General features: G+C 61.3%; 86 protein-coding genes and 3 pseudogenes (1 of these 89 running past the window's edge). 39 read left to right on the top strand and 50 right to left on the bottom strand.

Annotated features, from left to right (window positions below):
- The 8 genes from U9R61_RS13230 to U9R61_RS13265 form a co-directional block, all read left to right on the top strand.
- Window positions 1–290: transposase (locus U9R61_RS13230; protein ID WP_322489292.1), on the top strand; the 290-nt coding region annotated here is incomplete at its 5' end.
- A 2-nt stretch (window positions 291–292) separates the two neighbouring features.
- Window positions 293–1135 carry an IS3 family transposase gene (locus U9R61_RS13235; protein ID WP_322489429.1) on the top strand — a complete coding sequence of 281 codons (843 nt, stop codon included), beginning with the start codon at window positions 293–295 and terminating at the stop codon, window positions 1133–1135.
- A 45-nt stretch (window positions 1136–1180) separates the two neighbouring features.
- Complete coding sequence (locus U9R61_RS13240; protein ID WP_322489293.1) at window positions 1181–1426, top strand: type II toxin-antitoxin system prevent-host-death family antitoxin; 246 nt, start codon at window positions 1181–1183, stop codon at window positions 1424–1426.
- A 75-nt stretch (window positions 1427–1501) separates the two neighbouring features.
- A complete protein-coding gene (locus U9R61_RS13245; RefSeq protein ID WP_322489294.1) occupies window positions 1502–1945 on the top strand; it encodes a hypothetical protein in 444 nt (147 codons plus the stop codon).
- Window positions 1946–2267: 322 nt separating this feature from the next.
- Complete coding sequence (locus U9R61_RS13250; protein ID WP_322489295.1) at window positions 2268–2534, top strand: hypothetical protein; 267 nt, start codon at window positions 2268–2270, stop codon at window positions 2532–2534.
- A gap of 122 nt (window positions 2535–2656) precedes the next feature.
- Window positions 2657–4012, top strand: coding sequence for a transposase (locus U9R61_RS13255; RefSeq protein ID WP_322489296.1), 1356 nt, complete (start codon window positions 2657–2659; stop codon window positions 4010–4012).
- Between the two features lie 122 nt (window positions 4013–4134).
- Window positions 4135–4404: a transposase gene (locus U9R61_RS13260; RefSeq protein ID WP_322489297.1), complete on the top strand. Its 270-nt coding sequence runs from the start codon at window positions 4135–4137 to the stop codon at window positions 4402–4404.
- A 5-nt stretch (window positions 4405–4409) separates the two neighbouring features.
- Window positions 4410–5249 carry an IS3 family transposase gene (locus U9R61_RS13265; RefSeq protein WP_322489430.1) on the top strand — a complete coding sequence of 280 codons (840 nt, stop codon included), beginning with the start codon at window positions 4410–4412 and terminating at the stop codon, window positions 5247–5249.
- On the opposite strand, the gene U9R61_RS13270 is transcribed toward U9R61_RS13265, so the two are convergent.
- Window positions 5236–5688 (bottom strand): hypothetical protein, encoded by a 453-nt coding sequence (locus tag U9R61_RS13270; RefSeq protein WP_322489298.1) that lies wholly within the window; start codon window positions 5686–5688, stop codon window positions 5236–5238. The genes U9R61_RS13265 and U9R61_RS13270 overlap by 14 nt on opposite strands.
- 160 nt (window positions 5689–5848) lie before the next feature.
- Between U9R61_RS13270 and U9R61_RS13275 the strand changes: the two genes are divergently transcribed.
- Entirely contained in the window at window positions 5849–6187 is a 339-nt protein-coding gene (locus U9R61_RS13275) for a helix-turn-helix domain-containing protein (RefSeq protein ID WP_322489299.1), read from the top strand.
- Window positions 6188–6248: 61 nt separating this feature from the next.
- Here the strand turns inward: U9R61_RS13275 and U9R61_RS13280 are convergent, their stop codons facing one another.
- Genes U9R61_RS13280 through U9R61_RS13290 form a run of 3 tightly spaced genes read right to left on the bottom strand, consistent with a single transcriptional unit; the run spans window position 6249 to window position 9387 of the window.
- A complete protein-coding gene (locus U9R61_RS13280; RefSeq protein WP_322489300.1) occupies window positions 6249–6509 on the bottom strand; it encodes a hypothetical protein in 261 nt (86 codons plus the stop codon).
- A 10-nt stretch (window positions 6510–6519) separates the two neighbouring features.
- Window positions 6520–7605: a hypothetical protein gene (locus tag U9R61_RS13285; protein WP_322489301.1), complete on the bottom strand. Its 1086-nt coding sequence runs from the start codon at window positions 7603–7605 to the stop codon at window positions 6520–6522.
- 24 nt (window positions 7606–7629) lie between these two features.
- Window positions 7630–9387 (bottom strand): hypothetical protein, encoded by a 1758-nt coding sequence (locus tag U9R61_RS13290; protein ID WP_322489302.1) that lies wholly within the window; start codon window positions 9385–9387, stop codon window positions 7630–7632.
- Window positions 9388–9429: 42 nt separating this feature from the next.
- Here U9R61_RS13290 and U9R61_RS13295 point away from each other — a divergent pair, with 42 nt between their 5' ends.
- The 4 genes and pseudogenes from U9R61_RS13295 (at window position 9430) to istB (ending at window position 12915) form a co-directional block, all read left to right on the top strand.
- Entirely contained in the window at window positions 9430–10461 is a 1032-nt protein-coding gene (locus tag U9R61_RS13295; protein ID WP_322489303.1) for a cytochrome c peroxidase, read from the top strand.
- 56 nt (window positions 10462–10517) lie between these two features.
- A complete protein-coding gene (locus tag U9R61_RS19950) occupies window positions 10518–10772 on the top strand; it encodes a helix-turn-helix domain-containing protein (RefSeq protein WP_416208852.1) in 255 nt (84 codons plus the stop codon).
- A 120-nt stretch (window positions 10773–10892) separates the two neighbouring features.
- A pseudogene (locus U9R61_RS13300) lies at window positions 10893–12079 on the top strand (IS3 family transposase).
- 50 nt (window positions 12080–12129) lie between these two features.
- Window positions 12130–12915, top strand: coding sequence for an IS21-like element helper ATPase IstB (gene istB, locus U9R61_RS13305; protein ID WP_322489304.1), 786 nt, complete (start codon window positions 12130–12132; stop codon window positions 12913–12915).
- A gap of 254 nt (window positions 12916–13169) precedes the next feature.
- On the opposite strand, the gene U9R61_RS13310 is transcribed toward istB, so the two are convergent.
- The 12 genes from U9R61_RS13310 to U9R61_RS13365 all read right to left on the bottom strand — a co-directional run bounded on the left by U9R61_RS13310 (window position 13170) and on the right by U9R61_RS13365 (window position 21537).
- Window positions 13170–13388, bottom strand: a complete 219-nt coding sequence (locus U9R61_RS13310) for a hypothetical protein (protein ID WP_322489305.1) — start codon at window positions 13386–13388, stop codon at window positions 13170–13172.
- Between the two features lie 23 nt (window positions 13389–13411).
- Entirely contained in the window at window positions 13412–14311 is a 900-nt protein-coding gene (locus U9R61_RS13315) for a tyrosine-type recombinase/integrase (RefSeq protein WP_322489306.1), read from the bottom strand.
- A 455-nt stretch (window positions 14312–14766) separates the two neighbouring features.
- Window positions 14767–15780: a hypothetical protein gene (locus tag U9R61_RS13320; RefSeq protein WP_322489307.1), complete on the bottom strand. Its 1014-nt coding sequence runs from the start codon at window positions 15778–15780 to the stop codon at window positions 14767–14769.
- Between the two features lie 87 nt (window positions 15781–15867).
- Complete coding sequence (locus U9R61_RS13325; RefSeq protein WP_322489308.1) at window positions 15868–16167, bottom strand: helix-turn-helix transcriptional regulator; 300 nt, start codon at window positions 16165–16167, stop codon at window positions 15868–15870.
- Window positions 16157–17023: a phage antirepressor N-terminal domain-containing protein gene (locus tag U9R61_RS13330; protein ID WP_322489309.1), complete on the bottom strand. Its 867-nt coding sequence runs from the start codon at window positions 17021–17023 to the stop codon at window positions 16157–16159. The genes U9R61_RS13325 and U9R61_RS13330 overlap by 11 nt, the downstream gene beginning before the upstream one ends.
- Window positions 17024–17571: 548 nt before the next feature.
- Window positions 17572–18240, bottom strand: coding sequence for a DUF4145 domain-containing protein (locus U9R61_RS13335; protein WP_322489310.1), 669 nt, complete (start codon window positions 18238–18240; stop codon window positions 17572–17574).
- A 136-nt stretch (window positions 18241–18376) separates the two neighbouring features.
- Entirely contained in the window at window positions 18377–18994 is a 618-nt protein-coding gene (locus U9R61_RS13340) for a helix-turn-helix domain-containing protein (RefSeq protein ID WP_322489311.1), read from the bottom strand.
- A gap of 360 nt (window positions 18995–19354) precedes the next feature.
- Window positions 19355–19675: a hypothetical protein gene (locus U9R61_RS13345; RefSeq protein WP_322489312.1), complete on the bottom strand. Its 321-nt coding sequence runs from the start codon at window positions 19673–19675 to the stop codon at window positions 19355–19357.
- Window positions 19672–20031, bottom strand: a complete 360-nt coding sequence (locus U9R61_RS13350) for a hypothetical protein (protein ID WP_322489313.1) — start codon at window positions 20029–20031, stop codon at window positions 19672–19674. Before U9R61_RS13350 ends, U9R61_RS13345 begins: the two co-directional genes overlap by 4 nt.
- On the bottom strand, window positions 20028–20606 hold the full coding sequence (locus U9R61_RS13355; RefSeq protein WP_322489314.1) for a hypothetical protein: 579 nt from the start codon (window positions 20604–20606) through the stop codon (window positions 20028–20030). The genes U9R61_RS13350 and U9R61_RS13355 overlap by 4 nt, the downstream gene beginning before the upstream one ends.
- Window positions 20607–20918: 312 nt before the next feature.
- The gene (locus U9R61_RS13360; RefSeq protein ID WP_322489315.1) at window positions 20919–21107 is read right to left on the bottom strand and encodes a hypothetical protein; all 189 of its coding nucleotides are present in this window, start codon (window positions 21105–21107) and stop codon (window positions 20919–20921) included.
- A 10-nt stretch (window positions 21108–21117) separates the two neighbouring features.
- A complete protein-coding gene (locus U9R61_RS13365) occupies window positions 21118–21537 on the bottom strand; it encodes a hypothetical protein (RefSeq protein ID WP_322489316.1) in 420 nt (139 codons plus the stop codon).
- A gap of 150 nt (window positions 21538–21687) precedes the next feature.
- Between U9R61_RS13365 and U9R61_RS13370 the strand changes: the two genes are divergently transcribed.
- The 7 genes from U9R61_RS13370 (at window position 21688) to U9R61_RS13400 (ending at window position 24761) form a co-directional block, all read left to right on the top strand.
- Window positions 21688–21999, top strand: coding sequence for a hypothetical protein (locus U9R61_RS13370; RefSeq protein ID WP_322489317.1), 312 nt, complete (start codon window positions 21688–21690; stop codon window positions 21997–21999).
- A gap of 2 nt (window positions 22000–22001) precedes the next feature.
- Window positions 22002–22301 carry a hypothetical protein gene (locus U9R61_RS13375; protein ID WP_322489318.1) on the top strand — a complete coding sequence of 100 codons (300 nt, stop codon included), beginning with the start codon at window positions 22002–22004 and terminating at the stop codon, window positions 22299–22301.
- A gap of 25 nt (window positions 22302–22326) precedes the next feature.
- On the top strand, window positions 22327–22788 hold the full coding sequence (locus tag U9R61_RS13380) for a hypothetical protein (RefSeq protein WP_322489319.1): 462 nt from the start codon (window positions 22327–22329) through the stop codon (window positions 22786–22788).
- Between the two features lie 210 nt (window positions 22789–22998).
- Window positions 22999–23643, top strand: coding sequence for a hypothetical protein (locus tag U9R61_RS13385; RefSeq protein WP_322489320.1), 645 nt, complete (start codon window positions 22999–23001; stop codon window positions 23641–23643).
- Window positions 23644–23850: 207 nt separating this feature from the next.
- Window positions 23851–24084, top strand: a complete 234-nt coding sequence (locus U9R61_RS13390; protein ID WP_322489321.1) for a hypothetical protein — start codon at window positions 23851–23853, stop codon at window positions 24082–24084.
- A gap of 30 nt (window positions 24085–24114) precedes the next feature.
- The gene (locus U9R61_RS13395; RefSeq protein ID WP_322489322.1) at window positions 24115–24396 is read left to right on the top strand and encodes a hypothetical protein; all 282 of its coding nucleotides are present in this window, start codon (window positions 24115–24117) and stop codon (window positions 24394–24396) included.
- 23 nt (window positions 24397–24419) lie between these two features.
- The gene (locus U9R61_RS13400; protein WP_322489323.1) at window positions 24420–24761 is read left to right on the top strand and encodes a hypothetical protein; all 342 of its coding nucleotides are present in this window, start codon (window positions 24420–24422) and stop codon (window positions 24759–24761) included.
- A gap of 35 nt (window positions 24762–24796) precedes the next feature.
- Here the strand turns inward: U9R61_RS13400 and U9R61_RS13405 are convergent, their stop codons facing one another.
- Both U9R61_RS13405 and U9R61_RS13410 read right to left on the bottom strand, forming a co-directional pair.
- Entirely contained in the window at window positions 24797–25000 is a 204-nt protein-coding gene (locus U9R61_RS13405; RefSeq protein WP_322489324.1) for a hypothetical protein, read from the bottom strand.
- 300 nt (window positions 25001–25300) lie between these two features.
- A pseudogene (locus U9R61_RS13410) lies at window positions 25301–26047 on the bottom strand (Tn3 family transposase); the annotation flags it as partial.
- Window positions 26048–26578: 531 nt separating this feature from the next.
- On the opposite strand from U9R61_RS13410, the gene U9R61_RS19955 reads away from it, so the two are divergent.
- The 4 genes from U9R61_RS19955 to U9R61_RS13425 all read left to right on the top strand — a co-directional run bounded on the left by U9R61_RS19955 (window position 26579) and on the right by U9R61_RS13425 (window position 34092).
- Window positions 26579–27169 carry a protease complex subunit PrcB family protein gene (locus tag U9R61_RS19955; protein ID WP_416208853.1) on the top strand — a complete coding sequence of 197 codons (591 nt, stop codon included), beginning with the start codon at window positions 26579–26581 and terminating at the stop codon, window positions 27167–27169.
- 75 nt (window positions 27170–27244) lie between these two features.
- Window positions 27245–29749, top strand: a complete 2505-nt coding sequence (locus tag U9R61_RS13415; protein ID WP_322489325.1) for a S8/S53 family peptidase — start codon at window positions 27245–27247, stop codon at window positions 29747–29749.
- A 416-nt stretch (window positions 29750–30165) separates the two neighbouring features.
- Window positions 30166–31086, top strand: a complete 921-nt coding sequence (locus U9R61_RS13420) for a tyrosine-type recombinase/integrase (protein ID WP_322489326.1) — start codon at window positions 30166–30168, stop codon at window positions 31084–31086.
- A gap of 30 nt (window positions 31087–31116) precedes the next feature.
- Window positions 31117–34092, top strand: coding sequence for a Tn3 family transposase (locus tag U9R61_RS13425; RefSeq protein WP_322489327.1), 2976 nt, complete (start codon window positions 31117–31119; stop codon window positions 34090–34092).
- A gap of 17 nt (window positions 34093–34109) precedes the next feature.
- Here the strand turns inward: U9R61_RS13425 and U9R61_RS13430 are convergent, their stop codons facing one another.
- Complete coding sequence (locus U9R61_RS13430) at window positions 34110–34652, bottom strand: Tn3 family transposase (protein ID WP_322489431.1); 543 nt, start codon at window positions 34650–34652, stop codon at window positions 34110–34112.
- Window positions 34653–35553: 901 nt separating this feature from the next.
- Here U9R61_RS13430 and U9R61_RS13435 point away from each other — a divergent pair.
- The 4 genes from U9R61_RS13435 (at window position 35554) to U9R61_RS13450 (ending at window position 47781) form a co-directional block, all read left to right on the top strand.
- Entirely contained in the window at window positions 35554–43113 is a 7560-nt protein-coding gene (locus tag U9R61_RS13435) for an SBBP repeat-containing protein (RefSeq protein WP_322489328.1), read from the top strand.
- Window positions 43114–43331: 218 nt separating this feature from the next.
- Window positions 43332–43838 carry a hypothetical protein gene (locus tag U9R61_RS13440; protein ID WP_322489329.1) on the top strand — a complete coding sequence of 169 codons (507 nt, stop codon included), beginning with the start codon at window positions 43332–43334 and terminating at the stop codon, window positions 43836–43838.
- 137 nt (window positions 43839–43975) lie between these two features.
- Complete coding sequence (locus U9R61_RS13445) at window positions 43976–44944, top strand: tyrosine-type recombinase/integrase (RefSeq protein ID WP_322489330.1); 969 nt, start codon at window positions 43976–43978, stop codon at window positions 44942–44944.
- Between the two features lie 188 nt (window positions 44945–45132).
- Window positions 45133–47781, top strand: coding sequence for a Tn3 family transposase (locus tag U9R61_RS13450; protein WP_322489331.1), 2649 nt, complete (start codon window positions 45133–45135; stop codon window positions 47779–47781).
- Between the two features lie 15 nt (window positions 47782–47796).
- On the opposite strand, the gene U9R61_RS13455 is transcribed toward U9R61_RS13450, so the two are convergent.
- Window positions 47797–50784: a Tn3 family transposase gene (locus tag U9R61_RS13455; protein ID WP_322489332.1), complete on the bottom strand. Its 2988-nt coding sequence runs from the start codon at window positions 50782–50784 to the stop codon at window positions 47797–47799.
- Between the two features lie 175 nt (window positions 50785–50959).
- Here U9R61_RS13455 and U9R61_RS13460 point away from each other — a divergent pair, with 175 nt between their 5' ends.
- From U9R61_RS13460 to U9R61_RS13490, 7 genes and pseudogenes are all read left to right on the top strand, one after another.
- Window positions 50960–51871 (top strand): tyrosine-type recombinase/integrase, encoded by a 912-nt coding sequence (locus tag U9R61_RS13460; RefSeq protein WP_322489333.1) that lies wholly within the window; start codon window positions 50960–50962, stop codon window positions 51869–51871.
- A 233-nt stretch (window positions 51872–52104) separates the two neighbouring features.
- Entirely contained in the window at window positions 52105–52521 is a 417-nt protein-coding gene (locus U9R61_RS13465) for a hypothetical protein (RefSeq protein WP_322489334.1), read from the top strand.
- A 103-nt stretch (window positions 52522–52624) separates the two neighbouring features.
- Window positions 52625–53878 carry an IS701 family transposase gene (locus tag U9R61_RS13470; protein WP_322489335.1) on the top strand — a complete coding sequence of 418 codons (1254 nt, stop codon included), beginning with the start codon at window positions 52625–52627 and terminating at the stop codon, window positions 53876–53878.
- Window positions 53879–53985: 107 nt separating this feature from the next.
- Window positions 53986–54954: an MvdC/MvdD family ATP grasp protein gene (locus tag U9R61_RS13475; protein WP_322489336.1), complete on the top strand. Its 969-nt coding sequence runs from the start codon at window positions 53986–53988 to the stop codon at window positions 54952–54954.
- Window positions 54955–55020: 66 nt separating this feature from the next.
- A complete protein-coding gene (locus U9R61_RS13480) occupies window positions 55021–56220 on the top strand; it encodes a hypothetical protein (RefSeq protein WP_322489337.1) in 1200 nt (399 codons plus the stop codon).
- Between the two features lie 16 nt (window positions 56221–56236).
- Window positions 56237–58078 carry an ABC transporter ATP-binding protein gene (locus U9R61_RS13485; protein ID WP_322489338.1) on the top strand — a complete coding sequence of 614 codons (1842 nt, stop codon included), beginning with the start codon at window positions 56237–56239 and terminating at the stop codon, window positions 58076–58078.
- A gap of 149 nt (window positions 58079–58227) precedes the next feature.
- Window positions 58228–58719, top strand: a pseudogene (locus tag U9R61_RS13490) (Tn3 family transposase); the annotation flags it as partial.
- Window positions 58720–58735: 16 nt separating this feature from the next.
- Here U9R61_RS13490 and U9R61_RS13495 read toward each other — a convergent pair.
- Together U9R61_RS13495 and U9R61_RS13500 are read right to left on the bottom strand one after the other, a co-directional pair.
- Window positions 58736–60505 (bottom strand): Tn3 family transposase, encoded by a 1770-nt coding sequence (locus U9R61_RS13495; RefSeq protein WP_322489339.1) that lies wholly within the window; start codon window positions 60503–60505, stop codon window positions 58736–58738.
- An 18-nt stretch (window positions 60506–60523) separates the two neighbouring features.
- Entirely contained in the window at window positions 60524–61447 is a 924-nt protein-coding gene (locus tag U9R61_RS13500) for a tyrosine-type recombinase/integrase (protein ID WP_322489340.1), read from the bottom strand.
- 427 nt (window positions 61448–61874) lie between these two features.
- Here U9R61_RS13500 and U9R61_RS13505 point away from each other — a divergent pair, with 427 nt between their 5' ends.
- The 3 genes from U9R61_RS13505 to U9R61_RS13515 all read left to right on the top strand — a co-directional run bounded on the left by U9R61_RS13505 (window position 61875) and on the right by U9R61_RS13515 (window position 64259).
- Window positions 61875–62672: a hypothetical protein gene (locus tag U9R61_RS13505; RefSeq protein ID WP_322489341.1), complete on the top strand. Its 798-nt coding sequence runs from the start codon at window positions 61875–61877 to the stop codon at window positions 62670–62672.
- A 138-nt stretch (window positions 62673–62810) separates the two neighbouring features.
- Complete coding sequence (locus tag U9R61_RS13510) at window positions 62811–63449, top strand: hypothetical protein (protein WP_322489342.1); 639 nt, start codon at window positions 62811–62813, stop codon at window positions 63447–63449.
- Between the two features lie 132 nt (window positions 63450–63581).
- Window positions 63582–64259 (top strand): hypothetical protein, encoded by a 678-nt coding sequence (locus tag U9R61_RS13515; RefSeq protein ID WP_322489343.1) that lies wholly within the window; start codon window positions 63582–63584, stop codon window positions 64257–64259.
- Between the two features lie 622 nt (window positions 64260–64881).
- Here U9R61_RS13515 and U9R61_RS13520 read toward each other — a convergent pair.
- The 28 genes from U9R61_RS13520 to U9R61_RS13655 form a co-directional block, all read right to left on the bottom strand.
- Window positions 64882–65595: a sigma-70 family RNA polymerase sigma factor gene (locus U9R61_RS13520; protein ID WP_322489344.1), complete on the bottom strand. Its 714-nt coding sequence runs from the start codon at window positions 65593–65595 to the stop codon at window positions 64882–64884.
- Between the two features lie 47 nt (window positions 65596–65642).
- Window positions 65643–66134, bottom strand: a complete 492-nt coding sequence (locus U9R61_RS13525; protein WP_322489345.1) for a helix-turn-helix transcriptional regulator — start codon at window positions 66132–66134, stop codon at window positions 65643–65645.
- 1116 nt (window positions 66135–67250) lie between these two features.
- Entirely contained in the window at window positions 67251–67598 is a 348-nt protein-coding gene (locus U9R61_RS13530) for a hypothetical protein (protein ID WP_322489346.1), read from the bottom strand.
- 161 nt (window positions 67599–67759) lie between these two features.
- Window positions 67760–68398 carry a hypothetical protein gene (locus U9R61_RS13535; protein ID WP_322489347.1) on the bottom strand — a complete coding sequence of 213 codons (639 nt, stop codon included), beginning with the start codon at window positions 68396–68398 and terminating at the stop codon, window positions 67760–67762.
- A 13-nt stretch (window positions 68399–68411) separates the two neighbouring features.
- Window positions 68412–74102 (bottom strand): hypothetical protein, encoded by a 5691-nt coding sequence (locus U9R61_RS13540; RefSeq protein ID WP_322489348.1) that lies wholly within the window; start codon window positions 74100–74102, stop codon window positions 68412–68414.
- An 11-nt stretch (window positions 74103–74113) separates the two neighbouring features.
- On the bottom strand, window positions 74114–77392 hold the full coding sequence (locus tag U9R61_RS13545) for an AAA family ATPase (protein ID WP_322489349.1): 3279 nt from the start codon (window positions 77390–77392) through the stop codon (window positions 74114–74116).
- 18 nt (window positions 77393–77410) lie between these two features.
- On the bottom strand, window positions 77411–78574 hold the full coding sequence (locus U9R61_RS13550) for a ParB/RepB/Spo0J family partition protein (RefSeq protein ID WP_322489350.1): 1164 nt from the start codon (window positions 78572–78574) through the stop codon (window positions 77411–77413).
- Window positions 78571–79872 carry a ParB/RepB/Spo0J family partition protein gene (locus tag U9R61_RS13555; RefSeq protein WP_322489351.1) on the bottom strand — a complete coding sequence of 434 codons (1302 nt, stop codon included), beginning with the start codon at window positions 79870–79872 and terminating at the stop codon, window positions 78571–78573. The genes U9R61_RS13550 and U9R61_RS13555 overlap by 4 nt, the downstream gene beginning before the upstream one ends.
- A gap of 139 nt (window positions 79873–80011) precedes the next feature.
- The gene (locus U9R61_RS13560) at window positions 80012–80686 is read right to left on the bottom strand and encodes a metal-dependent hydrolase (RefSeq protein ID WP_322489352.1); all 675 of its coding nucleotides are present in this window, start codon (window positions 80684–80686) and stop codon (window positions 80012–80014) included.
- Window positions 80687–80811: 125 nt separating this feature from the next.
- On the bottom strand, window positions 80812–81639 hold the full coding sequence (locus tag U9R61_RS13565) for an AAA family ATPase (RefSeq protein WP_322489353.1): 828 nt from the start codon (window positions 81637–81639) through the stop codon (window positions 80812–80814).
- Entirely contained in the window at window positions 81636–82247 is a 612-nt protein-coding gene (locus tag U9R61_RS13570; RefSeq protein WP_322489354.1) for a hypothetical protein, read from the bottom strand. The genes U9R61_RS13565 and U9R61_RS13570 overlap by 4 nt, the downstream gene beginning before the upstream one ends.
- Before the next feature lie 1082 nt (window positions 82248–83329).
- Window positions 83330–84358 (bottom strand): replication-relaxation family protein, encoded by a 1029-nt coding sequence (locus U9R61_RS13575; protein WP_322489355.1) that lies wholly within the window; start codon window positions 84356–84358, stop codon window positions 83330–83332.
- A 102-nt stretch (window positions 84359–84460) separates the two neighbouring features.
- The gene (locus tag U9R61_RS13580; RefSeq protein WP_322489356.1) at window positions 84461–85462 is read right to left on the bottom strand and encodes a replication-relaxation family protein; all 1002 of its coding nucleotides are present in this window, start codon (window positions 85460–85462) and stop codon (window positions 84461–84463) included.
- 5 nt (window positions 85463–85467) lie between these two features.
- Window positions 85468–87516 carry a hypothetical protein gene (locus U9R61_RS13585; RefSeq protein ID WP_322489357.1) on the bottom strand — a complete coding sequence of 683 codons (2049 nt, stop codon included), beginning with the start codon at window positions 87514–87516 and terminating at the stop codon, window positions 85468–85470.
- A 167-nt stretch (window positions 87517–87683) separates the two neighbouring features.
- Complete coding sequence (locus tag U9R61_RS13590) at window positions 87684–88547, bottom strand: hypothetical protein (protein WP_322489358.1); 864 nt, start codon at window positions 88545–88547, stop codon at window positions 87684–87686.
- 575 nt (window positions 88548–89122) lie between these two features.
- Window positions 89123–92362, bottom strand: coding sequence for a hypothetical protein (locus tag U9R61_RS13595; protein WP_322489359.1), 3240 nt, complete (start codon window positions 92360–92362; stop codon window positions 89123–89125).
- Between the two features lie 11 nt (window positions 92363–92373).
- Window positions 92374–94818: a hypothetical protein gene (locus tag U9R61_RS13600; RefSeq protein WP_322489360.1), complete on the bottom strand. Its 2445-nt coding sequence runs from the start codon at window positions 94816–94818 to the stop codon at window positions 92374–92376.
- Window positions 94805–95224: a hypothetical protein gene (locus tag U9R61_RS13605; RefSeq protein WP_322489361.1), complete on the bottom strand. Its 420-nt coding sequence runs from the start codon at window positions 95222–95224 to the stop codon at window positions 94805–94807. Before U9R61_RS13605 ends, U9R61_RS13600 begins: the two co-directional genes overlap by 14 nt.
- A gap of 60 nt (window positions 95225–95284) precedes the next feature.
- On the bottom strand, window positions 95285–95656 hold the full coding sequence (locus tag U9R61_RS13610; protein WP_322489362.1) for a hypothetical protein: 372 nt from the start codon (window positions 95654–95656) through the stop codon (window positions 95285–95287).
- Window positions 95657–95755: 99 nt separating this feature from the next.
- Entirely contained in the window at window positions 95756–97237 is a 1482-nt protein-coding gene (locus tag U9R61_RS13615) for a hypothetical protein (protein WP_322489363.1), read from the bottom strand.
- Window positions 97234–99315, bottom strand: a complete 2082-nt coding sequence (locus tag U9R61_RS13620) for a hypothetical protein (protein WP_322489364.1) — start codon at window positions 99313–99315, stop codon at window positions 97234–97236. Before U9R61_RS13620 ends, U9R61_RS13615 begins: the two co-directional genes overlap by 4 nt.
- Window positions 99316–99355: 40 nt before the next feature.
- On the bottom strand, window positions 99356–102844 hold the full coding sequence (locus U9R61_RS13625) for a hypothetical protein (protein ID WP_322489365.1): 3489 nt from the start codon (window positions 102842–102844) through the stop codon (window positions 99356–99358).
- Between the two features lies 1 nt (window position 102845).
- Window positions 102846–103424, bottom strand: coding sequence for a hypothetical protein (locus tag U9R61_RS13630; protein WP_322489366.1), 579 nt, complete (start codon window positions 103422–103424; stop codon window positions 102846–102848).
- 90 nt (window positions 103425–103514) lie between these two features.
- The gene (locus U9R61_RS13635) at window positions 103515–104771 is read right to left on the bottom strand and encodes a C40 family peptidase (RefSeq protein WP_322489367.1); all 1257 of its coding nucleotides are present in this window, start codon (window positions 104769–104771) and stop codon (window positions 103515–103517) included.
- A 14-nt stretch (window positions 104772–104785) separates the two neighbouring features.
- Window positions 104786–105187, bottom strand: a complete 402-nt coding sequence (locus U9R61_RS13640; protein ID WP_322489368.1) for a hypothetical protein — start codon at window positions 105185–105187, stop codon at window positions 104786–104788.
- Between the two features lie 2 nt (window positions 105188–105189).
- Entirely contained in the window at window positions 105190–106326 is a 1137-nt protein-coding gene (locus U9R61_RS13645) for a sialidase family protein (RefSeq protein WP_322489369.1), read from the bottom strand.
- Window positions 106327–106753: 427 nt separating this feature from the next.
- Window positions 106754–107485 carry a hypothetical protein gene (locus U9R61_RS13650; RefSeq protein ID WP_322489370.1) on the bottom strand — a complete coding sequence of 244 codons (732 nt, stop codon included), beginning with the start codon at window positions 107483–107485 and terminating at the stop codon, window positions 106754–106756.
- Between the two features lie 377 nt (window positions 107486–107862).
- Window positions 107863–115032, bottom strand: a complete 7170-nt coding sequence (locus U9R61_RS13655) for an SdrD B-like domain-containing protein (RefSeq protein ID WP_322489371.1) — start codon at window positions 115030–115032, stop codon at window positions 107863–107865.
- 145 nt (window positions 115033–115177) lie between these two features.
- Between U9R61_RS13655 and U9R61_RS13660 the strand changes: the two genes are divergently transcribed.
- Window positions 115178–115343 carry the 5' portion of a hypothetical protein gene (locus U9R61_RS13660; protein ID WP_322489372.1) on the top strand. It continues 47 nt past the right edge of the window, so the window shows 166 of its 213 coding nt (coding positions 1–166); its start codon is at window positions 115178–115180; the stop codon falls past the right edge of the window.

Below are 115343 nucleotides of genomic sequence, written 5' to 3' on the forward strand. Positions count from 1 at the left end.
CCTCCCAGCAGGAGGAGCCGATGAAACCCAGCCAGCACACGACCGAGCAGATCATCAAGATCCTTGAGCAGGCCGAGAAGGGTGAGCAGACTGTCGGGTCGGTCTGCCGAGAGCACGGGATTACCGAAACGACCTTCTACCGCTGGCGGCGCGCCTATGGCGGGATGTCGGTTAGCGAGGCCCAACGCCTCAAGGAGCTGGAGAAGGAGAATGGCCGGCTCAAGCGGCTGCTCGCCGAGCGGGTCTTGGAGATTGACCTGCTCAAGGAGCTCCTGGGAAAAAAGGGTTGACGGTGACCGAGCAGCGCAAAGCGGTCAAGTTCCTCGTAGCGGGCGGGTTGGCGGTACAGCGGGCGTGTCGACTGGTCGGCATTCATCGCTCCACCTTCCACTATGTGGCGCACCCTGGTGATGATGACCCGCTACTCGCCAAGGTGAAGGAGCTGGCCGAGCGCCACCCGCGCTATGGTTATCGCCGGATCAGCGCACTGGTACGAAGAGAAGAGCAGGTCAACCAGAAGCGCATCAGGCGCCTGTGGCGCAAGCATCGGCTCCAGGTGCAGCGTGTGCGCCGCCGGCGGGCGCCTCGCCTCCCTTCCGAGCGCCTGGTCGCCGCCTATCCTGGTCACATCTGGGCCTACGACTTTGTGGAGGACGCCTTGGCCGACGGCACGCCGCTGCGCATCCTGACGGTGATGGACGAGTTCACCCGCGAGGGCCTTGCCCTGGACGTCGATACGTCTGCCTCGGCCGAGCGCGTGATCGGTGTCCTCACGGCACTCGTTGCCCAGCATGGAGCACCGGAGCATCTGCGCAGTGACAACGGCCCCGAGTTCGTGGCAACAGCGGTCAAGCTCTGGCTGAAGCAGCGTGGCGTCCAGACGCTCTACATCGACCCTGGAAAGCCCTGGCAGAATGGCAAGGAGGAGCGCTTCAACGGGACGGTTCGCGATGAGTGCCTGAACATGCACTGCTTCGCCTCACTGGCCGAGGCCTGGATACGGCTGACGGCCTTCCAGAAGGAGTACAACACGGTTCGTCCCCACAGCAGCCTTGGAGACCTCGCCCCTGTGATGTTCAAGACGGCCTGGTACGAGACCCAGGCAAAGACCCAGGAGACTAACATTCCCGCTTGACCAGTTCTTGGGTCTCATGTCAGGCGCGTTAGAAAGCAGGGGTGAATGTCTGCGCTCTTACACAAAGGCTCATTGGACGTTGATTTGTTGGGGGGTGTGGTGCCAATTAGTAAGGCCGCCTCATCTCTGGCGGCCCTGATTAAGCGTTCCCGCGAGAAAAATCAGCCCATTATTATTACACAAAAAGGCTATCCATCAGGGGTTGTTTTGCATGTCGAGTTATTTACTGCGCTTCGCGCACTGGCAGACGCCTATCAAGCTGAGACTGAGGAAGATACGTCAGACTCATAGGCACTAAGCCGATGGTGGCAATGTTGTTTGCTGGCAGATAAGGTTTCTGGCGTCTCGATGGCAAGGGGTAGCACGATGAGCGTTTCGACGGCAGGCTATGATTTTGGGGCTCTCCAGCCTGGTGAGTTGGCCGCGGTCGAGCGGCAGAGCGTTGGGGGGCGCGTCTACTGGATGCAGGTGACGGTGCTCCGCCAGGCCGATGGCCAGGTTGTCACCAGCGCCGACAACCATCACCCGGCGCCGCGCCTGCACCTGATGGGTGAGCCTGCCCGTGCCAGGATCGCCCGCGAGCTGCTGCGCCAGCGTATGCTGGGCGTGATCGCGGAAGCCAGCGCCAGCTTCGGCCAGATCGCGGAATGGGACATCGACTCGGCGCTCGGCGGCGATACGGGTCTGGGCGTGACCGTTGGCTGCGAGGCCGACTCGGTGCTGCGCGAGCTGGTTGCCGCGGGCCTCGTCGAAGAGCTGACGGATCTTCGCCACCGCTACCGGCACCGGCTGGCGGCGTTTCTCGGCTGAGGCGAAACACGCAGGAAGCTCGCAGAGGCGCCGCTGTGCCGGTGAGGGTCAGAGAGACGCCCCCGGTGCCCGGCGCCTCTCTGCGCCTGCCGTAGCGTGCCTGGTGTGCCTGGGAACACGTCTCTGACCCTGGCAAAAGAACGTGTTTGAGCCTGGTGCGTGGCGAGCTGGTTGCCCGGCTCGCCACGCTGTTTCATTGGTGTCAGCGGTGACGCAAGAAAAGGCGTAAAGTGTTGACACTTGTTGACATTAGTGGTATACTAAGTGTGTTGACAATAGTGGTTCGGAGCGCATCAGTAAGAGTAATTCGCAGGAGGGTCGCGTGGGCTTCAATCCGTTCGGCATATTCAACCGGCACTCTGTTACGGGCCTTGTCCTGTCCACCTTCCGCAACTTCGAGAATGATGCGTTGTATGTGACGCTGCGCCTTCCCGACAACGAGGAGATTCGGCTGGAAGTGAACGGTGAGCTGTCGGTGCAGATCGAGACACTGCTGATTGCCCGGAAGCAGCGTGGTGAGTCGACGACGCTCACGCTGGTCTACGACCCCGGCACCTACGAGATCACCAGCTTCTCTGTTGTGTCGTGACGGGCGGGCGGAAACCGAGACATGAGACATCCCGAACTTAAGGTTGGGCAAGGCTGAGACAAACGAAGCCTCCTGCGCTAGGATGTGGTTACCAGGCCAACACCAAGCACAGGAGGTTTCGTATGGCCCATGGTGCCACGTCGCGGCGCGCGCCGCAAGCCCATCCGCTCGCGCGCCGCGTGCGAGAAGAGTTGCGGAGCTTCGTTGCCCCCCTGCTGCGCTCGCTTGACCAGCAGCTCGACCGTCGGCTCGTCGTGACCTTTCTGGAAACGCTTCAGGCGCTGCTGATCTGGCGTCATCGCAACCTCGGCATGCTCTTGAGCGAGCTTGGCAGTTATCTCGCTCCCCCCGGCCACGCCCCGGCCGGCACCAAGCGCTTGAGCAACCTGCTCCGCTCGCCCAAGTGGGAAGCGCGCCTGATTGCCGACTGGCTGTGGCAGCAAGCCGTCGAGCGGGTTACAAGCCTCGTTGCTACTGGCCAGGACGCACTCCTGGTGTGGGACGACAGCGTCATCGAGAAGAGCGAGAGCGAGCGTCACCCCGACTACGGGAGCGTTCGCTCCAGTAAAGCTCGCCGCCTCACCCGCGTTCGCAAAGGCTTCTTCCGTCCGCCGCTGACCGGGGCTCCCATCAGCGTCGCCGGCCTGCACTGGGTCGGGCTGCTGGTGTGTGGCCACTCCGGCACGCCGACGGTCGCGGCGATGCAGTGGTGGACCAAACGCGGTCCACACGCCAGCGACCACAAGACTGTGATGGGCCAACTGCTTGCCCGAGCCCGCCAGCAGTGGGGGCGCCAGGTGCGTCACCTCTGGGACCGTGGCTTTGCCGGAACGCCTTGGCTGTTCCAAGTGCTGGAAACCAAGCTCCGCTTCGTGGTGCGCTGGCCGAAGCGCTACACGCTGTTGGACCCCTGGGGCGAGCGGCGGAAGGCGTGGGAGATTGCCCGTGGTAAGCGAGCGTGGGCGACGCGCCAGCTCTACGACCCCAAACGCAAGGAGTGGCGGAAGGCCGGGGTGCTGGCGATCTCGGTAACCCACCCTGAGCACGCGCGTCCACTCTGGTTGGTGATTGCGCGGCTGAAGGGCGCCAAGGAGCCCTGGTATCTGCTCACCAGCGACCCGATCTGCACGGCTGAGGAGGCCTGGGGTGTGGTCGTGGCATATGCTCGCCGGTGGCAAATCGAGCAAACCTGGCGGTACAACAAGAGCGAGTTGGGGTGCGAGAGCCCGCGGGTGTGGACGTGGGAACGGCGCGAGAAGTTCTTGCTAATACTGACCCTGGTCTATGCGTTTCTGCTGAGTCTATTGGCGCGGTCATTCGACGCGCTGCGTGAAGTGTGCCTACGCTGGGGCTGCCACCGTACAGGAAAGCGGAGCCGCTTGGTTGCAGCTCCGCTCTACCGCTTGCGGGCGGCTCTCAGCCGCCTTTTGGGAGCTCACCCCGGAACCCCGTTGATGCCTTCCTTAAATCCGGGATGACTCATGCTCTTATCGTCTCTGGCGTCTGAGCCGCTATGCGGTTGCCCCTACGGTGCGCTCCTGTGGTGCCCCCACTGAACTAGACAGCTGGGTGTGATAGAGTCCTCCCTCAGGAGGGCAGCATGAGGAGCAGTCAACACACGGCCGAGCAGATCGTCAAGATCCTGGAACAGGCTGAGCGGGGCGAGCAAAGCGTTGGCGCGGTGTGCCGCGAGCACGGCATTGCCGAAGCGACCTTCTACCGCTGGCGACGGGCCTACGGCGGGATGTCGGCCAGCGAGGCCCAGCGCCTCAAGGAACTGGAGAAAGAGAACGCCCGCCTCAAACGGCTACTTGCCGAGCGTATGCTCGAAGTCGATGCGATGAAGGAGCTGCTGGCAAAAAAAGCTTGAGCATCGTGGAGCGGCGCGACGCGGTGCGTTTCCTGGTCACCAAGGGCTTGTCCGTGCTGCGGGCGTGTGTGCTAGTCCAACTCCAGCGCGCAACGTTCCTCTACCAGGCCCGCCCAGCCGCCGAAGACGAACTGGTGGGCGAGCTCGAAGCGCTTGCTCACGCCAACCCGCGCTACGGCTACCGACGAGCCTGGGCGCTCCTGCGGCGCAAGCACACGGTCAATCGCAAGCGCGTCCATCGCCTCTGGAAGCGGGCGAAATTGCAGGTCAAGCGGGTCAGGCGCCCGCGAGCTCGTCGCGAGCGCCCGCCGCCCTTGGCGGCGGCCTACCCAAACCACGTCTGGGCCTACGATTTTCTTCAGGATCAGGACATGCACGGCCGGACCCTCTACATCCTGACGGTGATGGACGAGTTCACCCGCGAGGGACTGGCCATCGCCGTGGCCGAGGTGACATCCGCCGAGTGGGTACTCGCAGTGCTGGGTGAGCTGGTGGCGCGCCACGGTGCGCCAGCCTATCTTCGAAGCGACAACGGTGCCGAGTTCGTCGCCCTGGCCGTTCAAGCTTGGCTGGCCCACCGGCAGGTGCGCACGCTGTATATCGACCCGGGCTGTCCCTGGCAGAACGGCAAGGAGGAGCGTTTCAACGGGACGGTGCGTGATGAGTGCCTCAATCTCCATGTCTTCGCCTCGTTGGTTGAGGCGCGGGTGCGGCTGGCGGCATTCCAGCACCACTACAACCACGACCGGCCTCACAGCCGGCTTGACTATAAAACCCCGGCGGCGTTCAAGAAAGCTTGGGAAGCGGCCCAGGCTCAGCAGCAAGACTCTCTCATTCCCGCTTGACTAGATGGCGGGGGGCATGACACTCCTCCACGAGCTTGAGCACCTCGGCCCGCGACAGATAGTAGCGGCTCTCGTGACCGATGCCGGTGCGCCACACCCGGAGCTTGCCGGCCTTCGCATCTCGCCTGACACGCTGCCAGCCGGTGTTGACACTCACATCAGGGTAGAGAAGCTGGCGGGCCTGCCCGTAGGTGATGGCGTCGGCGGGCAGAGTCAGGGGCGCAAACTGCGCGGCGGCCTGGAGGGCGTCGGAGCAGATGTAAATGCCATCCTGATCGAACGAGACGTTGAGCCCTTGCATGAACGTGGCCGCCTGCGGTTCGAGGTCGGCGGCGTTGGCCGCCGGCACCAGGCGCACGCCATTGGGCGCCTCCTCACACCGGGACACGAGGGCCTTCCCCCCGGTAACGTGGATGACGACAATCCCAATATCCATCATGGCCGGCTCCTCTGACTGTACACAAAGGCGGTTACAATGCTTGTGACAATGATTGTAATGGAACGTCCGTTCGGTGTCAATGATAGCTTTGGGGCGGTGCGCTTGACGGTGACTCTTCAAGCTGCTACGCTCCACACAGGTAGTTACAGACGGCAAAACGATGATCTACCAAGCCAGTGAAGAGTTTGTCGCGCTGCTGGAGCTTGCTGGTATTCGCCAGAGCGAGCTGGCTCGCCGTATCAACACACCCCGCTCTGCTGTCTCTCACGTCGCTGCCCGGCGACGAAACATCGGGGGTGCAGCCGCCGCCCGCATTGCAGCGGTGTATAGCGAAGCGGCGAGTATCAGCCAGGAGGAGGCTCTGGCACGGCTTTTTGTGCCAGTGGCGGAGAAGAAATATCAGGTGAGCGACCGCAAGCGGGGCGCCCGCGGGCGATTCGTGAAGGAAGCCGAACCGACGGAAGAGGCTCCCCCTGACGGGGAAGCAGCTCCGGCATAAGCAAGCGGCGAGCTGGGCCACCCAGCTCGCCGCTCTCGTTTCCTCGTGTCACCGCTGACCACTATGAATTCGCCTGTGGGGCCGCCCGCCGGGCCTCCAGATACTTCTCGCGCAGCGTTCGCAGCGCCCGATCTACGAGGTATTCGAGGTCGCCGCTGGTAAGCACCGCGCCGCTGTCGAGGTGGAACACCCGCCAGTGTTCGGAAGCAGGCCCCTCCGGTTGTTCCGTCAGCGTCCAGCCGGCGGCCTGGAGGAACAGCCGCACGTTGAACACGTATCGCTCATGCTCCATTGGCCGGTGCTGTAGTGCCTCTTCGCTCATTGTGTCTCGCCTACGGGGCGGCCGTTGGAGGCGTGTCTGCCGCCACCCATGCCTTCAGTGTTGCGTCGTAGCGGGCGGCGAGATGTCGCTGAAGGTCGTCGCTCCTGGCGGCCAGAGTAAAGGTGAAGGGCACTACGGTGATCTTCAGCGTATCGCCGTCGAGCGAGATGCGGCGGGCCTTCTCATTCACATCGCCGCCCAGGTCAGCCAGGTCGATCTCCAGCCGCGGCTCGCCTACAAAGGCACCGCGCTCGTCGAGCGCGATGGAGTAGATCAGGCTCTCACGGGCAGCGCCGTAGTACAGCCGCTTGCCCTCCGGCGTGTTGGCGACGATGATGCCCAGGGCGTCGATGCCCTCTACCTGGCTAACCACCTGCTTTGTCGCCGGGTCAATCTGGAAGAGCCGGCCTACCTCGCTGGCAGGCCCGGAGCCGGCCACGCTCGAAGCGTAGATGCTGCTGGTATCGCAATCGTATGCCAGCCCCAGGATACCGAATGGATTGCGCTCATTCGGAGCAGCCGCAGCGGGCAGCTTCAGAAACGGCGTCATCTCTGCACTCTTCGTATCAACGCGCCAGATGGTGTTTGCACCCTCCGGCGGGTTGTCGGCCAGGGTCACCCGTGGCACCGGGCCGACGTAGATATTGCCGGCCTCGTCAGCGGTGAAGGGGCCGAGGTTGCCAGCCTTCACCCAGCTTGGATGCTGGAAGCCCTTGCCCTCCTGCGCCGGGTCGAGCAGCACCAGGCCCATGCGCTCCGGCAGGCTGGTGTTGATGATCACGCCGCCCCGGAAGCCATATTCAGGGGTAAACGCGGGAAAGCCACGGCAATCTGTGACGGCGCTGAAGCCGTTGACAGACACCTGGCCCCCAGGCTGGCCGGCGCTGCCAGCTACCTCGCTGGCGGCGCTTGCAGGGCCGCGCAGGGCCAGCACGAGGGCGGCCAGAGACGCGATCACAATGGCTGCGCCGAGGCCGATGATAAGGGGCCAGGGGCGACGAGTAGCACGGCCAGCAGGCGCGGGCCGGGTGTCTGAAGCGCGTCGAGCCGCCGGGGCGCGGTGCTGATGTCGCTGTTGTTTGGTGCGATGTTCCATAGCCAGGACTATAGCACCGGCGCGTTATGGCTCTGGCACGAGCCAGGGGCCGGCTGCACACGGCCACTCTTCGGCCGCAAAGATGCCATCGCGCAGCACACTATCCGCCCAGCAGGTTTCTCGCTCTGCGTTCGGCATCTGGGGCACGTACCAAAGCGTGATCGGCTTCCCGGCCAGCGGCTCCGGGTCGATGAACGTCTCTGGCCCCTGCTGGAAATCCTCGCGGCAGCAGCCGCCCAGGGCGGGCAGATCGCCGTCGCCCTCCTCGCTCTTGTACGCGGTGACGTAGACGAAGGCATTGTCAGGCCGCGGCTCCTGGCCGGGCACCACCAGAAGGTTCGGGCCGCCGGTCGACTCGATACGGAGCTGCGCCCCTTCAGGCGCCAGCGGCGTCTCTGCACCCTGGAGCGCCCATTGCTCTTCGCTCCAGCCTGCCCAATCGGCACCGTCCCAGGACGCAACTGCGTGGGCCTCGCCGGCGGGCACAAGGCGGTAGATTGGGCGGTAGACGCCACCGAGGCCACAACCGCGCCCGATATTCACGCCGAGCATCCGAAAGCGCCCGTCAGCATAGAACTCGTAGCGGTTCTGATAGCGGTAGTTGCAGGGGATCGGCCACAGCTCGCTGCGGAAGTCTTGCACGAGGGCCACGCCGATCTGCTCATCCCCCTCGCTGATTGGCTCCACTACCGGCAGGTTGAAGGGCACGACGGCCGCGGCTGAGAACGTGGGGCAGCCGACGGCATCTTGGAAGCCGGCGGCCTGGCCGTTCGGCCCCGGCGGGTAGCGCACATGCCAGTCGGTGATCTTAGCTTGCCGAAGCCATGCATTGCCGTCATAGGTGACATCATTGATCACCAGGCCGTCGGAGCTGGTCAGGACGTAGTTTAAGCTCCACTTCCCCCACTCCAGCGGCTCCGCCCGCTCGCACAGCCCGCTCACAACGGCATCTTGTAGGCTCGTCTCAGTGACCCGGCGGCGCGACGACACGCCCACATCCGTCCACTGGACGCCGATCAGGGCCAGGTCGGTGAGATCGGTCACGGCCCACAGTGCCCGCTCGCCCCAGAGGAAGATCGGCGCGACGCACAGGTGCCGCGACCGCTCGCAGCGGGAATTGCTCACGTTGGTCTTGGTGGCCTCCATCGTCGCCATGTCGGCGGGGGGCACCATCTGAAGCTCTTGCTGCACCTCCGGGGAGGCGCGGGCGATCTCCACGGCCAAGGCCGCCAGGTGCGGCGGTACGTCGGGCTGCACGTCGTTGAGCGTCGCCACGTCGAGGATCGCGCCTGTCTCCACGTCGCTGATCACTGTTGTCGTGCTGTTGTTGCCGAAGTTGTACAGCACCGTCTTGTAGCAGCGTCGGCCCTGGCAGGCGCTTGTCGCCTCCGTCAGATCGCCCTCGGTGGCCGGCACCACTCCGAACACCTCTACCAGCAGCGGGCCGGCGCCGCCAGCCGTGTATGGCAGCCCGCGCACGCGCTGATCGGCAATCACCTGGGTCTGCACTTGCTGGGCCTCGTCGTCAAGGCCAGCGAGCGGCAGAATGGCCGGATCTGCGGCTAGGGCGGCGGCAATGGCCTCCCGGCGCTCGCGCACTGCGGGGATGTCGGGGGTGACGCGCTGGGCTAACTCAGGGGGTGGCAGCGTGGGGCGCGGGCCAGTGGCCTCCGGGGGCGTGGTGGCCGCCGGTGGCGCCGAGGTCGGGCTGACAGGTTGGCCGGCGCAGGCGCTCAGGGCCAGGGTCAGAAGTAACAGGAAAAGGGCGGGCCGATAGGACATGGTAGAATCCTCTCTCACATGGCTTCTGTGGGCACAACAGCAGTGCAGCGCCGCATTTCAATCACCCTGATGATTGTAGCCGCGGCTGCAACGGCCTGGCTCCTCTTGCTCGTGCTGGTGAGCGTTTCTGCCCTTCCCTCTCCGGCGATCCCCCCTGATCTTGCCCGCGTCGAGTTGGGCGCTACCCTCTTCGTCGAGCCAGCCCTGAGCGGCAACGGCGCACAGTCGTGTGCCTCGTGCCACCAGGCCGCCAGGGCGTTCACCGACGGGAGAGAGACGGCGGTAGGCAGCACCGGCGAGGCCCACAGCCTTAATACGCCGTCGGTGGTGAACGCCGGCGAGCTGTCGGCCCTGGGCTGGGCCAGGCCCGATCTGACGAGCCTGGAGGCGCAGATCGCCGTGCCCCTGTTCGGCACCCACCCTGTTGAAATGGGAGCCGTCGGCCACGAGGCCGAGATCCTGGGCCGGTTGAAGGCCGACGCCTGCTACCCGGCCCTGTTCCGGGCAGCGTTCCCTGACGACACTGAACCGCTGCGATGGCCGCGGGTGATCGATGCCCTGGCCGCCTACGTGCGCTCGCTGCGAAGCTCCGGCTCCTATGATCGCTTCCTGGCCGGCGAAGAGGCTGCCCTCTCTGAAGAGGCCCGGCGGGGTGCTGCGCTCTTCGTCGAGATAGGTTGTAGCGTCTGCCATAGCGGCCCGCTCCTCACCAATAGCAGCTATCACAACCTGGGCCTGTACGGCTTCACGGGCCTGGCTGATGTGCCCCCAGGCCAAGAAGGGCTGTATCGCATCACCGGGAAGGCCCGCGATCTGGGCCGCTGGCGCGTGCCGAGCCTCCGCAATGTTGCTCTGACAGCACCGTATTTCCACGACGGTAGCGAGACCACGCTGGAGGCGGTGCTGGATGTTTATGAGCAGGGAGGCCGCGGCGAGGGGCGGGATAGCCCGCTGAAGAGCGAGGCGATTGTGCCAATCACCCTGAGCCGCGAGGATCGTGCTGCCTTGATCGCGTTTCTGACGGCTCTGACCGATGATTCGCCAGCCTCGCTCGTGTCACAGGTGACGCCATAGCTAATTCGTATCTGAAGGTCGTGTAAATTGCATTCACAGTCCTCTAAAATCGTACTGTGGATTCTATTACTTTGAGAAGGCTGTTTGGAAGGCGAGTAAGGTCTTTACGCCGATTAAGAGACCTTACTCAAGAAGACCTTGCTGACAGAACAGGTCTATCTGCCGAGTATATTAGCCGTATAGAGAGAGGTTTGGCCTCTCCTTCATTTGAATCAATAGCGTCTATTGCTAAGGTTCTCAGTGTAGAGCCTTACAGCTTGTTTGATTTCAAACAGCTAGGGACAGATAGTGCTGATGCTGACAAGGAATAGAGATGCTTAGATTCCCCAATCCTGGATCGGACATAGACTGGACTGCACCCCATCTACCGGACCACACGGAGCGGATGCTTCTCCCATCTGGTGTAAACTCTTTTCCAGAGGAGGAGCACAATGGGCAAGACCAAGAAAACGTACAGCCGTGCGTTCAAGCTCAAGGTCGTCCAGACCGTTGAGGCTGGCGAACTACGCCCGGCGCAAGCGTGTCGCGAGTATCAGATCGCCGAGAGCGTGCTGACCCGTTGGCGCCGCGAAGTCCGGCTGCGCGGCGCCGAGGCCGCTTTCACCCCGCTGGCTGGTCCCAATGCCACCCCCGATTCTGAGGCGCAGATCGCGGAACTGGAGCGGGTCTGCGGCCAGCTTGCGGTGGAGCATGCGGCTTTAAAAAAGGCCTTGCAGCGGCTCCAGTCCAAGCCCGGCACCAGCTCATGACGACCCTGCACCAGGAGTTTCCCTGTCTGTCGGTACGTCAGCTCTGCGCGCTGCTGAGCGTCAGTCGCTCCTGGCTCTACGAGCGACCACCTCAGCCCACCCAGGCAGAGCGGGACGTTGCGCTCCGTGATGCCATTGAGCGCAGTGTGCTGGAGTTCCCCGGCTACGGCTACCGGCGGGTCACGGCCGAGCTGCATCGGCAGCAGTGGGCGGTCAACCACAAGCGGGTCCTTCGGATTATGCGCGTCGAGGCGCTGCTATGCCAGCTCCAGCGGAGCTGGGTCACCACCACCGACTCGCGCCACGGTTTGCAGATCTATCCCAATCTGCTGGCCGGCCTCGTGCTCGACCGGCCGAACCAGGCCTGGGTCGCCGACATCACCTACGTCCGCCTGCCGACCTGCTTCATCTATCTGGCCTGCATCCTCGACGCCTGGTCCCGGCGCTGTGTGGGCTGGCAGCTTTCGCGCACCATCGATAGCCAGCTCACCCTCGTGGCCCTCAACCACGCCATTGCCCTGCGCCGGCCAGAACGCGGGCTGATCCACCACTCGGACCGCGGCGTCCAGTACGCCGCAAGCGCCTACGTCGACCGTCTGAGCGAGGTTGGTGCCCTGGTCAGCATGTCCGCCAAGGGCAACCCCTACGACAACGCCAAGGCCGAGAGCTTCTTCAAGACGCTGAAGCGTGAGGAGGTCTCCCTCAACCAGTACGACTCGTTCTCCGACGCCGAGGCCCAGCTTGGCCGCTTCATCGACGACGTGTACAATCTCAAGCGGCTTCACTCGAGCCTCGGCTATCTGCCGCCAGTGGAGTACGAAAGCCTTTACAACGCGGCCGAGGAGCACCCGTCATCCGTGGTCCGGTAGATCGGGTGCAGTCCACAGCGCGACCTTTCGGTGTATGAGGAGGTGGCGCAATGGAGCTGACTGCGTTGCTGGAGCGGCTACGGCTGGAGCACCTCGAACCGCAGCTCGACGCGGTCTGTGAGCAGGCGGCCGCCCGCGAGCTCGACTACAAGAGCTTCCTGACCGCGGCACTCGTGACCGAGTGGCAGGGGAGGCAGTTGCGGGGCATCGAGGCGCGCTTACGGCAGGCGCGCTTCCCGTGGGTGAAAACCCTCGACCAGTACGACTTCGAGTTTCAGCCGAGTCTGGACCGCCGGCAGGTGCGAGAGTTGGCCGGGCTGAGCTTTGTGGAGCGAGGGCAGAATGTGGTGCTGCTGGGCCCGCCGGGGGTGGGTAAAACGCATCTGGCGGTGGGGCTGGGGGTGAAGGCGGTAGAAGCGGGCTACTCGGTGCTGTTTCTGTCACTGGAAGGGCTGATGACCCGACTGGTGCGGGCCAAGCACGAGAACCGGCCGGAGCGAGCGCTGCAGCAACTGACCTACCCCAAGGTGCTGATCCTGGACGAACTGGGGTATCTGCCGCTCTCCCGTGATGAGGCAAGCCTGTTCTTCCGCTTAGTCGTGCGACGGTACGAGCGAGCGAGCCTGATCGTGACGAGCAACAAGAGCTTCTTAGACTGGGGCGAGGTGTTCAACGACCAGGTGCTGGCGACAGCGATCCTGGACCGGCTGCTGCATCACGCGACGACGCTGAACATCAAGGGAGAAAGCTACCGGCTGAAGGAGAAGCGGCGGGCAGGGCTGTTGGGACGGGCTTCGAATGAGGCTGAGCAGCGAAAGGAGGAGGCAGCGGAGTAGGGGGAACGAGCGGCGTTCAGCGGACACTCGTTTCGGTGGACGGGGGACATTTCAAGTCGGTGATCTGCGGACATGTTCCCCCGTTCTTGACACAGCCACGCCGGCAGTGGGTCGAGCAGGTGGGTGAAGCGCGAAACTTCATAAATACTGTAGCTCTCTGTCTCGCGCACCGGCCAACCGGCCCGAAGGCCGAAGAAGCGCGGTACGATCAGCTCATAGTGACCCTGGCCCAGCGGGCGTAGCACGTAGGGATGCTAGAAAAAGGCTTGCAACAGGGTAGGATCATAGTCGGCCAGCGCCGACCCACGGGCCGCATCGACCAGGGCACGGTGCAGATCCGCCTCGGCCTGCTGGACTGCTACTGCAAGTTCTGCCAAGCGCTCCTGCGCTGCCGCAACGGCCTCGTGGGCGGCGGCAAGAGTGGAGCGAAGCGAAGCTTGCGCTTCAGGCTGGATCAACGTCGTATCTGTCACCTGTGACCCTTACGAAACAATGCTTATCGGCGCTGCGGCCCGCCCTCAAGCTCGGCGCGCACCGCCGCGTCGCTCACTTCAGCATACCCCATCGTCGTCCTGATGTCTTTGTGTCCCAGCCGGCGCTGCACCGTTTCAACCTTGTGGCCCGCCTCCAGCAGCTCGGTCGCTGTCGTGTGCCGGAGCTGGTGGATGGTGTAGCGCGGCTTCCCTTCGGCGTCGAGCAGGCCAGCGGTCTCGCAGAGCTTTCCCCAATGATACAGCACAGTGCCATAGATCAGGCGTGTTGCCCGATTAGAGCAGAACAGGGGATGGGTGGATGGCAGGCCGCCGTCGGCGCCGATGGCCTTCAGGTGTTGCCTGAGCAACCGCAAACTACGCTTGGTGCTGTTCGGCCCCAGGATGACCACCCGCTCCACCCGGTTCTTCGGGTCGCGCACATGCAGCCCTTCCTGGCCGGGGGCCAGGCTCACATCACCGACGTTGAGCGCCAGCACCTCACCCACGCGCATCCCGGTCTCCCTGAGCAGGGTGAAGATCAGGCGGTAGGGCATCTCGTAGGCGGCAGTGGCCGCGTCGAGCGCCTTGCGGTCTTTGTCACCCTTCACCGGGCGGGGCAAGCGCCTGGTGCTGCTGCGCACCTCCAGGCCCAGGGTTGGATCGTGGTCGATCAGCTCGCGGGCCAGGCACCACTCGAAGAAGCCCCGGAGGCTCGCCAGCCGGCGGGCCTGGGTGCTGGCCGCCCGCACCTCGCCCAGCCACCGCTCCAGGGCTTCGCGCCGTAGCTCGGTGAGTGGCTGGGGGAAGGCCGCTGCCGCGGCGGTCAGGTCGCCACGGTAGGCGCGCAGGGTGGCCGCCTTGCGCCCCTTGCGGCGCAGGCCAGCGATGTACTCGTCGATTAGGCTGCCGTTCGTGTTAGGCATGGGTGCCTCGCTGATCGTTCTAACGAGCCGCCGGCGGCCCGGAAGGCGGTCTACACGTTCTCGCTTACTGCGGCTAGTGACACGAATCTCGGAACAAGAGGTCTTGGAGGATCTGCGTTCGCCAGGGAGCTTACACGGCAACGGTACACCGCAACGGATAGGAGGTTTTTGACGCTGAAGAGACGGTTGAGCCGTTTTGGAGAATACGCGATTTTTTGATGATAATTCCGCAGATTTGCCTTCGAGCCGGCTGGGGCGATTTGGCGGCGGTGTCAGGAGCGATTCCGGCGAAATTGATGATAACGTACATTATCATCAATTCTTGCTTTTGTCACCGACTCTCCGCTCGCTTCTGTACATTGCTCGCTTTGTGAAACTAATCACACAGGGTTGGGCCATTCAGGTGCTTCGACGAGCAGGTGTCTCCGCTACCCGCCCCACACGCCGGGGCTTGCTCAGATAGAGTTAATGTCGGCTGGTCGTCGTTGTGTCACGCGCACCCGGATCACGCGATGCTCCTGGCCTGTCGCCGGATCGGTGATCGTGAGGCGTTCGACGCTTCGCGCTGCTTGTGGCAGCGCGGCCACGACGGCGGCAAAGCGGGTGCGTAGGTCAGGCAGTTCGCCAGCGATGCCAAGCTGTCGCAGGAACGCCGCAACTTCCCACTGGATATGTTCACGCTGGCGCGGCAGCAGCAGGGCGACTCCTTGGAGCCCCAGAGCGTCGTTGGTGTCGAGCAGCAGATAGCCGAGAAGCTGACGGAGATGCTTGCCCTCGACTGGACGATTCTGATAGCTGACCTTGCACTCGTAGAGTACATTGCCGCTTACCCAATCCGCATCAGCCCCGCCGATCTCCGCACTCAGAGGGAAGTTCGGATTTGGTACGAACGGCAGGTCGCGCATCCAGGCCCAGCGGTGCTGGGCGGCCTTCAGGAGCGCCGCCACGTCGCGCACGGTCGCATCAGGCATCCGAGCCAGCAGCTCGCCGAGGGTGATAGGCGGGTCGGCCAACAGTTGCGCGGGGAGATCATGCCCACCCTCTGCTGGCCCGGCCAGGATCGAGCCGAAGTCGCGGTAGAACCGCTCGAACACGGCGAGGGCCACGAAGCGTCGCGCCTGGCCCAGTGGGTCAGCCGCAGGAAGCGTGTGGAGTGTGGCGGCCAGGAGCTTCGTTGCCGTCGGCCAGCCAACCATCAGGGCATTACGAGCGCCGTGGATCGCAACACGCGGGGGTGCTTCACGGGTGAAGGGTTGAATGAACGCTCGGAACCCGAAGTCGAACGCCGCTCCCGCGAGCGTGGGGATCGTGTCGGGGACGAGGATCGGCCCACCTTGCCGCCGCACTGCCTGAACCGCCTGGTCATTTGCCTGCTGGACCAACCTCCGGGCAGCTCGGTCATCAATGATGTCGTTGAAGAACCGGCGCACCGCGTTGGCGGTGCGCTGAAGATGCCTGGTCAGGCTCATCAGTGTGACCTTCTGCTGCGAGCGAAACCGACCCCGTGCAGGCCGCTGCTTCGCAATCGGTCTCGGTCTGAAAAGCCCTTCCCTTGCTCAGTTTAGGGCGGCCAGAAGCCGATTAAGGGTCGGTGTATCAGCACGCTCAATTGCGGCGATCAGCTTCACGGCTTCATCGCGCTCCGTAAGCAAAGCGGCAAGGGTAGTGTCGTAGGCCATCGCCAGGGCATGTAAGCGTTCAAGTGGTGGACGGGCCACTCTGTTCTCATAGCGCACGAGCAACGAGTGATCAGGGATGCCAGCAGCAGCGGCGGCCTCGCGCACGGTCAGCCCGGCGGCGATACGCGCCTCCCGCAGCCGGCGAGCAACCAGCGTGTCGAGCGGTTTATGCATCATCAATTCCCTCCAGGCCCGCCTGCTCCACAGCATCCAGCTCGTGTCCCGTCAACGCTCGATAGTGGTCTTTCACGTAGCGCACGATTTCATCGTAGCGTGCCGCAGGAAGGTCAGTGTAGGTGCTCGCCCCAAAGGCGGCATTTACCTCTGCCCAGCTCCGACGGATAGCGACCCCTGGGGACAACGTGCGGTCGCGTTCGGCACGAGCCATCCCCCACTGCTGCACCATCTGGTAGATCGTTCCGCGCTGCGTAGGGCTGAGGGTTGCGTTGATCCGACGCTCTAATTCCTGCACTCGGTCACGCACCTCGGTTAAGAGCGCCCGTAAGTCGCGGAACGCGCTCCGGGCGCGATCCTGGCTGGCCTCCAGCTCTTCCTGGCGACGACCAATCTCTGCGAGTTGGGCGAAAGCCTGATCGATACGGTCGAGGTCAGCCAGATCCTCAATCGCGCTGCTCGGCGCGTCGGGCAAGCCAGATAGTTCCGCGAAGGCACGTTGTACCGCGCTGACGAGGTACATCTTCACATAGCCAAAACGCTCCTGGGCTTGCTCGCTCACGCGGCCTGCCTGCACACCCAGAAGCCATACTGGAATATCTTCAAGCAGGAGAAAGTCGAGCGTGCGAAATTGGCTGCCTGATTGCACCCGGAACTGCGTAAGATGCAGAGCTTCATCCAAAAGAATACGCCGACGCTGCGCGGAATGATTGAGTCCTAGCGACGCGCAGAGATCGCGTAGACCGACGTAGATGAGGCCATTGTCGGCCCGCACCGCGAGCACAACGCCTTCAAAGAGGGTAATGGGAAGTTGCTCACGCGGGCGTGGAGGGCGTGGTGGCTGGTTAGCCGCAGACATACATCGACCTCATAGAACAGGTGACGGTGCATACTATGCACCATTATATGCGATTCGGGCTTCTTGCGCGCAAGCGCGGAATGTACAACGCTATCGAATGTGTTCACACGCCTACTCCGGGTCGCGCTCCCCGCCGCCGCTGATGGTCGTCAGCCGACCCTGGAACACGAGGCCGTCGATCACCTCGCGCAGTAGCTCCGCTACGGTCATCCCCTCCGGCCAGGTGCCGCTTTAGGCAGCGTGGCGGGCGACGGCTCCGAAGATGGCCGCATAAAACTGATCCGCCGCCTCTCCCATCGCGCCGCCCCAATTAAGCTGGTGCTTCTCTCAGCCGTCGGTGTCTGCCTGCTGCAAAGGGCTACTTTCAGCCATCATCACAATTTCGATGAAGCTATCTAGTACCGTTGCTAGAAGCACTTGCTGTTGCTATATAGAGCTTCAGCTAAAGGACGGGCTATTACTGAGGTGGGCATCGTCAGTAAGCGGTGGTACTACCTCCTCGACGTTGTGTTGTACGAACTTTACCTGAAATCTCTATATCAGATAACCTAACCTCCCATCCTCTTGAAAAGACGGCTTGTTTTGTACTCAAGACTGTACACAATATTCAGAATGTCCTCAGTGATTTCAACAGCCAGAATAAGATCAGATTGCCCAGGATCAGCAAGTTGATGTGCTGCTTGATTGCCCATAAATCGCAATCCGTGGAGGTTGTCAACGATGTTCGCTGGCACTATCGCTTTCATCCCGTTTATTTTCCCCTCTAAGTTGTTCTTTATTTCTCCTTTGCTGTTAGGGCCTTCCATTATGCCCTTATCTACACAAATCCCCTCGATTAACGTCCTCAAACCTATAGCACACATGACATTAAAACCATGATTAAAGGAAGCGATTACCTCTCCGTACAATTTATCTAGAAGAGCAGGGATATTATGGAAATATTTTCTGGTCAAAAATCGCTCATCTCTTTCTGGAAAAAAGCGTGAACTGACAGAAACTCCCGTTTCAGGATCGCTTCCGTCCTCTACAACCCAGGACTCTCTGAAGACAACAGCATCGCATCCCTTACACTGCCATATTTCCCATCTGCCTGATCCATACACCTGCGTGTTTGGGTCTGCATCGGGAGAAAAACTTTTCCCAAATTCAGCACGTATTATGTGGTGTGTATGGCGTTTGCAATGATTACAAAAGATCCAATCGTCTTCCATTTCCATATCAATCTCCTAGAGATAATACTGCCCAATTACCTTAGCCTGGGATTTCCATAGGTGATATTAGCCCGGCTGCGATGAAGTATACCAAACCAGGGCGGATCTGCAACAAGTGTTCTACAGCTCTCTTGTTGCTGGCTCAGAGGATCTCATCGCTTACCTGTGCCTCGGCGTGCTTTAGCGCAGCCTCAGCCTGTTGCAGTTCGTGGTAGGTCGCCACGTAGGGTGCCAGTTCGCTCGCCTCGCTGACGCGACCGCAGAAGCGGCAGCGCACGCGGCTGGCGTCTCGCTCCTGGCTTCCGGGCTTCTTCGGGTAGTGCAGACCGCGCTTCTCGCAGATTGGGCAGGGCACGCCGCGCAGATCCAGCGCGGCGTGGCCCGCTGGCGTTTCCCCTATCTGACTGGTTGTTTCCCCCACGTCAGGATCTATCTTGTCACCTGTGACAGCTACGAATCGACCGGCTGCGCCTGTGTGGCGCCGGCGCCTGCTCTCACGCTGGGCCAGCGCCGCCGGCGTTGGCTGCGCTGCTGGCGGGCGTCCGGTCTTTGGCGGTGTGAACTGCATCAGGGCGTCACGGTCGATCAGCCAGATCCCGCGCTTTCCTGCACCTTTGCGCTCTGCCTTCAGCAGACCCTTCTGGCACCATGAGATCACGGTAGGCCGACTCGGCGGGTTTTCCTGGCCCTTGCTGATCACGGTTACACCGCGCTCGGCCAGGAGTGTCACCGCCTCGTCAACTGTCACCCAATCGGCCATGAAGTTCTCCGACTAGCGCCCGGCGCCATCCTTTCCGTCCCCATCCTTCGGTGGCAGCTTGATCATCACCGTATCGACGTGACCGCTGCGCTGCCGCAATGCCCGGTGCAACTCGGCCTGGCGCTCGCGCATCGGGCGGAGCCGCTGCTGGCCTGGGCGACGTGCGAGAGGATCGGCGGCTCTCTGGTCGGGCTGCTCCGCATTATGCGATATAGGGCCGCTGTCGCTATAGCCCCGGAGTGACACCCAGGCAGCGATAGCAAGGCCAATGATGCTGCCTAAGAGTATCACTACGATAAGCTCTTGCCACCCCATCCTACGCTCCTTCGTCCTTTCAGAGTGCTGTGCTGACCGGGAGCTTCAGAAACTCCTACAAGCGGTGTAGCTGGGAGCAAGCCGCATCCAGACCTCAAAGCGGTCGCCCTCCCCGTTGTCGCCAGCCCGGCGCACCAGCACGGCCTCGCGGCCCTGCTCATACACACCGCTACCCTGGCGCCGATGCTCCAGCCACGGGCGGGCCGCAGCCTTGGCGTCAGTGGCATAGATGCGTTCCCACTCCGCGCTCTCGTCGTCGGCTTCGCGTGCTTCCCAGGCCGGAGGGCAAACATGCGGGAAGAGCTGGGCCAGGGATGGGCTGCTCGGCAAGACAGCCTTGCAGGTTGGGCAGGTAGACAAGTTCATTGGCGGCTCCCTGTAATTTCCTCCAGATAGGCGGCATCGGGGTCAATGGCGGCTTTGCCTTCACGCAGCCGGCGCAGGGCAGCCATCGCCTGCGCGTCAGATAGTATCAGCAACTCGCCTACGGTCGGGTTGCGGCCACGCGCCTGCCAGGTTGCCCGCTTCTCGCGCATCTGCGCCCCAGTGTAGGGGTGCTGCTGATCGGGGTCGTCGATGTAGTAGGCTACCCGCCCTGAACTGGCGTCGAGGGCGAAGGTAATCACCGGCTCGGCCTGACTGCGATGGCTGATCACCGAGCACCAGGCGGCCAGACACGCCGCGATCAGGGCTTCAGCTCGCGCTCGCTGCTGGGGCTTCACGATCTGCCCCTCTCAGCATCAAGTCCTGCCAGGCCCTGGCGCCGCCGGTGACTAAAGATCCAGGCCACAGCACCATCTATCGCACGGGTATCTGCCGGCTGGCAACCGGCTTTCGCTTCGTTCACCACCGCCCACGCGAAGGCGCACACCACCGAGTAGAAGGCCGCTTGACGCTCTGGGGTGTTCTCCTTGGCAGGGATCGCGGCGCGCACGTCGTTGACGGCGAAGCGGGCACGGGTGAAGGCGTAGTCGATTGCTCGATGCTCCGGCTGCACGCTGCCGCCGCCCCACTGGAGATCGTGCCCCTCCTCCTCATACAGCAGCGCCTCGTTCTGCTCTGGCAGCACTTGATACTGCTTGTGCATCCACCATTCGCTGCGCTCCAGCTCGACGCGCAGTGCCATCCTGGCGCTACAGTGGCGGCACGTCGGCCAGGCAGAGACGACGCGCAGCAGATCGGCGCGGGCGGCTTCTTGGGCGGAGCCGCAGACGCCGGGACAGGCCCACGCCCAGGTTTCGCAGGTTGTGTCTGCCTTCAAGGTGGCTGTCAGAGCATCGGTGAACGTGGGCTGCATACGTGTCCTCTGTGACGGGATAAGAGTGGTCTACGAACTGCGGTGCGGCTTCCTGGCGGCGCGATACTCGCCGCGCCGGCGGGGCGGGCTGGCCCGACGAACCAGCAGAGAGTAGGGACGAACGCGCCCGATCTTCACCAGCCCGTCGCGCAAGGCTCACTCCCGAAAGATACTGGCGGCCTGCTCCTCACTGTACGTGTTGGCAGCCCACATGCTTGCCCTGCCCATTCCCTCACCGTACCAAAAGCGGGTCACGATGCCGCGCTCCCGCCAATCTGCGAAGAGGAAGAAACGCTGGGGGGTAGGCTCGATTCAGGTATCGCTCCCAGGGGTGAAGGCACGGCCATTGTGACCCATTGCAACGCGGCGCCGACTATTATTGAAGTTCACGTCCAGCACCCCGGCGCCGACTTGATCGATGAGGGCATTGCGGTCGGTATGCTGGCCGCCGCGTTCATAGTGAAGAATGACCCGCTGCTGCTTGTGCCCTGTCGCGCCCATTGCAGTCTCCCTATACGCTCAAGCCGTACCGTTGCCGGTGCGCGGCTCGCTCTTCGATAGCCAGTTCATAAGCCCGTTGAAGGGCCAGGACGATGAGATCAGGGGTAATCAACTCGCGCTCTGACGGGAACGTGAACGCCCCGCGACCCATCACCGCAGCCTTGCAGGTGCCAGGCTCGGCGGCGCGGATCTCCGCTTCAGTGAGCGCCAGAATATTCATGGTTAGAAGGACACGGCCCGCTGCCGGTGCGTTCTGAATCTCGCACGACCATGCGGAACCCCGCTCTATAGCCTCGCGGAACGTATTGCCTACTGAAGCGGTGCGCGCCAGGCCCGTGTAGATGAAGGGCAGGCTTGCCTCTACCCAGGCCACGAGCTGCGATAGCTCAATACCTGGGGTGTTCTCGCGCTGATGAGCAAGGTTCATCATCGGTGGCCTACGTCGTTTCTGTCAGAAGTGACCCGGTAGGATGTCTTGTCTTGACAAAGTATATATCTTGCTATATAGTTTGTCAAGAGACGCTGAGACAAAGCGGCCAATGTGGACAGCGCACAAGCAGCCACTATACTGAGGACATCAATGCTGAACCTGGCGCTTTGGGGCGGGATCGCTGCTATCGTGCTGCTGGCCGTGGCAGCCGTGTATAGTCGTCGTGGGGGCAACACCGGCATCCAAGAATGGATGCTCCGCGTAGAAGGTCTGACCGGCCTGTGCAGCGACTACCTGGCTTTGATCGAGCAGATGGACGAGCCAGGCCACGACATCGACACGCTGCGCTATCTGGACGGCCAGCGCCTTGTGACGCACAATCAGATCCTCGACGCCCTGGGGCTGGATCGCTCATATCCGCTCGACATGCCGGCCTTCACTCGGCGCTACTTGAAGAGGTAACAATGGATACTCAGACCACGCAGACGCAGTGGGTTCGCACGCACACGATAGAGGGCCGGATCGTCGGGGAGTTCACCAGCACTGAGAGCGGCACGCCGCGCCTCATGGCCGTCATTATGACGGTGAACGGCCCGGAGCTGGCGCCCCGCGACACACTCATCCCGCTGGATGCCGACTACGTGATCGCCAGCCTGTCGCACCGCTTCGAGGATCTGATCGAGGCTGCCGAGCGAGTCGGCTACACGCCGGAGATGATCCGCGCCGCTGTGGAGCGGGCGCTGACCCGCCGTGTTGACGCCTAGCAACACCACCCGCGAGGAGCAACCAATGTCCATCTTTGACGACCTTCGCGCCGCCGCTGCTGCTGCCGGCGTCTCCGAAGAGCAGGCATTAAGCCGTGCTCTGGCAGCCCTTGATCGCATCTCTGATGGCGACTGTGAAGTGTGTGAGCGTCGCCCGGCCTTCGTAGCCTGTCAGGACGGCAAGAACCGCTGCGAGAGCTGCTGTGAAGAGGACGGCTTTGATCCGGCCACCGGCAGCCGGCTTCTCACCCGTGAGGCGGTAGAGGCCGCCCTGGGACAGAGCTACGAGCAGGGCGTGGAAGAGCTGCACGAGCGCATCTTCGGCACCGCGAAGGGCGACGACACCAGCTATGCTGCCCTGGGCGTCGAGTTGCGCGCCCTGGAGGGCGCTGGCATCGCTACCCGGCGTTCGCTTGGTGCCAGCCTGACGCTCTGGCGCCTGGCCGCGGCCCCTGTGCCGGTCACGTCGCGCCGACGCCTCGTGTAGCAGGTCGGCAATCCTGCCGGCCTGGCTCCGCCGGTGGTGCAAGGCTCGCCATGAACACGTTGCTGACGCCTTCAGGAGCGCATGGGTGTGCCACGAGGCCGAACTGAACACAAGTCAGAGCATCGCTGAAAGAGGTTCTTACGTGTCATAGGTGACAGAATAGAACCACAAGCCCGCATGAGCCAGCCGGCTAATTTGCGACACGCCTCCATGCCGAAACGCATCAAAAACCCGTACTTGCAAGCTGTCAGGTATGCAAAGTTTGGTGGTATCCCACGGATCGACGCGAGCGCCAGCCGCGCCGAGATCCACGAGCTGATCGACCGTCACATGCTCGCCCGCGACCGACTGGTGGCAAAGTACGCCTGGGCCATCCCCAACCGCAAGGCTCTTTGCGCCCTGGCCGCCGCTGCACCCCTGGTGGAAATTGGCGCTGGAAATGGCTACTGGGCCTTCCTGCTGCGCCAGATGGGCGTTGACATCCTGGCCTACGACGCTAACCCCCCGCTCGGCGAAGGCCACACCAACGAGTACAGCCGCAACAGCCTTGTCGTCGGCCAGGTGTGGACAGACGTGCTGCCCGGAGGCCCAGAGCAAGCTGCGCTCCACGCTGATAGGGCGCTCTTTCTGTGCTGGCCGCCATCATACGATCCAATGGGCTATGACGCCCTGAGCGCCTACCGCCAGGCCGGCGGGCGCCTCCTGGCCTACGTGGGCGATTTCACGCCCGCCTGCGGCGATGAAGCCTTCCGCGAAGCGCTACGCGAGCAATGGATGATGATCGGAGCCATCACTATCCCTCGTTGGTACGCCATGAAAGACAGCCTGACCTTCTGGCAGCCGCGAGAGGACTAAGCACATGGGGCGCCACACCTACCCGAAACGCTGGTGCAAATGTACCCGCTGCGGCTGGCGGGGCCGTCGCTCGACCTACTGGACAAGGCACCCCTGTCCCCGCTGCAAGCGGCCGGTGGCGCCAGAGAGCGAGCTGGAGCCGGTGGGCCAGGCTGCCCTGAAGGCGGCGAGTAGCGCAGCAGAGCGCCTTGAAAGCGAGGAAACGGAATGATCACGAATGCAGGCGTGCAGCGCCTTATCGCTGCTGACCGGGAGACGTTGGTGGAGTTGCTGGCCTATGCACTCGACAAGGGCGCGCACATGGCCGGCGCCTGGGGCAGCACCGGCGACATCGACGTGGATATGCTGCTAGAGGCTGCCCACCGCAAGCGACTCGTACTGCGCGCCGGCGTGGTGCGCGAAGCCTTCGAGAAGGGTGAAATGATCAGCGGCTCGCTGTAGCTGGCCGCCACAAGCGACAAGGAATCTGTTATGCTGGGCCAGGACACTGCGGAGACGATCAACCCTGCTGACTACCGCTTCTACCTCGTTACCGGAAGCATCCTGCTCCCCGACGGCGCCGTGCTACCCATCTTCACGGGGGCACACGCTCGCCTCGACGACCTCCCTGCCGGCGAGGCCGCGGGCGCGGAGATCGCGGCCCGCTTGCTCCGCCAGGCCACTCAGGAGGGCGAGGCCGCCGGCGACGCTCCCGCGGCCACCTGGCGCGAGGTAACGGTGCGCGAGTTGGCCCCGGTCGAAGCAGCTATATAGGAAAGCTATAGGAAAGCTCTGTTATGGACGACGAGAGCGACGACAAGCTGCCGAACCTGGCCGATCAACGCCATTTCTCCGTGTTGGGGCTGCTGGTCTGCGCCGATGGTCAGAAGGTGATGGTTGGGCACGGCGCCCACGCCCACCGCGACGATCTGCCTGCTGGTGAGGCCGGCATACACGAGATGGCAGCACGTATCGCTCGGCACTACGGCACGATGTACGGCGATCCAGCGGCCACTTGGCGACTCCTGCGCCTCTGGGAGCATAATCTGGACAGCGAGACCATAGGAGTGCTGGCGATTGGGGATATGGATACGATAGGGGCAGAACTGGCCGAAACCCAGGCTCGAAACCATCTATAGCTGTTACCTGTGACAGCTATAGATGGTTTCGAGCCCTAGACGCTCAGAGCCAGCTTCGGCTTGCCCTCGAACACGCTCCGCTCGATCTGCTCAATCGCTCGATCCAGGGCGGCAAGCTCGTCGGCGGTCAGCCGCGCCACTAGCGCCGGGCGCAGCGTTTCGCGGTAGGCGTCGGCCCACAAAACGGCGGCGACTTCGACGGGCAGCATGAGCGGGGCTTCGGCCTCGGACTGATACATAGCGGTAACTCCTGTCTTGACGTAGAAGGTTCCGTCTATATACCGTCTAGGCTGTCAAAAAGATACGTCTGGTCTCACGATTAGGCCACTCCTCATGCATCGTCACCACATCTACCCCAGTACCCCCAGCGCACGCCCAAGCGCCAAGCCACCACCTCCCAAGAGCGGCAACAGGAGCACCAGTAGGGGCGGGCTGATCTGGATCTCCAGATAAAGCCCCTGTCTGGGGTCACCTTATTATTCCGGGAAAATCGTACGCTAAGGGCCTCCTGAGGGCGCGGAATTGAGCAAAACCGTACTCTAAGGCATTGGAACGCTCTCGCGAGGCTTTCGCCCGCGCTTCTGCCGCTTGGGTGTGGATGACTCGATGTTCCAGATGTACTCGCCCGTCAGCACGATATGCTCCCAGGCCAATGGTGAGACGTGCTGGAGATAGTCCTCGTTGAGCGGCTCGCTGGCAGTCTGATACTCCCGGATCGCCTGTTCAAGCGCCCGCGTATTCCAGAGCGTGATCGCCGCGACGACCAGGTTCAGCCCGCTCGCCCGCTGCTGGAGATCCTCGACCGTGCGGTCCTGGAGCATCCCGCGCCGATGGAAGCAGACGGCCCGGGCCAGCGCGTGCCGCGCCTCGCCCTTGTTCAGCCCGATGGTCACCCGCCGGCGTAGCGGCGGTTCCTGATACCAGCGGATGGTGTAGAGCGTGCGCTCGATCCGCCCCATCTCGCGTAGCGCCAGGGCCAGGCCGTTCTGCCGCGGGTAGGCCGCCAGCTTCTGGAGCATGCTCGATGCCGGTACGGTGCCGAGCTTCAGCGATGTGACCAGGTGGCGGAGGCTGTCCCAATGGTCGCTGATGCGCTTGGTGTTGATCAGGCCACCGATGAACGGCTCCAGAGTCGGGTAGGTGCTCGGCGGGCGCATCGTGTAGAGCTTGCGGTCGGCCAGGTCACGGATGCGCGGGCAGAAGCGAAAGCCGAGCGGTGGGCAGAGTGCAAACAGGTGGTCGCTCACCCCGCCGGTGTCGGTGTAGTGCTCCTCGATCTGTATGGCACTCTCGTGGTAGGCCCTGACCCGAGATTCGTGTCATCAGCCGCATTAAGCGAGAACGTGTAGCTCTGCTCACGGGCCGGCAGCAACCCGCATCTGGCGACCAATGCAAGATGGCTATGCTCTCTCTTTTCGGATTCCTAGACTGACCTGAGGCCCCGTGGCTAGGAGCGTAAGCGAACTTGCCGGATGAACCATTTACGTACATTTTCTCTGCCTTACTACGGCATCTTCAGGAGGAATCTGCTAGGGTAGAAGGCTCTTGCCAGCAAATTTTGACAAATTTTTAACCTTGTGGTAGTATGCCTTCGCATCGCGGGTTCGGCCGCATCACAGAGCGGCATCATGCACTACTCGCATTCTGGCCGCTATATGCTACTGTAACTGCGAATCTTCCATCTTCTATGCCTTGGGTGGAGTCAGGGTGTAATCCTGGCTCTCCCGGATACAGTTTGGCAAGATCTTTCGTTGTCCTCAGATGTGTAAGCAAAGCGCCATTCTCTGACTTTGTATTTATGAAGAAAGCGCCATTAAATGCGATGGACTAATAAGACAACACGATCATCTGTTATCCTCATTGGAATCGCCGTAATTATATTGGTCATCTATTATCTGTATTTTCGGATTCCTGGGACAGAAATACCTTTCACAACACTTAGCCGAGGATCTTTTCTTCGTAATTCAAGAACAGCCGGTGTTACACCAGAACTCATAATTATACAAGATATAAATGACGTTTCCAGAATAGAGAACAGCAAGGAGTTTACTCTACCATCTTATGTGATACCGGAAGAAAAGAATCAGGTATTTTCTTCACTAAGGGCAGTTGATTATAATCAATTCTTAGCTCTGTTCGTGTTTCAGGGAAGTAAAAGTCATTCCGGTTACGATGTAATCGTTGATGATGTCTACCTCTCGGAAAACAATGTGAATGTGCATGCAACATTTCACACACCTGATAAATGGTATAACGTGTTTTTCGGCGAGCAGGTCGAGTCTCCCATGTCAGAAGATCCTTATCAGCTCATCACTATTCGATCAGATTTACTTCGAGGTAAGACTGTTACCTTCAACCTAATCGTTCGAGAGGATGTTATCTACAAACAAGAGATCAAGATAAACTGATTTTCTTACACACTGGATTATTGTGCCTATCTCTCTCTCCGCACCTTAGTTGTCATATCAGGGAGGACATTCATCATGACCCGCTCTTCGTTCCGCATCATCATCCTCGTCCTCACGGCGGTCGTGTTGCTTAATCTAAATATAACGGCACGCGCACAAACGGCAAATGAGCAAGGTCTGCCTAACATAAATAGGCAATCAATATTTGCACACCTCGCCATTGAGCATGTAAGTAAAGCGCAAGGTATTCCTGCTAGTACACTGTTCGTCTTTGAAGACACCGAAGTTCGTTCGGAGATCTTGGCTAAGACGTTTCAATTTGTCACAATTATAGATAAAAGCTCTTTTCAGCCATACAAGCTAATGATTGAGCATGACACAAGAGCCGTTCATTCCGCAAACGATGTTGAGCTTGCAGAGAAAAAGACACGTGTTGAACGGTTTGGGAAACTAGATCCAGCGTTATTTAATCATCTTCAGGGGCTTAGCAACAGTGACGTAGTATCAGCGACCATAATTCTAGAGATCCAGCCAGGCGCTGCTCTTTCAGATTTGGAGCTTGAAGTCACAAATGAACTCTCCCAGAAATATCCTGAAGTTCGTAATGCCGTTGCGAATAATCGAAGCCCCATGGACGTTCCTGATGTAGCGCTCTCTCACAAGATTCGCGCCGAGTATCTAAGTGGTATAACAAACCGTGTCCAGCAGCGAGTTAACGCATTTCTGCAAATTCTAGAAGCCCGGCGTATTCAATATACGCCCTTTGCGGGAATGCCTGCTGTAATTGTTACTGCAACTAAGGCGCAACTAATACAGTTGGCTCAGCATCCTTCTGTGGGCAATGTATTTCTAGCCAACTACGACAAAGTTGTTCTTGCAGCACCTTCCTCAATGCCTACAAGGTCTGTAAGTAACGGCCATCATACAGCAAGCAATATTGAGGCTGTTTGGGCTCTTGGATATAAAGGTAGTGGCACTTCAGTTGCCGTCTTGGATAGTTCAGTAGCAGATACATCCTCTGTATCTTCTCACTGTCCAGATCTAAACGGCGCCAACAATTGCTTCCTGAATCTAGGAGATGTATATCCTTTCTTTTCCTTAATTACAGATCACGCTACCGCCATTGCAGGTGTTGTTGCAAGTAATGCCGTGTACCCAGATGCACCTAATGAGACATTAGGCATTGCTCCACTTACTACTATTCATAGGGGAGGGACAATCTCAGGCACATCAGAACAGGTTGTCCAAGCACTAGACTGGGCGTTATTTACCTCCTTGGTTGATGTCGCCAGCGCAAGTGTTGTTACATACTCGTCAACAGGAACTCCTTCATCATTCGCTTGGGCATTTGACTATCAAGCTCGCCTCGCACAACGGACAGTTGTAGCTGCAGCTGGTAATAATGGTGATTACGTCGCTTCACCAGGCGCAGGATGGAATTCGCTTGTAGTTGGTGGTTATCATCATGAAACCTCCACTATGTGGGAGAATGACCTTAAGGGTGAAGCTAGTTCATGGAAGAACCCTAGCACTGGCGCTGAAAAGCCGGATGTTGTTGCTCCAGCATTCGCCAACTTTCTCGAAGTAGGCGGAAGTTTCGCTAACTCTGATGGTACAAGTCTATCCGCCCCCCACGTAGCGGCTATTGCTGCACTTTTGATCGAGAGAAATTCAGACTTACGCAACACCCCCACCGCTCTCAAGTCCATCCTTATGGCAACAGCGCGGAACATAGAAGGACCCACGGGACTCCTGTGGTCTGAGGATCATCGAGATGGAGCAGGGGCAGTAGACGCCTTAGGCGCCCTTCAAGTTGCAGGCAACCGAGGACAGCATGGCACAACTTGTTTGGACTCGTGCTGGATTTCTGAAGTACTTACTCCAGGTGACTTCACTAATTGGACACGCTCCTACGAGGTATATGCTGAGGCGGGGGATCGTATCCGTTTCGGTACAAGTTGGTGGTCACAGGCGGATGATCCCTCTTCTTCGCCTGTTCTTTCCACGGACTTAGATATGTATCTTCTCGATCCTGATAACTCAGTAGTTCCCGGCTCCTTCAGCTTCAACGCCAACAATAATGTGGAGATGATCCCACAGGACGGGTATATTATCGCGCCAAAAACAGGGATTTATACGCTCGTCGTTCAGAAGTATGAGTTCAACGAGACCTCGAACTTGGTTGGGATAGCTTATTCTCGCGAGGAGGCTCTCGCTAACAGTGGAACTATCACTGGAACTACTTGGTATGATGCTGACATGAACGGCATTCGCGGTGACCCTATGGATGAATATCCCACCGATGGATTGAACCTAACGCTTTACAAGGATGCAAATAACAATGGCATCTTCGAGCCCAACTTCGGGGACACATTATTTGCTGAAGTGGAAGCGAACTACGATGATAACAATGAAGCTGTCTATAGTTTCATTGGTATACCACCCGGAAACTACTGGGTTCTAGGGGACTATACATATGTCACTTCAACTAACCCTATAGGACCTATCAATATAGGCCCTTCCGACACTATCAATGATATAGACTTCGGTGTGTGGAGTTCCTGTATTGACTGCTCATAAACCAGTCAGGGAGGGTAGCCACACAGAGCGTTGAGATTTTAGGCTCATCCCTCATTGGTGCTGCCATTCCTGGGATCAATCAGGTGCCCACGACCGACACCTGGTCGCAAGCCAGTCAAACATTCAGCTCTCTTTCTGCGGGCTGCCCACATGTAGAGGGGAGGGTGCGCACCCTCCCCTCTGTTATCATGAATAAGCTCTGAACCAGGATTCATGACAGGAGCAAGAATCGGTGAATTCTTTCACCAAGTTTTAGCTTGACTCGCGCCAGAAGGTTGTTTCCAGTACGAGTTGACAGTGGCGGGCATTTCCCGTACCATAGGTGCATCCCGTCCTGATGCGTTCCGCGCTCGGCGCCGACGACAGCCTCCCGGCCAAGATCGGCCCGAAAACTCGTACCGGAAAGGTTCGGCCTCGTGGCGGAACCCCTGGACCCACTTGCCACGACCTACCTCGAGTCGCTCGCCGGTAAGACGCCGGCGACGCTAGAGGCGTATCGTCGCTCCCTGCGCCACTTCCTTGCCTGGTTGCAGGCCAAGCCGGGCTGCGAGTCAGCGTTTGACCCAACCACCTTCACGCGCACCGCAGCCCAGGTCTACTTTGCTGAACTGGAGGAGCAGGGGCTGAGTGTGAGCGACCGGGCGCGGCGCAAGGCCGTACTCACCGGCTTCGCCCGCTGGCTGATCGAGGAGCAGGGCCTGCTTCAACGCAACCCCATGCGTGCTGTGGCACTCCCCGCCCAGCCGCTCTTAGCACCCCGCGAGCTATCCAGCGACCAGCGCTATATCCTCCGCTCGCTGGTCGAGCGCGACGGTGCGCCCCGCAGCGCCGCTCTCTTCGCCCTTGGCTACTGGGCCGGCTGCCGGGTCAGCGATGTTGCCTGGCTCGAACACCAGCATACCCACCTCACGCCCAAGGCTGGCTGGCTCCACGTCGGCTACAAGGGCGGCAAGGCCCGCGACATCGATCTCCACCGTGAAGCTCGTCAACCTCTGGCTGAGCACCTCGCGCTGCGCCCCACTGACGACACTGGGCAGTACGTCTTCCGCTCCCAGCGTGGCGAGCGGCTTTCTGAGGCTGGCATTCATCACTGGTTCCGCACACTCAAGGCCCGCGCCTCCCACGCCGAGTGGGCACTCATCGCCGACATCAGCTTCCACGACCTCCGCCATGACTTCGCCCACCGCGCCCGTGCCGCCGGCTGGAGCCTCGAAGCGGTCGCCTACTACCTCGGTCACGTCACCAAGAAGGGCACGCCCGCGATCCAGACCACCGTTCGCTATACCCAGGTCAGCCGAGAGCATCTCAAGCACCAGTTGGGCCGTATTTCCGGCTAATCTGCACGAGCATCGGCGTCAGGAGTGCCCATGAAGCGTCACTGGACGACCGACGACCTCATCGAGCACTTTACGCTGCTGCCGGCCGAGCGCGCTCTGCTTGACCCCTTGCGCGGAGCGCACACGCGCTTGGGCTTTGCCGTGCTGCTGAAGAGCTTCCAGCTTGACGGACGTTTTCCGACGACACTCCACGAGGTGCCGGCGCCGGTTGTGGCCTTCCTCGCCGCACAGCTCGACAGTGATCCTGGGGTCTATCTCCAGTACGACTGGCGGGGGCGAGCCAGTGACGCGCACCGCGCCCAGATTCGCACCCTCTTGGGCGTGCGCCCTGCCACGGTAGAGGACGCCGCGATCCTCACCGCCTGGGCGACCGACTACCTCCTCCAGACCCACCGGCGCGACCTAGCCCGACTCCGCCTCGCCGTGCTGGAGCACTGTCGCACGGTCAAGCTCGAACCTCCAACCGCCCAGCGCCTTGAGCGCATCCTCGGCAGCGCACTGGCTGCCTACAATGAGCGCTTCTGCGCCAGTGTTGTAGCGCGCCTGTCAGAAAGTAGCCGCGCCGCCCTCGACGCGCTGCTCACCACGATTGAGCCGGCCAGTCCTGATGCCGATGTGCCTGACCTTGCTGCCGCCCGTCGCACCGCCCTCCAGGTGCTCAAGAGTGACCCAGGGCCGATGGCCGTCGAGACGGCCCGCGAAGAAGTGGACAAACTTCAGCGTCTCCGTGCGCTGGGCCTGCCCGCAGATCTGTTCGCCACCCTGCCGCCCCATATCGTCCAGTCGCTGCGCCAGCGGGTGAGTGCGGAGGAAAGTCGTGATCTTCGCAACCATCCCACGCCACTCCGCCTGACGCTGTTAGCTGCCTTTGCCTGGCAGCGCCAGCACGAGGTGACGGACACCTTGGTCGATCTGCTCATCAAGATGATCCAGCAGATTGGCATCAAGGCCGAGCGGCGGGTTGACAAGCAGGTCGTCGCAGCCCTGAAGAAAGTTGCCAACAAGACCGGCCTGCTCCGCAACTTGGCCCATGCTGCCATCGCCAACCCTGATGGGATTGTGCGCGAGGTGCTCTATCCCGTCGTCAACGAGCAGGTGCTCAAGGATCTCGTCGCCGAGCTTTCAACGACGGATCGCGTGGTGCAGCGGGCTGTGCAGACGACCATTCGGCGCTCCTACGGCCATCACTACCGCCGCATGGTGCCGCCCATCCTCCAGGTCTTGCAGTTCCGCTCAAACAACGCCATCCACCGCCCGCTCATCGGGGCACTGGAGCTGCTCACCCGCTACGCCGAGAGCGACGAGACCCACTACGAGCCGGATGAAGTCATCCCCATCGAGGGTATTGTGCCCCCGGCCTGGCGAGCCGAGGTTATCGAGCGCGAGGGCGGTGTCGAGCGGGTGCGGCGCGTCCCCTACGAGATTTGTGTGCTCCAGGCGCTGCGGGACAAGCTCCGCTGCAAGGAGATCTGGGTGGTCGGGGCGGCTCGCTACCGCAACCCGGAGGAGGATTTGCCGCAGGACTTCGAGACGGCACGGGCCAGCTACTACGCCGGCCTGAACCTGCCCCTCGACGGCGCGACCTTTCTCGCCACCCTGCGCCAACGTCACGAAGCCGCCCTCACGATGCTCCACGATGGCCTCGCCACCAACCGCTCGGTACGCATCCTGCCCAAAGGGAATGGCTGGATTGAGCTGACGCCACTGACGGCGCAGCCCGAACCGCCAACGCTGCACCGGCTGAAGCGTGAGCTGGAGCAGCGCTGGCCGAGCACGCGCTTGCTCGATATGCTCAAGGAGGCGGCGCTGCGTACCGGCTTCTTGGACGGCTTCAAGAGCCTGACCGAGCGGGAACATCTGGACCGGACGACCCTTCAGCACCGGCTGCTGCTGGTGCTCTACGGTTTGGGCACCAATACTGGGCTCAAGCACCTGAGCGGCGGCCGGGCCGAGGTGAGCTACAAAGACCTGCTCTATATTCGCCGCCGCTTCATCACCCGCGACTACCTTCGCAGCGCGATCCAAACGGTTGTGAATGCGATCTTCGCGGCACGCCAGACCGCGATCTGGGGCGAGGCGACCACGAGTTGTGCTTCGGACGCCAAGAAGTTTGGGGCCTGGGACCAGAACCTGATCACGGAGTGGCACACTCGCTACGGCGGTCGCGGGGTGGTGATCTACTGGCACGTCGAGAAAAAGTCGGCCTGCATCTACTCGCAGCTCAAGCAGTGCTCTTCGTCGGAAGTGGCCGCCGCCATCACGGGTGTGCTTCGCCACTGCACGACGATGAGCGTTGAGCGGCACTACGTGGATAGCCACGGGCAGAGCGAGGTCGCCTTTGGGCTTTGCCACCTGCTTGGCTATGACCTTTGCCCGCGGCTCAAGCCGATCCATCGGCAGAAGCTCTACCTGCCCTCAAGCACCCATGCCGAGCAGTATCCTGGTCTGAAGCCGGTACTGGCGCGGGCGATTGACTGGGAGTTGATCGCCCAGCAGTACGATGAGCTGGTGAAGTACGCTGCCGCGCTTCAGGCCGGCACGGCGGAGGCCGAAGCGATCCTGGCGCGCTTTACGCGCCAGACCGCGCACCCGACCTACAAGGCGCTGTCGGAGTTGGGGCGAGTGGTCAAGACGATCTTTCTGTGTCGCTACCTGCACGAGGAGGCGCTGCGTCAGGAGATCCAGGAAGGGCTGAACGTCATCGAGAATTGGAACAGCGCCAACGGCTTTATCTTCTACGGGCGGGCTGGTGAGCTATCGAGCAACCGGCGTGACGACCAGGAGACAGCGATGTTGGCGCTGCACCTGCTCCAGATTAGCCTGGTCTACGTGAATACGCTGATGATTCAAGAAGTGTTGGCCGAGCCAGCCTGGATGACACGAATGACGAGCGACGACCGGCGTGGCTTGACCCCGCTGATCTATCAGCATGTCAGTCCGTATGGAGTGTTTGACTTGGACCTCACGACGAGGCTGCCACTACGAGAGCCAGTGATGGCCGCATGAACTCTACACGTTCTCGTTTAATGCGGCTGGTGACACGAATCTCGGGTCAGGGCCTGGTAGAGCAGGCCATCAAGGACATAGGGCGCCTGATGGACATTCGCGATGATCGCCCGGGTGGCGAACGGCGCGTAGCGGTCGGAGGTGTGGGTGTAGAACATCGAGCTCGGCTCGGGGCCGTAGCGGGCGATGACCTGTCCCTGGGCCTCGCGGCGGCCGCCCATTGGAAAGCGCTGACCGTCCGAGGAGGAGGTCGTGCCGGTGCCGTAGAACTGGGCGAGCCACTGCTCGTGCTGGGCGTTCACCAGGTCGGCGAGCGCCTTGGTGTAGGCCTCGTCGCGAAGATACCAGTCGCTGACCCAGGCCAACTCTGCCTCGCTAAGCCCCGGGCAGGCCGAGGCCATCTTGCTGACGCCCAGGTTGGTCGCGTCGGCGAGGATCGCGGCAAAGAGGGCCGCGCGGTTAGGCGCTGGCTCGCTGGTGTGCAGGTGAGTGAAGTGGCGGCTGAAGCCGGTGAGGGCATCGATGGCCAGTAGCAGCTCGGTGATCTTGATCGGCCTGATGCGCCCATAGAGGGGGTTTTTGCATTACCCCTCAAAAAGGTAAAATAAACGGAAACAGGTAGTGAGACTGGGCTCATTTTCGGGGGAGCCCCACCAGGATTAAAATGGCGGTTTGCGGCGCTGTGATGCGCTAAAGCATAGATTTTCTAGCTATCAAGCCGCACATTTCTAGCTCGACTTCGCAGCCTTCGTCGTAGAATCGCGCTGCGTCCTCGCGGGTGGCAACGATTCGTTCATTTTACGGCTACAGGACATAACGTAGAATCTCCCTGGCGGCTTTGATGACAATCTCGTCATATTTTAACTTTTTATTGACTTTTGGATTCAGTTCGGGTACACTCGATCCGAATTTACTGTATCGATCAGTTCAATCGTATCCCCTTGCCCGCGTGCTCGATGGTACCCCGCCGTGCCATCTCGCCTGGCATCTCCTCCACCCTGTCTTCGTGGGTTTTTCTCCCCTGTGTGAGCCGCCTGTGGTACATGCCCATCGGCTGTATCTCGTGGTGTGGTCTCGCGCACCTGTACCCGCGAGGAGATGTTCATGGCGCATTTCACCGCTCGCATCATCCGCCCTCTTGGCTTCCTCACTCTGCTGAGCCTGATCTGTAGCCTGCTTTCACCAGTAGTCCCATCTACTGCGGTCTATGGTGCGTCAGTCGGTACGCCTTCGCAACCTGTGCTTGGGCCGGCAATGCTCAACCCCGCGTCGGCGCCTGTATCGTCTTCGCGACCGCCCGCAGATTTTGTCCCCCCGCCGCGACGAAGTGCATCGGCACAGCCGCAGGTAGGGCAACCCTCAACCCAAGATCGGGCCAGTCTCCAAGCAGAACAACTCCCGCTCACCTTTATCCCCAACCGCGGTCAAGCGCATCCACTCGTCCACTTTCTGACCCGGAGCATGGGCAGTACCATTTTCTTCACGCCCCAAGAAATCGTCATGGCACTGCCGACGACGGTCCCCACGCCCACACTGGGGCTGCCGCCGCGCGGGCGTGCGCCGCTCTCAGCCACGCAGTCGATTTCATTTACCTATCTGCGCCAACGCTACCTGGGCGCGACGCCGGCGCCTACGCTGTCTGGAACAACCTTGCTCCCAGGGCGGAGCCAGGTCTATCGCGGCGACGTTGCGGGCAAGTGGGTGCGTGATATTCCGATGTTCGCGAGCCTGGTGTATGTGGATCTTTATCCAGGCATTGATTTGCAGTATGCGGGTGATGGGCGGCAACTCAAGAGCACCTATACGATCGCAAGTGGCGCGGACCCGGCACTGATCCGCTGGCGGTATACGGGCGCTCGTGACCTTCAGGTTGACACAACTGGCAATCTTATCGTTACGGTTCCTCGGCGTGGCCTCCCGACAGCAGCACCGATCGAGCTTGTTGAAGCGGCGCCTATCGCATGGCAAGAGATTGCGGGGGCGCGTGTAGCGGTAGATGTTCGATTTCAGGTCGAGAACAATAATACAGTACAGTTTGCTCTCGGCCAGTACGACCCGACCTACCCGCTGATTATTGATCCCACGCTTACCTATAGTAGTTATCTTGGTGGTAGTGGCACTGATGCGGGTGAAGCGATTGCTGTCGATGCGGATGGGAGTATTTATGTTGCTGGCACAACGTATTCAAGTGACTTTCCAACCCAAAACCCAAATGATCCAACGTATAACAGCCCTGGATATACCGATGTCTTCGTCACAAAGCTAAGTTCTGATGGTGCCAGCCTCATCTACAGCACCTATCTGGGCGGTGACGACTCTGATTTCGTGTCTGGGCTTGCTGTTGATGACTCGGGCAATGCTCACATCACTGGCGGCACGGATTCGAGCAATTTCCCGCAACAGAGTGGTCTTACGAACACGTGGGGCACCAACACCGACAACGCATTTGTGGCTCGATTTACGGCGAGTGGTACACTTGATTACAGCACCTTGCTTGGAGGCACATTCAACGACTATGGTAGCGGGATCGCGGTCGATAACGGAGACAATGCGTATGTCGTTGGCTCTACCAACTCATCTGACTTTCCCACGGCGAACGCCTATCAATCCACCAAGGCTGGCTCAACATTACCTGATGATGCCTTTGTCACCAAGTTGGAATGGAGCGGCTCCAGCCTCTCGTATGGGTACAGCACCTATCTGGGCGGTAGCAATGATGATCTAGGCGGCTCGATAGCGATTGATAGCTCGGGCAACGCATATATTGAAGGATGGACCTACTCGACCAATTTCCCGACCGCAAATGCCTTCGACTCGACCCTGGGCGGGACACTGGACACTTTTGTTACGAAGCTCGCTGCCAGTGGCAGTTCTCTTGTATATAGCACCTACATTGGCGGCAGCAACAATGACCTCGGATATGATATTGCAGTAGATGGTAGTGGCCATGCTTATGTTACCGGGTTCACGTACTCGACGAACTTTCCGCTCTCCAACGCCCTGGATGGGACGCTCAACGGCACTGATGATGCTTTCGTAACTAAGCTTAGCTCCTCGGGGAGCAGTTTGGTCTACAGCACATACCTTGGGGGGAGTGACTCGGAGACGGGTTACGGGATCGCGCTTGACTCAAGCGGGAGTGCATCCATCGTCGGGTATACGCGCTCAAGCGATTTTCCCACCGCGTTCCCATTCCAGTTACAGAACCTGGGCAGTGGGAGTGGGTTGAACGACGCGTTTGTCGTCAAGCTCACTGCGGCCGGGGACGCCCTGGTATATGGAACCTATCTTGGTGGCTCTGGAGGGGATAGCGGTCATGATATTGCCCGCAACGGGAGCGGCACCGCGTATGTCACTGGTCAGACCTACTCGGCCGACTTCCCTACAGTAGATGCTTTTGCCTCATCACGTGCTGGCACGAGCGATGTCTTTGTCGCCACCATCAATGATGCTCAGTTGCCCGGCTATCAGAACTGGCTGCCCGAAAGCCCGCCGCTTGCCTGTAGTCAGGAATGCCGTGGTGGCCCGATCAATACCCGCAGTGGGAATCTCTGGACGACCGCAACTGATCTGGTGGTTGTCTCGCCTGGGCCGCGGCTCGCCTGGGAGCGGAGCTATGCGAGCCAATCGACGGATGATCTGAGTGGCACCCTCGGTATCGGCTGGCATCATCCTTATGCCACGCGCGTCATCACGTCCGGCGCAGCGCTTGGTGAGCCAGGCGCGATATTCATCGTCTCCCCCAAGGGCAACCGCTTGCGGTTCGCCGAGCTTGGTGGCGGCCAATTCCAGGCCAATCCTGGGGTGTATGAGACGCTCATCCTCAGTAGCGGTGTCTACACCTTAACCCTGCGCGACCAAAGCCAGCAGCAGTTTGATGCGGTGACGGGGCGCCTGACGGGCGTGCGCGATCCGCAAGGCCGTGACCTGACCCTCAGTTATGATGGCAGCGGACGGTTGACAGCGATCCGCGATGCGGCTCGGCCAACAGAACGCTATCTGGAGCTGGGCTACAGCGGCAGTGCGACCTTGATCCAGAGTGTGACCGACGGCACGCGCACCGTGCAGTATGGCTACGACAGCAATGCGGATTTGACGAGCGCGACCGATGTGATGGGGCGCACCACGACCTACACCTACCAGTCCCATCTCCTAACTCGAATCACCGACCCGCTGGGCCAGATTGTTGAAGAAACGGCGTACGAGACGCCCTACCTGTCGTCCAGCCGGGCAATCAGCCAGACCCTCCAGGATGGTCGCCGGCTGGAGCTGGCATACCTCGACACGACCACTGTGATCACGACCACCGGCGCGGATAACCAGCAGGATGTCGAGATCATTGACTACGCGCCCAGCAACACGGTCGCTGCCCAGACCCTCAACGGCATTACGGTGCAGGAAGCAGCGCACGACGGCAATTTCAGCCCTGGCCAGCTCGCCGATGCGAACGGGAATACCACAACAACCCGCTTCAACCGAGCAGGCCAGCTTGAGCGGCTGACCAATGCCCTGGGTGAAACGACGGCGATCAGCTATGACAGTGCCAACCGGCCGATTACGATTACCGACACGCTGAATCGCCAGACCACGATGGCCTATGATGCCAATAACAACCTGATCCGGCTGACGACAGGCATCACAACCGCGTTCTCCCTCGGCTTCACTACACTCTACACGTATACGAATAGCCATCTGAGCGAGCAGCAAGGCCCTAACGGCGTGGTCATGCGCTATGACCGCAATGCTGATGGTCAGGTGATCACCGCGACGGTGGGTTATGGTACAAGCGCTGCCCAGGTCTCGACGTACGGGTATGACCCGCTCGGCCGTGTCGTTACGACGACGGTGGGCGTCGGCACCGCGCTTGCCCGCGCTGATGTCACGGTATACAACAACGACAACACGGTCGCGCGGACGATTCAGAACTATGTCGATGGCAGCTTCACTGCGGCCAACCCCGACGAGGATCTCATCACGGAGTATGGCTACGACGATCTTGGGCGCCAGGTGTGGGTGAAGAACCCGCTCGGCCGCTATGATGTGACCCACTACAACGCGGACGGTCGGGTTGACTGGACGGCACAGAATCTCACGCCCCTCCAGGTAGACACCGATGGCCTGCCGATCTTCCAGAGCTTCGTCCGGACGGCACCAGATCAGAATGTCGCGACGCTCTACGCCTACGACGGGCTTGGCCGTACAACCCTCATTACGCAAACAGGTATCCTCACCGGCACCTTTGACCCGAGCACCCGTACGTTCAGTAGTGCGACCACGCGCACAACCCGCACCGAGTACGACGCCCTCAGCCGGCCCATCACCATCACCTTGAACTACCAGCCCGGTGTGCCGGCCGGGCCAGATGTGAATGTGCAGACCCTGACCCAGTACGATGATGCTGGGAATGTGATTGGCCAGCGCGACGCGTTCGGCCGCTGGACGGTGACGGACTACGATGCGCTCAACCGCCCGATCACCGTCACCCTGAACTATGAGAACGGCGACCCGCTCACCGTTGATGCCGGCAACACCGCCTGGGCGACCATCACCGATACCGACCAGATTCAGGTCACGGCCTACACCGCTGATGGGCAGATCGACTATGTGATTGACCAGTACGTCGATGGCAGCTTCGACCCCGCCGAGCCGGATCGGGATCGCAAGACTGTCTACGTCTACGACGCCCTCGGCCGCCTCTCCCAAACCATTCAGAACTATCACGACGGCGACCCAGGAACCAACCCCTACGCGCCAAATCCGGATCGCTACGACACCGATCGTATCACCGAGACAGCCTACGACAGTGCCGGGCGCCTACAAGGCAGCCAAGACCCGCTAGGGCGCTGGGTCAGCCAGCAGTATGACAGCCTGAGCCGCGTGGGTACAGTAGTACAGAACTGTCGCGACGGGAGCGGCACGCCTGTGGCGAGCGGTTGCGTCGCGTTCAGCAGCACGACACCTGACCGCAACGTGCCAGTCATCACCCGCTACGACGCACTCGGGCGCGCCTGGGAGTCTGAAAACGCGCTGGGGCAGGTGGATCGCACCACCTTTGATGGTGTGGGCCGCACGGCCACAACAACCCGTAACTACGTCAATGGCGGCCCGAGCGACAGCGACACCAACGTCACCACGCGCCAGGGCTATGATGCGCTTGGTCGCACCACCGTCATTACCGACGCGCTCAATGTCGCCACCTTCCGAGCCTACGATGCACTCGGCCGCACCAGCGTGATCACCGATGCGGTCGGGCGGGCCTCGCGGCGCGGGTATGACGGTATTGGGACGCAGCGCTGGCTGGAGACGCCAGACGGACGCTTCACGGTACTCCAGACGGACGGCCTTGGCCGGGTGATTGCCACGATCGTCAATTATGACGACGGCGTGGTCGGCGGCAGCGAGCCGGCCGACCAGGACCTGATTACCCAAACGGTCTATGACGCAGTGGGTCGGCGTGTGCAAACGATTGACCCCACTGGCCGAGTGACCGCCTTCACCTACGACCTGCGTGACAAGCTGCTGAGCGTCACCGAGAATGTGGCGAGTGGCACCTGCCCGACCGCTCCGTGCAATGTGACGACTAGTTATCACTACGACCGGGCAGGCAATCGCCTCAGCATCACCGACGCGAACAACCACACCCGCACCTTTGCCTATGATGCAGCGGACCAGCAGATCGCTACGACCGATCCGCTCAACCAGGTTACGGCATTCCGCTACGACTCGGTGGGGCGCCTGACCCTCAAAGATGACCCGCGCGGCAGCGACTACGATGTCACCTACAGCTACGATGACGCGGATCGACCGACCGGGATGAGCGCAGTCGAGCTGGATGCGTCGATTACGATGGCCTACAACGCGCTGGGCTGGCGCACCAGTTTGGGGGATGGGACGGGCAGCACCAGCTTCAGCCACGACGACCTCGGGCGGATCACCGGCCTGACGGCGCCGAACACCGGCAGTGTCGGCTATGCCTACAACGCCCGCGGCGAGCGCACGCAGCTCACCTACCCCAACAGTGTGGTGCTGGACTACACCTACTGGAACGATGGGCGCATGCGCGAGGTGCGGCAAGGCAGCAGTGTGCTGGCCAGCTACACCTACGACAACGCCGGGCGTCCGGCCGCCACGACCCTGGCCAGTGGGGTAATTGTCACCAGCGCCAGCTACGATGATGCCGACCGCCTGAGTGACCTGCACACGCAGGTGGGGAGCACCACTCGCACCCGCTTTACCTACACCCTCGACCGGCTTGGGCTGCGCACTGCGGTGAGCGAGGTTCTGGGCAGCAGCACGCGCAGCGTCAGCTACACCTATGATGGTCTGCTGCGCCTGACTGGCGCCACTGAAAGTGGAGTGACGAGCAACAGCTACAGCTACGGGTACGACCTGGCCGGCAACCGCACCAGCGCGACGGTCAACGGGAGTACCATCACGACAACCTACAACGCGGCGAATCAGATCACCAGCACTGGCTACGTCTACGATGCGGCCGGGAACCTGACCAACTCGCCGGGGATCACCACGACCTACGATGCGCTGAACCGCTCGACGAGTGCGACCGACGGGACGACCACGAGCAACTCGGTCTACAACGGCGACGGAATATTGGTCGAGACGAGCAATGGCACCGTCACGACGCGCTATGCCCAGGACCTGGCGGGGCCGCTGAGCCAGATCCTGCGCATCACCCAGGGGTCGAGCGGCGGGACGGTGCTGTGGGGGCGCGAGAAGCTGGCCTCGGTGAGCAGCGTGCTGCGGCTGTGGGAGATCGGCGATGCGCTGAACAGCGTGCGGGCCACGCTGACCGATGCGGGCACGGTCTTCACTACGACAAGCTACGACCCCTGGGGCGTGCCGCAGAGCGCCTTGACCACGCCCTTCGGCTTCACCGGCGAGCTGCAAGACAGTGCCAGCGGGCTGGTGTATCTGCGCGCCCGGTGGTATGACGCCTCCCGTGGCCGCTTCCACCAGCGCGATCCCTTTGCTGGATGGGCCGACCAGCCATACAGTTTCCACTATTATCAGTATGCCTATTCGAACTCGGTTGTATGGTCTGATCCAACTGGGCGGCAGACTCAAGTCAATCCTCGCCGTGACAGTCCAGAAAAGTGCTATCCTTGGGAATATTTTGATCCTATTCTCCGGGAATGCCTCCAGAGATTGTCGCCGCCATATCCTAATAATCCAACAGACGCTACATCCGGCTCGTCGAAAACTGGCTCGAAGCCTCGTGATTCGCGCTCTCCACTGATCGATGTCGAGGAACCGGATATAGACATTGGGATAGGTGATATTGGGGTCGATGTTGAGCCCGAGTATGAGCCGCCGACCGGCCTGAGCAAAGGGACACGCGCAGGCATAGGTGCCTTCCTCGCGCTATGCCTTGCCAACGTCTTGGCGCAAGCTGTTGGCCCAAATGTGCCCTTGCCAGCACCTCCGGACGATTGGCGCCAATATGAGCGAACTGTCCTTGTATTAGGCGAGAATCCCTCCCTCGATTATGCAACTGGTCTGGCTGCAAAGCATCCCGACTGGAAGATCATCGCCTCGACCTATGGTGATGGATCGAATTCCCAAGTCGTCAATGGCGCTCAGAGCAGCTTACCTAACTTGACCGTCGTGGACAACGTGGATGCTAGGCGCCTCCACGAGGGAAGCTACACTAAAACACGCCGTTTTGATGATGTCGCCTTTAACGCTCCTAGAGGCTTTGAACTCGATGGGAGTGCGGGCTGGGTGGATGAGACGAATCTCCTGATAGAGGGAACACTCAGTAGCGCTCGAAATGTTCTACTCCGCGGTGGACGAGCTCGGTTTAGCAGCTCACCCAATATGCCTGGAACCCAATATCTGCGAGGTTTTCGACGTGCAGGACCTCCTGGTTACTCGCGGGTGCAAGTGACAAATTATCAGGAGGATGTCAACTGGTTTGTTGAGGAATATAGACCTCAGACGCTTGATGGAAGAAGGCTGGGAACCAAAACCCTACAGTGGTATATCTTCATTAAGCAAAATTAAACGCGAGCGAAACGCAAGATGCACGAGGTGATTAACTCACTCGTGCATCTTGCGTTAAATAAAGTTCGGTATCGAATCATCGCAGTAGTTTCGTAAAGGGAGGCGGTATGCAAACCTCGCAAAGGGCCGGGCAATACTACATATCATGCAATCTCTTGTGGTATGTACTGTCAGCAATAGAGTACTTTCATGAGCGCTATAGCTCTGAGGAGTTTGGCATGCGCCGCAGCAAATGGGAGGATTTGGCAGAATCTCTCGCTGATTGGTCGCTAGAGGAATGTGCTTTTACCATTGAGCACGTATCACTAAGTATTGCAATGGAGCAAGAATGGCAGAAAGTGGCGCGCGCGCAGGGGGGGGTGTTTTTTAGTAATTTCTCCGGCGGTATAACAGCAATCACCGATATAGAGCAGGTAAAGGCTTCCACCGTCAATATATCAATGATTGTGTATTATGCATACTGTTCAACGCTTCGTCTAATTCTCGAAGAGTTTGACGGTGTTATGCAAAACATTCCCGCTCAACCTAATGTCTTTTACTCTCGCTACCAAGCTAATATCGAGGCATTTACAGCCTTGTCAAATATCTTGTCAGGTGAACGTCTCGCTCTAGCTTCCCTCAATGACCCGCTTCAATTGACGTTGGAAACACATTCCCAGCGTCTTGCCGACAAATGGGCTGAGGCTGTAAGGGCATCTGTGGTCGCGCTAGACCAACTTGCCTGATGCGGCGAAGCACTCAGCCGCAAACCGGTCTTATCGGATGAGTCCTTGACACCATGTGGTATCTTTACGGTAGAGTTGCTGGACCTATCCCGGCAAAAACTCAGCCGTAAACCCGGCTCTACCGATAACCCGGCCACATGGACCTCGACGCAAGCATTGCCTCTTGGGAGCATGCGCTGGCCCGCGAGAGCGGGCGCTCGGCCGCGACCGTGCAGCAGTATGTCGGCGACGCCTGGCGCTTCGCCACCTGGTTCACCTCCCACGCGCCCGGCAGCACCCTTGCCGACCTGACCCCTGGCGATGTGCGCGACTACCGCGACGCCCTGCTCGTCGCTGGCCGGGCGCCCACGACCATCAACCGCGCCCTGATCAGCCTCGGCCTGCTCTGCGACCAGGCCGGCCGGCGCGACGACAACCCCGTGCGGCAGGTCGATGCCGTGGACGAAGTGGAGCAGGCCCCGCAGGCCCTCACGCGCCTAGAGTGGAACGCCGTGCGCCGCGCCGCCGAGCAGCGGGCGGCTCGGGACCACAGCCTCTCACTGGCGCTGGTCTGCCTGATGCGCTACGCCGGCCCCCGCGTCGGCGAAGTCGCCGCGCTTCAGCTCGCCGATGTCGTCCTCTCGGCCCGTCGTGGCACGCTCGTCATCCGCCGTGGCAAGGGGGTCAAGCGCCGCGAAGTGCCGCTGATCGTCGAGGCTCGCGAGCCACTCGGGGACTACCTCAACGAGCGCAGGCGCACTGCCGAGCGCTGGGCGCAGCGGTCGAGCGCTCGTGATCAACGGGCGCCGACATGGGCCGGCTGGCCCGACGGCCATCTCTTTCTCGGTCAGCGCGGCCCCCTTACTGAGCGCGGCATTCGCCTCATCGTCGCCCAGCTCGGCCAGGCTGCCAAACTTGATCAGCCGTTGAGCCCGCATCAGCTCCGCCACACCTTCGCCACCGCGCTGCTCGACCCTGCCGCCTACGGTCTCGACCGCGCACCGGCAACCCTCCCTGCCGTCCAGGCGCTGCTCGGCCACAGTGACATTGCCACCACCGCCGGCTACACCCGTGCCTCGCCAGCCGACCTCGCACGCATGCTTGGCGAGCCATCCGAGCCAGGCTGACCGCTGCGACACTAAGGTCGCCAATCTCCAAGCCACTACTGGGATTGCTCGGGAAACCATAGAACTCAATTTCCGGCATAGAGACCGGCAGCTCTCGTTCCTGTGCCGGGGGCATCAAGCGTAACAGCATCTCTACGTTCTGAGACGGTCGCCACGGCCGCGGCCGTTCATGCCGGAAGGGAGTACAAGTGGCAGACGCCGACCAGACGGCCGAGTCCAGGCGCCTGCACATTCTGGAGAGCCACGAGGTCGATGCCCTCTATGGGCGCCCACGCTTCACGCCCGATGAGCAGCAGCTCTATTTTACCCTTACCGAGGCGGAACAGGCCGCCTGCGCCGAGCTTCGCTCACTCGCCTCACAGGTGGGCTTCGTGCTTCAGCTCGGCTACTTCAAAGCCAAGCAGCTCTTTTTCGCCTTTACCTTCGCCGAGGTCGCCGACGATGTTGCCGCCATCCTGAGCCGCCACTTCCCCACGGCAGTAACAGCACCGTGGGAACCTCTCTCCAAGCCCACCATCCTCAAGCAGCGCACGCTCATCCTCCAGCTCCTCCAGTACCGGCTCTGCCGCGCGCCGCAGCGCCAGCAGGCCATCTTCCACACCCGCCAGCTCGCCCAGATCAGCAGCAAGCCGATCTACATCTTTCGCGAGCTGCTCCAGTTCTTCGCCGAGCAGCGCATCGTCGCGCCGGGCTACACGGTGATGCAGAACCTGGTCAGCCAGGCCGTGACCTTTGAGCAGCAGCGCCTGACGCGCATCCTCCAGCACTCCCTCACCCTCGACGATACGGCGGCCCTCGACAAGCTGATCGCGGAGACCGAGGGGCTGTACCGGATCACCCGGCTCAAACATGAGCCCGCGGATTTCAGCCGGGGTGCCATGCGCGAGGAGATCGAGCGCGCCACACTCCTCCACCCGCTCGCTGCCTTGGCAGGCCGCGTCATACCCGCCCTCGCCATCTCGCCAGACGCGGTGGCCTACTACGCCTCCCTGGTCAGCTACTATTCGGTCTTTCGCCTGCTCCAGCTTGACCGCTGGCTCTGCTACCTCGACCTGCTCTGCTTCATCCTGCACCGCTACCACCGCTGCCACGACCACGTCCTCGCGGCCTTCATCCACGGCGTCACCGCCTTCACGGAAGAGTCGCGGGAGCAGGCCAAGATCCAGGCGGCCACGCAACGCCAGGAGCGTGACGACGATCTCGTCAAAGCCGGCGGCGTTCTCCAACTCTTCCTCACCGATCCGCCGACCCCGGCTATGCCCTTCCTGACGGTGCAAGCCCAGGCTTTCGCCCTTCTCGACCGTGCGCGCCTGGCTCGCGTGGCAGCCTACCTGACGACCAAAGCCCCAGTAGATGAGCAGGCGCTTCAGTGGGAAGTAATTGAGGGCATGCACCGGCGCTGGAAGCCTGCTCTCCGCCCGCTGCTCCAAGCTGCCGATCTCAGCACCGGCCGTGCTGACGCCCCGCTGCTGGAGGCCGTCCGCTTCATCACGCGCACCCTTGCGGCCGGGAGCTCCCTCAAGCAGCTCGACCCCGAGAGCTTCCCAAGCCGCTGGCTGCCAGTGCGCCAGAAGCGCTACCTCTACACCCAGGAGCCCGCCGAGGGCAAGCGGCTTATCCCCGACCGCTACGAGTTTCTGGCCTACCAGCGCGTGCGCAATGGCTTGGAGGCCGGTGATGTGGTCTGCCAGCAGAGCGTGCAGTTCCGCAGCTTCGAGGACGACCTGCTCAGCGATGCACAGTGGCAGGCCAACGCGGACCTCCTGACCGCCAGCGGCCGTGTGATCCTCGACCGGCCCATTCACGAGCAGCTTGCCGAGCTAGAAAGCCAACTGGAGGCGCGCATTCAGGAGGTTAATGCGCGCATCGCCGATGGCGAGAATACCCACATCCGTATTACGCGCCGCGGGGAGCGCACCCGCTGGACGCTGCCCTACCCTCGTAGCAGCGAGCCAGTCAACCACCCGATCTTCGACGACCTCCCCCAAGTCGACCTCAGCCGCGTGCTCGCCTTCGCAGATGCCGGATGCCAGATGCTGGAGGCGTTCAGCCATCTGCTCGGGCGCTATGGTCAACCGACGGTTTATCCGGCGGTCCTGCGGGCCTGTCTGGTGGCTTGGGGCACCAACATGGGCTTGGGGCGGATGGGCGACATCTCCGACATCAGCACCCACATTCTGGCGCGGGCCTCCGAGAACTACCTGCGCCCCGAAACGCTCAAGGCCGCCAATGACCGCGTCAGCAACGCCATCGCGGCGCTCCCCATCACCGCCTGCTACGACTTGGGCGGGCAGCGCCACTCTAGCAGCGATGGGCAGAAGTTTGAGACGGCCATTCCAACCTTCAACGCCCGCTCCTCCTGGAAGTACTTTGGGCTGCACAAAGGGATTGTTGCCGACACGCTCATGGTCGGCTACGTGCCAGTGAACGCGCTGATCATCGGTGCCCACGAGCACGAGAGCCACTACGTGCTGGACTTGCTGCTGAACAACACGACGAGCTTACAGCCGGCGGTCCACTCCACCGACACCCACGGGACCAACCAGGTCAACTTCGCCCTGCTCCACGTCTTCGGCTTCCAGTTTGCGCCGCGCTACCGCAACATTCAGGAAAAGATGAAGACCGGGCTGTACGGCTTCCAGCACCCCCGCGCCTATGCGGAGTTGCTGCTGCGGCCGATCCGCAAGCTGAAGACCGAGCTGATCATCGCGGAGTGGGATAATCTGCGGCGTATCTTCGCCTCGCTGGCGCTGAAGACGACGAGCCAGAGCATTATCGTGCGCAAACTGAACGCCTATGCGGGGTACAGCCGAGATACGTGTAAAAACGGGAAGTAAGCGAGAACGTGTAGCTTAGCCAATCTCCTCAGCGCCTGGTGCGGCAGCAGCCGGTAGTTCCCAGCCGGCGATGTGCGCGAAGTCCGGGGGCGCTTGCTCCGAGAGGGTATACTCGCCGAATCGCTTGATGTGGTTCGTTAGGTAGGGGCTCAAGGTGGCGATGTCTTGGGGACGCACCTCGAAGCCCTCGGCAATCAGATCGCGCAGCACTGCCGTCATATCGTAGACGTTGTGCAAGATCACCACGTTCGCCAGCACGTCGGTGTACTTCACCGACTTCTCCGACTCCTCCGGGTCGCGGTCGCGCAGCACCCCGCCGTTGCCGAAGCTCAGCCATTTGCTGAAGCCGTTGTACGCCTCGACCTTGTTGGTCTCGGCGGTAATCTCGCCGCGCATGGGCGGATCTGAGATGTAGCGTAGCAGGAAGAGCGTGCGGATCACCCGCCCCAGCTCGCGAAACACCTGGTACAGCCGGTTCTTGCGGCTCTCGTGCCCCAGACGGCGCAGGATCGCCTCCGCGGTAATTGTCCCCGCGCGGATCGACAGCACCACCTGAATGAGATCCTGCCAGTGCCGCTCGATCAGCACCCAGTCGATCACCCCGCCGAACAACGGCTCGATGTGGCTATAGGTCGTGTCGGCGTCGGCCTTGTAGAAGATTAAGTCCTTCCAGTTGCGGATGCGCGGCAACAGCTCGATGCCGAGCAGGTGGGCCAGGGCGAACACTGGCGTGGACTGGCCCTGCGTATCGGCGTGGACGCGCCGCGGCTGAAGCTCGGATTGGTTCTTCAGCAGCCCGTCGATGATGTAGATCGCCTCCCAGACGCCGCAGGGGATGAAGTGGCTGAAGATCGCGATGTAGTTGTCGGCCACGTGGTGGTAGGCGATGCCGCCGTACATGCGGTAGCGAAAGTGCAGCTCGGCCAGGGGGTTGCTGTCAGCCAGCGGGATCAAGGTGCCATCGGCGGCCGCGCTGCGCCCAACTCCCCAGAGGCGCGGCAAGGTCAGCGTGTGGTAGACGTTAATGATGTCGGCCTGGGCGGCGTTCAACTTGGCGCTCGTGACGTGGCGCTGGTTGAGGTAGGACAGGCTCCGCGCACTGACGGCCTCGCGCATATGCCGGGCTGCCTGAGCTGGCCCGAGGTTGGTGCCGTAGGCGAACAGCAACCGGGTGTAGTCCGCGTTGGCGTCGTCGAGCTTGGGCTCCGTCCCCGCCGGCGGCCCTAGATGCCGGGTGCAGTTGGTCCAACTCCCCACGGCGGCAACCATATCCAGGAGATGACGGTCGGGCATGCGGCCAAGCAGACGACGCTCCAGCAGGTACGCTGAGCGCGGGATATCACGCCGGGGGAGGCGCTTGAGCACCGGCACACCCTCGGGCGAAATGCTCAACTGGTCTTGCTCAGGGAACTGCTGGTCAACCAACGTTGCAGCCGTTGCCAGACGCTCGCGCATGTCGGCGACAAACGCCGACGCCGTTGGCGGCAGGCCCATCTCAGCCGCCCATGCTGCGACGAGCGGAGCACACTCCGCCCAGGGCAGCAGCTGCGCGCGGGTATCCGGGTAGATGTTGGTGCCATCAACCGCCACGTCACCGGTGCGGAGTTCGTTTGCCAGGCAGACGAAGACGCATGCCTCCAGCTGCTTGCGGTCCAGCACACGCTCGCCCCCCACGCGGGTCACGACCAGACGCTGCCAGGCCTCGGGGGCAAAGCTCAGGTCGAGGGTTGCCGGAAGGTAGGCCGGTTTCTGGTGCTGGTGCTCGCGAATGACTTCCAGAGCGGTGAGCAAGGAGGTGTCCTGACTCGTGGAGACCAGGATCAGGGCCTCGATGAGCCGAAAGCACAGGCTGCGATGACTGCGGTACTCTTTCCAGACCAGGGGCAGGTGGTTGTTGCCGGTGAAGGCCCGCATCTCGGCGCAACGGTCGTGGAGGGCCGTCGGCCCGCCGGCGCCATCCAGGACGGCGACGATCTGCGCGTCACGTTCCTCGGCAGGGATGGTCGCATGCACCTCCAGCACGGTCTGAAAGGTGGCGAGCAGCTGGTCGACCGCGTTCTGGTGCGTACGTTGGAGCTCCTCCAGCTTCTTACGCGCGGCGCGTTGAAAGGCGGCGACGCGCTTGATGAACATCGTCACCACGGCGTCGCGGGTCTGGGCCTGGGCCTGATGGACCAGACAGATGACGAGCAGGAGCTGCCGTGGCTCGGCGAGGGCACGCACCTCAGCAGCGTCCAGCACCCGCGCCTCAGCCGCAAGCTGCTGCACCTTCCGCGGGGCAACGCCGTCGAGCACCGGCGCGAACCGGCCAACCTGCTCGACCCAGGTGAGGTGGTCGAGCAACTCGTCGAAGTGCTCGTAGGTCGCTGGTTCGGGCTTGGGCTTGAGGTCGTTCCAGGGCGTGAAGGGGCGGTCGGGAACGGGTTTAAGCAAGGCCAGCAGACGGGCAACGTCAGGCTCGGTCAGGCGGCTCCGCAGCAGTGCGGCGAGGCGAGCTTGGGAGAGCGTTCGTACGCGACGCGCCAGGCGATCAAGGGTGCTGAAGGCGGGGAATTCGGCCCGCTGTTTGTACAGCAGTTCGATGGCGACATTGATCAAGTCGACGGGTGCATCGCTCGTCTCGGCAGCCTGGAGCATGGCGGTGAGGGCGAGGTGACGCACGGTGCGGCCGTGGCTGATGAGACCCTGGTGCTCGCGGATGCGCTGGATGTAGGTCTTGACGGAACGGCCCGAGACGCCGAAGATAGAGACAGTCTCAGGCAGGGCCAGGGCGAGCCGCAGGTGGGCGATGACCGACGCTGGGACGAGGGAAAGCACGGGGAAGTAGCCGAGATGCTGAACGGCCTTGAACAGTACGGCACAGCAGAGCAAGCCGGCGGGCCGTCGGGTGTTCGCCCGCAGCCACTCCCGCTCCTCGGCGGTGACGGTGTAGTGGTGCTCCAACTCGACCAGCGACGGAGTACGGCGGTAAACGGGGTAGGCCGTGCGGTCGATGGACGCCATACCGGGGCGACCTTTCAGCTGTCGGGCGTGAGGGCGGGGAATGTCTGCTACGGGAGTATAGCAGACATCAACAGGTCGACAATGCGCCCTTTATGTCTGCTAAGGTTGCCGAGAACGGCGAACAGCGATGTCTGCTAAGGAAGTAGAGACAGCACGGCGAGCAAAACGAAGCGCGATGCCGGCGCTCTCAGACGAGGGGCTGGCTGCTCTCAATGCCTACGCTGCGGCACTCCGCACGACCACTGACACGAGCGCAGTGACCGTGCGTAACTATCTGAGCGACCTGCGGCAGTTCATAGCCTGGGCTGAGGGTGAGTGGGCAGCAGGCCACGAGGACATAGTTGCCTTCACCCCGGCCAGCCTGACGACTCCGCTGCTGACGCGCTACCGCAGCTACCTCCAACACACGCGTCAGTTGTCGCCGGCCTCGGTCAACCGCGCTCTGGTGAGCCTGAAGCGCTACAGCGCCTGGCTCCTGAGCGAGGGTCTGCTGAAGCGCGACCCAGTGGCCCCAGTCAAGCTCATCCCTGAGACCCTCCGCGCACCGCGGCACTTGGAGGACAAGGAAGAAGAAGCATTGCTGGCGGCTGTCGCCGCTCACGGCAGCGCTCGCGATCAGGCGCTCATTACGCTGATGCTGCATACCGGCCTGCGAGCGCGGGAAGTCTGCGGACTGCGCCGGCGCGATGTCACGCTGGGTAAACGTAGCGGTGTGATACAGGTCTACGGTAAGCGGAACAAATATCGCGAGATCCCACTCAACATTACTGCACGGGGCGTGCTCGCGCCCCTGCTGGCCCTGCCTGGTGATGCGGAGGCACCCCTCTTCCCTTCCGAGAAAACAGGGACAGCCCTCACCACCCGTGGCTTGGGCTACCTGGTGGCAAAATATGCGGCCTTCGCACGGCTGGAAGACCTGAGCCCCCACGACCTGCGCCACCGCTTCGGCTACCAGATGGCTGCTCGGGCCCCACTTCATCGGCTCGCCCAGATTATGGGTCACGACTCCCTCGATACGACGATGCTCTACATCAAAGGTACTGCCCGTGACCTTCAGAACGAGGTTGAGAAAATAGCTTGGGAGTAACTGTAGTCTCCAAAGTCAAAGTCCCTATTGACTTCTTAGTCAAGCATGATATACTATTGTCCATCCATCATGGCGATCCCGAGTGCCAATCCTCCTGTCAAAACGCTGGCGTCATATTGAATTTATACGAGGGCAACAAAGCATTATAGCTTCCAGTTTTATTGATATTGTGTAATATTAACCTCCAGCAAATTCCGTTGGGCGATGACTTACTTAATATCAGGAGGTACTCCATGTTCACCCGTATTGTAGCTTCTGCTGAACCTCGATCTATAGCGACATCAACAGAGTTGTTAGTTTCAGGAGTCCAGTTTTCTCAAAACTTTCTGCTTAATGACACTGTCATTAATAGTACGCACCCTTCTCGTGACGGTGTATCCAAGCCTTTTGGTTATCATTTCCTAACGTGGGCTGAGGAAACAGAAGTTCAAGAAAAAACCGTTGAACTCCCATTAGGTTACTATGACCACAAAACACAAATTTTTTATGCCTCAGGTGAAACGACAGACGGAACGCAAACATATACTAGAACCACAAACTATGTAACAACAAGTAAGTGGACTAGTTCAGATGGAGTTGTCACCCTTGATTTATCAAAGGATAAAACCTTTGAAATTGACGACGGTCCATATCCCGATGTCGCGGGATAAAAACTTTCTTCTGGTCAGTGATGGAATAGGTGCATAACCGCTTTAGGAGCGGTTCTGTACCTCTGCTTTGTCACTTGGGTGGGAAGGTGGTATACTGTGGATTATGGTAACTACGCCTCGCCTTCCCCACGCTCCCAGCGCGCCGCTGCCCGAACTTGAAGCCTTTCTGGAGCCGCTCCACGTCCACTTCAAGCGCAGCGAAAGCCGTCACGCGATGGAGCGCTATCTCACTGGGCTGCTCACCGAGCACCCAAATAAGAATTGTGACACCCTGGCTCAGGTCGTTCCCGGCACCTCGGAGCAGTCGCTCCAAGGCTTGCTGACCAACATGCGCTGGGACGAGCACGCGCTGAACAACCAGCGGGTTGCCCGCCTCCACGCGCTTCGAACCGAGGGCGACGGCGTGCTCATCATCGATGATATGGGCTTCCCCAAACAGGGCAACGCCTCGGTCGGTGTCGCCCGTCAGTACTCCGGCGCGCTCGGCAAGGTTGACAACTGTCAGGTCACGGTAAACCTGACCTACGCCGAGCGCACGATTGCTTGGCCACTGGCGACACGGCTGTACCTGCCCGAGAAGTGGGCCAACGACGCCGCGCGCCGCACGAAGGCCCACGTGCCCGACGAGGTGCGCTTCCAGACCAAGGCCGAGATTGCGCTCGACCTGTTGGACTGGGCACTGGCTGAGGGCATTCCCTTCGTCGCGGTCACCTCGGACGCCGACTACGGCGACCAGCCCTTCTTTCTTGACCAACTCGAACGGCGCACGCTGCGCTATGTGATGCCGGTGCGCCGGGACTTCACGGTGCGCGCCTCGCTGGAGCGTGGGTCCGAGCGAGCCGATGCGCTGATTGCAGCTCAGCCGAAGCGGGCTTGGCAGACACTCAGCTGGCGTGAAGGTAGCAAGGGGCGCTTGCGGGCACGCTTTGTGGCGCTGCGCTGCTGGCGACAGAGCGACAGCGTGCGCTGGGTCGAGGGCTGGTTGATTGGCGAAGTGCCGGCCCGGGGCCAGGCTGGTGACCCGCGCTGGTACTGGAGCAATTTCCCGCTCGAGACCCCGCTGGCCAGGCTGGTGGAGTACGCACATCGCCGGCATCAGGTCGAACGCTTCCATCAGGACGCCAAGACGCTCTTGGGCTGGGACCAGTATCAAGGACGGCGCTGGGACGGCTTTCACCGGCATGCCGTCTTGGTCATGTTGGCCTATAGCTTCCTGGTTTGGAGCGAATGGCAGCAGCGCGCGCAGCGGGGCAACCCGGGGCGTCGCGCTTTTTCCCCCTCGGCCGGATCGCCGACGCCAATCCCTGGCGGCGGTCCATCGGCAGGTGCTCGACTGGCTGCGTCTGCTTGCCATTGACCAACTCATCCGCGAGGGGCGACTCGACGACTATCGCCCTGACCAGGAAGTGACAAAGTAGAGGTACCTATTATCTTATCTTCGCACCAATCTTTAGCGAGGAAGTCATGCGTAAACCTGTTGTCCTGATTTTAACACAGCAGATGGATTTCCACGTTGATCCTGTAATTCAAGATCTTAATGAAAGAAAAATCGAAGTTCATCGCTTTGACACAGGCGATTTTCCAGAGAACGTTACTATAACTTTTCAAGCATTGAACCACGAGAGTAAGACGCTAGTACAAAATTATGACAGGCAGTTTTGGCTAGAAGAAGTTACAAGTATTTGGTACAGAAGGCCTACCTTATTTAGATTCCCTCAAAGCATGTCGCAAGCAGAGAGAAAGTTTGCCCACGGTGAGGCCCGAGCAGGTGTGGGCGGTATTCTGCGCAGCATGGACTGCTTATGGGTAAGTCACCCTGAAAAAATAATCACTGCTGGCTACAAGGCTCTCCAATTGAAGGTTGCACTACAGCACGGATTCAGTATTCCTCGAACAATTATCACAAACAATCCAGAAGAAGTGGTTCAGTTTTATAATCAATGCAACGGAAATGTTATATTTAAGACTTTGGAATCGGGATTTGTAATTTCACCAGAAGAAGGCGCTGGTTCTATTTATACAAATAAAGTCACTGAAAAGGATATGGAAGAGATAGAACGCGTTAGACTAACAACAAATCTTTTTCAGGAATACATCGAGAAGAAGGTAGAGTTACGTATAACGGTAATTGGCAAAAAGCTATTTACTGTTGCAATACACTCGCAACATTCACATAAAACTAGAGTTGACTGGAGAAAGTCTTATAGCGATCTTTACTATGAACCATATAAATTACCGGAAGACATCCACGATAAATGCATTAATATCACGGATTACTTCGGATTAAATTTCTCTGCTATCGATATGATAGTAACTCCTGAAGGGGAATATGTATTCCTGGAGCTTAATCCAAACGGCCAATGGGCTTGGTTGGAGGATTTCACAGGACTTCCCATGAAAAGTACGCTAGTGGAGTTACTAATAGCGACATAGAATTTTATACACGAGGTGCGTGGTGCCGCTATAGCAGATGAACTTCAAGTTCGGAATGTATAAGGTATGCTTCCTATGTTGCACAAATGCGATAGTAATAACCAGTACTTGGTCAGGATGCTCCAGAAAAAAGGAGCTATTCGCTCAAACATTATTACAGAAGCCTTTCTATCCATTCCAAGACACCTCTTCATTTCTAAACTGTATAAACAGGATCCTGATCACTATGCGTGGAGCGAAGTGTTAATTGATGTAGCAAGTGATGATTTCTGTAGAGAAGTATACAAGGATGTTTCCATTGTTACTGCTATTGATGAAGAGGGAATGCCTACAAGTTCTAGTACATCACCATCATTAATGGCGGAAATGCTTGAGGCCCTCGATTTGACTCAAGGCTTGAAAGTACTAGAAATAGGCACAGGCACTGGCTACAATGCGGCACTACTTGCGCACATCGTCGGATATAATTTTATGTTCTCTCTTGACATTAATCCAATGTGTGTTGAATATGCAAGTCTTGCCATGCACAGCATTTTTGGCCGCAGCGACAATTTACACGTATGGGATGGACTGAAAGGCTTTGATTTATATGCTCCCTATGACAGGATAATTGCAACCGCAGGGCATAACAAAGTGCCATTGCCCTGGATTGAACAATTAGCCTTAAACGGGGTAATTGTAATGAATATAACAGCCTATAATTACGGCGGCATATTGCGTTTAAAAAAGATTGGTCCTGGAAACACATCATATGGCAAGTTTCTTCGAACATCACACGTAAGTTTTATCAACTTATACAATATGAGTAAGAGTGACAACGACATATATACTATCATCGAAGAAATGCTTGATGCACCATTAGATCTCGTGTATACCTATTCACTGGATGAACTTCAAATCCAGGAGCTCACCAACGCAGATTTCATGTTCTTTCTGCAACAAAGCCTTCCTGGTGCTGCACCAACAATGTTTGTTGAAGACAACAAAGATTCACCGAAGGTCGTGTATTGCATAGTAGATCCGCAGTCGAAAACAGTAATAAGAGCATCTGTTAGTGACGACAAGGCTGTTATTGTGGTTCAAGGTGATAAAATTACATGGGAAAAGGTGCGAGACACATATAACTTATGGAAAGAGTGGCAAATGCCGCTCTTGACAGATCACTCGTTTATTGTGGACGAGGCCGGCTTGCAGTTTTTTGAATTAGAGCACTATGAGGACAAAACTAGAAAGCTTATCTGGGAACTGCAACCGGTTTCCGGATGAGAATTGACATATTTTCATGAGTTCCGAAACAAGCTTTACAGATCCAAAAGGTCTTTATAAATGGCGCAGTCTCCGATTGGCCTTGAGTAATCTTCCGCGCGCTTTTATACTGGTATGGCAGACAAACAAGCTTCTAACCATTGTACTATCTATTATTACTGCTCTAAGTGCGTTTGCGCCATTAGCGCAAGCTTGGATTGCTAAAATTATAATCGATACCGTTGTCGCCAGTTCTAGTCTTTTTGACGTCCAAGTATTTCTCGAGATCGTTCCTCTAATTCTTCTTGAACTAGCCGTTGTGGGCCTGAACCTTATATTTATTGAATGCTCATCGCTTATTCAGCGAACATTAAGCACAGACCTTCGTTACCGGGTTAGCTTGGAAATTATCAATAAATCAATTGCTTTAGATATTCAGTACTTTGAAAGCCCAGAATATTACGATCAGCTCCAAAATGCTCGTAATGAGGCTGGTTGGCGTAGCGTCCAACTAGTTCGAACAGCTTTTGAATTTATCCAACACCTAATTACCATACTCACCTTTTTAACTGCACTGGTTGCATTTAGTCTTTTCATCGCTCTACTTCTATTGGTGGCGACCTTCCCCGCTTTCGTCTTCCGTATTATTCATAGTAGCAACTACTACGTTTTCCAGGTAAGTCGCACACCCGCGTCTCGCAAAATGAATTATCTAGAACACTTGCTTACGACTGATTACAGTGCCAAAGAAGTTCGTCTTTTTAACTTAGGCGGCTTTTTACTTGAACGATATAAAAGCATCTTTATTGATTACGCTCGTGAAGATAAACGATTGGCTAGGCAACGTGCAGTGGCAGGAATAATTTGGGGCTTAGTGGCTACAGCAAGCTATTATTCTGCTTATGCTTGGATTATTCTCGAAACACTCCAAAACCACATTACGTTAGGCGAAATGACGTTCTACATACTACTATGCAGCCAAGCTCAGGGCCTATTCCAAGCTATTCTTTTCGACATTAATGAAATATACGAGGGAGGGTTGTTCTTGGAAAATCTGTATTCTTTCTTAAAAATAGAATCCACTACTAAGCTAAAAGGGGGTACAAAACTTCTACCGCGGCCTATAAAAAACGGGATCACTTTTGAAAACGTCTCGTTTTGCTATTTAGGACGTAGCGACTGGGCTATACGAGACCTAAACTTCCATATTAACCCTGGCGAAAAGATAGCATTAGTAGGAGAGAATGGTGCTGGCAAAACTACTATTATTAAACTGCTCTCGCGTCTTTACGAGCCAACAGAGGGTCGTATTTTGATAGATGGTGTAGAATTAAAAGACTACGATTTAGTAGATTTGCGTTTACGTATCGGTATTATATTTCAAGATTTTGTTCGCTATTTTACTACGTTGCGCGAAAATATTGGATTCGGTGATACTGACAAATTATCAGATGAGGCGGAAATTGTTTCTACTGCAATAGCAAGTGGTGCTAACGATGTTGCGCTAACATTGCCGCAAGGTTATGACACAGTACTCGGACACTGGTTTGAAGGGGGTACGCAGATCTCGGGGGGACAATGGCAAAAGGTTGCTCTTAGTAGAGCTTTTATTCGGGATAGTGACATACTTATTCTTGATGAACCTACCGCATCTCTTGATGCTTCTCACGAACACGAAATTTTCCAAAAGTTTCATGAATTAACGACAGGTAAAACATCCATTTTGATTTCCCATAGGTTTAACACGGTTCGAGCAGTTGATCGTATACTTGTTCTAAAGCACGGGACTATAGTGGAATGCGGTAACCATACTGAGTTAATGCTGAAAAATGGACTTTACGCTCATCTATTTTCATTACAAGCTCAAAAGTATTCCTGAAGCACTTCGGCGAGCACAAGCTCTCTGTGATCAAGCAATGCCGGATCTGGCCTCATCGTCGACTGAAAATTGCCGACTCGCACTGCACCAGTCGAGCCTGAAGAGGGCCGCCTGAGCTACACGTTCTCGCTTACTTCCCGTTTTTACACGTATCTCGGCTGCACCCGTATGCACGGCGAAACAAGACCCGGCAGGCGTTGTGGGAGTACGACAACATCTTCCGCAGCCTCTACCTGCTGGAGTTCGTGGACTCACCGCCACTGCGCCAGAACGTGCAGCGGGCGCTGAACCGGGGTGAGAACTACCACCAGCTACGCCGGGCAGTCGCCCATGCGAACTTCGGGAAGTTGCGCGTCAGGACGGCGGAGGAGCAGGTGCTCTGGAGTGAGTGTAATCGGCTGCTGACCAACTGCATCATCTACTACAACGCGACCATCCTATCGCGTATCCTCGAAGCCAAAATCGCGGCCGGCGACACCGTCGGAGCAGCGCAACTGGCCCAGATTTCGCCGGTAGCCTGGCAGCATATTAACTTCTACGGGCGCTACGAGTTCACCACGGGGGCGAGCCCGATCGACGTAGATGCGATCGTGGCCGCGCTCGCCCGGCGCCCAATCGAGGGCATCGAAGAAGCGGCATAGGCCGAGCCCAGTCGTGCTACCTGTTTTCGTTTATTTTACCTTTTTGAGGGGTAATGCAAAAACCCCCATAGAGCTGGGTGGCGAGCTGCTCGGCTTCGACGGGGACGGCTTTGCTCAAGCCGGTGACGATGATGCGGTTGTTCTCCAGCCGCACGTCAGTCAGTTCCTTGGCGCTGAGCTGCTCGGCGAGCGCGGTGAGTTGCGTGTGCAGCGCCTCCTGCTGCTCCCCAAGCCAGGTAGCTGCCTTGGGCGGAAGCGTGATCGGCACCTCGTCGCGGTCGCGCAGCTCCTTCCAGGCGGCGACGGGCAGGAGGTAGTCGGCGAAGGCGCGGTACTGGTTGCTGCCCGCTACCCAGACGTCGCCGGCGCGGAGGCTCTGGCGCAGCTCGTGGAGCGCGCAGAACTCGTAGAGGGCCCGGTCAACTCCTCTGGGCGTGACGACGAGCGGGTCCCAGCGCGGCTTGATGAAGCCAAGAGGCGCTCCGCGCGGCAGCTTCTTCTTGCCCTCGGCGTTCACGATGCGCAGCACGTCGATGGCCTGAAGCAGCGATTTGCTGGTTGGAGCACCCTGAAAGGTGAGGGTCGCAAGGAGCTCGGGGGCGTAGCGCCGCATCTGCTCGTAGTAGTTGCGTAGGAGCGTGAGCGCGTCCGCCACCGCCGGGCTGGCCAGCCGCTCGGCTTCGGCGACAGCGGCGACAAAGCGCTCCCAGGGGAGCACCGCCTCGACCGCTTCGTAGGGGTCGGTGTCGTTGGCACGGGCGTCGATGAGCGCGCGGCCGACCCGCCCATACAGTCGCACTTGCTCGGCGAGGGGGCGGCCCCGGGTCTGGACCTGCTGGGCCTGGGAGTGCTCACACTGGCGGAAGTAGCTCGTGAAGAGCCGGTTGTGCAGGTCGAGGATCTGGTCGGTCAGGACGGCGGACCGTTCGAGCAGCAGGGCGACCAGGGTAGCGTAGCGCCGGCCAGGTGGGAACTGCTGCAGGGCAGCAGGGGTGTAGCGCATGCCCTCACGGGCGAGTTGCCGGAGCCGATTCTGATGCACCCGTCGGGCAAGTGTGGCATCCAGTTCCAGCTCGCGCACACGTAGGAGCCGCTCGATGCGTCCAAGGATGGTGCCCGGACTTGGCTTGCCCGCCGGTTGGCGCAGCCAGGCCAGCGGTGTCACCGGCTTGTCGGCGGGTTTGATGAGGAGCAGATCAAGCTGGGCGCGCTGCTGGTCCGTCAGGGTGCCGGTGAGCACCGTCACGACATGCTGTTGGGCACGGCGCCGTGCCTCCCACCCCAGCCGTTCCAAGGTCGACAACGCCGGCGCCACGACCCGGCGGCGTCGCAACTCCTCAACCAGTGCCGTGATGATGGCCACGCCGTTGTCGGTGGCCTGCACAACGGGCTGGAGCCAGTGCGAGAGCGCTCGGTACATGCCGCGGTCGAAGGGCAGGAAGCCGAAGGCCTCGCGGATCTCGGCGAGGTGCTCGCGCCGGGTCGTGTCACGGGCGCGGGCGTAGTCCGCGAACGCTGCCGGCTCGCATTCGAGCTGTGCGGCGATGAATGCCAGCAATGCCTCGGGAACGACATCATCGGCGTAGAGCGCCCGGCCGGGGTAGCGCAGGTAGCAGAGCTGGACGGCAAAGCCGAGACGGTTCTGGGGCCGACGATGCCGCCGGATCACGGCGAGGTCAGTCGGGCTGAGCGTGTAGTGGCGCACGAACTCGCGCTCGCCAAAGTGCTCGGGAATCTCGGTGAACTGGGCACGTTGAGTCGGCGCGAGGAGGTCGCGCGTGGGCATGGGAGGACTTTCTCGCCGCTAGAGGCGCTGGAGTTGGCGTTTGAGCCGGTCGCGGCTCACCTGGGTGTAGCGGGCGGTGGTCTGAATAGCAGGGGTGCCCCGCGTGGTGGTGTGGCCCAGGTAGGCGGCGATCTCCTCCAGGCTCCAGGCGGCGGCCCGGGCGCGATGGGCAAAGTCGTGGCGCAGGTCGTGGAAGCGCAGGTCGTGAATGAGCTCCCACTCGGTCTTAGTCGCCTGGGCCTTGAGCAGGCGAAACCAGTGATGGATGCCGGCCTCGGTCAGGCGCTCGGCGCGCTGCGAGGTGAAGACGTAGGGGCTTTCGCGCTTCCGGCCGCCCTGCTGAAGGTAGGCGTGGAGCGGGGCAACGACCTTGCCGTGGAGGTCGATCTCGCGCTGCTTGCCGCCCTTGTGCCCGACGAGGATGGAGCCCTGGCGGGCGGTGACGTGGGTGTCGTCGAAGCGGAGCCAGGCGACATCACTTACGCGGCAGCCGGCCCAGTAGCCAAGGGCGAAGATGGCGGCGCCCCGAAGCGTGTCGTCGCGCTCAACGAGCGACTCGAGCACATAGCGCTGATCCTCAGTCAGCTCGCGCGGTGCGAGGATCGTCTGAGGAGGAACTACGACCTGCCGGGTCGGGTTACGCCGCAGGACGCCCTGGTCCTCGATGAGAAAGCGGGCGAAGCTGCTGAGCACGGCGCGCACGCGGGTACGGTCGCTGATGCTTCGACCGGCGCGGTCCAGGTGGGCGAGATAGGTCTCGACGGCGGTACGGGTGAACTGCTCAGGGACAAAGCCGTCGCCGCAGCCGGGACGCTCGACGAGCCATGCGCAGAACTGGCGCAGAACCCGGCGGTAGGCGTCGACGGTGGCGGGTGTCTTGGCCTCCAGCGTCGCAAGGTAGGCGGTGACGAGCGGCGGCGGCTCGGTGGAAGATGGTTCCATGGCGAGGCGGTTCGGCCAGAACGATTCTGGTACGAGTTTCGGCCACCTTTCCGGGCAGGGCCAGGAAGGTAGCTCAGTAAGCGGAAGGCATTAGAATGCGCTCCGCTATTGTACGAGCAGCTCAGGGAGGCGTCAACTCGTACCGGAAGCATGGTTCTGATACAACTACCTCAATAGACAACTCTTTAGATCTAGCTGTGTAGGGATAGGGGAAAAGGTCCTGGGAGGTACTAGTGCCTCCCAGGACTTAAGTACTGGCAAAGCAGGTTGCATACTAAATTTGATCCTACTATTATTGCGATCACCGATGCTATTTTCATATCGTTCCTGCCTAGTCAGAGTATACCTGTTTTACTCTGTAGCTATCATCACTTCTAGCTGCAAACGTGCGGCTAGGCTAGCCTCATTTACGCAAGAGGAGGGCATCATGGTGAAGCAATTTAATACTGAAAACTTAGACAAAGAATTCGAATTTCTTCGAATATGGAAAATTTTATATGGCTTGCTTATTCTTACAGCAATAGCTGGAATTGTAAGTAACAATTTACCCACAGCACGAGCAAATCACCGAACTGCATCAGATGATCATCAATCGAAGATGCATAGCAGTGCGGCTGACCAAAAGGAGGCAGTATGCGTTCAAAGCTCACAAGAGCACATTACACATACAAGCTTTCGTTCAAATGTTCGTCGAAAACTTTACATAGATAATCCGGCTGAGGATTGGGATGAGCTTGCAAATAACAAAGTCTTTTTTGATATGCCTCTCGTCAATGGTGCAGTTCAACCCTGTAGCGGATTCCCTAATCGGGCCGCTATTCCAATTGAAATATATTTAGCTCATGACCCAACAACGCCTCAGGCTGCATGGAACTGGGTTGGAGGTGGTTCTCCATGTGGCAATGTGGCATGCGAAGACAATAGAGTCTTAGTGTTCAATCCTGTCATTGGGCACAATGACAGCCGTGACAGTTACATATGGTTCCCTGAACGAACCCTGTATATCCAACAAGCTGATGGTAGTCATATACTTCACAATGACTCCCAGCGTGCTTATGTTGTGTCTCATGAGTTTGGCCATGTCTTAGGCCTTGCAGATGGTCCTAATACTCAGTGTGCTCAGAGTATCATGCACGCAGGGAAAGGTACATGCGTACCTATCGCTATCTTCTGGCCCCAGCAGATAGATCGTGATAGCGTGACAAATATAGCGAATAACGGATGATTTGAGAAGTGAAGTGCAACAAATAGCATTAACATCAGCCCTATTGCACTTCACTTCTTGCTGCTCGGTGTGGGTAGCGACCTCAATCCGTGCAACCTTAATCGCAGTTAATCCTTCATACAGAGGGGGTATAACATCATGTTAGCTAACACAACTACTAGGACTCGAGTTGGGATCCTCGCCGCTTTACTCGTAGTTGCTATTAGTAGTTGGGTATTTCCTACTACTGGGAGAACTAACCCGGTCAATCATGCACCAAGCTTTATTGGAAATATCCCCGAGCGCACTAACCTGCGAATATGTGTACAGTGGATAAATGGAAAGGGTGCCAACGCGGAAGTTGTTGGCCGAATTGCTTCGGCCTTAGCACAAGTAGCAAAGCATCCTGACTTTGTTCCAGCAGGATTAGCTCGTGGCGCAGGCCCACATGTGCAAGGCCGTTGCGATCAGGCGCCTACCATTAGAACTGACCGGCGTGGACCTTATGTAACTAGCAAGCCTAGTGACATCTACACCTATATCTATATTGCAAGTGAGGATGAACTCCGGGGCGTTCTCTTTAAAAGGTATCCTCGTGTTACAACGCAGGAAACACAATGCGAGGAGCACAAGTGCCACGAGGTTACTAAAGCATTATATATTACACCGGAAGAACTGGCAGACGACAAACTACTTATCAATGCACTAACCTCTGGTGTTGGCTTGCTATTGCCAGACGAGGATCTGTCAATTTATGTAGATGGAGTTACACCTGATGATCGCACAAACAAGGAGTAAAGCTTAGTTTATAATTACTGCAAGACGGTAACCCTGTAGTTAAAGCGTGGTTGCCGTCTTGCAGTGAAGGGCGTCCGGGCAACTATTTAACTACTCACGAAGCTAGCATCATAAGCACAAAAGGCGACTATTATGAAATGGAAAGCACTTAATTTGTTCATACTTATAGCAATTCTTAATGGATGTATTATTGAAGAAGCTGGAAATAGCGAACGGATTACTATTACAACATCTACGGCGACTAGCCCAGAAGCTACATTGGGAGCAATCCCCCCAACAGAGGTAGCCTTAGAATCACCCACACATGCTGACCATGCTCACGCAGAAACACCTGCCAAAATGGATCAAGAAGTTTCTGAAAAATGGAAGAGCCACTCGTGGAACAAGTTGAATATTCCTTTGCCACCTAACGCTACTTGGCAAGATTTTAGCTTTACCTCCAACCAGATCAATGGCTTACCTATAGAAGCTTCTGGTATGGTTGTATATAATTCAGAACAAAGTACATTAGGGGAAAACCCTGAAGGACCCTATTTTGTTATCCTTAAATATACAGGAACAATTACCGATTGGATGGAGCTGGAAGTAAATTCTGAGACAAGTGTAGGGAATCCTGTGCAAGAAGACACTATTAGAGAGTTTTTAGTTGCCGGTATTTTGGGAAGGGCATATAGAAGGGCAATTACCGGAACGGGTTTTATCGAATACTATGCTGTAAAGCTTGATCACGACTCGCTTCTTTGGATAACCAACAATGATTCTAGTAATAATCTATATAATCAAATTATAGAGGGACTAATAATTTATTAGGAAGGTAATTTCTGGTCTTTTACAACGGGGCATCACAAGCGACTTACAAATATATAATTGCTCCGTCTATCGAAATTAAGCAATAGGATGATACACCTGTTTAGGTCAGGATAAATTGCATTAATGCTACAGTACAACAGCCCGACAGCTGCTTTTTTGCTCATCATTACGAGTTCTCTTTTCCGCTCAAAGCCATAAGATTTGCGAATACCCTACCGAATATTCCCTTTGGTGTCATAAATCCTGGTATAGGCCTAAGCTGGCCAATGCGGGGGGCAACGCTCCCGACTTAGCGTACGATTTTCCCGGAATAATAAGGCGACCCCTGTCTGTGAATAAACCTACTCGACAGGTGAAAGAGTCGGCGCTGCTTGGGGCGTCCCGGCTTTCTTGGCGTCACCCGCGGATGCCGGCGGCTGATAGGTGAGGTACGAAGCGAACGGCGCTGATGAGAACAGGATGCAGATACAGACGAAGTGCGGTTCTGCGACCGCTGTACATGTGTGCCCACGTTGTACCCTCCACTATGCGTGCGTCGCTATCATAACAGCGACTTTATGCAACTGTGAGGGTAGTCTAAGATGGTTTGCGCTTAGAAGCAGCACCGAAACATGATTCACCTTTAGAGGGATCGATTTTCCAGGCCAAGCTCGGCACCTAACATCGAGCGAAGGCGATGGAGTGCCCGATGCTTCATCACACGCACATACGCCGCATCTAAACCGAGATCGCGCGCAATATCACCAATACGCTCGTCAAAAAGAAGTTGACGGATAAGAATTTCTCTTTCCGAGGCTTTTAATTGTCCTAAAAGAGAAAGCATCCTCTCTTTAAGGATTTTTTGCTCTGTCTCTTCGGCAGGTTGTTGCATTGGATCGATAAGCCGCTCTGAGGTGACTTCTATAGCACCGAGCGGCACATTCCCTTTCCTCCTTGCTTGCAGAAATGTACGACTCACACTCCGCAGGATCGTTAGTACCCAGGGCAGAAATGACTCTGGATGCCGTACTTGAGACAGTTTTTCAATCACAAGAGCAATAGTTTCTTGGACAACATCTTCAACGTTTTCACGGCTATCTGACTGGCGAAGTGCAGCCCGATAGCAGTATATCCATACTTCCCAGGCTGCCCGCTCCTCACGATACATACAACCCTGGTATAAACGTGCGCTGTAGGCGCGCAAAAGCAAGGTGGAGGGCTGTATATCGGTTCCAATTTCAGGGTAATGCGCTTGAACGCTGCTAATCCACGCATCAACATTGTCAATAAGCGCCCATTGATTCCGCCGTGCGATGTCTAGCCACGTAGCTTTAAGAACTTTTGCATCACTATACATGATGTTACCCCAATGCGTAATGCAGCACATCGTACCGCTTACGATACTTAATCGGGGCGCTCTGAAGCACGGTAATCGGTGACTACCATTTCCAGAGCCGTAAGAAAAATCTCCCTCAACTCATCATCGCTAAGTGATGCGCTACGATGGCTTGCCAACAAACTAGCCAGAAAGCCCGACATTTTATCGTAAATAGCCATCATTTGATAATTAAACACCTCAATAACCGCCGCATTTGTCGTTCCCGCATCTAGCAAGATATTTTTATCAGCAAGGAGCAGAAGTTTCGCACGTTCTCGTGGTGAGCATTGGAGGGCATTTGCAAGGCACACAACAATATGTCGAGAGATTTTCACAATCTCTCCATTCTCTAATCGCCCTAACCACGCCTCGCTATAATCTTTTGCCGTGGTGTCACCAGCTTCGGCCAATACGCGGTCTAATTTTTTGATTAGTGTCGAGCGTGACCACTCGCGCCGGGTGCGAAGCCTGGCTATTTCCTCACCAAAGGCAGGAACTTCTGAGCGAGACTTTTTCACACGGGCATCCTGTTGTTTGCTGCCGGCGGCTGTGTCTCCTGAGCGCCTTGACCAGAGCGTAGCATACCTACGCTGCGACGATGTTCCGAAAAAGCGGAAGATTTTTTGATACGTTTTGCTCGCCTGCCCTTCTATATGGGTAGCGGGGTGGAGATGAGCGTAATGGGATGAAGGCTGGTACTCCGGCACCGCGAAGAATAGACCGAGTCTCCGGGGGAATGAGGTTGATATGGTTCAGAGTGTAACGCAGGAACAGGGTGTTGAGTACCGCGAGAGTGACAGGCTGACGACATTCGGGGGCTTTCTCATGACCTTTGGGGGCCAGCGCCGAATTACGATGAGCGCACGGCTTTCCCTTGCTGAAAAAGAGCGTGGGGTGGCCTACCTCCTGCGCCGCCTCGCTGACGCCCTCCCTGACACTCAGCAGGTGTTTCTCTGGGGTACAGACGATGAGGATACGAACGGTTGAAGCTGGTGGAAGCCCAGCAGGCACAGGGCCGCCCTCACAGGCGGCCTTGTCTTATCGTGGGACATAGGAGAATCACTCCGTCCCCCTATGCTATTATTCAGAGCGTTCCGCTGCTCGACCAAGCGCACCAATGGCTGCAACCAGACCACAAAAACCGATAGATTGGCTCCTTAAATGGCTCGACCCCTTCACGTCTGTGTGCCTCAAAGCGCAGGCAGAGGATCGCGTTCCACGTTGGGTAGCGTGGTTCGTTGACAAATACATTTTTTGGTATCTGATGCAAACCTTCACACCAGCCATTCATCAGGCGAACGCGGAGGGGATTGGCTATAGAGATATTTGGCTGCCCCCAGGAACGCCAGCGGAAGCGGTGACAGCCTGGTTTGAAGCGCAGATTATGGCGGCGCCCCTCACACGGATCGGGGCAGTTGACTACATCCTGTGCTACATCTTTCACTGTTCTTCCGATGAGCAGCCAACGGTTGCATGGAACAACGTGCCGTCCCCTGAACGCGAGATCGGCCAGTGGGATGGGCCGATGAGCCAGTGGTGGAACGAAGGGGCCGCCGTGATCGCCGGGCTTGTGCCCCACGATCACGACGGCCTGTATCTCCTGACAAACCGCGTCAGTGACGCAGTACAAAGCCTTACAGCATATCGCGGAAGTGGTACGCGGCCCCCGGATCATCATCAATGAGGCGCGAGATCGCCTGCCCCACCGCGACGGTGTACCAGGCATAGTCACGCTCGCTCAGGCGCTCACCATTGCGCTGACGCTGAAGCAGTTGGCCCACACGCGCCCGCTCGGCGGGCGTCAGGTAGTTCAGGAGTTTCCGCAGCACCGTGTCGGGAATCTTCTTCGTCCGGCCATTGAAGTAGAAATCGCTCTGCTTCACGGTGCGCCGCGACAGATAGGCCAGCAGGCCGACGAACAGAGCCAACGCAACAGCGGCGATCAGCATGGTGGTGATGGGGTCGAGGTTGAGCGTGGGCATTGTCGTCTTTCTAGCTAATTTCTCGTATTATTGGTATAAAACCTGTACGGTCTACGCTATGGAACTAGTATAGCGTAGACCGTACAGGTTGTCAAGCATCAAAATAAGAAGTCGGGCCTACAGGCCCGGCTTCTCTCGTGTCACCTCTGACCCATATGACGCTACGCGGCCACCGGCTGATGCAGGCCCAGGACGGTGCAAAGCGCATCGCGCAGCGGCGCCGTCATGAGGCTGTCGCCCATCACCAGGCGCCACTCGCCGCCATAGACCTCCGCGGCGGCCTCGTGCGTCAGCGGGAAGGCCCGGTCAAGATCACCAGCGGCCACCAGGCTCGTGACGGCCACCCAGGTGTTCGGGGGCAACTCGTCCCTGAACACGGCCAGGATGATCCGTGCAAGGGTCAGGCGCAGTGGTAGGTTCGCCATCTGCTCCTCGTTGGGCGGCAGCGGCGGCTCAATGCCGACGGGGTTGGAGTCCGTGATCGCCCAGGGTCGGCGCGGCTGGTCGAGCAGATCAAACGTCAACCAGCCCCACACCGAGCCGTCGGCAAGCGGCTCCGCTTCCGGACTGCCAACCTTCACGCGCCCTGTCCAGACGCTCCGAAAGCCCCAATGGGTGATCATCGGAAACGCCTCGCGGAAGTGGAGGCCGTGCCAGAACTCCCAGGGTGTTAGCGTCGTGTGCGCGGCCTCCGCCACCACCTTGCCGCCGTGCCAGAGCCGGGCCTTCCCCGGCAGCCACTCGATCCCCGTGCCCGCGGCCTCCGTGTAGACGTGACCCATTCCAATGCGCTCGCTCATAGTGCTCTATGCCTCACTTCCTCCCTATCGACTCGAAAATTCGTGCCAACCGGCGGCCTACGGCCTGCGGCATCTCGCTCAGGTCGTTGATCTGCACCCAGCTCCCCGACCCGTACATCTCAGAGAGCTTTGCTTTCTGCGAGTCGTTGGGCTGTCCCAGGAATACGCAGAAGGTCACGATGCCCTGCTTCCGGGCATCGGCAAGCTGTTGCACCGTCGCGGCGTGATCGCCCATATCGCCATCCATCAGCGAGACGATCAGCTTGTTTTTCTCAGGCCGGGCAATGAGTGACGTAGCCGCCAAGGCCATCGTCGGCGCCGTTTCAGCGTTTCCACCACCACAGCCGTTATTTGTTACTGCCATCATTGCCATGCGCGCTGGATCGCGGTGCTCATCCTCCATTGCCTTGAAGATTGCCGCCCGGTCGGCGTGGCCGCGCAGCTCGTAGGGCACATCAAGCTGCTCGAAGGTCGAACCTAAGATGCTTGCGGCATTGTAGACCTTTCCACTTGTGATGTGGCCCCACATGCTCCCGCTGAAATCCAGGGTGACGCTGACAGCCATGCTTGTTGCCGGCATCTCTTTCACCTGCTGGCGCACCTCCTCAACCCCGCGCACCGCGGCCACGAGACGCCGCTGGTCGAGCTTCCCACTGGTTTGAAAGCGCACGCGCTGGTCGGTCTGAGCGCGGATCGCCTGAAGCTGGCGGGCCAACTTTCCACTCACCTGACGGTGCAGTTGCTCCTGGCCCTCCAGGGTACGTATGTGGGCCGCGTTGGTAGAACGTGGCTGAAGAACATCGACGTAGCTGGCCCTGCCGTCAGGCGTGCGGTATGGCTGCTGAACGACTGGATCATCAGTCAGGCGTCGGTGCAGGCGCCGGCCCAACGTGTCGTAGTTTGCCTGGCGTCGCACCTGGCTGGCGATCACCTGCGCGGCCTCTCGGTCTGCCGCCTTCAAGGCGGCATCCAGCTCTGCGTCAGTGAAGGGGTTGAGCGGATCAAATAGCTCGCCCGATACGGCAGTAGGCGCGCTCGACGAGGTTGCACCATAACCATCGCCCCCAATGTTGTCGCTGCCTTCGCCCATTTCAGGCTCCAGCATCGCATCGGGGTTGATTCGCTGCGGCTCAGGCTCCGGCTGGCTCTGGCGATTGCTACTTTGTCGGTTGCCGCTCTGCGATCCGACGTTGCTGGCTGCATCTCCAGCTTGGTCGTCGCCCTCACCGTCGCTCTCATCGCCCTCGTCGCCCCAGGCGTCGCTGTCGTCATCAGAGCTGTCATCACCCCAGGTGCCGCTCTCGCCGTCGCCCTCGTCGCCGGTGGCACCCTGGCCGCTCTGGCTGCGGCTCTGCTGGCCGCCCTGGCTGCTGCCTGAGCTACCACCTTGGCCGCCCTCACCACCGTCGCCATCGTCGCCCTGGAAGCCTCCAGCGCCATCTGAGCCGCCACTCTGGGCGCCATCATCGCCATCGTCACCCTCGGCGTTGACGCTCTCCCCTTCCTCATCGTCAGAGGCCGTTTTCTGGCCCTTGCGCCAGCCCTTCCCGCGCCCGTTTGGCTCGTCGCCATCAGCCTCGCCGGAGCCTCCGGCGCCACCCTCCTGGCTCTTGCCCTCGGCACCGCCGTTCGAGCCGCCTGAGCTGCCTGAGCTGCCCCCAGCGCCGCCTTCCTGGCCGGCGCCGTCGTCACCCTTGCTTCCGCCGGAACTGCCACCCTGACCGCCCTGGGAGCCTCCAGCGCCACCGGAGCTGCCGCCCTGGCCGCTCTCGCCGCCTTCCTGGCCCTCCTCGTTACCACCGCCGCCGGCCCCGGCCCCATCGCCGTCGCCTTCGTCGCCCTGCTCGCCGCCAGAACTGCCGCTCTGGCCGCTCTCAGCTTCGTCACTGTCAGAACTGCCGCCCTCGCTCGACTCGTCGTCAGAGGCCGTTTTCTGACCCTTGCGCCAGCCCTTCCCGCGCCCATTCGGCTCGTCGTCACTGCCGCCCTGCTCGTCGTTGCCCTGCTCACCGCCAGAGCTGCCACCCTGGCCGCTCTCGCCGCCTTCCGGCTGCTGGGGCCGCTTCGACTTCGGTGGCGTGGGAGGCGTGTTGCCGACGGCACCGCCGGGGGGTGTTGCCTCCACATTGGTCTGCTCAGGCACGGGCTGATCGAACACCCCTGCCCGTTCCAGACGGCGCACGATCTCCTTACTCGCCTCCAGCGAGTCCTCTTGCGATCCGAGCGCCCCACGGAGCGCAATCGGGCGCAACTCCTCGTAGAGCGCGCGGGCCTCCGGGGTCATCTTATCGACAACTTCTTGGGGCACGCGATAATACGGCAGCGTTGTGTACAGCAGGGCACCCGTCACTTGATGCAGCGTGGGGACGCCCGCACCGACGGTACAATCCCACTTGTCGCGCAACCTCGCGGCAGCGGCGAGCGTCCCGGCCACCCCAGGAAAACGGTCGCTCATCTCCCGCTCCATGCGGCCATCCTCAACGATGTTGTAGATGCGGAGGATGTGCGCCCGGCCTTTGTCGATGCCCTCCACCGGCTCAGGGCTGGCCGCGATGCCCTTCAGTTCGGCCCAATGTTCGGGGTTGGTGGTCAGCTCGTGCCCAACCTCGTGATACATGATTGCCTTTGAGACGAGGAAGTTGCGGCGCGGATCGGCCTCCTTGCCTAATGGATGCGGGTTCAGGTAGATGTTGCCCCGCATATCCGTGGCGCCCGTGGGCACGCTCCTGTCAAACTTGACTGTTACGGGCTTCCCGGTGATCGCCTGGGCCAACCGGGAGTAGTGCCGGGCCATCTCCTCGTTTTCCAGCGGCTCCTCGCCCGGCGCCAGGCTCCGTCGTAGCTCCTCAACGGTGAGCGGGCGCTGCTTCCCCTCGCGGTTCTTCCCTTGGCGGTTGTAGCCGTTGCGGTCGTAGCCATCAGCATCATAGCCAAAGATGTCGAAGCCTTCGCGGTTGTACCCCTGGCGGTTGTATCCATTTCGGCCATACCCATAGATGTCGTAGCCGTCAGGATCGCGCCCATGCTCGTCATAGCCCGCAAAGCGGCAGGTTGGATCGTAGTCAGGCACCGCCGGGTTGTAGACGACGTACAAGGCTTGCCGGCCCGGATTCCAGATGGATGTGTTGCCAGTGGTCAACTCGCCGGTGTCGCCACTGGCGTCGATCACAACGCCATTTGGCGCGACAAGCACGGAGGCACCCAGGTGATGCGAATCGCGCTGGGCAAGGTGCTTAAAGTGTGGGCAGCTATGTGCGTTTCCGCCTGTAAACTGTCCACAATACGGGCAGCGCAACAGTACGCCGTTCCGCCGGGCATGAGGGTCGCGGCTAAGACGCAAGAGATCCAGCCTCGTGGTTGATGCCAGCGGGGCAGGGGCCGGGCGCTTCTCATTGAGGTCGCGCCCCACGGCACGACAAACTGCTCCACTCGGCGGCAGCCGGCCATCGACGAGAGATGAGGGTGGCGTGAAGCTCGGCGGCCTGCCGGTGCTGAGAACCTTCCGCACGATGGAACGGCCAACACGAACATCCTTAGTCTCCCAGGAGTGGGGCATACGCCGGCTGGGATCTTCGGGGTCGTACAGATAGCCATCCGCCGGATCGAAAATCCAGCCGTTCGGCGCCATCCGGCGCCCGTGCTCATCTGGGTCGCTCAGACCATCGTTCACATTAAAGCCCCAGCGGTTGAAGCCGTTAGGGTCAATGCCGAACTCATTGTAGGTCGCTCGGATCAGCTTGCCCGTTTTGGGCGAGCGCATCTTGCGCTTCTCGCCATTCCGATCTTCGCCTTCAGCGTTGTAGCCTGTGGCCGTATACCCCTGGAGGTCATATCCATTGAACGAGTAGCGCATCCCGTCGCTATCGCGGCCATCTTTGTAGATCCACCGCTGGATCTTGCCCCTTACGACGCTCGCCAGCCCGTTCCGATTGAAGCCCCAGGCATCGAAGCCCTCAGCGTCAAAGCCGTTGAGGTCGTAGCCGTCGGCATCAAAACCATCGGAGTAGAGGCCATTGGCGTCCGGGCTGCCGGCGATATGAACGCCGGCAGCATCGTAGCCAGCCCAGTCAAAACCGTTGCGGTCACGTCCGTTCGCATCATAGCCATTACGGTCGTAGCCTTCTGCATCGCGGCCTAGCTGATCGAAGCCGTAGAAATCCAGCCCCTTCTCATCACGCCGCTGTGTGTAGCCATTCTCGTGGGTGCCATCAGGGCGCAAGCCCTTGCGCGTGTAGCCGCGTCGATTAACCTCCATTTTCGTTGCAGGATCAACACGGAAACCCGTTGCGTCGTACCCCTCGGCGTCCCTGCCATCGGCATTAAACCCCTGTTTGTTGAAGCCGCGCCGGTTATAACCCTTGCGGTTGAAGCCGCTCTCGTCAAAGCGTTGATCGGGGCAGACATGGCTGCCGTCCTTTGCCTGGAATTGCTGGCACGTCGGGCACCGCTGCACACCGCCAGCCTGGCAAATAGCGCGTGCATAGTATTGATACCTGAAGGCGTTCTCCCCTGTCCCATTCCCCATGGTGAGCGCCTGGGCAATGTCGCCGGTGGTGTACACCTTGCTTGCCGTCTCCGCCCACCGCTGCATCTGCTGGGCGACTTGGCCGCCAGGCTGGATCTGCCCCTCCATGTTTGCGACATCGACGATACTGGGTATTGCAGCCAGCAGCGCCTCGGCGGCCTTGCCAGCCTCTTGCTCCAACTGCGCCTTGCTCTTCACTGGCGCGGGAGGGGGCGTAGGAGCCGCTGGGCGAGGCGAAGGGGCTGCTGGCGCCGCTGGGGGCGGCGTAGCGATAGTCGGGCCTGTCGCCATTGCAGCAGCAGCGTTAGCCCTGGCGGCAGCAGCGACAGCGCCGGCACCGGCGGGAGCCCAGGCTACCGAGCCGTCACCACCATGCATCGGCACCAACTCCGGCGCGGGCGGCGAGGCGGCCACTAGCTCGCGGCCTGTCGGGTCAACGATAGCAGCACCGGCGCGGATCACGCTCGACACGTCGGGTTTCGCCGAGGCGATCTGCCAGCCCTTCCCCTTCAGGGCCTCCTCTGCTTCGGCCTCGGTGCAGTACAGCTCCCACACGTTGACGTTGCCGCCGCGAAACCAGGGCTTGCGTGTGCCGCCCGGCATCGCCTTGACAAAATCCTTCATCTCCAGCCAGGAGCCGCCCCACACATACCGGATCGGGCCACCATTGACGCGGAAGGCAACGGCGTCGATCCTCCCTGGCTTGCTCTGCACCGCCACGAGAGGTGCAGCGGGAGGAGCGGCCACAGCCACCCCCCCGGTTGCCTCCTCGGCCAGCAGATCCGGCCTGGCCGCTTGGCGACCACGGGTGAGCACCGCGTCACCTGTGACAGCTTCGACCACAGGAACAGCGGCAGGAGTCGGCCCCGCCGTCGGCTCCGCCTCACTGATCCAGCCACGCCGCTTCAACTCGTCGTAGATCGCGGCATAGCCGCGCCGCGACGGCTTCTTTGGCAGGCCGGTCGCACTATGCGTCGGCGGGGTGATATTCACCCTCCGCATCTCCGCAAAGAGCTTGCGGGTCTTGGCGTCGTTCGCCAGTTCTTCCGCAAAGCCCTTCGGATTGCCGATGTTGCGCTCGTATATCTCTTCTAGATCGGCGGGTGTGACCCCACTCCCCATACCCGCGGTGGCGCAGATGTGGGCGAAGAAGACTCCGCGGTTGCCATCGCACGACATAGTACGCTCCCCTAGTTGCTGCGAGCGGGTGCAGCACCGGCGATGCGATCCGCGACATCCTGCCCATCAGGGCCGAAACACGTCTCAAACATCGCCTGGAAATCACTCCATTGCTGCGGGAGATCCTGGCTGTTCTGCGCGCAGTAGATTTTGAGTGTCTCCAGCGCCATACCCCAGCCCTCCGTTTTGCCCACCAGCAGGAAGCGGTTTAGCTCGCGGGCGCCGGGGGTAACGGTGCCACTCCCCAGGCCCTCCTGCTCCAGCTTGGTGCAGATCATGGTGAAGAAATCCACTGCGGCGCGCACCTCAACCGGGTGCGGCTTGATTGCCTGGATCTCCGGGTCATTGCTGCGCTCGAAGAAGGCCAACGCACGAGCGCATTGCTCCTCTGGAGCGGGCCGATCAAGCCGGAAGGTCATGGAGCGGGCCAATGGAGCGCCACCGGGCCGATCCGGGTCATTCTCCATGCCCGGATTCCACGTCGTAAACAGCACCGACGACGGATGCACCGGGATCGAGATCACACCACCTTCCGGCGAGGGGATGCGGATCGTGCGCGGCGGCTCCATCGCCGATTGCAGCGCCGTCAGCAGCTTCGGGCTACGCACGACCTCGTTGAGCGCCACCACGCCGCCCATAGCGAGCATCTGTCCAACGGGACCAAGCCGCACGACGGTGCGCCCATTTTCAATGGCGGTGCCGCCGATGAGATCCGTGGGGTCAGTCGTTGGGTCGATCTCGCGCTCGAAGTAGGGCAGTCCCTGGCGCTCAACGCCATCGGCGTCTACGGTGATCACCGAGGCCGCGAACTGCCGGGCCAGCTCGTTCTTGCCAGAGCCGGGAGGCCCGTAGAGGCCGAATGCAGCCAGGTTGCCCGCGGCGTCATCGCCCATCTTGCTCGCCATATACAGCGTCGTCGCAATCGTGCGCGTGATCTTGCGGGCCTGCTCGTTCATCGTGTACGTCGGGTTGACCTTCGGGATCAGCTCGTTCAAGTCAACCTCGCCCGTGTTCGCGGGTCGCGCCCAGGCCGGCACGGCACTCATGGTCGGGTCGGGAGCCTGGCGCCGCACCTTCGCCACCAGGCGCTCCTGCTCGGTGCGCTCTCCCTCCGGCGTCACCGGACGCCCCACGGGCCGAGGCGGAGCTTTCGGCGCCGGGGCCGGCGTCGGGGCCGCTTCAGCCGACGGGGCTGGAGCCATCTGCGCCAGGCCACCGGCCATCACGCCGGCCAGCCGCTCCAGAATTGCCATCGTGCGCTGCTCTGCGGCTTCCTGGGATTCCACGACACGCGCCAGCAACCCGGCCAACACCGGGTCGGTGATCGGCGTCTGCGCGGGAGCCGGGGCTGGGGCCAGCGCCTCGCCGGCAGCGGTGACAGGGGTAGGCGCGGCAGCAGCAGCGCGGTTCAGCGCCGCGGCCAAGTCGTCGGCATTCAGGTTCAGATTAACCTGGGGGGCGGCTACGTCTACCTGCGCCGTCACCTGCGGTGCCTCGACGCTCACCTGCGCTGTCGCCTCAACACGCTCAATCGTGATCTGGGGGGCGGCCACATCGACCTGCGCCTGCGCCGTTACGGCTACCCCGTCAACGGTGACTTTGGGCGCTTCAACGGCAACAACCGGCGAATCCACCTGCACGTTGACCTGTACCGGGCCGACGCCGGTGGTTGGGGCCGGCGCTGCGGCCTCGGCGGCGCCAGCGCGCAGACAGGCTAAACACCCGGAGTCGCCTATAAACTTGCCGCACTCCGGGCACTTCTGAGCAGCCAGGCTGCCGCCCATCTTCAGCGTCTCACCCGCCTTCAGCCCCTCGTGAATTGCGATATATGCGCCGTCGGCAGCAGCTATCGCCGTGCCTGTCCCATCGCGCATGTTCAGCAGATCCACAGCCAGCGTTCGATCAAACACGGTTTTAGGATGCCGGGCCTTGTAGGCAATGAGCGCGGCCATTTGCGCCGGGGATGCGTTCGGCGTCCCCACGACATCCGCCGTTGTGCCCGTTGCCGGGTCATAGACACCGGCAAGATGCCCATCCTTGTCGTACACCTCAATCTTGCCATTTTTCTCGTACACAGAGCCAGTACGAAGCAACTCCACCGCCGCCGGCAGCGTGCGCCCCACAGTGATGCCCTTGGGCGGGGGCGGGTACGCTTCGGTGATCCGGGCGCTGCTCCAGTAGGCCGTAGCGGTCAACTCCTCGCCCACGGTGAAAGTCACGCCCTCGACCTGCACCGTCTCGCCCTTCGCGGCACCCCGCGCCTTGCGATATTCCGTGCCGATGAAGCGGCCCGCCGTGTAGGCGCTGCCGCCACTCACGGCCACAGCGGTGGCTTCGGTGACAGGGGCAGGAGCGACCGCCGGTGGCGCCCCGCCGGCGGAAGCCACCGGGGTGCCAGGAGGAAGCGCGACGCCTGACGCCACGGCAGCCGCCTCAACGGCATTCGCGGGCAGGGCCACGCGGTTCAGGCCAGCATCATTCAGCACCGAAACAATGCGATTGCTGCTGACTTCGACGAGGGCCAACGACTCGTTGCCACGCCAATCGTCGGGCACAAAGCCCTGTGTGAGTGCTAACGGCAGGCCATCCAGGGTCACATTGACCGGCTCGCCGGTGAGGCTGTGTCGCATCGTAACGCTGCCGGAGCTGCGCGCCTGCGCGATCAGCGCATCCAGATCGCTGGCGGGATAAGCTGTGGGTGGCACCCGGAGGCGGCGGATCAGCGACCGCTGCATCGACGCGCCGGTGGCCGTCCTGGGACACAGGTGGCCTCCCTGAGCCGGAGCAAAGCGGCCACAGCTCATGCAGCGATGCCGGCCCAGCACTTCCTGGCGAATCGACGAGAGCGTGCGCGCATTGGCGCTGCCCGCCTTCGCGGCAATATCACGCTGCACTTTGGCGGCCACGGCGGGAAGCGATTTATTGTCGCGGAGTGCTGTAAGGGTCTGATAAATCGCCGCGTAGCCGAACTGTGCATCAGCCTTCGGTAAGCCGTTAGTGCTGTGCGTGGGCGGCTTAATGCCGCGCTCCTGCATTATCCTGAACAGAGCGCGGGTCTGCGCTTCGGCCATCGACTGAGCGAGCTTATCGCCAGTGTTCGCCTGGCGCCGCGCCCGGTCGAAAATAGCTTCCAGGGCGGCCTCGGACGAGGCCGGGCTGCCAAACGCTTCACTCAGACGACGCGCCAGCTCCTTCTCGGAAATGGCGCCAAATGAGGCGGCTACCGGGCCATTGCCGCCACCACCGCACACCTGGCTATGAAACACGCCACGGTTTCCATCACACGACATGGGGCGCTCCTCCCAGAGCTAGGATGAATAGGGCTGAATCGTTGTCGTGATGAGGCGCACGGCCTCACTGGCATACTCGCCCCACGGCTGGGGGAGATCGGTAAGGGTTGCATCGGTGCCTACCAGCCGCCGGAGCTGGGTGAGCTTCGTTTGAAGCTCCTGCGCGATTTCAATGATCGGGAGCACGGCATCCATAGCGGCATCGTCGCTGATCGTTGGTCGAGCTGGAGCCGCTGGGCGGCTTGGCTCGCCGTCTGAGGTCGCCTCACCGTCATCGTCGTCACTACTGACAGCATAGGAAGGCGCTGCCACCTGGCTGCCCCCAGATGGCGACGCCCCGGCTAGGTTGTCACTATCATCGCCATCAGCATCTCGCCCGCTGACGACGCTGATCGCCTCTTCAATCGTGCGGCCCTTCTGCTTCACCCCCTGCACAATTGAGCGCACGGCCTTTGCCAGCGGCGGATCGGCGTCGATAGCGGCCAGCAAGGTCGCCTGCTGATCAGGGTCAAGGTTCATCAGGGCACGGATCGCCGCCGCAGTGAGCTTGTGCTGTCGGGCTGACTCCTGAATAGAGTCGTTGGCACTCAGCACTTGGAGCTTCTTCTTCAAAACCGATGCGGAGATGCCCAGGCCCAGGCGCTCCACAAAGACGGCCTGAGACACCGGCGGCTCGCGCCAGTTCCAGCCCGCGTCATCAAGCAGGGCGCGCAATGGTGCCAGGGCATCACGAAGCTGGGTCGCGGCACCCAGGATTGCATCGGCCTGCTCGCTTAGACCCATTGCCTGCGCGTTGAGCATCAGCCAGGCAGCTTTGAGCGCCGCCGACTCGTCAAGCGGCCCCAGCTCTTGCCGGTGCAAGTTAGCGAGGATCTGGGTGAACAGCGTGGCCGAAGGTGTACCCGGATCGCGCACCAGGCACAAAAGCGTTTCCTGGCCGGCGGCCTGTGCGGCACGCCAGCGCCGTTCGCCGTCTACCAGCTCATACTCGTCATCACTGACGGCAACCACGATAGGGTATTGCACCATGCCGGCGCCCAGGCTGGCCGCCAGGCTCTCTATCGTTGACTCGGCGTCGGTGCGCGGGTTCCGGCGGGCTGCGCGGATCGCTGTCACCGGGATCTCGCGCAGTACCCCCCCTGCCCGCAGCAACGGGATGTTGGGCAGGGCTGTGGCTGTCACCGCGGCACCTCAATGCTCAGGCCCGCTTGCTCCGCCCGCTCCAGCAGCTCGTTCCACATGCTGCTCAGAAGCCGCTGCTGATCCTCGTCGAGCGTCGCCGGGCCGGCGGCGTCAAAGGTGCCCAGCAGCGCCTCCAGGCCGGCACTGAACTGCAACACGAGGGGCTGGGGCCAACGCGCTCCGAAGCCCGCCGGCGGCACGCTGCCACGTCCCGGCTCTGGGCCATTGACATGCATCTTCCCCTTGCCGCCGGGGCCGCCGCCGAACGGCAGCGCCAGACTGGGGTCAGACTCGAAGTCGTCGCCGCGCTCCTCGACAGCCAGCGCCACCATGTCCGTCTCGTCGGCGCCCTCGTCGGCTTCTGGGAGCCTAGCGGTCTGCTTGCCTCGCCCAGCATCAAGCTCCGGCCAATCCAGGCCCGTAGTACCACGCTCGTCGGGCTCTACCACGCCCTCGTCGGCTTCTGGAAGCTCAGTAGTCACGTCATCACTGGCGGTGTCTGCCTTGCTCTCGGTGCGGGCCTTGATTTCCTCGCGCAGCGCCGCGTTCACGTCGCCACCCTCGCCGGCGGCGGCCAGCGCCGCCTCAACCGCCTCTGCCTGCTCCCCCTCTGGCAGCCCGGTCAGATCGTCCATCGTGCGTGTCGAGACGCCCGTGCCCTCCAGCTTGTTCTGAAGCTCGGCAGGCAGCTTCAGGGGTGCCCAGAGCTTCTTGATCGCGGCGTCGCTCGTCGGCTTGCCCAGGCGCTCAAACACCTCTTTCCGGGTCACGCGCACCCTGCCGCTGGTGAGGTAGCCGATCACCGTATCGCCGGCCAGCTCCATGAGCCAGGCTTCCAGCTTCTCGCGCTGCTCGGTGGGCTTCAGGCCCGCCTCCACCAGCCCTTCAGTTGGGTCAGGCACGCCTGCCTCGGCGGCCAGCGCAGCGATATTGGCAGCCAGGTAGGCGTTGTAGCTGCCCTGCGCCCACTCCAGCGGAGTCATGGGCTGCGCGTTGTTGCGCTGCATCTGCTCGATGCGAGTTTCCAGATACCCCTTCGGGGCCTGCACAATGCACGGAACGCGCTCAATGCCTGCGATACCTGCGGCCAGCCAACGCCGCTCGCCGTCCACTAGGCGATACTTGCCGTGACCCAGGTCGGTGACGATGAGGGGAGGGATCACGCTCCCCCCCTTGAAGCTCGTCGCCAACTCCTGAAGCCCCTCGCTCTTCTCCTGGCGCACCTGGCCGGCATCGACCTCAATACGCTCTCGCTCGATCTCCACCACCTGCGCGACGGTTTTAGTTCGGGGTGCCATGCTGGGTTGCTCCGTCTTCGTTGATGACCTTTCGTTCTGCTACGGTCACTATACGGCGTCAGTATTTCCGCCATTGGCGATACTTTTTGTCAGATAGTGTGCTGTTGTGGGTGAATGCAGTGTGGCGTTGCGGATGTGATCACATGTTCAGCAGCAGCCAACCGACGCCACTGGCGACCAGGAAGATTAACGCCTCGCCGTAACGGCACATCGGTTCAGGCATCACTCGGATTTTGGCGTCAGAAAGCGGGAAAAGCAGGGGAACACCCGCTGGTGTAACGAGATCCCCGACGCAATGGATGACGATCCCCCAGGCCAGCGCAGCCGGCACGAGCCATACGAGGCCCGCCCCAGCCAATGCCAGCGCCCACGCCAGGGCCGCTAGGAGGCCCGCCAGTACGAAGGAATGGGTAAGGCGCCGGTGGCCGCCAGCGGCGCCTCGAATTACCTTTAGGAGCGCCCAGCCGGCCAGCATGCCCACAGCGCCGCCTACTGCCCCGGTAGCTAGCGGAAGCCACGCGGGGCCGCGCACAACGACGCCCAGGGCGAGGCCCAGGGCCACGCCGGCGAGGGTTAGCACCTCGCGTACACGCCGGCTGATAAAGCTGTTTGGCTCGTCAATGTCAGGAATAAGGGCGAGAAACGCACTGGCGACGATCACCGCAGCGCCACCAGCACCACCTGGCACGCCGGCGATGGGGGGCATCATGCCGATTCGCTCTGGCAGCAGCTCTGGGCGTACTGTCTCCACCAGTGTCACGAGTGCCAGGCCACTGACGGCGCCAACAAAGGCGTGTGTCTGAAAACCGCTCATACCATTATTCCCTTGTAGATGGTGGGGGATACGTTTCCCCCACAGATAACGATGCTATGCTGATCCCGTCTATCGGCACAGGGCAACGGTTTGCGCTGGTTTTGTCTCTTCGTCATCCTTCGTTTTTAGCTTCCTACTGACGAAATTGGCTGTTGCGTCGCCAGCATCGAGCTGAGAAGCGCCACGGTACGAGTTTTGGTGAGCAGCGTGCTCCAGAGCGGCGCAAGCTGCCCATGCCAGGGATGATCAGCCGGGAGCGTATGCGGCTCGTCGTCAGCCTCGCTCACCGTGCCCAGGAAATGAACACCTGCTTGATCGAACAGGGCCAGGGCTTCAGCGACGTGGGGCCGCGCAAGATCGCCCTCATGCACTCGATTGAGCAGCAGAAAGCCCAGGCGGGGCGCCTCGCGCAGCCGCGTGGCGCTCTCCCAGATGCGCCCGGCCACATCAAGGGAGAGCCGGGCCGGCGTAGCGACGATCACCAGGGCGTCGAGGGGTATGCCGGCGTAGCGCCCGATGTGTTCAACGCCGGCTTCGTGGTCGAGTAAGGCGAGGTCATACCGCCCCAGCATGGCGGCCAGCGCCCGCGCCATCACTCGGTTCGGGGTGCATTGCGAGCCGGCCAGTTCCCATTGGCCCAAGGCCAGGAAATCGTAGCTGGGTGTGCGTAGCAGCGCCTCCTGGCCCATGCGAGCCTCCAGAAACGCCTCGCGGGTTTCATTCTGGCGTAATGCCGCGCCGGTGAGTAACTGGCGCTCGTAAGCCGACCGAAGCTGGCCCACAGTGGTGCAGCCGTCGTGCCCCAGGATGCTCGTCAAGCTCTGATGCGGGTCAACATCTACCACCAGGCGGCGCTCGTGGGGCCGCAACTCGGCGGCGGTGTTCAGTAGGGAGGGCAGCAAGGTGGTCTTGCCGGCGCTGCCCTTGCCGGCAAAGGCAATCGTGAGACTCATGGGGTGTAATGCTCTTTTAGGAGGTTCAGCGTCTCCGCAACGGTGCCGCGCCAATACTCAGGCAGCGACGCCAGGGGCATCTCATCAAGGAGCTGGATCAACCGGGCGTAGGCGGGAGCCACATCGCCGCCGGCTTGTAGCGCCTCCAGAGCTTCAAGGGCGGCGGCAAAATGGGGCGGGGCATCAGGGATAGGTTCAGGTTCCGGCATAGCCACGGCGGCTTCCCAGGCGTCAGCAGTGACACCATAGACAAATGGCACAGCCAACTCGTCGAGTCGCAGCCAGGCCCGCTTGTCGCGCAGCTCCAGCTCCGGGGCGCTATGGTGATCGGCCAACAGCTCCGCCGGTGTCATGGCGTGGTAGACAGCGAGCAGCCAGGGCGCTACGGCCAGGTCGTCGAGGGCGACGGCGATCTGCGATGCGTTCACGCTGGCATTGTGGTGACAGCACCACTCGGCGTAGGGTAGGGCGAGCTTTGTTAAGCCACAGAACGCCCCAGCCTCGCCCTCGCGTCGGTGGATGCAGGTATCACACGAAGCCGCCGGCGGCTGCCCATAGGCCGGGCAATCCCAGCATGGCAGGTCGTTGTCGATGAGCCAGCCCTTCACATGGCACCACTGGAGGCACACGGCCCTACCCCCTGATGGACTGTGTGGAGGAAACGTATCCCCCACGCTCGCACACCACGGAGCACACCCCCCAACCCGTCACTGCGCCCGCCGCCGGCGACATTCCCCAGGCTATGCTCCCGGCCCACCGGCCTGCCATGTGTGGGGGATACGTTTCCCCCAACCCCGGCTTGCGGCTCGCGCTCACGGCGCCGATATGGCAGCGCCCGGCCTCTGCCTCGCCAGCGTCGAGGGGGGTGAACACGCTCGCTCCCCCTACCGGCACCAGGATGATGTAGGGGAAATGTTTCCCCCAGGGCCGGCTCGCGTCGCCGCTGATATGCCCCTGGCCCCTGTTGTGATCGCCCTGGCGCCAGCCTAGCTGTGTGGGGGAAACGTTTCCCCCAGGGCTGTGCCCGCCGACTTGGCCCCCGGCCTGGTGTCCGGTGGCCTGGCTGCCGCGCCTCATCTCCACGCTCGTGCCATATCCCTCGAAGCTGTGCTTTCCCGGCTGCCGCTGTGCCAGCCCTGCCAGCAATGCCTCGCCCTGCCTCACTAGCGCTCCCCTCTTCGCCCGCCGCTCCCCGTCAGCAACCCCAGCCCGCCTGCCGGCCCTGCCCTGCAATGCCTTGCAATGCTCTGCAATGAATCGCAATGCTTCTCGCTGCTGCTGCGCTGCTTCCGCTGCACTCGCCGCCAGGGGGGGCCGGGGGAGCCACGCCGAGAGCACCACGAGGCGCCAGCTCCGGGCACCCACTGAACGGGCGAGTGCCCGAACCTTCAGGCTGTACAAGCCTGAAGGTTTGTCGGGGCGGGACAGCGCACCAGGCCGGGCCAACCGGGGCCGCCGTATTGCACCATACGCGCACCATGCGCGCACCATACGCGCACCATACGCGCCCGTTTTTGTGCAAGCCAGCGCGCACCATACGTGCCCGGTTTTGTGCCGTATTGCGCGCTGTGTTATGTGTAGTCATGTGTGTCACGTTCAGCGCCGATTTCTAAGTGTTCCTGCGAGCAGCCTCATGAGCGGGCCAACGCGCAGGGGATAGGCCAAAAAAAGATGGACTGATCTGGGGCGATCAGGCCGATGCGCTCGTCGAGCCGGGTTTCTTATTTGTCACCTGTGACACATTAGAACCAGCAGCCGGGGCACCTCCCGGCCAGGCTGCGATCTTCGCCGGCCACTGTTCAACCGTTCCGAGGAGCGATCCGAGCAGGCTGGTTTTAATAACCGGGTTGGCTTTCAGGGCCAGGTACTCACCCCACAGCACCCCATACTCCGGGTGACAGGTGCGCTCGATGCTCGAAAGCAGCGCCGGCGACCCTTCCCAGGCACCCATCCACACGTCTGCGACCGCTCGTGCTCGTCGAGCCGGAGGGGTCACGATCACGGGTCGCGGCGCCCCGCCCAGGAGGCGCTGGTACGTCCCGTCGCCAGAGAGCCGAGCATACGTTTGTGCCATCTCGAAGATCGAGCGCATCGACGCCACGCCGGTATCCACTTCGAGTGCTAAACGCACCACTCGCCACGAGGGGGCAATGGCACCATCGGTAAGCCAGGGGATCACCCAGCCGGCCCGATCAAACTTCTTCAGCTCCGGGTCAAAGGCCAGGATGATCACCGCCCCGATGGTCTGAAGCAGCGCCCCATTGGCATCAGTGATCACATAGCGCCGCTGCATATGCACCCCAGCAAGCATGGGTGTGCGGCGCACCTGATCGAGCAGGGAGGCGCACCAATCGCTAATATAGGTTTCTGTGAATAGCTGAGAGGCCGATGGCGGTGTAGGAGCCTGCTTCGAGCGGGAGATCAGCCGCTCGAATGTGCCGTCGTGCGGCTCTGCCCCAAAGGTATCAAGCAGTTGCCGCCCGTCATCGGTGAGTCCATAGACTCGCGGGGTTCGGCCTTGCAATCGGCCTTCGGCATTCGCGTTTGGCACATTCGCGTGCCACAGCAGTTTTCGCTCTACCAAGCCGCGCAACATCCGGCGGCACGAGGCTGCGTGCTGATCGGGGCAGATGAGAGCACGAATGGTCTGCCCCATGACCATACCGAGCCGCCCCAGGAGCCGCAGTACCGCCAACTCCCGCTCCGACATTGGCAACATTGCGGCTTTCCCGTGTAGACGTGTGGTTAAATCCATCTCGTACCTCTGCTATCGTCGTGCGTTGATGGGGTGGCGTTGTTCCGTAGCAAATCGCCAAGACGCTCACGCATCGTTGGGCTTCGCAGAGCCAGATTCCCATTGCTCTCGCGTCAGTCCTACATCCTCCCAGAGCGTCGCATCGCGGGCCGGGTTGACCCCAAGCGTCTTGTAGCGGCCCCACAGCACCCCGCCCCGTGCGTCGGTCAGCGTCGCAACCGGCGCGACCACACCGCGCCCGCCCGGCCAGCCGTCCAGCCACTCGCGGGCAATCTGCGCGGCTCGGCGCACCGTAGGCGTTACCACAACAGGCAGCGGCTTACAGCCCAACATCGCCTCATAGTGGCCGCTGACGGTAAGATCTCGGTACATCACCGCTTTGCCGAGTAGCGTCACCAGCGGCTCCGTACCCCGGTCAATCTCAATGGCCCAGGCGAGCAGACCAGGCGCACGATGATCTGCCCATCCCCAAGGGATTGGGGCGGCAGGTTGGGCTTCCGAAAGCCCAGAAGCGACTTGCACAAGCATCAGGGCATCGAACCGCTGAAGAGGCTGGCCGGTTTCGCTGGTGGCGCTCACATACTCCATGACCACTTCGATACGTTTGAGCATTGGAGAGGCACGCAGGCCGATCAGTGCCCGGCTACACCATTCGACGACGAGGAGATCGTGGGCGAGTTGGCCGGTTTTCAGCTCCGGCTTCTTCCAATCGCGCACGATCGCCCGCTCCAGGGCGGCAGGATCATCTTCAGTGCCGCTCGCGTCGAGCCAAGCCCGCCCCTGTTCCGTTAGCCCGTAGAGCATGGGCAACCGGGGCGGGGGGGCGCCATTGGGCGCTGCAACGCCACCGGGCAGCCGGCCAGGATCGACTGTGTGCCGCCAAATGAGCCGCTGCGCGTGCATCGTCTGAAGCCAACGCCAAAAGGAGACAGTGTGAATCGATGGGGCGATCAGGTGGTGCAGGTGGCGAGCTGGCACAAACTCCAGCCGCGCCAGTAACCGCAGCAGTTCGCGCTGGCGAGCATAGGACAGATCGGCGTTCCGGGCTTTAGGACGCACCGAAAGCATTGCCGCTACCACTCCTCCATCCCACTGACGGTATCGCCGGCCTCGCGCTTCCAGCCGCGGGCCTGCGCCAGCTCGTCGAAGGTCGGGTAACGTGTCGTTTGTGGCTTACTGGCGCCGGGCGCGGCACCTGCCGGAGCAGCGGCGGCTTCTGTAGTGTCAACGGTGACAGCGGCGGCCTGAACGCGGGCCGGGCGCGGCATGGCAGCGTCGCTGGTGGGCTTTCTGCCGCCCTTCTTCGTTGCTGCCTTTGCTGCCTTCTCCTCTTCGCCTCGCTGTTTCCTCACCTCGCTGGCCTCGCGGCCCGCCATGAGCAGCGACCAAGCCAGGGCCGTCGTTTCCAAGCGTGGCACACCGCTTCCCAGAGCCGAAAGCACCCGGATGCGTCGTATTTTCTGATCGACCCGTCGGGCTTCATCGTCAGCAATGTCGGAGTCCATTCTGATACAGCCGGGGTTGTCGAGGATAAACTGGCGCTGCGCGGCCCGGTGGGCTTTGGTACGCGCACAGTAGAGATCGAACAGCTCAGGACGCTTCAGCGCGGCTACGCCCAGCCGCTCTACGGCACCATCCCAATCCACGCGGGCCAGTTCGCTGAAACGGGCAATGTGCTCATCGAGCTGCTTATCCTGTGCGCTCTTCGCCGGTGCGCGCACGGTGCGCCAATCCACGTAGACGGGCGGGGGCGCCGGCTCGTCGAGCGGCTTTGCCATCGGCAGTGGGCGCGCACTGAAGAGCGGGCCACCCTGAAACCGCAGATAGGCGTGTAGGGCGTAGCCGTACTTCGGATGCACTTCCATGCCCACGAAGTCCTCGCGGGTAAGCCCCTGGCCGCCGTAAATGCTCGCGTAGGTGCCAGCGTCATTGGCTTCGCAACCGAAGATAACGCGATGCGCGGCGTTATCAGACAGCGGCCCCATCACTTCGCTACCGATCTGGCTCAACCCCTGATGTACAAGGATCTGCCCGATTCGCATCGAGCGAAACTGTGACAACATGACTTTGAACAGATCGGCATTGCTGTTGGCGATAATCTGCACCTCGTCAATAATGAGCGGCCAATCAGGGCGCTGCGACTCCGGCAGGTTGGTACGCGAGAGCGCGGCCAATCTGAGCTGCGTTAGCAGCAGCGTGATCGCCACCGTGGCAATGTCGCCCTGCGACGCGCTGATGCCCATGAGCAGGATGCCCTTGTTATCCATCAGCTTCCGCAGATCGACGCTACAACCAGGGGCCACCAGCATCGCCTGAAGCTCAGGAAACGAGAGCATTCTATCCAGACGCCGCTCAAAGGAAGCAAGTGAACTTTTCTGCGTCTCCGGCATCTCAGCAAACCGGCGCTCCCAGAAATCGGAAACTTGCAGGTACGCACCGGAGAGTTTGCCGCATACCTGAGCCCGATAGTCCTCATCTCCGAAGAAGCGGATCAGGTGCATCAGCGTGGGCTTTGACTCTCCACCGAGCAAGGCGAGCATTCCCATATTGGCAAACTGCTGGATACCGACGGCGCCTGAAAAGTTGGGGTCAAGGGTGGCGAAGATGCCGAGAATGATGGAGGCCATCATCGACGGCTCTACACCGAGCGAGCCCCCCAGAGAAGGACTGAGCAAGTTCATTGACACCCGCAGATCCTCGCCGGTGTCATTGGCACCCTCAAGGTCTACCAGCACGACATCCCCTTCCCGGCTTAGCGGGATAAGGGGCAGCGTTGTGTTCACAAGGTCTTTCGCCTTGCAATCGAGCGCCATAAAGCCGGCGTCGGCCCGTAGAAGACCTTTGATAATGTTTTTGAGCAGTTCTGACTTACCGCGACCCATTGGGGCCGTGATCCACTGGATGAACCTGAGCCGGTCATAGGAGAAGCCGACGGGTGCCCAAGTGCCATCACTCTTGCGGGCCTCACCCATCGCTATCTGGCGCACATCGCGCTCGTCGATGAAGGCATTTGCCGGTGCTGGCATCCAGCGGGCAGCGACACGCTCAACGAGGTTGCCTTGATCGGGGGTGGGAAGATGCCAGAGCGTTGCCAGCTCTGCGGCACTGAGGTGCATCACCATAGCGTTGCCTCGTAGCAGGTTGTCGTGCAGCAATGTCTAGGGGAAACATATCCCCCAGAGGCGTAACTGCTTACAGTGTACTCATGGGATGTGACCACAATGCACAAGGCCGGGGCGGCTCTACTTCGCCCCGGCCTTGTGCATTGTCATTACTTATGACGTACTAATCATCCATCGCGGCCCAGCCAGGGACTAAAAACAGGCACGAGCTTGGGATTGACGGGCAGCAGAATGGCGCCAATAACGCCCGCATGAAGCAGGCGCATATCAGCTTTGATCCGGCGTCGGTGCCAGCAGCCAAGCATCAGCACGGGGATCGGAAATGACAGGAAGGGCAATGCCCACTTCAGGAGGCCCCCGCCAGCCCAGGTCCAACAGCCGGCAGCCACGGTCAGGGCCAACACGGCGCCAAAGCCTAGCGCGATCTTGACGAGCAGGCCCGGCAGCGCGGGGGCCGGCGGCAGCACCGCCGGAAGCGCCTGTACTCCTCCGGCAGCAAGCCGCTGCACGGTTGAGGCGACCGGCTGCGCGCTGCTACTGAGCGTGGCCGCCACGGTTTGCACCATCGCCAGCCCAGCCTCGCGGTTTTCAGCGATCACCCGAAGGCGCATCCCAACACGAAACGCTGGGCCGGCGGCTTTTGCATCTATCGCTTGCTTCTCCGCGGTGGCAATGTCGAGCTTCAGGGCTTCCTGCTGCGCCAGCACCGGCAAGCGCCAGGTGCGATCAGCCAGCGGCGAGAGCATGATCTGAACATCGGCCAGAATCACGCCAGCCTGGGGTGAGAGCGCCGGCAGCATCGCGTCGAGCAGCGGATGATCGCTCTTATCGGCTACGGCGATAGGCAGGAAGCGCGGAGCCACCTGGCGAACATCGGCCCAGCAGAGCCAGCGGCCTTCTTGCAGCTCCGCCGTAAACGGGTCAGGCAGCACCTCTGCCGCGGCACCTCGCGTCAAGCCTTCGAGTGTCTTAGCGATGCTGGTAAGCAGCGTGGGCGGGCCGCAGACAGTCACGCCCTGTGTGACCGGCATCTCAGGCACCGCTGTCCACCGAAGCGTCAACGGCACCGGGGAGCCTTGGGCCAGGTTCGCCGGCGGCAGCATCCCATGAAGCGTGCGAAGCAGCGTCACGCCATCAGCAGGGGTCACACGGGCGTTCCCAGGTATACGCAGGCGCACATAGGTGTGCTTTGCTGTGAGAGGGCGTGTGCGCTGCGCGTAGAGGCTAAGAACGTGCTGGATAAGACCCAGGATGACGAGTAGGCCGAAGATTGCTCCGCCTAGCTTTATCATCAGGAACGGCGTCACCGCTGGATGTGGGAAGCCAAACAGCCCCGCTGGGATAAGCTCTTGCAGTAGGGAGGGAGCAAGAAGCTCCCAGAGATACCCGCGCCAATCCCAGGGGCCGAACTGCGCCGGCAGGCCCGGTAGGCTCCTCAGCGGGTTGGGAAACGGGCCGATGGGCGACGGCAGGTAGGGCAGCACAAGCAGCACCACCGCGCCTACGGCGATACCCAGACGAGCCTGTGCCGCTGCGGCTTGCTGGCGCCCGTAGCGGGATGCCTGCGATGTTGGCTTCGGTGCCGCTGCCGCCCGACTCGCCGGCATTACACCCTCCCCCCCTCATCAAGCATCGTCAGCAGCTCGCGCATCACTGGGAGCAGCGCACGCGCCTTACCTACATGAGGGCTGGTATTCCCCAGCAGCCGCGTCGCGCAATCGACGACAGGCGCAGGCAGCTCTCCCTGCATCTCACTGCCTGCCTCGCGCAAATAGCTCACCACCAGGGCGCCGCTCCCGTTTAAGTCACTAATGACACGGGGGAAGATCACTTGATCAAACAGAGTACGGGCATCAAGCTCCTTCATGCCGTAGGTCGCAGCTAGATCGCGCACGACCTCGCGCCGTTGCCCACCCTCACGCCAGCGGCGTAGCGCATCCTGTGCAACTGGCTCCACCGGCTCTTCCGCGGCCAGGTTGCGTAACACCATCAGGAGGTGTTCAGTCTGCACCTGATCCGCTGACGCAGAAGCACTCTGGCACAGCGGTGCAGCCTCCTCTCCTTCACCGTGAATTGCAGCTTTCAACACCTGTGTTGCTTCAAGCAGCGAGAGGGTTGGCTGCTGGCGGCGCAGCTCACGAGCCAGGGCTGTAAGGCTCTCACCGGCACGCCAAGCCGTCACAAGGGCAGCAATGCCTTCAGTGGGCGCCTCGTCAGCTTCAGGAAGCCCAGTAGGTGCCTCATCAGCTTCAAGAGGCCCAATAACATCTTCGCCGGCCACCGGGGCGAGCAGTGCATCACCGCTCAGATCCGCCAGCCAACCTAGATCGTCGGCGGCCACCACGGCATGTGCTTCGGCAGTAACCTCCAGGGGCACCTCGTCAGCTTCAAGAAGCCCAACAGCGCCTTTCTCGGCTACCAGCGAGGACAGTTCATCACCGTCTAGATCCACCGGCCAATCCAGATCGTCGGCAACCATCGCAGTAGGCGCCTCAGCCTCATCGGCCATCAGGGCGGGCAACTCATCATCGGCCACGAGGGGCGCTTCATCAGCTTCAGAAAGCCCAACAGCACCTTCCTCACCTACAAGAGCAGGCAACTCGTCGCCAAGCTGATGGCCCAGATCCACCGGCCAGTCCAGATCGTCGGCAGCCACCGCGGCAGACGCTTCGGCAGCAACCTCCAGGGGCAGCTCGTCAGCTTCAGAAAGCCCAAAGCTGTCATCAATGACACGGTTGGTCGAACTGCTGGCCTGCGGTCGAGAGCGAGAAGTAAACGACAAGCGCCCTCGGCGGCGCCCCACGGGGCGTGGTCGACTCAGCTCGCCTGCCATTGGGCCAGGTACGTCGCCCTCGTCGAGCAGCGACGCCGGCCACGCCTCCTCATCGCTAGGTACATCGTCCTGTACCCCCCAGAACATAGTGGCATCGCCATCCAGCTCCAGAGGTATCCCGTCAACTTCAGGAGGCTCGCTCCCGCCCAGTTCCTCCGCTGCCTCAGCAGCAACCTCCAGGGGCGTCTCGTCAGCTTCAGGAAGCCCAACAGCACCTTCCTCAGCTACAAGAGCAGGCAACTCGTCACCAAGCTGATGGCCCAGATCCACCGGCCAATCTAGATCGTCAGCAGCCACCGCGATAGGCACCTCAGCCTCATCGGCCACCAAGGCGGGCAACTCATCACCGGCCACGAGGGGCGGCTCGTCAGCTTCAGGAAGCCCAATAGCCCCCTCATCGGCCTCTGTGCCATCCTCTAAGTTCTTCGGCCAATCCAGGCCGGGTACACCTCCCGATGCCGTTTCCTCAGCTTCAGAAAGCCCAGCAGCACCCCTCGCGCTCTCGTCTAGGCTCCCCAGCCACTCCAAGCTATTAGCACCCTCATTGAACTGCACAGAAGAGACGGCGAGCGCCACCGCCTCCTCCCGCGTCCACCCTCGCCCTTGCAGGCCATTCATCAGCGCCGCGTGATCCGCGACAGCTTGCTCCTCAACCGGCGCCGCAAGGTTTTCCTGAAGTGTAAGTTTCTGGCCGTCGGGGAAGGTTACACGCCATGAGTCGGGCGCTGCGTGGAGCTGAAGGGCTGCCGTTGGGGCATCGCCAAAGACGATCTGCACCGCTCGATCCGCCAGCGCCGACGGCATCGGCAGCGAGGCGGGCCGACAGATCAGCAACGGGCGTGTTCCGCGGGCCAAGCTCAGGTTCAAAATGAGCAGCGAGGCAAGGAGCGAAGCAGATGGGCCGGGCTCCACCAGTAGCACAACACCGCCGCCGGCCTCCAGCGTCCCAGCAAGATCATGCGCTGGCTCGCAGGTTAGCGCCTCCACCACAGGCGTAGCCAGGTTACGCCGGCCAATGGCGCGTAGGGTGTCGGCCAGCGTCTCAGGAAGCGGCGACGGCGGCTCACCGCCCAGCAGCAGCTTCAATCCCTCCGGCGACAGCGAGCGCCAGGGGATGCGGGCGCTCTCCCAGGGGTCAGCCATATCGATCACCCGGAGCCGCTTCGCCAGCGGGGCCATTGCCCGCGGTGTCATCTTCGACCGCTCGGCAATCACCAGCGCCCCCATGCCTTGCGTGAGCGCCCGGAAGAGCATCGCGGGAATGACGGCATCTTGCCGCTGGCCGCCATCCTGCACAGCAACAATCATCGCCCGCCAGGCGAGCCGCACCCCCTGGCCTGCTGGGGTTACTCCCAACAGCAGGTTCGGGGCATCAGGGGCGGCTAACACATCCGATGCGGTCAGCGATGACACCGTAGCCGGAGCCAGCACCGCAGCCTGGGGGGCCGCAGCGGGCAGTTCAGCGGGCAACATGGCAGCCGCCGATGGAGCAGGCGCCGGGGCCGCAGCGCAGCCAGCCCGCGAGGGCCAGAACTGAGGGGCGAATGGCGCCGCCTTCACCAGCGAGGAGAAGAGCGCCGCCGGCCCGCGCAGGACACGCCAGCCCTGCTGCTCCAGCTCTCTCAGCCGGGGGGCATCTTCGGGCAAGCACCGCAGGCGCACCCTCGTCCGGCGCGGCCCATAGACAACCTCACTCCAGACGCCGGCCCACTCGCTCAGGTTCGGCAAGCTCGTGGCCGTCGTCGGGCAAAGAGTCGCTGTTAGCTTCAGCTCCTTCGGCTGTCGGAGCGGCGTGCGCTGCTCAACGAACGAGCCGGTGGCGCCGATTTTCGGCAGCACTGTCTCCTCAAAGAAGGCTGCGCCGGCGTCGCTCACATCAATTGTATGCGCGGCCACGCCATGCATTTGCAGATACCCAAGCCGGATCGGCCCGGTATGCGCGATGAAACCGCGCAGCTCAGTGGCAATGTGCTCAATGTCTGAGTGTAATGGCCCCCGAACACGATACCGCATTTCACACGCTCCTACGAGCCTCGAAAGGCGCGAAGCTCCATATCATCCACACCGACGCGCCCCACGAAGACCTCGTTGTAGGTCATCAGGTCGTCATCGCTCTCCCATACCAACACGATGTCGCCACGGGTCAGGCGGGTGATGAGATCCGCATGGGCTGGCTGCATCCCCTGGATCTTGTCGGCAATACGGGCCGCGTCAGCCTGGTCTTGCCGAAAGATCATCTTCATGGTTGAGTTGAGCCAGACGCTCAACATTGATGGATCAGGGGCACTGCCCTCGGTTCCAAGATAGGTGTGTGCGTCTTGATCTGCCGTCCACAGCGACGCCCCGAAGGTTCGCCACGTTTTCACCGCACTTGCAGCGAAGGTGGCAAGGCTCGGAACGCTCGCCATATATTTGAACTCGTCGATAACGGCCCAGAGGGGCCGCGTTCGATCTCGATTAGGCGCACGAACCGCCCGATTAAGGGCGCCAAAGGCTTGGGCATAGTAGAAAATACGCACCGGCCCCTCTGGGATTTGCGAGAAATCATACGCCGTCGCGTCATGGGAGAAATCCCAATCAATGCTCGTGCGGGCATTGAAGTTCTTCCCATACGGCCCCATGATCAGCCGCAGCTCGATCTCGCCGGCCAACTCGAAGGCATAATCAGAGCGCCGGCGGCGGCGATCTCCGCCCGCGTCGCCTGTGACCCCTTCCAGTTCTTCCCGCTCGCGCTCCCGAAGCTGCCGACCCACCTGGCGCAACGCCTCGCAGAGATCAGCCAGGATGGGCGTCCGCTCTACGGTAAGAGCATCAAGATTATCGGCCCAGGGTGCATAGAGCTGCTGGAGGGCGATTTCCAGCACGCCGCGCTCGTTGCTCTCCCACATGCGCGGGTAGAACTGCTCGGTGCCGCTTGCGGTCATCGTCGAGCCGCCCAGCAGCACGGACAGCTGGGTAACGACGTGGGCCACCTGTACACCCAGGCTCGGCGGCTCGTTGCGCTCGCCACGGGTGGCAACGACATCGAGAATGTTGAGCTGCTGATCAAGGTTCAGGACAAACCGCGCTCCCCCATCGCCACAGGCGCGGATAAACCGCTCAGAGTGGCCCTGCGGCTCATACAACACAACCTGATGCCCTTGCGCCAACCAGCGCATCATCCACGTATTCAGCGCGAAAGTCTTGCCGCTGCCGGTTTTGCCCAGCACGACGGCATGACCCGCTCGTTTGTCTTTGATCGGGTTAAAGAAAATGGGGGTATCGCCCTGAAAGAGCCATAAAATCCCATCAGTCCGATCTGGCTTTCGGAGGCCAAACATCGTTGTGACGGCAACGCCGTGCGAAAGCATCCGATGGGGCCGGGCGCGGGCCTCAATGCGCTTTGTCGACTCCGTAGTGAAGAAGCGGGCCAGGGCTGCCTGCTGGCCGGGGACACGCATCAGTGGCACCCGCGTTCCGGCAGCACTCATAACCAAACGCACATGTTGATTCAGGGTATCGAGGTCATCACCGAACACCGCCACCACCAGGCGCAGATCGTGGGCGGACTCGGTTGCCAGATCCTCTTGCACCCGATGGGCGGCAACATACTCCCGCTCGGCACGAGCATCACGAGGGCCATTGCCGCGGCGAAACTGCCAGGTGCGATTAGTAATGGTCTGATCGGCCTGGTACTCCATTGCTGTGCGACTAACGGGCTGTACATCAATCGCAACCGCCACATCACAGCCGACGTTGATCAGCCGATGCAGTACCGTGGTATCCCATTGGCCGCGCAGCGGCCCGGAGAGCGTCAGCATCGCGCATAGCGGGTGATCTGGCTCCTCTGGCTCCAGATAGCAACCGCTCTCGCGCCAGCTATACCGCTCCACATAGCTCACTTGCAGCAGGTTCGGCAACACATCCACTGTGGCCGACGTGTTGAACGCCCGGCCTACCTGCTGCGCGTAGTCACCGGGCCTGATCCCCTCATCCAGCCACGCGATCAGGTTGTGCCGAAGGCCGCGCAGCGCCAGGTGCGTGTTCAGCCGCTCAAAGTAGCCCTCATAGGCCAGTAGCCAGCGGCGGCGCCAGGAAGCCCGTTGCAGAACCGACAGCGCCTTTTCCCAAGTCGCCCGCTCATGCACGTCGCCGTCGCCCAGGGCAGCATCAATCCAGTGCTGCGTCGCGCTTCCCAGCGATTCGAGATAGGTAGCCAACGCTTCTGCCGGCACATGCCCGTTGCTCTGGCTCACAATGCCGCGCAGCCGCTCAACGGTGCGCCGCTGGATGTCCACAATCCGAAGCTGATCGCGGGTCAGGTCGAGTGGACGCCGCAGATCAAACCGCGTGGTCGCGGCGATCATGCGGAAGGGATAGTCGGCACTGACAAAGAATGGTAGCCAGCCCTCCTCAATGGTGGCCGGGTTGCCTACCATCTCCTGCGGAAACCCTTGCACCCGCAGCGTTATCGGCTCACGCTCGGCCATTGGGAAATCCCTCATTCAGCGCCGCCAGCATGTCCTCGTCGAGCAGGGGTAACAAATCATCCGTCTCATCGGTCAGCGCCCAGATCGACGCCTCGATAGGCGGATCAACGCGATGCTGACCGCTGGCTCGACGCATCTGGAAGCCAACAAATATGATGAGGCGATCTACGAGAGAAAGGCCACGAATACGAATCGTGACAATCGCGCCGATGGCAATGCCAGCGGCAATCATCACGAGCTGAATCCAAAAGCCGACCCCGAAGCCTTCGCCGGCGATCCGCAACGCCTGAGCGATGCCATACATGATCCCACCGCCGACAGCAGCCCCGGCGGCATTCTCAACGGTCAGAATTGACCAGACCCGGTTTTCCCCGATGCCCCCGATGGGCTCTCGCTGAACGTACATAGTGCATCTCACCACACACTCCAGCCAGCCTGTGCTGGCTGGAGTGTGTAGGCACGTTCGCTACTCTCCGAAGCCGCCGGCTTCCACCACCCCGCCGGCCCAGCTCAGGAGCGCGGGGATGCCGATCACGGTGGCAACGGTGATGAAGGCCGCCGCCTTCCAGGTATTGCTGATCGCGTTGAAGCCCTCCGGCCAGGCGTTGCGGAGGCCGAAGAACACCACGTAGGTGAGCCAGTAGATAGCGATGGCGATGGCGGCGAACATCGAGAAGGTACGCACACCATCCATCGTCTGCGTGCCCACCTCCTGAATCTGGGAGGAGGCTTCGGCGCAGCCCGTGAGGGCCATGATGCTAATGATCAGAAGGGGCAGGAGGCGCCACAGGCGGCGGCTCATCCCCAGGCGATAGACCACAAGCGTCAGGTTGTTCACATGATCCTCCGATGTAGTGCTACAAGGCTGCTGCGATGTGACGCGATTTGTGTAGTTAGTGAACGAGGCAACGACAACGAATCGATCCCATCACCCCCTTCAGGGTAGTATCGACGCTTGCCAGGTGCCGACAGCTACCATTATGGCACCGCGATCAGTCGGTATCTCGATAACGAGCTGCTGGGGCGTGTTGTCCCCCTCAATAATCAAAGGTGCCCAAACCACATCGACGGCTTTGGAGCCCGCAGCGGCGCGTATATCACTGGATTGCAGTGTCAGCGGCTCACCGCGATCTGTCTTAGCGCGCACCGTGAGCGTGAGCCGCAGCGTCGAGCCTTCACGCTCCACTTGCGTGTCGGTAATCGTCAGCACGCGGGCCAGATAGCTCAGGCGATCCTCTGGCGCCGGCAGCAGCAACGTGCTGATCCGGGGCAAGCTGCCCGGCACTTGCTCGTGTAGGCCCGCCGATTGTGTCACCTGTGACAGCGGAGCCAGGTAAACCAGCTCCAGGCCCGTAGTGAGCGAGCGCCGCTCGCTGGGGGAAAGCCGTGTGCCATCGGCCAGCACCAGGCTTGCCTCGCCGGTATCTGGCGCCACCAGCACCGCCACCTCCATGCGATCTGACGGGATGCGCTGGGGGTCATTGGCAGGGCCGCGCACCCACACGTCGCGCACCCGGCCCTCAGCAGCGGGCAGCGCCGTAAAGGCGCCGGCGAGGGTGCCGCGGGCCAGCTCGCGCTGGGGATTCTCGCAGGAAACAACCTGAAGATCCGCGCCGCCGGCGGCAATGATGTACTGCCGCACGCTCGCGGTGCCAGTGATTGTGACCGTCTGCCCGACCAGCGCCTCCATCTGCCGCTCAGGAGCACAGATCACAAGCGGGTAGCTCACCCGCTTGCTATCTACCCGGAGTGCCACGCCTGCGATCCCGCCGGCGGCCTGCACGTCCCAGCGCGTCACTGTCAAATCGCCCACTCGTGCATCGGTCACACTAGCGGCCTGGCGTGGCCCTGACGGCGCAAGTACCACGTTGATCATAAAGAACAGGAGGCTCAGGATGAGGATTACCCCGCCGCCGACAATCAAGCCGGTCTGCAAGGGGCTGCCTGCGCGGCGGCCCAGACCCGCTCCCAGGTAGTCAGCGGCAGAGGTTGTACGCTGAAGCGCCCGATGATCGAATGGCACCAGCTTGCCATTCCAGTAGATGAGCGCCAGCCCCTTCTCATGGATCTCGCCGTGCAGCTCGCGGGCAATGTGCGCGATGAGCTTGTGGCGCACCTCCTCGGCGTCAGGGGGCGGCAGGGACGCCTGCCGGGCCTCAGTTTCGGCTTCGGCCTGAGCGGTCTGAAGCCGGGCATCAAAGACGGCAAGGAGCTGCTTCCGCGTCGCCAACGGCAGGTTTGCCTTGGGGGTCGGTGGGGCGTCGAACAGCGCGGCCTCCGGGTCTTTCGCCCGCTCGGCGGCCTGCACTTCGGCCTCCAGCTCGATGATCAGGGCATTCCAGGCCCGCCACTGGCGTTCTAACGCTTTGCGAAGGGTCGCCTGAGCCTCGATGACGCTTCGATCCTGCTGCTGTGTCATACGCCGCCCTCCACAACACGCACTGGCAGCAGCGCCTCATTCGTAGGCAACGGCGCCCGGATGCCCAGCGCCCCGATCTGCACGTCAACGGCGGTGCCGGGCGATACTTGGATGCTGGGGGCGACGCGGCCTGTGCGGTCGGTCAGGCCAACGAACAGCACCGCACCATCAGCGACGCGCACCAACTCGACGCGCACACCCTCCAGCGGGCGGGGGCAGCCGCTCTCAGTTGCCTTCGTCACCGCGCACACCTCAATCGTGGCTGCGCGGGCCTGAGGCGAGACGCTGGCCGTGCTTGGCGTGGGCAATGGGGTCAGCACCGTAAGTTGCGGCGCGGTGCTACCCACACCCGTGCCGCCCGCGCTCACTGTCGGGGCATCTCCGCTCGCGCTCACCGTCGGGGCGCTGACGCCCTGGCTGCCAGGAGTCGTTGCCGTTGCAGCGGCACCAGGGCGTACCGGGTTGAGCGGGCGCAGGTTGGGGCCGAACATCCAGCCGGGCACGACGGAGTCAAGCGGTTGCACCTTAACCCAGCCGGCATACGCCTCGCCCATCAGTATTACGACGGCGCCTTCGGGGTATACCGCCAGTTCATCGTCATCACTCGGCGGGGCTGCGGCGTACAGACGGGTGCCATCGACTACGACGACGGCTTCGCCAGCGATGCTCTTTTCCTTGATTACCTCGCGGGCGTCGGTAACAGGCGTAGGGGCGACGTTCGCCGCAACCGGCTGGCTCGTTGGCGGCGGCACAGTTGGGGCCGTCGTCGGAGCAGCGGGGATGTCATTCTGAGCGCGCAGCACATCCTGAACCGGGGCCAGGCTCGGAGGGCCAACCATCAGCCGGTAGCGGCCAGGAGCGCCCACGGCGGGGGGCATCGGAGGCGGGTCAGTGCGCCGCGACGAGGCAACAACAAGCAGCGCGTACCCATCCCAATCTGGCGCGACGAGGAGCTGCGAGCGTAGCGTAAAGCCCGGCACCACATCATCATTACCGGCCCATGCGCGCCAGCCGGCCAGGCTGGTTGAGGGATCGGTAAAGTTTGCTTCAGGCCGATACAGCGTGATCGCCGGGTCAGCGCCAGGCCCCAGGTCATACGTGACAGCAACGAGCTGCACGCCGGCCTTCACGGGCACCCAAAAGAAATCATGATCGCCAGCGGAACACTGCCCCTGAACAGGGCAAACAAGGCTGAGATCAAAGGGCACGCCCCAGACGAGGGTGGCCGCTGTCTCTGGACTATAGTTGTTCTCGAATACATCGCCTACCGTGGCCGCAACGGGGCGGAGCGCCTGCTGTGTGGCCGCTGCTGGGTTTGCCGTGGGCTGCTCGGCGGCTGACGAGCGGGCGCTGAAGCTATAGATTCGCCCGCGCATATGTCCCGGCGCTTTGTTCTCAACAACCACCAGATACCAGCCGTCGCCATTGGTTGTAACTTTCACCTCGGCGTCGGTGGTGCCTGGCCTCAGATCATCGTTTTCAGTGAGGGGCGTAGCGGTGTCCTCGGCACGGTAGAGCCGGATGAACGGGTCAATGCCAGTAGAGCTACTGGCTCGAAGCGTATAGGTCCGCCCGCCCTTCAGAAGCAGGCTAAATACGTCAATGCTGTCATCGACGAAGGTAAGATTGCTGTTTTCAACCTCTGTCGGCAGCGAACACGGGCGGGTTAGCGAGTCGTTCGGCTCGCAGAGATCAGGCTGTGTCCCTGGCTCTGGGGTAGGGGTGGCCGTGCCGCTCGTCGAGCCGCCGCTCGTCGAGCCGCCGTCCGTCGAGCCGCTGTCCGTACCTGGCTCCTGACCTGCCGGGGCCGTATAAATCGGCGTCATCACTACTGCGGTGCCCAAAATCGGCGCGTTCGGATCGGGATTTGGTGTAGCCGACGGCAACATGGTCGCTGTGGAAAGCGGCGACGGGACCGGCACCGTAGCGATCACTGTTGGTGTGCGCGAGGGAACCGGCAGGTCGGTTGGCTCCGGGGTTGGTGTCCACGGGAGCGATTGGGCTGCCGCTTTGCCACCCCACGATGCGATCAGCGGCAGCACCAGCGGAGCCAGAGCAATCCCCGCAACCAGGGCCATTGCAATGAGGCTTGGTGTTCTGAAACGCATGAGAGTAACGTTATCGCCTCGCGCCGCGAGTTACGCCGCCGACGCGCAATCGCCGGGACGTAGTTGCTTCTCCTGTCGAGGGAGCGGCTTCACCAGCGGGCGCTTTTGCCCCGGCTGATAGGGCCGGATTCCGTAGTGCAGGTGCCGGTGCTGAAGCTGGGCCAGACGATGCAACCGAAGCCGTGGGGGATACGTTTCCCCCTTGTCCTAAATGTGCATCAGAACCATTACCAGCGTGCGTAATCCCTACCGCCGCGCCAGTGGGCGCCTGTGCGCCGTTCCCTGCCGCTGCCGGAGTGGAAGCTGGGGCGGAAGCCGGGGCGGGAAACGCAGGCACTCCTACCGCCGCGCCAGCGGGCACCTGTACGCCATTCCCTGCCACTACCGGGGCCGCAGCTAAGGCGGAAGCCGGGGTGGGAGCCGCAGGCACCCCTACTGCCGCGCCAACGGGCGCTTGCGCGCCGTTCCCTACTGCTGTCGGGATGGAAGCTGGAAGCCCCTCGACCACTGCGCCAGTGGGCACCTGTACGCCATTCCCTGCCACTGCCAGGCTGGAAGCTGGAACAGCAACCGCAGGTGCCTCTATCACCGCGCCAGCGGGCGCCTGCACGCCGTTCGCTACCGCTGCCGGGGTGGAAGTGGAAGCTGGGGCGGGAGCCGCAGGTGTTCCCACCGCCGCGCCAGTGGGCGCCTGTACACCTGCCGGCTGTCGGAGGCGCTGCGCTGCTGAAGAGCTGTGAGCTACCGTGCTCGTCATGCCGGGAGCTACCTGCGAGCCTGGGCCGCTAGTTGCTGCCGCAGCCGGTTCGGATGCTGCGGGTGGTACGGCTAATGAACCACTCGACGAAGGGCCAATTACCGGGGCCACACTGACGGATGTAGCGCCCTTTGTCGCTCCGCCAGCGGGCGCCTGTGCGCCGTTTCTTGCCGACGGGGCAGCAGCCACAGGTGCCCCTACCGGCGCGCCGGTAGGCGGCAGCATGGATCTCGCCAGGGAGGCGATGCCGCCAGCGATCCGCTCGCGCTGCTTGTTACCCGCCAGTTTGGCTGCCTGCTGTTCGCGCTCTGCCTCCTCGCGGATCTGATGCACGGCAACCTCCCCAGCGACCCGATCAGCCGGCGACGCATTCGGGCGGGCCAGCGCCTCATTCCACCGTCGCAAGCTGTTTACGACAGCTTCCTGACGCTGGAGCCAGGCACGATCCTCGGCCACGCTCGGATCATCGGCAGGGCGTCGATCAAGCTGCTGCTGCTCGCGGGTGAGTTGCTGCTGGGCCAGACCAATGCTACTGCGAATAACAAGCTGAGGCGTACTGCCGCTCACAGGGTCACGCTGGCCCTCCGTGGCCTGCACCGTGCCCCAGGCCCGCTGCGCTGTCTCCTGCTCGCGCCGCGTATCAGCATCACCGCGCACCTGGCGCTGTAGCCGCTCGGCCTCGTCGAGCTGCTGCCGAAGCCGGGCCACCTCCGCGCTCACCCCCTCGGCCTGCTGCGACAAGCGCCGGATCTCCCGCTCATTCAGGACAGAAGACTGCTGCACCGCGGCGCGGCCTTGTGCGGTCGCAAGCTGCTGCTGTACTAACGCCCGCTCCGCCTGTGCGCGCTGAAGAGCTTTGCCCACAACCTCCACCTCAGCGTCGGCCTGGCGCTCTGCCGCCGCAAGGTCGGCAGCCGAATCACCTGTGGCCTGACTGCTCTGGGCTGAGACAGTATTCAGTGGTGTCGTCTCTGACACATATGGATTGTCCGGCGACGCTGGTGCGAGGCCACGCAGTCGTTGGGCAGCGCTGCTGTTCTGGCTGCCAGCCGCTCCAAAGGCCAGAGCAACCGGCGCATTGGCCGGAGAACTGGTCGGCGAGCTGCTGATAGCCTCGTCGCGCAGCTCCATCGCGGCGATGATCTCTTTCTGCCGCCGCTCGGCCTCGGCCCGATCCTGCCAGCGTATACTCTGGCGCAGCGGATCGTCGATAAAGCCAGCCGCATCGGTTACAGCGCGCCCCACATCGTTGAAGGTTCGCACTGCGGAGGCATTGAGCGCCGACGAGTAGGCCGCGCGCGCCGCCCGGTTGCCAGCCTGCCGTATCTCTTTGTCGCTGGCTCCGCTCGCCCGCGCATCGGCCTCTGCTCGGTCGCGGGCGCCCGCCGCAGCCTCCTGGGCTGCCGTATGACCCCTCAGCGCCATGCCGGCAGCGAGGCCCATGCCCCCAACGGCGCCCAACACCGCGGCGGGGGCGGCCCCCAGGGTTGTGCTACTCAAGTCTGAGACTGTCGAAAAGATGACGCGCCCGGTATTCACCAGCAGCATCACCAGCACGACGAGGGCGAGAAGACCGATGAAGGCCACCAGGCCCGCATTGACTCCAGACGATCCTGCGGTGGTGCTGATCACAAAGCCCACGAGGGTCACACCGATGGTTGTCAGAACGCTCTGCTTCAGGAGTTCGATGCCGGTGCGAATGATGCTTGATAACATTCCCTCTGTCGGTACAAAGAGCGCAAACACCAGGCCAATCGACAGAGCAAACCACAGACTCACTAGGCCCAGAGCAAAAAGAAGCTGAATAACCTGCTCCAGCACCGCAGCAATCACCAGAAAGAGGCCGAAGAGTTGGCGCACCGCGCCATCCATCGCCAGCCCCACGATTCTCCGGCGATCCTCTTCATCGGCGGCATTGCCAGGGTTGCGGCTGTAGAAGCCGACAAACTGCACGCTGCCATTGCTCGCCCCCATTGAGGCAGTGGGGTATTCGCCGCCCTCCCAGAACACACGAGGCAGCGCCGGCGCATTTTCTGACGCCCCTGACTCTGAGGTGCAATGTATATCTTCCGCCGTCGCAAACAAGTAGTTTGCGGCAATGTCGTTGATCATTATCCCCGGCGTCGTGCGCGGCGGCACGGCACCGCCGCACTTCTCATCGGGGTAGATAGTGGCCGTAGGGGGCATGAGATCGCCGGGGCGCGAGGTGCCGCCCGTAAGCATCTGCGCGGCGCCGGCGGTTGTCAGCGAGTCCTTCGCCATCTCCGCCGCGGCCTGGCTCAAAATCACCCTGCCGTTCTCAGAGGCCGCCATGAGCTGCGCCCCATACGTGAACACGATGAGGGCAAACACGCCGTTCCGTATGCCGCGCTTCAGGTCAACCCAATTCAATTCCGCAATGGCACGCAGCGAGAAGCCGATCACAAACACAATGACGGCGATCACCACCGCCTGCGCCCAGGCCACGCTCGCGCCCTTCAGCAGCCCGTCGAACACCGCGGCCATCACGTCGTTGACGAGCCAATTGCGTTGCTCCTCAATCCAGCGCGAGACAAGCAACAAGTTGCCGTTGAAAAACCATCCAAGTTGCGCTAAGAAGCGCAGAAACGTCACAATGCCCTCATCGACATAGCAGCCGATATTGAGGTCGCAGGCCGCATAGGTCGGGCGGGGCCAGAGGGCTACTGTTAACGCCAGGATGAGGCCCAGCGCGAGGAAAGCGTGCTGCGTTCGCCGTCGCATATCACCGCCCTCTGCGGCGCGTACCTGCGCCGTGTCGCTGCCGCCCCTGGCTCGCACGGGCCTGTGCCCAGACAAACAGCCCCAGGCCCACGCCGGCCAGGATCAGGCCGCCGACGATGAGCCAGAACACGCGGTTGCCACCAGCCTCCGGCTCTACATCACCACTCACCAAGATCGGCTCACTCAGGTTGCCACCCGCAACGGCGGTGCTATCAACTCCAGCGGTCGCTGCGGAAAGCGTACCGGGTACGCCGTCAGGAAACGCAGGATCATCTAACTCGAACGGCACTCGGAAGAGCAGGGCACCGTCGCGGGCAAAGGCGATGATTAGTGGCGTACCATCGAGCGGGAAGCGCATACCGCCTTCGTCGGTATTACTATCCATCTGAAGCACAGCACCCTCAGCCGTCGCAATCTCACGTATCCAGATGCTCGCCCCCTCGATGTGTACCTCGGCAGTTCCGCGCTCATCTGTCGTTAGGGTGTAGCTCTGCCCCACGCCATCCTCTGCACTCACTACTAGACCGGGCTGTGGGTGCGCGTCGATGTCATGGATGATCACCGTAACGGTTGTAGCCATCTGTTGTACTGCTTGATTGCCGCTTTCCAACAGAGTCGTAAAGGCGAGTATGGCAGACAAGACAAGATGGAGCGCATTCATCGTAGACACCTATCGAGGAGGGCGAGTAATCACTGCTAATCGCTGCTGATAATAGCGATTAGCAAAGACATTCTTCGTCAATACTACGCCGTCAGGGTAATTCGCTGCATGAACCATGTCGCCGGTGCCATCCCCATCAGCATCACCGACATAGATTCCGACGTGACGAATACCTGTGAACCCGGTCGAGCCGACAGGGCCGCCCGTGAACAGCATCAGGTCGCCCGGCTGGATTTCCGCCGCTTCAACACGCTGATACAGCTTCTGGTTGCTCGTGCCATGGCCGATGCTGATGCCATTTACCTGATAGGCGTACCACGTTAGGCCGCTGCAATCGAAACATGGGTAGGAGGCACACGCCGGAGTTACACACTGACCATCGGCACACCCACTACAGGGCGAAAAGCCTTTTCCGCCCCAGCAGTATTGACGGCCCAACTGCGACAGTGCGGCCTGAGCGATTGCGTCTGCGCTGCCACCAACTGTGACTGGCTGCGCGGCTTGGCGCGCAGGATCAGGCGCGGCCCCAAACAGCCCATTCGTCGAGCAGTTGGGATCGTCCGGCCCGGCCACGAACTGCACGCGCATATCCTCGTGAACACCGCCGCTGCCCTCTGACAGCGGCCCATCTAGGCGCAACTCTGCAACCTGTACCTGACCATCGGGCGCGAACAGGTCAACGTGCATCGTTGATCGACCCGTGGGAATCTGTGTCGTTGTCTCCAGCGCGGATGATGGCGCCGGCAGATCGCTGACTGCCGCAGCCTCCGGCGACCAGCGCCACACGTTGCTACGAATGCGCCCGTCGGCCCCCTGCACCTGCGAGATAGCGAGCTGGCGGTAGGGGTCAAACGTGAGCGGCTGGCCGGGGTTGTTCCATTCCACACTGATGCGATATAGCCGTTCCAGCACCTCGCCCTGGTGCCGTGTGGCGCTCTGCCCCGCAACGGTGAGCATGGCATCGACACCGCCCCCCAGATTCACAATGGTGCCGATGGGAAAGTTGGCCGACTCGCGGATATAGGCAGTTGGCGTCACGACTGGCAACCCATACTCGCGCTCATACGGCTCAGTCAGCCGGGTGCGCGTGCGCGTCGTCGGCGTGCCATTGACGATCACCGTCTCTTCGCCGTCGTCTACCTCAATTGTCGGGAGCGGCGTCGGCGTCGGGCACGTCATTCGGGGCGGCTGGCTGGCAAGCTGCGTAGCGGTGAGCAGCCATTGACAGCCTGTACCGAACACCAGCAGCCCCAGACCCAGCAGCACCGCCCCCAGCCGAGCTACGGGCGATAGCTGTGCCATGCCTCCACCCTCCAGACGTCATCTATCAGCACCATCGAGAGGCGCACGCCGGACTCGCCCTTCTCGTGCAGTGAGCGCACGACCAGTTCGGCGCGATTCCCATCCACGGTCGACTCAGTAATCTCCACACTTTGCTGCGGCCCCAGGCGATTCTCAGTCCAGTCGCGCCACTCGCCATGCTGCGAGGTGAGACGCACATCGGTGGCGGTGCCCGCTACGGCAATCCGCCGCAGCGTTGTCTCCTCCCAGGAGCCGAGGGCCGTTACAAACTCGCGGGCGACGTCATCCGGCGTGACAGCAGGGGCAGCGGGCGTGGCCTGGCCGCCACAGGCGGCCAGCAGCACGAGGGCAAGCGCGATGAGAGTGAAATGTCGTGCCATTGTCAGGACTCCGCTTGGGTAGTAAGGGCGGGTAGATGGACCTCTCGGTAGGTCATTCGTGACTGATAGTTCCGCTCGTCAATGATGATCAGCCCGGCGTGGGCGCCGTCGGGCGTAGCGAACAGATACGTGCGCCGCTGACGGTCGAGGATGCGACGCGGCTGATCGATAGTGCCAGGGGTAACACCATCGAGCCAGGGCTGGCCCAGGGGCCGGTCAAGGGGCCGTCGGGCCAGGTAGCTCCGCGTCGGCCAGGGGAAAGTTTCGCCCGCGCCTGTCTCAATTTCGTTCCAGCTCGCCACGAGCACATCGGTCTGCGGGTCATAGCCCAGGCCCGGCTCGATGCCGTAGTCGATTTCTGGCGAGAAGGAGCCGTCAGGACTGTGCTGCGCTATCACCTCCACCGGGCCAAAGCTGCGCCCCCCATCGGTGGAAATGCTTGCCAGCACCATGCCGCTGCCGTAGTTGCTCCAGGCTGCCACCACCAGGCCGTCACCACGGGGCACCGCTAGAAGCTGCGGGCGGATCGTCGGGTCGCTCACTGCCTCCGCCGGCATCGGTGCCTGCGTGGCACGCACCCAGGCCACCCCGTCGTCGCTACGGTAGAGATGCAGATGCGGCTGGGGGTTTGCCGTCGTACCGGCCCGTGTTGTCAGCACGATCCGGCTCTTCCGCCCTCCCAGCTCCAGCAGACCGAGATCGGCCCGGTACTCATCCGTGGCCGGGCCGATAGCTGTCCAGGTCCAGGCGCCGCCAGGCGCCGCATAGCCGTAGCGAAGCTGGCTGTTGAACGGCTCCGGGCCAATGATGAGGGCGTGCCAGCCACCTTCGCTATCGGCGCGAAGTGCCTGCACGCTGCCCTCCGTCAACTCGCGGGGCAGGCTCCAGGTTTTCCCGTCGTCGCTGCTTGTCACCTCGTACACTACCGAAACGGTGTCAGGGTCGCCGGAGGCATAGAGCAGTCGTAGCTCGCCGCCAGGCGCGGCGGCCACTGCGACGCCGCCATAGTTCCGTGTCACCGGGGCGGTGTTGACGGTCTGGGGGTTGCGCCAGGCGCCACCAGGCCCGCGGCTCGTCACCCACACCTGGCCGTCGGAGGCTTCATCGGGACGCCAACCGAAGGCGATCCAGGCAATCACCGGCCCGTTCGCCCGTGAGTTGTAGACCCATGCCAGCCCACGCTCGCGCACAACGCCTGTAGCGTCCTGTAGCTCCTGGGGCGAGCTGATTGCCGCCGGGGGCTGGGGTGTAGGCGGAACGCGAGGACGCGGCGTATCTGTTGGCATGGGCGTCACTGTCGGTGTAAGCGGTGCCGGCGTACAGGTTGGATACACCACCCAGGCCGTTGCGCTGGCGGCTGGCGTCGCCGTCGGTGGCGGGCTGGGCGACTGGATGCGTGGCGTAGCCGTCGGCGGGGCAGGCGTGGGCGGGAGCGGCTGCCGTGCCCCATAGGGCCAGCAGCCGCCCGCCTCCGCCGTGGCACGGCTCTGCCCAACCGTCAGTGGGACAGTCCCACAGCCGGCCAGGAGCGCCGCGCCGAACAGCGCGAGCAGCAGGGAGGCCACGCTACGCGGCATCGCCCTCCCCCTCGTCGCTATACATGCCAGGGGCTGGGGGCAGCGGCTCCGGGGCGCGGGCCGGGGGTAGTTCCGGGCCGAGCTGGGGTGCGAGGCCCGTCACTGCGGGCGCTGACAGCACCGGCGGAGACTCTGCCAGCTTGACAGAGAGCGAGGCTGCGGGTGCCTCCGATGGGGCCGTATCAGCCGGTTCAATACCGCGCACCGGCACCTGGATCAGCGGCCAGCCCCCCTGCTGGATCACCATCGTGGCGCCAACGACAACCAGCAGACCGAAGAAAAGGAGCCAGGGCAGGAGGCTCATGAGTAGCGTCGGCTCGTTGGGGTCAGCAGTGACCGGAAGGCGCTGCGGCACCGGCACGATCCGCACGGGCACGCTGCTGGTGTTGTTGTCGGGGGGATCGCCAGGCGTCGAGGTGGTGACGGTCGCCGTATTCAAGACGGTGCCAGGGGAGGCGTCGGAGGGCACGCGGGCGGTGACGCGGATCGTCACCGCCTCGCCAGGAGCCAGGTTTGCCGGGAAGGCTATCACCTCGCGGCCCTGCACAATGATGTCGCCCCGGTCAGAGGCAAGGTCGATCACCTCCAGCGGCTCCGGCACAAAATCCCGCACCACCACATCGGCAACCCCGATGCTGCCCAGGCTTGTCGAAATGCGGAGCGTAAAGATCACGATGCCGCCGGGTGCCACTTCCTGCTTATCGGCCAGCTTCTCAATCATCAGATCCGTCGCCGGGCCTGGTGTAGCCGTGGGCGGCGGCTGAGTGGCCGTCGGGGTGGGGGTGGCCGTCGGGGTGGCCGACGGCCTGGGCCGATCTTCCGGCGGCGGCTCATCAGTAGGCGTCGCCGTTGGCGGCACGGGGGTGCTGGTGGGTGGCACCGTAGTGCTGGTGGGTGGCACCGTGGTGCTGGTGGGCGGCTCCGGGGTGGGCGGGGGCGGCGTCTCCGTGGGTAGATTCGCCAGGGGCGCCGCGCCGGCGGGGATCGGGGCGGGGAGGGTTGCCCCTATCACGATCACCAGCGTAAACGCTACCAGAGCAGCCAGGGTCGCGCCGAGTACGTTGTAGATAGGTAGGCGCATCCGAGTGACTCCTTCGTTCATTTCCGAAGCAGGGGCAGGTAGAGCGAGTATTGCCCGCTTGTGGTGGCCGCCGTCGAGGCCGGGCCATACACATTTTCCGTTCCGCCTGTCTCCACTTCCACCAGCCAGTAGTACAGCGTGCCAGCGCCAGGCCCAGGGGCGCTCGCGTCCGTCACGGTGTAGTCGCCGCCAGCGCTGCCGACGCTGCTGCGCTGCCCCACAATCACTGCGTTCGCGGTAAGCCAGTTCGTCGTCGTGCGCTTCACCACGAACCGGCTGGTATTGCGCTCTTCGAGCGTGCCCCAGCGGATTAGCACCGTGCCGTCAGCCTGGCGCTCTGCCTTGAAGTAGCTCAGGTTAACCGCCGATGTGGGGCTGTATAGGCCGATGTCGAGGCTCATATCCTCGCGCTGCGTGGTAGTCAGCGCCGTCACGGGGATCGGCGCCGTCGTGATGGTGTACTCCGCCAGGCTGCCAGCCAGCGCCGAGGGGGCGATCCGAATGGCGTAGCGCCCCAGGCGCAGCCCGCCGAAGCGATAGCCACCGTTGGCGTCAGTGGTGACGCGGGCCAGCACCTCCTCTGTCTCCGGGTCAAGCAACTCCAACGGCACATCGCCCAGACCTGGCTCACCGGGGTCGGGGCTGCCGTTTTGATTGCGGTCGATCCAGATGAGATCGCCCACGGCGCCCCAAATCAGGGGGTCGTCGTCGGTGGTGCTGGTGTCTATCGGCGTCGGGTCAGGCCCGGTGCTGCCATCATCTGTGACGGTAGCGACGTTGATGGCCCGCTCCACGCCCGCCGGCAGCGGGTTGTCGAGCTGCACGCGCATCGTGAGCGTAACCACCTCGCCCGCTCCGAGTTGGGGGATAGTCTGGATGAACGTGCCGTTGGCACCGGCCAGCCACCCGTCGCCGGTCAGCACCTCGCCTGCGGGCGGCTCCTCTGTGACCAGCACGCCGGTCGCAGTGATCAGGCCGGAGTTCGTGACCACCAGGCGATAGGTCAGCAGATCGCCCGGCTGGGCGCTGCTCACGCCGTTGCTCTTCGTGATGCTCAGATCGGGCTTCAGGACGGTCAGGGGATGATCATCCTCGTTGTTGCCCGGCGTCGGGTCGTCCGTGCTGGAGTCGACATGGGCCACATTCACCCGGTTGGTGCTAACACCAACTCCAAAGAGGCGACCCACCAGCATAATCGTGCCGCCGTTGCCAGAGTCTACGTCGCCCAGCTCCCAGGTGAGGATGTTTCCGCTCGTGCTGGTGGCCGCAGGCGACGCCTGGATGAGCGTGAAGCCTGCCGGCAGCGTATCGGTCACAACGACAGCATTGGCGAGCGCCGGGCCGCCATTGTGATAGCGCAGGGTGTAGGTCACAGTCGAGCCGCTGCGAATCGGCCCAGGGGTGCCGTCCTTGACGATGCTCAGGTCAGCTTCCACCGTGATGGGGGTGTTGTGCGTATCGGTGTTGTTGTCAGGATCACGATCCTCTTCAGGGCTGTCTACAGTTGCCGTGTTTACCAGCCGACCACGGGCCGCGGTGCTGATGTTCACCGAGATCGTCACCGTGCGCTCGTCGCCCGACGCCAGCGCCCCCAGCTCCCAGATAAGCACCTGGCCGGCGCGGGTCGTCGGCAATGGGGCCGCGTCGAGGAAGGACAAGCTGACCGGCAGCGTATCGGTCACAACCACCAAGGAGGCTGCCGCTGGCCCGTCGTTGCGGATCGTCAGAGTGTAGGTATACGCCTCGCCGGCGCGAGCGATGGCCGGGTCGCCGGTTTTCACCACCGACAGATCCACCGTCTGAACCGTCGTCGTTGAGTCGTCGGTGTTGTCGCCGCGGTTAGGGTCGTCCGTCGTCGAGGCAATGGTGGCGGTGTTCACCTTGTCCTCGCTGGCCTGGCTCGTGACGAGCTGGCCCACAACGGTGATCGTGCCGGAGGCGCCCACATCCTGATCGCCCAGATCCCAGGTCAGCACGCTGCCACTGGTGCCCGTGGGCGCCGGGGTAGCTTGCCGGAAGGTGAAGCCCGCCGGCAGGGTGTCGCGGATCTCCACGTCCTCCGCAAGCGAGGGGCCAGCGTTGGCCCAGGTGAGGGTGTAGGTGACGGTGCTGCCACTCAGGATTGGCCCGGTGAGACCGTCCTTGACGATGCTCAAATCCGCGTTGGGCCGCACAATCGTGCTGTCCTCGTGGATATTGTTCGTTTCGTCCCGATCCGGCGTCGTCGTGTCAACGCTGACGCGGTTGACGAAGAGGGCGTCGCGGGGCGTAGTTGACGGCACGCGCAGCCGCAACGTCACTGTCACCGCCTGGCCGGCGGGGATGGTGCCGAGATTCCAGCGGGCCGGGGCCACGCTGATGGGCGGCGTGGCACTCACGAGGGTCATGCCGGGCGGCAGGAAGTCGCGCAGCGTGACACCCTGGGCGTCGGCAGGGCCGCGGTTCTCAACGCGCACCGTGGCGGCGAAGGGCAGCCCGGCGACGATGTAATCGGGCATATCCTTCAGCACCAGCACATCGCTTGTCTCGATGTCGGTTGTGCTGGTGTCAGTGTTGTTGCCGGGGTTGGGGTCGTCATTCGAGCCGCCGCCGGGCTGATCAGAGCCGCCGTCGGTGATGGTGGCCTGGTTGACCACAGTGATCGTAGGGTTGAACTGGATCGGCTCCGTGGCGACGGTGATGTTGATCACACCGCTCTGGCCTACCGCTAGATTGCCCACATTCCAGGTGAGTGTGCTGCCGCTCTGGGAGGCCGGTGCCGGACTGGCGCTCACAAATGTCACATCCGACGGCAGCTCGTCAGTCACAATGACGGCGCGGGCCGCGCTGGGGCCGTCGTTGGCGTAGGCCAGGGTGTAGGCGATTTGATTGCCCGCCGTCACGCGGGCCGGGCCGGCTTTCTGGATGCGAAGGTCGGCCTGGCGCCGGATGATCGTCGTGCTATCATCGGTGTTGTTGCTGGAGTCACGATCCGAGGTGCCGCTGGTGATGGCGACGTTCACGACGGTGGAGCCGCCGTCGAGGCCGGCATCGGCGCGCAGCGTCAGGGTGATGGTGCGCTCTTCAAGGTCGCCCAGCGTGCCGAGATTCCAGCGGTAGGTAGCGCCGGTGTTGCTCGCCGGCGCTGGACTGGCGGAAACGAACGTCACGCCTGCGGGCATCATGTCCTCAACCTGCACGTTCGTTGCGGGCGCCGGCCCCTGATTGCGGATCGTCAGGGTCGCGGTGAAGGTACTGCCAGCCACAGCGAGTGGCGAGGCGTCCTTGATAATCAGCAGATCGCTCGTCCAGACCGCGCTAGGCACCGATGACTCATTGTTGGCGATGCTGGTTTCCGGCGTCGAAGTGCTGATCCGGGCGGTGTTGAAGAAATCCTCGCGGGCCACACTCGTCGTAGCTATGCCGGTCACGACGATGCGCCCGCTGGCTCCTGCCGCCAGCGTACCCACATTCACGCTGATGTTGCTGCTCATACCAGAGACCGAGCAACCCGCAGAGCAGTTCCAGCTCACGTCGCTGATCTGCACGGGCACCGCGTCGGTGATGACCACGTTGCGGGCCGCCGCTGGGCCGTTGTTGGAGTAGTCGAGGTAGTACGTAACGGTCGTGCCGGAAGCTGCCGGGAAGGTCGTAGGCGACGACTTCACAATCGCCACATCGGCCCGCTCCACCAGCGTATCCCAGGAGGAGGCGTTATCGCTTGGGGTATCGCCAGGAGTGGAGGTGCTGATGCTGACGTTATTCGTCAGCATGTCGCCATTCATCAGCGCCGCGTTTGCCTCCACCACCACAGCGATGGAGCCACTGGCCCCCGCGTTCACCGTGCCAATCGCCCAGGTAAGGGTGTTGCCGCTCTGGCTCGTCGGCGCCGGGCTGGCGCTCACGAAGGTCACGCCAGCGGGGAATGTATCGACGATGCTCACACCCGCCGCCGCCGCGTTGCCGTTGTTGTCATAGCTGACGGTATAGGTGAGCTGGTCGCCTGCCGTCACGCGGGCCGGGCCGCTCTTCGACACCCGCACGTTGGGGGTGATGATCGTCGTGCTGCTGGTGCTGGTGTTATCGCCGGGGTTATCGCCGGGCGTCGTCGTGCTGATGGTGACATTGTTTGTCAGCACTGCGCCTCGTGGTAGGCCCGTGCTGAACTGCACGCGCACCGTGATGCTGCCGCTACCACCCACATTCACGGTGCCAACGTTCCACGTAAGTGTGCTGCCGCTCTGGCTCGTCGGCGCCGGACTGGCGCTCACGAAGGTGGCACCCGTTGGCAGGGTATCGACGACACTCACCGCTCCTGCCGCCGCCGAGCCGGTGTTGTCGTAGCTGATGGTGTAGTCCACCAGGCCGCCAGGCAATGAGGTAGCCGGGCCGCTCTTCGACACGCGCACGTTGGGGGCGATCACCGTCGTGCTGCTGGTGCTGGTGTTATCGCCGGGGTTGTCGCCGGGCGTTGAGGTGCTGATGCTGACATTGTTTGTCAGCGTCGAGCCAGGCGGGGCGTTGCTGGCGGCTCGCGCCACAAGGGTGATGCTCCCGCTGGCGCCCACGTTCACCATGCCCACGTTCCACGTTACGGTGTTGCCGCTCTGTGACGAGGGCGCGGGGTTCGAGCTGATAAACGAAGTGCCCGCCGGCAGGGTATCGACGACGCTTACCCCCGCCGCAGCCGCCGTGCCGTTGTTGCCGTAGGAGAGGGTGTAGCTGATGTCGCCGTTGGGCAGCACTGTCGCCGTGCCGGTTTTTGCCACAAAGACGTTTGGCACGATGATGGTGGTGGAGTGCGTGTCGGTATTGTCGCCAGGGTTATCACCGCTGCTGCTGGTGCTGACGCTGACGCTGTTTGTCACGCTGCCCCGCGTGGCGCTGCCGACGGTTGCATTGAGGGTGATCGTCGCGCTGGCGCCAACGGCGAAATCACCCAGGTTCCAGCTCACGATGTTGCCGCTTAGGCTCGCTGGGACGGGGGCCGCGCTCGCGTAGCTCACCCCTGCCGGCAGGGTATCGACGGCAGAGACGTTGCGGGCGATGCCGGGGCCGTCGTTGGTCACGACGATGCTGTAGCTGATGGTGCCGTTAGGCAGCACCGTCACCGTGCCAGTTTTGCTCACCCGGATATTGGCGCCGTCGGTCAGGCCAATGTCATAGGTCAGGTTGATCTCGCTGCGTGGCCCAGCCCCCACAGCGATTACGCCGCTGCCGTCAGCATCACTATCTACGGCATCGTTGCCGCCCTGATTGGCCGCTGTCACGGAGAGGCCGTAGAGAGGTTGGCCGGCGTTGAACATCGCCGGGTCAATCCGCACCTGATAGCCCTGATAGGGGGCCACGTAGAAGCGCCACAGGTCGCCCGCACCCGTCACATTCCCCGTGGTGACGGTTGCCAAGACGGTGCCGCTGCCGTTGAGGAGCTGGAGGCGCACGCCAGTAATATCAGGCTCGCCGGCGTCCTGTACGCCATTGCCGTTCGAGTCCCTCCACACCCGGTTTCCAATAGCCCGCCAGATACACAGCAGTTCCACATCGCCCAGGCCCGCCGCTTTAGAAAAGGCCGTGGGCCTGTCGTCAATCAACTCCTCGCGGGCTGTCCACTGGCCGCCGGAGAGATCAAACCAATAAGCGCCACTTGTGGCAGCGCGGTATTGGGCCAGGCCCGATGTGATCACCTCGCCGCCGTAGGCGCCACTATGGCTGCCGGGCACGTAGGCCATGCCGCCCCACGCCGACTCGTAGTGCGCTGGAGCGCCAGGGCCAAACAGGCCAAAATCGTCGTCGCGGAAATACTCTGTCCCGGCGGCTGTGGGGGCGTTCCACCCGCCCGCACCGTTCGATGGGGCGCGCAGGATGTCACCCTGGGGAATGGTGTACTGCTCAGAGAAGGCAAGCGTGGTGGACATATCGCCCACCCGCGAGCGCAGGCCCAGGATCATATCGCCGTTCTCAGCGATCTCGATGTCAGCCAGAATGGGCTGATTCCAGGTCAGGCGCTCATCGTTGTTGTTGTAGAGCCGGGCGCCCCAAGGCTGCCAGCGCACTCTATCGCCATCCACGCGCTGCGCGTCGAAGGCAGCTAGGCCAAAATCGAGCACTCGCGTCCAAGTGTAGCCATTGACAGGGCCGTAGCGCAGCACGCCAGCTCGCAGATCGGCCCGGTTCTGCGACGTTTCCGCAGAGCAGGTATAGCCGACGTACAAGTTATTGCTGGCGTCATAGTGCAGCCCAAAGGGCCGGAAGTTCCCCGCCCCGCCGGGGCAGGCCGCGGCATTGGCGTCGATGCCTACCGATGAGATGCTGGCCTGGGGGTTAGCGGCCCAGGTGTTGATCACATACAGCCGCTTGTTATTGAGGTTGAGCGCCACGAGATATTGCTCAGTGGCGTCCATCTCGATGTCGCCCAGGCTCACGCGCCCGGCGAGGTTAAAGCCAATGTCGTCATGCTCGATGCTATGCACGCCGCCCATCTCCAGCGTGCCAGCTCCAGGCCAGCCATTGTTGGGGTAGGTCGATGCGGAACCGTCGCCGGGCGTATTGGGCCATCCCGCCAGGCCGCTTAGAGGTGTGGCTGGGCCGGGCACCACAGCGGGGATCTGTGCATACAGCCGCTCGGTGTTTGTGGCGCGGTCAAGGACGTAGATGGCGCCGGGGCCGCCCACACCGTAGCGCGTGGCCCGCTTGTGGAAGGCAGCAACAAAAATACGGGCGCGTCGGGTATCAGCCGGGGCGGTGCCGGGAATAGCCGGGTTCGTGCCGCTGCTAAAGGCGAGGCCATTCACAGCGCCAACGCCGATGTCGCCGGCCTCCGTGCCGTCGTTGCCAAGGCTGGCGATAGTGATGTGGCCCGCCTCGCCCAGAGCATCCGGCTTCGCGTCGCCAAACGACATGACGGCAGGATCGGTGCGCGGGGCGTCGCCGTTAGCACCGGCAGAGCTGAAGTTGTAGCTCGTGCGATCCCAGGCAGCACCGAAGCAGGAGATAGCGAAGCGCGGGCTATCCTGGCTGGGGCGGCTCAGATCCGCTCCCGAACGGATACAGTCAACGGCGCTGGCAACCGGACTTGTCGGCTGGTTGTTGTCGATCTGTGCGGCGACAGGGAACGCCCCGCCCAGAGTAAGGAGCACGCTGCTGAGAAGTAGCAGCGCGATGGCCCCAGATAGCCAGCGGGGCACACGATGCAACGGGTAGACTCTCACGAACCGAACTCCTCTCCTGAAACGAGACAACAATGGTGGGCCGAGAGTGAGCTACGAGTGTTCAAGATTGCCCCTCAAAGGGGCTTGACAAATGCCTGGTGTTTTATATGATATATATTATAAGAAACCAAGAAGCGAGACAACAATGGCAGCCGGAGGCAGGCCCACCAAACAGCACAAGCGTCCTGGTAAGCGCCACAAGCTGCTGATGGAAGTTCACGAACAAACCTGGCTCGATTTCAAAGCCTGGTGCGCTCGAAACGGCATCGTCGCCAGCGAGCTTCTTGAAGATTACATGGCTGCCACAGCTC

The sequence above is a fragment of the Chloroflexus sp. genome (assembly GCF_034431535.1).
In the GTDB taxonomy this organism is placed as follows: Bacteria; Chloroflexota; Chloroflexia; order Chloroflexales; family Chloroflexaceae; genus Chloroflexus.

Bases quoted from the DNA above. Each gene is read 5' to 3' on its own strand.
- U9R61_RS13485 (WP_322489338.1), top strand. From the start codon at position 56,237: ATGAGTTCCGAAACAAGCTTTACAGATCCAAAAGGTCTTTATAAATGG.
- U9R61_RS13475 (WP_322489336.1), top strand. From the start codon at position 53,986: ATGCGTAAACCTGTTGTCCTGATTTTAACACAGCAGATGGATTTCCAC.
- U9R61_RS13530 (WP_322489346.1), bottom strand. From the start codon at position 67,598: ATGCCCACGCTCAACCTCGACCCCATCACCACCATGCTGATCGCCGCT.
- U9R61_RS13640 (WP_322489368.1), bottom strand. From the start codon at position 105,187: ATGGCACGACATTTCACTCTCATCGCGCTTGCCCTCGTGCTGCTGGCC.
- U9R61_RS13535 (WP_322489347.1), bottom strand. From the start codon at position 68,398: ATGAGCGAGCGCATTGGAATGGGTCACGTCTACACGGAGGCCGCGGGC.
- istB (WP_322489304.1), top strand. From the start codon at position 12,130: ATGGAGCTGACTGCGTTGCTGGAGCGGCTACGGCTGGAGCACCTCGAA.
- U9R61_RS13255 (WP_322489296.1), top strand. From the start codon at position 2,657: ATGGCCCATGGTGCCACGTCGCGGCGCGCGCCGCAAGCCCATCCGCTC.
- U9R61_RS13315 (WP_322489306.1), bottom strand. From the start codon at position 14,311: ATGCCTAACACGAACGGCAGCCTAATCGACGAGTACATCGCTGGCCTG.
- U9R61_RS13540 (WP_322489348.1), bottom strand. From the start codon at position 74,102: ATGTCGTGCGATGGCAACCGCGGAGTCTTCTTCGCCCACATCTGCGCC.
- U9R61_RS13620 (WP_322489364.1), bottom strand. From the start codon at position 99,315: ATGGCCCTGGTTGCGGGGATTGCTCTGGCTCCGCTGGTGCTGCCGCTG.
- U9R61_RS13515 (WP_322489343.1), top strand. From the start codon at position 63,582: ATGAAATGGAAAGCACTTAATTTGTTCATACTTATAGCAATTCTTAAT.
- U9R61_RS13545 (WP_322489349.1), bottom strand. From the start codon at position 77,392: ATGTCGTGTGATGGAAACCGTGGCGTGTTTCATAGCCAGGTGTGCGGT.
- U9R61_RS13460 (WP_322489333.1), top strand. From the start codon at position 50,960: ATGCCGGCGCTCTCAGACGAGGGGCTGGCTGCTCTCAATGCCTACGCT.
- U9R61_RS13285 (WP_322489301.1), bottom strand. From the start codon at position 7,605: ATGGAACATCGCACCAAACAACAGCGACATCAGCACCGCGCCCCGGCG.
- U9R61_RS13590 (WP_322489358.1), bottom strand. From the start codon at position 88,547: ATGCCGGTCACACAGGGCGTGACTGTCTGCGGCCCGCCCACGCTGCTT.
- U9R61_RS13365 (WP_322489316.1), bottom strand. From the start codon at position 21,537: ATGATGAACCTTGCTCATCAGCGCGAGAACACCCCAGGTATTGAGCTA.
- U9R61_RS13595 (WP_322489359.1), bottom strand. From the start codon at position 92,362: ATGCGGTATCGTGTTCGGGGGCCATTACACTCAGACATTGAGCACATT.
- U9R61_RS13585 (WP_322489357.1), bottom strand. From the start codon at position 87,516: ATGGTGATGCACCTCAGTGCCGCAGAGCTGGCAACGCTCTGGCATCTT.
- U9R61_RS13500 (WP_322489340.1), bottom strand. From the start codon at position 61,447: ATGGAACCATCTTCCACCGAGCCGCCGCCGCTCGTCACCGCCTACCTT.
- U9R61_RS13390 (WP_322489321.1), top strand. From the start codon at position 23,851: ATGATCACGAATGCAGGCGTGCAGCGCCTTATCGCTGCTGACCGGGAG.
- U9R61_RS13615 (WP_322489363.1), bottom strand. From the start codon at position 97,237: ATGACACAGCAGCAGGATCGAAGCGTCATCGAGGCTCAGGCGACCCTT.
- U9R61_RS13565 (WP_322489353.1), bottom strand. From the start codon at position 81,639: ATGAGTCTCACGATTGCCTTTGCCGGCAAGGGCAGCGCCGGCAAGACC.
- U9R61_RS13395 (WP_322489322.1), top strand. From the start codon at position 24,115: ATGCTGGGCCAGGACACTGCGGAGACGATCAACCCTGCTGACTACCGC.
- U9R61_RS13245 (WP_322489294.1), top strand. From the start codon at position 1,502: ATGAGCGTTTCGACGGCAGGCTATGATTTTGGGGCTCTCCAGCCTGGT.
- U9R61_RS13360 (WP_322489315.1), bottom strand. From the start codon at position 21,107: ATGGGCGCGACAGGGCACAAGCAGCAGCGGGTCATTCTTCACTATGAA.
- U9R61_RS13580 (WP_322489356.1), bottom strand. From the start codon at position 85,462: ATGCTTTCGGTGCGTCCTAAAGCCCGGAACGCCGATCTGTCCTATGCT.
- U9R61_RS13275 (WP_322489299.1), top strand. From the start codon at position 5,849: ATGATCTACCAAGCCAGTGAAGAGTTTGTCGCGCTGCTGGAGCTTGCT.
- U9R61_RS13495 (WP_322489339.1), bottom strand. From the start codon at position 60,505: ATGCCCACGCGCGACCTCCTCGCGCCGACTCAACGTGCCCAGTTCACC.
- U9R61_RS13575 (WP_322489355.1), bottom strand. From the start codon at position 84,358: ATGTTGCCAATGTCGGAGCGGGAGTTGGCGGTACTGCGGCTCCTGGGG.
- U9R61_RS13560 (WP_322489352.1), bottom strand. From the start codon at position 80,686: ATGAGCGGTTTTCAGACACACGCCTTTGTTGGCGCCGTCAGTGGCCTG.
- U9R61_RS13625 (WP_322489365.1), bottom strand. From the start codon at position 102,844: ATGCGACGGCGAACGCAGCACGCTTTCCTCGCGCTGGGCCTCATCCTG.
- U9R61_RS13470 (WP_322489335.1), top strand. From the start codon at position 52,625: ATGGTAACTACGCCTCGCCTTCCCCACGCTCCCAGCGCGCCGCTGCCC.
- U9R61_RS13440 (WP_322489329.1), top strand. From the start codon at position 43,332: ATGCGCCGCAGCAAATGGGAGGATTTGGCAGAATCTCTCGCTGATTGG.
- U9R61_RS13270 (WP_322489298.1), bottom strand. From the start codon at position 5,688: ATGATGGATATTGGGATTGTCGTCATCCACGTTACCGGGGGGAAGGCC.
- U9R61_RS13400 (WP_322489323.1), top strand. From the start codon at position 24,420: ATGGACGACGAGAGCGACGACAAGCTGCCGAACCTGGCCGATCAACGC.
- U9R61_RS19955 (WP_416208853.1), top strand. From the start codon at position 26,579: ATGCGATGGACTAATAAGACAACACGATCATCTGTTATCCTCATTGGA.
- U9R61_RS13290 (WP_322489302.1), bottom strand. From the start codon at position 9,387: ATGTCCTATCGGCCCGCCCTTTTCCTGTTACTTCTGACCCTGGCCCTG.
- U9R61_RS13330 (WP_322489309.1), bottom strand. From the start codon at position 17,023: ATGTCTGCGGCTAACCAGCCACCACGCCCTCCACGCCCGCGTGAGCAA.
- U9R61_RS13630 (WP_322489366.1), bottom strand. From the start codon at position 103,424: ATGGCTACAACCGTTACGGTGATCATCCATGACATCGACGCGCACCCA.
- U9R61_RS13335 (WP_322489310.1), bottom strand. From the start codon at position 18,240: ATGGAAATGGAAGACGATTGGATCTTTTGTAATCATTGCAAACGCCAT.
- U9R61_RS13340 (WP_322489311.1), bottom strand. From the start codon at position 18,994: ATGGCCGATTGGGTGACAGTTGACGAGGCGGTGACACTCCTGGCCGAG.
- U9R61_RS13355 (WP_322489314.1), bottom strand. From the start codon at position 20,606: ATGCAGCCCACGTTCACCGATGCTCTGACAGCCACCTTGAAGGCAGAC.
- U9R61_RS13260 (WP_322489297.1), top strand. From the start codon at position 4,135: ATGAGGAGCAGTCAACACACGGCCGAGCAGATCGTCAAGATCCTGGAA.
- U9R61_RS13345 (WP_322489312.1), bottom strand. From the start codon at position 19,675: ATGAACTTGTCTACCTGCCCAACCTGCAAGGCTGTCTTGCCGAGCAGC.
- U9R61_RS13320 (WP_322489307.1), bottom strand. From the start codon at position 15,780: ATGAGCCTGACCAGGCATCTTCAGCGCACCGCCAACGCGGTGCGCCGG.
- U9R61_RS13405 (WP_322489324.1), bottom strand. From the start codon at position 25,000: ATGTATCAGTCCGAGGCCGAAGCCCCGCTCATGCTGCCCGTCGAAGTC.
- U9R61_RS13415 (WP_322489325.1), top strand. From the start codon at position 27,245: ATGACCCGCTCTTCGTTCCGCATCATCATCCTCGTCCTCACGGCGGTC.
- U9R61_RS13325 (WP_322489308.1), bottom strand. From the start codon at position 16,167: ATGATGCATAAACCGCTCGACACGCTGGTTGCTCGCCGGCTGCGGGAG.
- U9R61_RS13455 (WP_322489332.1), bottom strand. From the start codon at position 50,784: ATGGCGTCCATCGACCGCACGGCCTACCCCGTTTACCGCCGTACTCCG.
- U9R61_RS13510 (WP_322489342.1), top strand. From the start codon at position 62,811: ATGTTAGCTAACACAACTACTAGGACTCGAGTTGGGATCCTCGCCGCT.
- U9R61_RS13380 (WP_322489319.1), top strand. From the start codon at position 22,327: ATGTCCATCTTTGACGACCTTCGCGCCGCCGCTGCTGCTGCCGGCGTC.
- U9R61_RS13240 (WP_322489293.1), top strand. From the start codon at position 1,181: ATGTCTGCGCTCTTACACAAAGGCTCATTGGACGTTGATTTGTTGGGG.
- U9R61_RS13600 (WP_322489360.1), bottom strand. From the start codon at position 94,818: ATGGCCGAGCGTGAGCCGATAACGCTGCGGGTGCAAGGGTTTCCGCAG.
- U9R61_RS13520 (WP_322489344.1), bottom strand. From the start codon at position 65,595: ATGTATAGTGATGCAAAAGTTCTTAAAGCTACGTGGCTAGACATCGCA.
- U9R61_RS13370 (WP_322489317.1), top strand. From the start codon at position 21,688: ATGCTGAACCTGGCGCTTTGGGGCGGGATCGCTGCTATCGTGCTGCTG.
- U9R61_RS13555 (WP_322489351.1), bottom strand. From the start codon at position 79,872: ATGGCACCCCGAACTAAAACCGTCGCGCAGGTGGTGGAGATCGAGCGA.
- U9R61_RS13425 (WP_322489327.1), top strand. From the start codon at position 31,117: ATGAAGCGTCACTGGACGACCGACGACCTCATCGAGCACTTTACGCTG.
- U9R61_RS13505 (WP_322489341.1), top strand. From the start codon at position 61,875: ATGGTGAAGCAATTTAATACTGAAAACTTAGACAAAGAATTCGAATTT.
- U9R61_RS13480 (WP_322489337.1), top strand. From the start codon at position 55,021: ATGCTTCCTATGTTGCACAAATGCGATAGTAATAACCAGTACTTGGTC.
- U9R61_RS13465 (WP_322489334.1), top strand. From the start codon at position 52,105: ATGTTCACCCGTATTGTAGCTTCTGCTGAACCTCGATCTATAGCGACA.
- U9R61_RS13385 (WP_322489320.1), top strand. From the start codon at position 22,999: ATGCCGAAACGCATCAAAAACCCGTACTTGCAAGCTGTCAGGTATGCA.
- U9R61_RS13435 (WP_322489328.1), top strand. From the start codon at position 35,554: ATGGGCAGTACCATTTTCTTCACGCCCCAAGAAATCGTCATGGCACTG.
- U9R61_RS13650 (WP_322489370.1), bottom strand. From the start codon at position 107,485: ATGATTGAGAAGCTGGCCGATAAGCAGGAAGTGGCACCCGGCGGCATC.
- U9R61_RS13375 (WP_322489318.1), top strand. From the start codon at position 22,002: ATGGATACTCAGACCACGCAGACGCAGTGGGTTCGCACGCACACGATA.
- U9R61_RS13445 (WP_322489330.1), top strand. From the start codon at position 43,976: ATGGACCTCGACGCAAGCATTGCCTCTTGGGAGCATGCGCTGGCCCGC.
- U9R61_RS13280 (WP_322489300.1), bottom strand. From the start codon at position 6,509: ATGAGCGAAGAGGCACTACAGCACCGGCCAATGGAGCATGAGCGATAC.
- U9R61_RS13605 (WP_322489361.1), bottom strand. From the start codon at position 95,224: ATGTACGTTCAGCGAGAGCCCATCGGGGGCATCGGGGAAAACCGGGTC.